Source organism: Naumannella huperziae (genome assembly GCF_054073625.1).
Genome location: NZ_JBSXPH010000001.1, coordinates 2,667,559 through 2,779,958 on the forward strand (window position 1 = coordinate 2,667,559; position 112,400 = coordinate 2,779,958).

The following is a 112,400-nucleotide window of genomic DNA, read 5'->3' on the forward strand; positions in this document are numbered from 1 at the left end:
GATCTCCTCGGCGGCCTGTTCGCGGCCCTCGTACTCCGCGGCCATCCAGACCTCGGCGGCCTCCTCGACGATCTTCTTGCCGATCTCGTGCACACCGGCGTCCAGCCGCGCGACCGTGCCCGAGCCCGTCGGACGGGTACGCGCCTTCTCGGCCAGCTCGGCGTACAGGGCGGCGAAATCCTTGCTCACGCACGCACCCTAGCCCCGATCCTCAGGCGCCGACCCGAGCGGGCGCAGCGCTATCGCCGGCATTGCGGGTGTCGCGCCGCCAGGCGAAGAACCCCGCGATCACGAACCCGCCGTAGATGGCGTACATGATCGCCGACGGGTAGAAACCGCCGGCCAGCAGCAGCGGGATCCCGACGATGTCGACGGCGACCCAGATCAGCCAGAACTCCGTCCAACCGCGGGCCATGCCGTAGGTGGCGAGGATGGAGCCCGTCAGGATCCAGGCGTCGGCCAGCGCGTTCCAGCTCTCCAGCGCGGTCAGCACGAAATAGAAGCCGATCCAGCCGACCAGGCCACCGATGATCAACTGCAGCCGTCCCGAGCGACCGGCCCAGCGGGGCTGGACGCCGACATGATCACCCGGGTGATGCCGGGCATAGGTCGCCCACCGGATCCAGCCGTAGACGCTGACGGCGAAGAAGAACACCTGACGACCGGCCTGCCCCCACAGGTCGAGCTGCTGTGGCGTACCGAACGCGCCACCGAGAAACACGGTGAACAGCAACACATTGCCGACGATGCCGACCGGCCACGCCCAGACCTTGCGGCGCATCCCGAGCACCGCGCTCGCCAGGCCGAATCCGTTGCCGACGATCTCGCGCAACAGGATCGGTTGGCCGAATCCGACATCGATCTGGGCGTTCAGGAACTGCCAGACGAACTCATTCATGATCATCTCCGCTCGACGAGCCCCGCATGGTCCGGGGTCGGAGCGATGACGCGCGGATCAGCGATGCGCCGGATGGGCGCGACCGCTGCAACACCGCGGGCCCTCGTGTTCTTCCCATCCGGACTCTCACCGTCGGTCGGGGACTTCCACCCCATCAACCGATGACTGGCTGCCATCGGGTCGCGGACTTTCACCGCCGGCTCGGATTTTCACCGACCCCAGAACACGCAGGAACTACCTGCTGGCCCCATCATGCCAGCCCGGCGGCAACACCCGGCGGCCGGGTCAGGACAGCCGCACCCCGAGCAGGGCGTCGATCGCCTCGGCGAGTTGTCCGGGGGCGTGCTCGTCCGCCCCGTCCTCGGCGGCCCACTCGTCCACCACCCGCAGCGCGGTCGGGGTGTCCAGATCGTCGCGGAGCGCGGCACGGAGCGCGGCCAGCGCGGGTTCGGCCTCGGGCGCGGCGCGCCGGGTGACCGCCGCGCGCCAACGTGCCAGCCGCTGCGTCGCGGCCTCGAGCTGGTCGTCGTCATAGCTCCAGTCGGTGCGCCAGTGATGATCCAGCAGCACGAGCCGAATCGCCATCGGGTCGACCCCGGCCTCGCGCAGCTTGCTGACCAGGACGAGATTGCCCCGGGACTTGCTCATCTTCTCGCCGTCCAGGCCGACCATCCCGCTGTGGGCGTACGCCTTCGCCAACGGCTCGCCGGTGGCCACCTCACCCCCGGCGGCCGACATCTCGTGATGGGGGAAGATCAGATCGGAGCCGCCGCCCTGGATGTCGAACGCGGGCCCGAGGAAGCGGTTCGCGATCGCCGTGCACTCGATGTGCCAGCCCGGTCGGCCGCGGCCGAGGCTCGAGTCCCAGGCCGGTTCGCCCGGTCGCTCGACGCGCCAGACCAGGCCGTCCAACGGGTGCTTCTTGCCCGGCCGATCCGGGTCGCCGCCGCGCTCGGCGAACAGCGCGCGCGCCTCGTCGTCGCCGAGCCGGGCCATCTCGTTGAAGTGCGGGGCCAGCTCGTTGCGGAAGTACCAGTCGGGGTGTTCGGGATCGTCGACCTGGTAGATCGCGCCGTCGGGCAACTGCTCCAGCAGCCGGTTGATCAACGGGATCGACTCGACCGCGCCCACGAACTCCGTGGGCGGCAGCACGTTCAGCGCCGCCATGTCGGTGCGGAACAACTCGGTCTCGCGCTCCGCCAGGTCGACCCAGTCCTCCCCGGTCGCCTCGGCGCGCTCCAGCAGCGGGTCGTCGATGTCGGTCACGTTCTGCACGTAGTTGACGTTCAGCCCGAGATCGCGCCACTGCCGCTGCAGCACATCGAAGGCGACATAGGTCGCCGCGTGCCCGAGATGGGTCGCGTCATAGGGGGTGATCCCGCAGACATACATCCGTGCGGTCCCGCGCTCGGGCCCGACGGGCACGACCTCGCGTGACCACGAGTCGAAGATGCGGACCGGGCCGGCGTCTCGATCGGGAGCGAGCGACGGAACGGGTGGGAATGGCCACGCCTGCATGCGGGCGATGCTAGGCCAGCCGGGGCGCCCGCACGAAACGAACCGCGATCCGGCTGGCCCTCGCGCCCGGTGCCGGCACCCGCCTCGCGCGGCTCAGAACGGCGGCCAGGGGAACGGGAAACGGTGCTCGGCCGGCTCGGGCAGTACTCCGGCCGCGAGCAGCGCCTCGGCCCGGGCCGCGACCGCGGCGACCTCGGCGGCCGACAACAGCCCGGACAACTCGCCCGCCGCGTCCCGGGCCGCGGCCACCAGCGCCCGGTGCTCGTCGGTCAACGGCTCGCCGGCGAAACCCCACAGCACCGTCCGCAGCTTGTCCTGGGTGTGGAAGCACACGCCGTGATCGACGGCGAACACCCGTCCCTCGCGGGTCAGGATGTGGCCACCCTTGCGGTCGGCATTGTTGATCACCACATCGAAGACGGCGAGTCGGCGCAGTCGATCATCGTCGGCATGGACCACCAGTACGGGTTCGTCGGCCGCGCCGAAGCCGTCCATCACGGGCAGCCGGCCGGCAAGATCATCGTGTTCGCTGATCAGGTCCACCAGGTCGTAGTCGGCCTCGTCCACCCACGCCTGCAGGGAACCCGGGCCGAGCGGTCCGTCCACCAGCACGGTCGCCGGGACAAGATCGAACCCGGCCAGACTGGACAGGCGGTACGCCGCGACCTCGCGGGCGGCGAGCGTACCGTCGGGAAAGTCGTGCAACGGGCGCTCGCCGCGGACCGGCTTGTGGACGGCCAACCGATCGCCGACCTGGACCAGGAAGGTCGCATTCGATGCCGTGGTCAGCCGCCCTCGGATCGTCAGCTCGCCGGCGAAGGACGGATCCAGCGCGGAGACCTCACTCACCCGAGGCGAACAGGGGACGACGGTAGCCGTTGGAGCGCGGGCAGATGTGCCCGGCGGGGTCGAGCGGCTGGGCGCAGAAGGGACAGGCGGGCCGACCCGCGGCGACGACCGCATTGGCCCGGGCCACGAACTCCCGCGCTCCGGCCGGCGTGATCCGCACCACGAAGACCTCGCCGGCGCGCTCGGACTCGGCGGCGGCGACCTCGTCGGCCGAGGTCTCGTCGTCGGGCATGTCGTCCGCGGCGTCGGTCTGGGCGAACATCTCGATCACCACGCGGGCCTGGTCGGGATCCCAGGCGAGCGTCATCGTGCCGACGCGGAACTCCTCGTCGATCGGCGCATCGAGCGGCTGCACGTCACGGGGCTGGGCGTAGGCATCGGGCACGTCACCGCTTCGGCGTACCACCTCGTCGAGGATCCGCCCGAGGTGCTCGGCGAGCACCGAGACCTGCTGCTTCTCACACACCACGCTGGTGATCCGGTTGCCCTCGCGGGCCTGCAGGAAGAACGTCCGCTCTCCCGGCTCCCCCACTGTCCCGGCGACGAATCGGTCCGGAGCGTCGTACCGGTGCTCGACGATCGACATAGCGACCAGCTTAGGCCCCGCCACCGGCAGCAACGCCGGATTCCTCCGCGGGCGAACCCGCGCCGGGCTCGGTCGGATCCTCCACGTCGCCGCCGGGGGTGCCCTCGCCCACCGGCGCCCGCGGCACCAGCGCCGCCACATCGGTCCCGGCATTCAGCGTCAGCACGCGGGTCCGACCGTCGAGGGTGGACAGCACCGACAGGCCCGCCGGATGGGTCGAGATGCGCTGGAACTGGTCCAGGTGCAGGCCGAGCGCATCAGCGAGGATCGCCTTGATCACGTCACCGTGGCTGACCGCCAGCCAGACCGCGTTCGGTCCGTGCTCGGCCGCGACCCGGGCCGCATGCGCGCGGATCGCTGCCACGCCCCGCGCCGCCATCGCCGTCATCGATTCCCCGCCGGGAAAGGTCACGGCGGACGGCGCGGCCTGCACGGTACGCCACAGGTCCTCCTTCGCCAGCTCGCCCAGCGACCGGTTGGTCCACTCGCCGTAGTCGCACTCGGTCAGTTCGGGCTCGACGACCGGCTCGAGCCCCCGGCCGGCGAGGATCAGCTCGGCCGTCTGCCGGCAGCGCTCCAGCGGGGAGGTCACGGCGGCGGCCAGCTCGACCTCCCGCAGCGCATCGCCGAGCCGGCTCGCCTGCCCCCGACCCGTCTCGTCCAGGTCGATCCCCGGTGTGCGGCCGGCGAGCACGCGCGCGGTATTGGCCGTCGAACGCCCGTGGCGGACCAGGAGCACCGTCGTCATGAGGCCAGCCTAGTGAGCCGGCCCGACGCGCCCGCGCGTCGGGAGCGGGTCAGGACAGGTAGCGGCCACGCAGATGGAACAGCGGTTCGGCCCCGCCGACCTGCGCGGTCTCGACGACCCCGCGCAGCAACAGGGCATAACCGGCGCGCCCGGGGTCCGGCATCAGGCGTACCCCCAACCAGCCGGCGGCGCCGGCCAACCGGGGACCGTGGGCATCGTCGAGCCACTCGCCGGTGCGAAACGGCCCGCCCGGCGCCGGCGCGACGCGGGCGAACGCTTCGGCCACCGCGGCCTGACCCTCGGCGAGCACGTTGACGGTCGCGGTCGTCGCGCCGGGGAGCGCATCGGCCAACTCCGAATCGGGGTCCAGCAGCCCGAGCACCTCCGGCGGATCGCCGTCGGCGATCAGCACCGACGACAGGGTCCAGCCCTCCGGGCGCTGCCCCGGCGCGCCGATCGTCCACACCGTCACCGGCGCCGCGAGCCGGCCGCGGAGCCGGCGCAGCGGATCGCGGGCGTCGTCGGGCGGCAGGAACGGGTGGTCGGCATGGATGCTCACCGCTCCATGGTGCCGGGCGCTACCCCGGTGGCAGTTCGCGGCGCGCGGGCCCGACCCGGGTCCGACGGTGCCGGGGCGGCAAGCGCCTAGTGTTGCCCGGGGCCCGCGGGCCCGCACCGCGCAACCACCGACGACGAGGAAGAGCATGAGCTGGCTGGAAGCGATCGTACTGGGGATCGTCCAGGGACTCACCGAGTTCTTGCCCATCTCGTCGAGCGCACACGTCTCGATCGTCGGGCAGCAGTTCGGTTCGGACCCGGGTGCCGCCTTCACCGCCATCACCCAGCTCGGCACCGAGACCGCGGTCGTCGTCTACTTCCGCAAGAAGATCTGGCGGATCCTCAGCCACTGGTGCCTGGCGCTCGTCGGCAAGATCCCCCGCAACGATCCCGACGCCCGCCTCGGCTGGCTGGTGATCCTCGGCTCGATCCCGATCATCGTCCTCGGCGTCGTGCTCGAGCCGCTGATCGAGGGACCGTTCCGCAATCTGTGGATCACGGTGGCGATGCTCGCCGGCGTCGGCTTGTTGATGGGCCTCGGTGACCGGGTCGGCAAGGAGACCAAGGAACTGGACCAGATCAGTTGGCGCGACGGCATCATCTTCGGCATCGCCCAGGCCTGTGCGCTGGTGCCCGGGGTGTCGCGATCGGGCGGCACGATCACGGCCGGGCTGTTCATGGGCTACACCCGCCGGGCCGCGGCCGAGTACTCGTTCCTGCTGGCCATTCCGGCCGTCTTCGGCTCCGGGCTGTACAAGCTGACCGACGTCGCCGACGAGCCCGATCCCGCCTGGGGCCCGATCATCGTCGCCACGGTGCTGGCTTTCGCGATCGGCCTCGCGGTGATCCACTGGCTGATGCGCTACATCAGCAACCACAGCTTTGCGCCGTTCGTGATCTATCGGGTGGCGCTGGCCATCGGGTTGGCGATCTTGCTGCTGGCCGGGATCATCCCGCCGGTCACGACCGGATGATCATCACAGGTTGCGGTACGCCTCGGCGAGCGCGTCGAGCTGGGCGATCTTGGCGTCGACGCCCGTGCCGGCGGGGCTGACCGCGCAGTTGGTCAGGCCGCTGTCGGCCAGGGCGCGCAACGATGTCGTCAGGCGCCCGACATCGCCGACCAGCGCCACCCGCTCGACGAGCTCCTGCGGCACCTCCCGCGCCGCCTCGCGCTGGTTGCCCGACAGGTAGAGGTCCTGGATCCGCGCGGCCGCGTCGGCGTACCCCATCCGGACGGCGTGTGCGTTGTAGAAGTTCTGCTTCCGGCTGCCCATCCCGCCGACGTAGAGCGCGACGTGCGGGCGCAACGAGTCGGCGGCCGCGGCGACGTCGTCGCCGGCGGCGAGCGGGACGCTGGCCATCACGTCGAACTGGTCGCGGGTACGCCCGGAGCGCGCGAGGCCGGCGTCGATCGCCGCGTTCAGGCCCTCGGAGGCGTCGGCGGCGTAGAAGATCGCCTGCAGTCCGTCGGCGATCTCGCCGGCCAGCTCGACATTCTTCGGACCGACCGCGGCCAGATAGATCGGCACCCGATCGGCGACCGGACGCGCCATGATCTTGAGCGGTTTGCCGGCCCCGCCGGGCAGCGGCAGCGGATAGTGCTCACCGTCGCTGCTGACCACTTCGCCCGACAACGCGGCGCGGACGATGCCGACATACTCCCGGCTGCGGGCGAGCGGCTTGGCGAAGGGCCGGCCGTGCCAGCCCTCGGCGACCTGGGGTCCGGAAACCCCCAGTCCGAGCCGGAACCGTCCCCCGCTGACGGCATCCATCCCGGTCGCCGTCATCGCGGTCATCGCGGGGGTACGCCCCGGGATCTGCATCACCGCCGAACCGACATTGATCTTCGAGGTCTGCCCGGCGAGCCAGGCGAGGAAGGAGACGCAGTCGACGCCGTACGCCTCGGCGGCCCAGACGGTGTCGAAGCCGAGCATCTCCGCGTGCCGGGTCAGCCGCAGGGCGTCCTCGGGGCGATCACGACCCGTCATGTAGCCGATGTTCAGCGACAGCTTCATTGCGCCTCCTGCGTGGGATTCGGGACCCGACTGGGCGTGATTGTAGTGTCGACGCATGATCCGTCGCCATGTCGGCCATACCGGGCTGCAGGTCTCGCGCCTGGGCCTCGGCACGATGACCTGGGGCAGTGATGTCGGCATGCCCGAGGCTCGTTCGCTGCTGACCACCTTCCACCAGGCGGGCGGGACCATGATCGACACCGCCGCTGCCTATGGTCGCGGCGCCGCGGAACAGATGCTCGGCACGCTGCTCGACTCGGTCGTCCCGCGGGACGAGATGATCATCGCCACCAAGGCCGGGTTCGGCGTCCGCGACGGGCACCGGGTCGTCGACACCTCGCGCAGCGGGATGTTGCACGATCTCGATCAGTCGCTGGAGCGCCTGGGCACGGACTGGATCGATCTGTGGCAGGTGCACGCCTTCGGCGAGGCGCCGATCGAGGAAACCCTGGCCGCGATGGACTATGCGGTCTCCTCCGGCCGGGTCCGCTATGTGGGGGTGTCCAATTTCGTCGGCTGGCAGACCGCCTATGCGGCGGCCTGGCAGCGGGCCGTGCCCGGCCGCACACCGGTGGCCAGCGGCCAGGCGGAGTACTCGTTGCTGGCCAGGCGGGCCGAGATGGAGATCCTGCCGGCCACCCGGCGGCTCGGGATGGGCTTCTTCCCGTGGTCGCCGCTGGGCCGCGGCGTGCTCACCGGGAAGTACCGCGCCGGCCTGCCGCGCGGCTCACGCGGTGCCAGTGATCATTTCGCCTGGTTCGTCGAGCCCTATCTGGAGCAGCGCTACCGCGGCGTGGTGGAGGCGGTCACCCGGGCCGCCGACGGGATGGATCTGCAGCCGCTGCAGGTCGCGCTGCTGTGGGTACGCGATGCGCCCGGGGTGACGGCCCCGTTGCTCGGCGCGCGGACCGCCGACCAGTTGATCACCTGCCTGCGCACCGAGGAGATGGAGTTGCCGGCCGAGATCGCGGCCGCCCTCGATGATGTCTCCGGCGGTCCGGTCGCGGCCCGTGGCGCCGAGACCGGCGCCTGATGATCACGGCAGGGTACGTCGGGCGCGAATGATCTTGCGCCGCATCCAGGCGTCCCGGGTGCCGTCGCGGTAACGGCGCAGCCGATGCAATTCCCAGCCCCGGTACTCCGCGGCATCGGTGAGCAGGCGGGCGACGGCTCGCCTCGACAGCGTCCGGTCCAGGCGTACCCGCTGCTCCTCGTACTCGATCGCGGTGACTCCCATGGCGAGACACCCTAGCCGCGCGGACAACCCCGCGGACCGCGGCTCAGGCGGCGCGCCGCGCCCGCAACGGCCGGCGCTCGCGGCCGAGGAACAACTGCACCACTCCGGCCAGTGCGCCCAGCCCGCCGAACAGCACGAAGAGCATTCCGTCGGTCAGATAGGCCGACCAGAGCTGGGGAGCGGTCAGGTTCGCGATCACGAAGGGCAGCGCGGGCAGTGCGATCTGGGGTGCATATTCGCGGTAGTAGGCGTACAGGCCGACCGCCAGACACGCCACGAAGGTGACGGCCAGGCCACCGATGATCATGGCGACCAGGGCCGGGAAGCCCCGGGCGGGAGCATGGCCCGCGCCCTTGCCGTAGAGCCAGAACGCGAGCAGGGCGATCGCGAAACACCAGATCGGCGAGGGCGTACCCGGTGCCCACAGGCCGATCAGCGTGATCGCGCCGCCGAGCAGCCCGAGCGCCGCGAGCGCGAGTCCGCGGTCGACGTGTTCGGTGGTGTCGACCGGCTCCTCCAAGGACGGTCGTGGGCCCGCGGAGGTCTCGGGCAGCCACTCGGGCGTACCGCCGCGCGCGGACAGCGGCAGTCGCGGGGTCGGCGCTCCGGCGGGTGCCGGGCCGAGGACGGGGAAGGGTGGCATCGGGGCCTCCTCGGATGATCCGGAGAGCCGAGCGAGCGGCTCGGCGGCAGGTTACTGCTGTGACGTGTGTTACGTAAAGGGTCTGTTGTTACCGGGCGGGGTCGGCCGTCGGGTGCGAATCCCGGCGCATCAGCCGGAACAGGGTTCCGCCGGCGCCGAGCGCGCCGAGGAGCAGGAAGATCAACGCGTCGGGGAGGTATCCCCCGAGCACGTCGGGATTGACCAGGTTGACGGCCAGGAACTCCGCGCGGCCGTAGTCGATCTGTGCGCTTTCCGCGTCGTAGTAGGCCGACAGATCGGCGCCGATGCAGGCGAGAAAGGTGCCGACCAGCCCGACCACGATCAGCCCGACCAGCGCAGCGACGCCGCGTTCGGGTGGCCGACCGGCGCCGCGGGCGTAGAGCACCACGGCGCCGGCCGCGATGACCACCGCGGCGATCGAGGCGATGTAGCCCAAGGACCAGATCGCCACCGCAACCGCCGCGCCGACAACCAGTGCCGGCAGCGCGAACAACAGCCCGCGGCCGACTCGCTCGGGCCCGGCGGGCGGCTCCCCGACGACGGTGCCCGCGCGCGGTGCGGTCGCCCAGACGCCAGTCCGCCGCGGCGCGGCCGGCGGCGCTGCGGGGGGTTCGAAGTTGGGTCGGCCGGGTGGGTTCGTCATGGCTACCGCCTCGTTCGGGCCGCTGGCGCGGCGCCGGGCCACGGTCGGGCCCTCGTGGCGCGTGACGGTAATGGGTGTGGCGCGTGTTGCGGAAGAGGCGAAATCGAACTCTTCAGGCGAGGTCGAGGAATCGGTCCAGGACGCGCGCGCCGAATTCGAGGGAATCGGTGGGCACGCGCTCGTCCACGCCGTGGAACATGCCGACGAAATCGAGCTCGGGGGGCAGCCGGAGCGGGGCGAAACCGAAGCACCGGACTCCCATCCGGTGCCACGCCTTGGCGTCGGTGCCACCGCTCATCAGGAACGGCACGGCCCGGGCATGCGGATCCTCCGCGGCCAGGCTCGCCTGCATCGCATCGGCCAGCCCGCCCGCGAACTCGGTCTCGATCCCCGAGCTGTGCACGTCGATCTCGTAGCGCACCTTGTCCCCGAGCAGTTCGGACAGCGTCGCGAAGAACTCCTCGTCGCCACCCGGCACGATCCGCCCGTCCAGGCCCGCCGTGGCGCGGCCCGGGATCACGTTCACCTTGTAACCGGCCTGCAGCATCGTCGGGTTGGCGGTGTTGGACATCGTCGCGCCGACCATCCGGGCGATCGAGCCGAGCCGCGCGAGTGTGGTCTCGACATCGTCGGGATCGAGTTCGACCTGCCAGGCGTCGGCGATCGCGTCGAGGAACGCGCGCTGGGCATCGGTGATCCGGTGCGGCCAGCGGTGGCTGCCGATCCGGGCGACGGCGGCGGCCAGCTCGGTGACCGCATTGTCGTCGTTGCGCATCGAGCCGTGCCCCGCGGTGCCGTCGGCGATCAGCTTGAGCCAGGCCATCCCCTTCTCTGCGGTCTGTACGAGATAGAGCCGCAGGTCATCGCGTACCGTCAGCGAGAATCCGCCCACCTCGCCGATCGCGTGCGTGCAGCCCTCGACCGTCTCCGGATGCTTGCGGACCAGCCAGTCGGCACCGAGCACCCCGCCGGCCTCCTCGTCGGCGGTGAAGATCAGCCGGAGCGGGCGCCGGGGAGCCCGGCCCGTGCGGACGCGGTCGCGTACCACCGAGAGCACCATCGCGTCGAAGTCCTTCATGTCCACCGCGCCGCGCCCCCACACCATGCCGTCGCGCAACTCGCCGGCGAACGGGTCGACCGACCAATCGGCAGCATCGGCCGGCACCACGTCGAGGTGTCCGTGGATCAGCAGCGGCTCGGCGCCCGGCTCGGTCCCCTCGGGCGCGAAGTCTGCGACAAGCGTGGTACGCCGGGGCTCGGACTCGTACAGGGTGGACTCGATACCCACCTCGTCGAGCTTCGCGGCGACATACTCAGCGGCCGCCCGTTCCCCGGGCCCGTCGACGCCCGGGCCGAAATTGGTGGTGTCGATCCTGATCAGTTCCGCGCAGAGGTCGACCACCTCCGCATCGGGTCGTCTCGTGCCGGGGCGCGTGGTCGCTGCGTCGGTCATGGACCCATCGTCGCGCGGGCGGCCCTTGCCCATGCCGCGGGGTCGGGTCGACAATCGGGGCAACCAAGGAGGACGCCATGGCCGAAGCCAAGTGCCAGTGCCCGAACTGCACGGACAACTGCGCCGACTGCACCTGCACGAACTGCAGTTGCCCCAACTGCTCCCACTGATCCGAACACGGGCCACCGGGCGGCTTCGCGATGTGCTCGCGCCGGGCGGAGTTGCTATAGTTCACTGCGCTCCGGGCCCGCCCGGGGCACACCTCGTCCGGGTGGCGGAATAGGTAGACGCGCTAGCTTGAGGTGCTAGTGGCCAGAAATGGCTGTGGGGGTTCAAGTCCCCCCTCGGACACCCCTGAATCCCTGTGCACATTGGGAAAGCGACCAGTGGTCCCGACTCACACGAGTCGGGGCCACCGTCACGTCTGGGGCAGTTTGCGCACGACAGCTCTCGCTGAGCTTCAGCGCGGAGGCCCTGCCCTGCGCTCGCAACCAACAAGCGACCACAGGGTTGGAGACAGGTTTGCCAGTTCCACAGTTGGTCAACGACCATCTCCCGATGGCGCGTCGGGCGTGCACGCCCGACGAGGTGCAGTCCGCCTTCGCGTCCTCGCCCGAACGCGCGATTGTCCGCAACGACTGGGTCCCCCTGCGGGATGCCTTCAAAGCGCGCTCGCGTGAGGTGGGCCGAGGGCGAAGTCAAGTAGGCGGTCCACGTACGGCGGATCGAGGTCCGCGCCGGTGATCAACAGTCGGTAATAGAGCGCACCGTAGATCAGATCGATGACGATGTCCGGTTCGAATGCGGCGCGAGGATCCTCCTCGGCCACTTCCGCGAGTAACGCGGTTGCTGCCGCTCGACGATCTGCGATGAACCGATCTCGCAACGCTGCCGCGAGATCCTGGTCGTGCTGACTTGCGGCGACCAGCGCAATGAAGGGCCTGCGTGCTGCAGGCTCGCTCATGAGGGCTGCCACGCGTTGGACTTGCGCTCGGAATCGTTGAACCGCTGTGCCGTCCGCGGGCGCTTCCAGTTTGGTGCTTGTTGCTGCAGTGAACGCGTCCATCAAGACCGCCGCCTTGTTGGGCCACCACCGATAGATCGTGTTCTTGCTGACTCCTGCGTGAGCGGCGATCTGGTCGACGGTGAGCGCTGGCAGGCCCTCGTCGGTCAATAGAGTCCTCGCCGCTTCGAGCACAGCGCGCCGCGCCCGTTCGCTGCGGGGACGACCAGGCCGTGAACCATCTTGCGTGTGCACATCGCCAGCCTAACAGGTTACGATACTGATCGCGCAGTATCGAAACTATTCGGAGGTACCCATGACGCAAGCCATCGAGGACCAGACATGGTTCATCACTGGTGCGAGTTCCGGTTTCGGATTCGCCCTGAGCAAGGCGGTCGTCGCCCGCGGGGGTCGTGTCATCGCAGCTGTTCGATCACCCGAGGACACTGCGGTGATCGAGCTAGCGAGGTCAGCGCAGGTGCACGTCGTGAAGGTTGACGTCACCAGCGGTGACGAAGTGGGGGCCGGCGTTGCCAGCGCCGTGGCGCGATTCGGCGCTCTGAGCGTGGTCGTGAACTGCGCCGGGCGCGGCTCATTCGGCTCTTTGGAAGAGACTCCCGACTCTGAGGTCCGAGACCTCTTCGACGTCAACGTCTTTGGTTCGTTCAACGTCATCCGGGCGGTCCTTCCGACACTGCGCGATCAGCGGCACGGCCACATCGTGCAGATCTCCTCTCTCGCTGGAATCGCGCCACCAGCTCCGGGGCTGGCTGTGTACGCGGCCTCGAAGTTCGCCGTCGAGGGCATGTGTGAAGTGCTGTTGAAGGAGGTGGCGCACCTAGGCATCGGTCTCACGATCGTCGAACCAGGCGACTTCCGCACCGGCTTCGGCGGCGCACTGCACGTGACTCCACCCACAGTCGCCGATTACGCCGACAGTGTCGGCCGCGCGGCCGAGGGTTTCGCATCCATGGATCCCGTGCAACTAGGTGACCCGGACAAGGCTGCTGCCGCCATCATCGACGCCGTCACCAGTGGTCGGCCTCCACTGCGGTTGGCGTTGGGCGACGACGCGATCGAGAGCATCCGGACCAAGTTGACGAGCCAAGTCTCCGAGGGACAGGCCTGGGAGGCGGCCGGCAGAGCAATGCGATGAGGTGAAAGTACCGGCACCACCTGGGACATCTACGGCCATGCCATCCGGACGACACCCGCCTGGCCGCCGCGGCGCAGGACGCCACCTTCGGTCTGCTGGCGGCTACCCAGCGGCCGAATCTGCGTACGTTCTGCGCCCAGCAGCCCAAGCACGGCTACATACAACTGGACAAAGTCCCCCTCGGACACTCAGAGATCACCGGCCCGCTTCGGATCGGTGGCACTCACCGGCAGGATGAGCCCATGGCAGATACCACCGCGGGCTCCACCGGCGTCCGGACGCCGCGCCAGCTCACCCACTACCTGTCCACCGAGGCCGGCAGCGCGGGGATCCTGCTGGCCGCCGCACTGATCGCGCTGGTCTGGGCCAACTCCCCCTGGGGCGCGACCTATGCCGAGCTGTGGCACACCGAGGGCATCGTCGCTCTCGGCCCGCTGCACCTGGAGATGAGTCTGCAGCACTGGGTGAACGACGGCCTCATGGTCCTGTTCTTCCTGGTGCTCGGTCTGGAGGTACGCCGCGAACTGTCGATGGGCGAACTCACCGACCGGCGCCGGATCGCCGTGCCGCTGATCGCCGCGGCGCTCGGCATCGCCCTGCCCGCGATGATCTTCCTCGCCCTCAATCCCACCGGCGAGGCCGCGCGCGGCTGGGGCGCGGTGATCGGCACCGACACCGCATTCATGCTCGGGGCCGTGGCGCTGGCGGGCCCGCGTTGCCCCGCCCAGTTGCGGATCTTCCTGCTCACCCTGACCGTCTTCGACGACATCGCCGCGGTCTCGGTGATCGGTGTCGCCTATGCCGACAACATCAACTTCGCCGCGCTCGCCGTGATGGGCGCCTGCCTGGTGGCGCTCGCGCTGCTCGGTCGGGCCGGCGTATGGCGTACCTGGCCCTACGGCGTCACGGTCTTCGTACTCTGGCTGGCGACCCTGCTGTCCGGCCTGCACCCGTCGGTCGCGGGCATGATCGCGGGTCTGATGATCCCGGCCCACGAGCCCACCCGCGACGACGTCGACTCGGCCACCTCGCTGTTCCGCGCGTTCCGGCAGTCGCCGCTGCCGGACTCGGGCCAGCAGGCCCAGCGCGGGCTGCAACGCGTGGTGTCGATCAACGAGCGCTGGCAGGTCGCGCTGCACCCGTGGACCAGCTATTTCATCGTCCCGGTGTTCGCGCTCGCCAATGCCGGCGTCGCGCTCGGCGGCGGCGTCCTCACCGACGCCCTGACCTCGCGGCTCACCTGGGGCGTGGTGATCGGCCTGGTGGTCGGCAAGGCGGCCGGCATCGGGCTCGGCGTACTGCTCGCCACCCGGCTGCGGCTCGGCGACCTGCCCGAGGGCGTCGGCTTCGGTCAGGTGCTGGGCGGTGCCGCCATGTCCGGCATCGGCTTCACCATGTCGCTGCTGATCATCGGCCTCGCCTTCGACGACCCCGTGCTGCAGACCGAGGCGACTGTCGGTGTGCTGCTCGCCGCCGTGCTCGCCGCCGCCCTCGGCTTCGCGATCTTCCAGATCGCCGCGCGCGTGTTCGGCCAGACCGAGGCGAGCCTGCCCTACCTGTTGTCCGAGCCGGTCGATGTCACCCGTGATCATTACCGCGGCAATCCCGACGCCGAGCTGACCCTGGTCGAGTACGCCGACTTCGAGTGCCCGTTCTGCGGGGACGCCACCGGCATGCTGGAGGATCTGACCGAGCGGATGGGAGTGAACGGGCGCTACATCTTCCGTCACCTGCCGCTGACCGATGTGCATCCGCACGCATTCGATGCGGCCATAGCGGCCGAGGCCGCCGCGCGGCAGGGCAATTTCTGGGGGATGCACAACCTGCTGTTCGCCCACCAGGACCGCCTCGAACGCGACGATCTGCTCGGCTATGCCGCCGAGCTCGGGCTCGACCTCGACAGGTTCGCAACCGACCTGGACGACGAGGCGTTGGCCGACCGGGTACGCGCCGACATGCAGTCGGCGCACGACAGCGGCGCGCGCGGTACGCCGACCTTCTTCGTCGGCGACCGGCGACACACGGGGCCCTACGATGCGGGGCGCCTGGAGGCCGAGTTGGTCCGGGTGTTCGGCCGACCGGAACGCCGCCCCGGCGCGATCAGCACCGACGACATGCGGCATCGCCACGGGCCCGGCGGCAGCGATCCGGGCCCCGGAGCACCGGCGGCGGACTGAGGCGACCCGCTATGGTGAGGCGTCCGTGATCACCGGGGGCGCATTCGGGGAGGCCAGCACTTGACCACCTATGCCTGCCGCTGCGGCCACGGCCGCGACGCGCACCGTCACTACCGCCCGGGCAGCGACTGTGGACGGTGCGACTGTCCGCGCTACCGATCCGAGCGCGGGCCCTTCGGCCTCAGTCGTCCACGCGATCCAGCCGAACCAGCCGATCCGCAAGCTCCGGGCGGGCCGCCGCCAGCTCCACCAGCAACTCCGGAATCGTGACCAGCACCTCGTCCGGCGCGAGCTCTGCCAGCCGTTCGGGCGTCACCACCGGGATCCGGCTGCCCGGCAGCGCCCGGCCCTGTTTGCCGGGTGAGGCATCGCCGACCGCCAGCACCTGATCGGCGCCGACCCCCGCTATCGCGAACAACGCGACCGCGCGCGACGCGGCACCGTAGGCCACCACCCGATCCCCGGCCGCCCGGCGCGCCGCGAGGTGGCGCCGCAGTCGGCGTACCGACTCCGCCGCGGCGGCACCCAGCCCGGCGAGCGCGGCCGGTTCGGTGATCCCCAGCGCGGCGTCGCGGGCCACCAGTTCCGCGACGGATCCGTCCAGGGGCCGGGCCGCCGCCCAGTGGCGCAGCGCCAGCACCACGGAGCCGCCGTAGAGGTCATGGCGCAGGGCATGAACCGGGACCAGTCCGGCGACGCCGAGCAGTCGGACCAGCGCCGTCGTGCTGTAGTAGGCGTAGTGCCCGTGCCGCAGCGCATTCCACTGTCGTTGTTCGGCGATCGCGGCCAGGTCGTGGAACTGGACCAGCGCCGTCCCGCCGGGCGCCAGCGCCGCGGCGAGCCTGCCCGCGGCACGCGCCTGGTCCGGCTCGTGCATCAGCCCGAGTGAGTCGATCACCACCTCGGCGACGCCGTCGGTCACCACGCGGTGGCCGGGCAACAGGTCGAGCCAGGTGCCGCCGTGCGGCGACCCGAACTCGCGCACGGTCGCACCGTCCAGCAGCCCCCGCTCCCCCGCGTCGACGAGCGCGGACCGGGCCAGCTCGCGTACCGCCGCGGGTTCGACGCCGACCACCTCGGGGCCGGGGTCGACCTCGCCGGCCAACTGGGCGAGGCCGCAGCCCCGGCAGCACCACATCGCCAGCGGGGCCCGCGGATCGGGACCGGGATCACCCGGCTCCGGCAGGTGCTGGGTGATCGGCTGCTCGCCGAGGTCGAGCACCACGTCGTCGCGACCGCCCGCCCGGCCGCACGCCCGGCAGATCATCGCGCCCGCCCCGCCGTCGAGAAATCCCGAGACCGGTCTCGCCCGCCGGTCCGGTCGGGCGGCATGATCATCATGTGGAGATCACCGAGACCGACCTGGCCGGGCTGTTCGTGCTCCGGCCGACCGCCCACCGCGATCCGCGGGGACTGTTCACCCGGACCTTCGACGCCGCGCTCGCGCGCGCACACGGCATGGAGCTCGGACCCGACTGCCAGGACTCGCAGTCGCGGTCGGTGCCCGGCGTCCTGCGCGGCATGCACGGCCGCGGCGGTGCGGGCGAGGCCAAGCTCGTGCGGTGCGCGAGCGGGGCCGTCTGGGACATCGTCGTGGACGCGCGGCCCGGCTCCCCGACCCTCGGCAGGCACCACGCGATGCGGCTCGACGACGACGACTTCGTCGCGCTGTGGATCCCGCCAGGCTTCCTGCACGGCTTCCAGGTGATCGGCGAACGCGTCGCCGAGGTCTGCTATCGGATCGACCGGCCACATGACCCCGCCGAGGACATCGCGGTGGCCTGGGACGATCCTGATCTTGCGCTGCCCTGGCGCGAGCAACCGCGGTTGATCAGCGAGCGCGACGCGGCGGCCGGCCCGTGGGCCTCCGTCCGCGGCTGACCCTCTGCTCACGAGTCGACCCTGCTCACGAGTCGAAGGGGACCGGCCGCAGCCCGTCATCGAGCTCGCCCGCGTCGAGCCGGCGGCGCAGGGTCGCCAACCGGACGAAGGACTCCTCGAAGCCCGCCCGGTCCAGCCCGTGATCGCGGTACGCCGCCGCAAGCTCGGCCGCGCCGTCCGCAACCGACCAGCGACACCCGAAGCCCGGCAGCGCCTCCCGGATCGCGGAGAAGTCGACGCGGTAGGAGCGCGGATCGGGCCCGGCCTCCCCGGTGATCTCGACCTCGGCGCCGGGCACCGCGCGCGCGACCTCGTCCGCGATCTGCGCGACCGTGACATTGTTGCGTTCGTCGCCGACATTGAACGCCCGGGCGTGCACCGCCTCCTCCGGCGCCGCGAGCGTCTGCCGGAACGCCTCGGCGATGTCGGCTGCGTGGACGAGTGGTCGCCACGGCGTACCGTCGGACAACACTCGGATCCGTCCGGTCAGCACGGCATGGCCGACCAGATTGTTCAACACGATGTCGGCCCGCAGCCGCGGGGAGTAGCCGAAGGCGGTGGCATTGCGCAGCGAGGTCGGATGGAAATCGTCATCGGCCAGCGTGATCAACTCGTCCTCGACCTCGACCTTGCTGCGGGCATACGGCGTGACCGGAGCCAGCGGGGCCGTCTCGTCGACCAGGGAGTCGCCGGCGGCCCCGTACACCGAGCAGGTCGAGGCGTAGAGGAAGCGCCGCACCCCCGCCTGCTTCGCGAGCTGGGCGAGCCGGACGGACGCGTCACGGTTGATCGCGAAGGTCAGCTCCGGGTCGAGCGCGCCCAGCGGGTCGTTGGACAGCGCGGCCAGGTGGACGATCGCGTCGAAGCCCGCGAGTTGATCAGCGGTGACGTCGCGCAGGTCGACGGCCAGCGCGGGCGGGTCGGCGGGGGCGGGGCCCAGCAGCTCGGCGGCGTACAGGCCGGTGTCGAGGCCGACCACCTCGTGACCGTCGGCGGTCAGCACGGGCGCCATCACCGTACCCAGATAGCCCAACTGGCCGGTCAACAGGACTCGCATCAAGATCCTCCGATGGATGGGTCGAACATGATCAACTCTGGGCACCGCCGGTGAGGTCGAGGACCGCCTTCTCCAACACGAAGCCCTCGGCATGGCGGGCCTGCGCCTGGACACCGCGGATCCGCAGCACGGCCCGGAATGCCTCGTCGTCGAACCAGCTTCGCCCGTGCTGGCTCGGGTAGTGCTCGGTGATCAGCGCGATCTTCTCCCCGACCACGGTGGGTTCCAGCGCGACGTGCACCGACACGGTCGGCAGGTCGGTCTCGTACTTGACGATCTCGTAGCCCAGCACCAGATGATCGCGATACTCCTGCCCGACCAGTTCGGCGAGCAGGCGGTGATCCTGGTGGGCATCGCGACGCTGGGGTGCCAGCACGAGATCCGGGTCGCCGGTACGCCGATGCGCCGCGACCAGGGACTTCGCCCGCGCCCACTCCCCCGGCATCCGACCGTCCGGCAGATCGGCCACGGTGAGCCGCAACTCCGCGCCAGGACAGAACGCCGCCAGCGCGGCCCGTTCCTCGGCCTCCCGCTCGGTGCCGGCCCCGCTCAGCACCAGCGCATCGATGATCACGCCCGGGTTGGCCCGGCACAGGGTGAGCAGGCTGCCGCCGGCCCCGATGGCGATGTCGTCACAGTGCGCGCCCAACACCGCCACGCGGGCCAGCGGCCCCGGCCGCAACGGCTTCACCGCGCCGCGCCCGAGCGTGCCAGCAGCTTGATCCGGATCCGCCAGGCCGCCCACACCGCGCGCCGAGCGAGGCGACCGAGTGCGCCCTGCCAGCGGGGAATCCCCCACTCGCGCGCCACCTCACCGAGCAGTTCGTCGGTCTGGGCGTACTGCTCGGCCGAGTGGCTGGCGGACAGATTGCTGCCACTCAGCCGGAAAGCCGCATACGTCTGCGGCTGCGCGTACAGCCGGCCCAGCCGTAGCAGTTCCACCCACAACTGGGCGTCCATCGGGTAGACGCGGTGGGCGTTCCAGCCGGTGGTGCGCGCATAGTCGGCCATCCGGAACATCACGTTGGCGGGCTCGCCGATCTGGTTGATCCCGCAGCGCACCTGGCGGCGTAGCACCGTGCGCGCCTCGCACGGGCCGGTCAGGCCGCGCAGTCCGCGATCGGCGGCGCGCACCTGCCCGTCGGCGTTGATGAAGTCACGGCGGCTGGCGACGAGGGCGATCGACGGGTCCTCGGTGAGGATCTTCGCCTGGGCGGCCAACGCCCCGGGCCGCAGCAGGTCGTCGGCGCACACCACCTTCACCAGTGCGCCGCGCAACTGGGTCATCGCAAAACGCCAGTTCTCCCCCATCGGCAGCAATCGCGGGGTACGCACCACTCGGAGCCGAGGATCGTCGATCGCCTCGAGGATGGCCGGGGTCTGGTCGGTCGAGGCGTTGTCGATCACCACGACCTCGAAGTCGGCGTCGCGTTGGCCGAGGACGGAGTCGAGTGTTTCGCGAATGAAGCGCCCGCCGTTGTGCGCGGGCACGCAGACCGAGATCATCGGTCCGGATGGCGCGACCTCCCCCGGGGTCTCGCCTGCCTCATCGGTCATAGACGCTGTACGGCAGCCCCGGGCGCTCGCCCGCCGCAAACTCCCTCAAGCGATTCCACAAATGATCACCGCGCGTGCGTCCCTGATCGCCGCGCGTGCGTCCCTGATCGTCGGCGACATCACCGCTCCCGGAGCGGCTCGCCTCGCCCCCGGCGGCGCCGCCGCTGTCGGTGGCGGTCGTGCCGTCGCCGGACGCCAGGTCGCCGGTGCCGTCGGAGCGGGAACCGCCCCCACCGTCGGAGCGGGCATCGCCGGACGCGGCCGGGTCACGCACGTAGTGCGCCACCCAGTCGATCTGGACCGTGCCGGAAGCGGGGGTCTCCGCATTCGGTACGCCGCCCTTGACCGTCTCGAACCATTCCGCCTCGGGGGCATTGGGGTCCATCACGCCGATCTGGAACCCGATCCACATGCGCTCGCTCACCACGGCCCGCTTCTCCGGGGTGTCGAGGGCGATCCGCGAGTGGGGCTCGCCGTTGTGGGTGAAGATCAACTCGTCGGCCTCGATGATCACGCCGTAGGTGTTCCAGACCCAGGGATCGTCGACCTGCCGCGACGCGTCGAGTCGCTCGCGACCGTCCGCGGTCCGGAAGTGGTAGAACGAGCTGACGGTCCGGGAGTTGGAGTTGCCCTCGGCGATGTCGATCTCCGGCGGCCACTTGTCGCCGGCCGGCCAGAGCAGGAAGGCATACCCGAGACCCGCGGCGCGCGGCTGGCGGACGCGGAACTCCCAGCGGCCGCCGGCCGCCGTGAACAGCGGCGCGCCGCTGACGCCGGCGCTGGTCCACTGGCCATCGCGGTAGGCGTAGGTCAGATTCAGCGTACCGTTGGAGATGGTGGTGTTCTCGGGTCGATAAACACCCATCGCGCCATTGCCGACCGGCTGGTAGCCCCAGCCGTAGGGCCCCCAATTCTGATCATTCACGCTGGCAGCGGTGAAATCCTCGGAGAAATCCGCCCGCCAGCCGTCGATCTGCGGCACCTGGTCGCCGTTGAACGACGGTGCCGCCGTTGACCGTTCAACGGAGTAGGTCGCCGTGGCCACCAATGCCATGCCAACGAGTGCGGCTGCCCAACGCAGTCGGCTCACGATTTCTCTCCCGGGTCAGGGGCAGCAGGGTTTGCCCGCTGCAGAATGCGCATCCGCATGAAGAACGGAATGGTCAGGGCTAGGCTAATGGCGAAGCGGCCCGCGTTCCACCCTGCCGATTGCGGCAGCAGCACCGACAGTGCGGCCACCACCAGTGCGGCGGCGCCGAATCCGAGCACCCGGCGATTGGGACGGGTCGCGGGCTGGCGGCGGGTGGCGATCCAGCGCAGCAGGCCCGCCTGGGCGGTCAGGGCGACGAGGGTGGCGATCGCGGCCCCGAGGATGCCCAGGGGGACCAGCAGCGCGGCGGTGACCACGATCTTCACCGCCACGGCGAGCACCGCGCTCCAACCCAGCGGCCGGGTGTCACCGATGGTGGTGAGCAGTTGCATGCTCGCCGCCCCGGACGCGACCGGGATCGCACAACAGGCCACCACGAAGACGACCACCACCAGGCTGTCCGGCTGGTAGCTGGGCGGTGCGAGGACGCGGAGCAGGACCGGCGCGCCCAGGGTGACTCCGAGGATCGCCCAGCCGAGCAACACATAGATGCCGTCGCGGGCCTGCTCGATGACCTGCCAGCGCTGCGCCACGTCGCTGAGACTCTTCAGCCGCGGCAGCCACGCCCGATTGGTGAAGGTCAGCAGCAGCGACATCACATTGCCGATCGTGAAGGCGATCTGGTAGCGGGCGACCTCGGCCTCGCCGAGCACGCGCAACACGGCCAGCCGGTCCGCCGCCGCGAGGACGAATTGGGAGAGCCCGGCCAGCAGCAGAGGCGCGCCGAAGGCCAGCACCCGACGAAACTCCGGCAGGTCGCGCAGCCCGGCCGGTCGCGGGCGGGTCCAGCACAGCCCGAGGACCAGCGCCAGGCTCTGCGCGAACACCCCTCCCCAGGCGTAGGTGACGGCGCTGCGATCGCCCATCGACAACATGATCGCCAGACCGATCACCGGGCCACCGGCGCTGGACAGGATGCTGACGAAGGCGAACTGGGCGAGCCGGTCCTCGGCCTGCAGCAACGCCATCATCAACATCACCGCCGCCCCCGGCGCTGCCCATCCGAAGGTGATCAGGACCAGGTCGCGGTAGCCGGCGAAGCCCAGCATCGACGACCACAGCGGACTGCTCAGCGCGAAGGCGGCGACGATCAGGAAGGCGAAACAGATCCCGGCAGCCAACAGGCCGCGGGTGCGGGCCGCGTCGGGATCCTCCAGCCGGCGCATCTCGAGCGCCTGGTCGAGGCCGAAGACGGCGAGCAGCAACAGCAGTTGGTACAGCGCGATGGCGGCCGCCAGCGCGCCGAACTCCTCGACGGGCAGCAGGTGCGCCAGGACCGGCGAGATCGCCGTCGCCACGACGAGTTGCATGGACCAGACGACGACATAGATCATCCCCCGGCCGAACAGGTCCTGGCGCGACCCGCGGTCGCTGTCAACCCGAGACACCGGCCACTCCCGCTCGTAGCTCGGCGTCGATCCGGCGTACCAGATCGCCCGCGTCGTCGCCGATCTTGCGGGCGAACATCACGTGGGGACCGGCCGCGACCGCGGCGGCCAGCCGTTCGAAGTCGGCGATGCCGAGCCAGTCGGGGCTGCGCACCCGGGTCCGTCCTTCGGCCTCGCCCCAGTCCATCCACCAGGGGTGGCCCGGCACCGATTCGGCCGGCCAGCGACCACCGAGTGCCGGACTGTGCAGCATGGAGGGGATGGCCACCTCATCGGGGACCCAGCATCGCCGGAAGTACCGCAGCAGGCGCGGATGGCGATCGAGCAGGTCGATCACCAGTTCGGCGTGCCGGCGGGCGAGAATCTTGCACTGCGATCCCCCGGCGAGGGCCAGCCCGCGCGGTCGTCGACGCGGGATCGGCGCCACCACCCGATGCCGCCGCACCGGCCAGTTCGGGACCACGAAACGGTCATAGCCGCGGGTCGGTCCCCACTCGGCGATCGGCAGCGCCTGCATGTAGCCGAACGAGAATCCGCGACGGTCCCGCAACGTGCGGACGATCCGGTCGGTGGAAACCAGCGGGTAGTCGCTGCCCGTGCACACGATGATGTGCTCGGCACCGGTACGCAGGGCCGCCCGGTAACCCAACAGCTCGGCCTGCAGCACGCCGAAGCCCGCCCAACTGACCTGGACCCGCGGGAGCAGCCGGACCCGCTCCGGGAGGCCGGCCGTCATCTCGCGCCACAGGTCGCGCGGCGCGCCGGCATCGATGTGCAGGAAGACCGGCAGCGGATCGAGTGCGGCGATCAGGCGGTGCAGGTGAGTGGGCTGGTCGTGGGCCACGATCACGGCGGCGGGCATCGGGTCGGCGTCGATCACCGGACTCGGCTCGGTCACGCGCGTTCCCCTCGATAGCGGTAGAGCTGGACATCGCCGTCGCTGAACACGAGCTCCCAGCGGGGCGACGCCGCCCACGCCGCGCGCAGGCGCTCGTAGTCGGCGAGGCGCTGCTGGCCGTAGCGGTCGCCGAAGATGCCGGTGGTGGTGGTCGCGATCGCCCAGTACTGCGGGGCATCGGTCAGCAGCAACGCATCCGTGGTCCGGTCGACATCGGCGGCCGGGTCGTAGTCCGGCCCGCCCGTCTGGCCGAACGGGTCGGCCGGGAAGAGCGTCTCGCGGCCGAGGAAGCCCACCGTCTCGTAATGACGCGTGATCCGCGACGGGGTCGCCGCGCCGGTACCCAGGGTGAAGGCGAGCGAACCCGGCGGGGCGTTGTTCTCGAAGTAGGTCACCGCCGCCACGTCGGAGCGCCGGATCACCCGCGACCAGTCCATGCCGGTCAGGCCGATGGTGTTGGCGGCGAACATGACGACCAGCGCGAGGCCGAGCGCGATGCGCGCCGGCGTGCGCACCCGGACGCGGGTGGGCATCGGCCACAAGGAGACCAGGATCGCGAGCCAGGGCAGCGCGAACAGCGTCACCCGGAAGATCCCTTCCTGCCCGTAGTCGGTCCCGACGGCCAGCAACGCCGGGCTGGCGGCCGCGGCGGTCAGTCCGATCGCGAGCCGCGTGCGCAATCGCAACACGGTGAGCACGGCGAAGCATCCGACCAGCAGCAGAGCGGCGGCCGGCACGCCGAAGGTCACCTGATTGACGATCGAGACCGGATAGGGCGATGCGGCACGGCTGGGTGGCGCGAGATTGTCGAAGATGCGCCCGAACGAGGCCCCGGTGGGCAGATAGCGCTGCAACACGCCAAGATTCAGCCAGGCCCAGCCACCCGCCAGCAGCATCGGGATCAGGGGCAGCCAGACCGGCCGGACGAGCCGGAAGACGGCGAGGGCGCCGAGGGCGAAGGCCAACAGGAACGGGCTGATCTGGTGGGTCACCGTGAGGGCAACACACAACGCCGAGGCGAGCAGCAGCGACGGATCGGTCCACGGGTGCCGCGCGGGCGGGCGCCCGATGAGCAGGGTCAGGATCATCAGGGCATAGACGAATCCGACGACCTGGGGCGCATAGAAGCTGGTCGTCAGCGAGCTGGCCAGAGCGAAGACCAGCCCCGCGACCCAGGCCCTGCGCGAGATGACGAAGCGACCGGCGAGGGTACGCACCGCGAGCACCATGACCGGTGCCGCGACCGTGCCCCAGATCGCGGCGTACTCGAACGGCGAGGTGACGCCGGCGACCTCGAAGACGAAGGCCGTCGAGGTGAACAGGCCCGCCCAGGTCTGGTAGATGTCGGTCTCGGGCGACAGGTAGCCGCGCGCCTGGAGCAGGTCGACGATGCCGAGATGGCGGGCGGCGACCCCCACCGTCGGCATCCGGTACATCACGAACTGGCTGGTGACGACGACGGAGGACGCGATCAGGGCAGGGCCGGCGAGCCGACCGGTGCCGGACACCGAGCCGCCCAGCATGGACCACACGACCGCGGCGAGCACCACGGCGGCGCCGACGAACCACAGCGGCCCGGCCGTGATGGCCGCGCCCATCGGTTGGGCCGGCCCGGCGACGCGCCACGCCGCGAACAGGCAGATACCGAGGCCGAGCAGGGCGAGGGCCGTGGGCGCGAGATCACGACTCGGCCGCGGCCACCGGGCGCGGCCGGCGGCGAGCAGGCGCAGGTCGCCGCGCACCGCCAGCAGCATCAGCCCGCCGCTGACCACGGCCAGCACCGGCCACAGGGCCGTGATGCGGACCGCACCGGTCCACGCGAAGGGGAAGCTGACGGCAACGAGCACGGCCTGGGAGACGGTCACCGCGAGAAGCACCAGGCGGTGCCACGGCATCCGACCGAACAGCGCGACGGCGAGCCCCGGCCCGAAGTTCAGGTAGGTCGCCAGCAGGACCGTTGCCACGGGCCAGCCGGCCGCGCGACCGGCGACGCCGATGAGCAGGACAGCCACCGCGCACAAGGCGAGGACAACTCGCCCGAGCGGTCCGGCGTCGGGATTCACCTCAGGAGGGAGCGGCGGGAGCGCCAACCAGCGCGACAGCCGACCGGGCCGACGACCCGGCCGATGAGAGACCGGGCGACGAACGTGCGAGGGATGGGAGACCTGCAGGCGTGACGCCGTGCGACTGGACGAACCCGGGATTGCTGGCGGCGTAATGGTCGCAGTCAACCGCTCCCCCAATCGATAAGTGCGCAGGGGTCGCCGACAGTACGGGACCCCACGACCCCCGATTTGGTCCTCGGCCGATGCCGAGTGGTGCAGTCCCGAGGAGGGAGGCTACCAAATCGTGACCACGATCAAGGAACCGCGGATCCGGCGGGTGCCGAGACCTCGAGCCGCGCAGCCGGTGCGGATCGGGTGTCCAACCCGACCACCCAGCCGGCCGGCAGCAGGTCGGCCAGGTCCTCCGGCGTCGTCGGCACGCCCGGGTGGGCGCACACGGCGCGGGCCACCAGCCCGCGGGCGAACTTCGCGTCGTGGGTCGCGCCGGGCACCTCAACCCGGACCCAGCGGGCGGGCGGCGCCGGCCGCCAGGCAGCCGCATAGCTGCCGGACCGGCAGTCGACGACCAGACCGGTGCCGGCCGCAGCATCGAGGGGACCCCGCAGGGCGGTACGCCAGAGCGCGGCCAGCCCGGGCAGGCCCGGCAACCGGGCACCCATCGACAATTTGTAGGCAGGGATCCGGTCGGCCGGCCGCAGCGCCCCGAACAGGGCGGAACTGATCACCAGCCACCGGCCCGCCCGACGCCTGGCCGCGGCGTCCAGCGAGCCCGGGTCGAGTGCCCGGTAGAGCACGCCGTCGTAGACCCGGTCGGCGCGCGCCGTGGGCGCCGAGGCGAGCGCGGCATTGCGGGCCACCTCGCCCGCCAGCCCGGCGGAGACCCCGAACAGCCGTGCGGCATCGGATCGCCCGGCGGCCTCGACGGTGGCGGCGATCACCTGCTCCCGGAGCCCGGCAAGGTCGGGGAAGGACAGCGCCGAAAGATCGAGCGACCGACCCCGGACCGGGCGGCGCTTGCCCTCCGACGGAGGCAGCAGGATCAGCACCGCGACAGGCTAGCCCGACCAGCGAGGGCCAGCGCTGTCACCCTTTGCCCACCTATTCTTCGCGCGAGCGCCGCTGCACGAGTGGCCCACATCGAGGGAGTTGAGCGAGATGGCCAGGGAATTGGTATGGACGGGGTTCGTCACGTTGGACGGCGTGATGGACTCCCCCGGCGGTGACGTCGAGGGGCACCCGGGCGGCGGCTGGGTCTTCCGCACCCCGTTCGAGGAGGCGGCCTTCGCCCTGAAGGGCGAGGAGCTGGCCGACACCGGGGCGCTGCTTTTCGGCCGCCGCAGCTATCAGGCGTTCGCGCCGTTCTGGTCGCAGTCGGCCGATCATGCGGCGTACCAGGATCTGCCGAAGTATGTGCTGTCCACCACGCTCGGTGAGCAGGACCTCGTCGACGGCTGGGGCGAGACCACCATCCTGCGCTCGGTCGACGATGTCGCGGCCCTGAAGCAGACCGACGGTGGCGGCATCTTCGTCCATGGCAGCGGGGAGGTCGCCCGCAACCTCGCCGACGCGGGCCTGATCGACCGGTACAACCTGCTGGTGTTCCCGGTCCTGCTCGGGGAGGGCAAGAGCATCTTCAGCCGCAGCAACCAGGCCGAGCAGCGGCTGACGCTGCGCGAGTCCGAGGCCTACGACAACGGGGTCGTCAAGGCCGTCTACGACGTCGCGCGGTAGGCGCTGCGGGCCTCTCCCACCGTCGGCCACCTATCGAACGCTAAGCTCCCGCGGGTGAGCCATTCGTCACCGTGGGAACCGACGGCAGCGCGGTTGCGCGAGATCATCGACCTGGTCGTGCGGACGGGCGACGACGAGACACCGCCGCCGGAGCTCGCGGACGTGCTGGACCGGGCGCGGGAGTTGCTGGAGCCGTACGCGGCGGACCCACAGGATGCCGTTCGCGCCTTCTGGCAGCGGCTGTCGGGTGTGCACGGGCAGAGCCGCGCCCTGATCGGCGGCCCCGCGAATCCGCTGGCGCCCGTGGTGCGCTGGGACAAGGCCGAGGATGCGTGGGTGGGCCGGACGACGCTCGGGGTCGGCTACCAGGGGCCGCCCGGTCGGGTGCACGGCGGCATGGTGGCCGCCCTGCTGGACTCGGTCCTGGGACGGGCCCAACCACGCGACGGGCTGCGGTTCACCCGCACGCTGACGATCGACTACCTGGCCGCGACCCCACTGTTCACCGAACTGGTGATCCGCGCGCGTCCCGACGACCCGGGCGGCCGCAAGGTCTGGATCACCGGCGAGGTCGAGGCCGATGGGGTGGTGACCGCGACCGCCCGCGGCCTGTGGGTGGCACCGCGTACCGTGCCCGCCGACGCCCCCGGCGATCTGGGGTTGGAGCTCGGCCGGCCCGGGCCGGCAGCGTCCACCTGACAGGCGTCATGCCCAGCGCATGAGTCGCCGAGCGCCCGCGCCCGCTCGTCGGTGGCAGGATCGTCGCCATGTCGGACACCGCCGGATGGGCGCAGGTCAATGCGCGGCGCCTGGAGTTCTACCTGCGCTGGACCATGTATCTCACCCCGATGACGATCCCGCTCGTGTTCTTCGTGATGGGGCGAAGCGCCGCAGACGAGCCGGTGCGCGGAGTTCTCGCCCTGGTCGGCTCCTTGGTCGTGGCGGTGGTCGGGGCGCTGGTCATCCGTCGCACTCTCGCGGCGATGCGCCGCCGTTCCACGCTGCGCCTGTCCTGGCCGCCGGACTGGAGGCTCGTGGGGTGGGTCGCCCTGGGTGTGCTGGCCTCGGTCGCGTCCGCTGCCTTCATCCAGCCGCTGCTCGGCGCCTACACCCTGATCTACGCATTCTCCTGCGTGACGCCGATCCTCGGTTTCCGTGATGTGCTGGTCGCCTCCGTTGTCACCTCCGGACTGTCGGCCGCAATGTTGATGATCTTCCCCGGTCCCGGCTCGGCCGGGGCCACGCTCGGCCTCACGATCCTGGTCGCGGCGATCGCGCCCTTCGTGTTGCTCACGTTCTGGCACACCGCATGGATGCTGCGGGTGCTCTGGGAGCTGCAGTCGGCCCGCGACACGGCGGCCCGGCTCGCGGTGGCGGAGGAGCGTCTGCGCTTCTCCCGGGACCTGCACGATGTCTTCGGCCGCACGCTGTCGACCGTCGCCGTGAAGAGCGAGCTGGCCGCGGGCCTCGCCGATCGCGGCCGCGGCGCCGAGTCCGCGGTCCAGATGCGCGAGGTGCATCAGCTCGTCGAGGACGCGGGCAAGGAGGTACGCGAGGTGGTGCGCGGCTATCGGCGCACGACCCTGGCCCACGAGCTGGTGGGCGCCCGGTCCGTGCTGGAGTCGGCCGGCGTCCGGGCCGAGATCGCCGGCGACCCCGACGGTCTACCCCAACCGGTGTCGGAGGCGCTGGGCTGGGTGCTGCGCGAATCGGTGACCAACCTGCTCCGGCACGCCACCGCGACCCGGGTCGCCATCCGACTGGACCACCTCGGGGACCGGGTTCGCCTGGTGATCACCAACGACGGGGTACGCGAATCCCCGACCGATCACGTCGGCGGGTCGGGGCTGGCCGGATTGCGGGAGCGACTGGCGAGCGTCCGCGGCGAGCTGCGTACCCGGTCCGACGACAGGCGTTTCACGGTGCAGGCCGAGGTGCCGTTGGCAGATCCCGCCCGCGGCGGCCCCGGTCTCGCCGCCCCACCGGCGATCCCGGGTCGGCCCGGCGGGCGTGAAAGGCTGGCACGGTGATCTCGATCCTGCTCGCCGACGACGAGGGCCTGATCCGCGACGCGCTCGCCGGCCTGCTGGACCTGGAGGACGACCTCACGGTGGTCGCCCAGGCCGGTTCCGGCACCGAGGCCGTCGCTGCGGCCCGTCACGCCACCCCCGATGTGGCGGTCCTGGATCTGCAGATGCCGGGGCTGGACGGGATCGAGGCCGCCAAGCAGATCGTGGCGCAGGTGCCGGGGTGCGCCTGCATGATCGTCACCAGCCACGGCCGGCCCGGCTACCTGAAGGCAGCCCTGGCCGCGGGCGTGCGGGGTTTCGTGCCCAAGACCGTCTCGGCCCAGGTGCTGGCCACGGTGATCCGGACGATCAACGACGGCGGCCGCTATGTCGATCCCGAGCTGGCCGCGGAGGCGATCGGGGCCGGTGACTCGCCGCTGTCGCCGCGAGAGGCCGATGTGCTCGCCCTGGCCGCCGACGGCTCGCCGATCGACGAGATCGCCAGCCGCGCTGCGCTGTCGGTGGGCACGGTCCGCAACTATCTGTCCGCGGCCGTCACCAAGCTGGCCGTTGCCAACCGGCACGAGGCGGCCAAGCTGGCCCGGCGCAACGGCTGGATCTGATCATGGACCGGCATGTGATCACTGTGCGGTCCGAGCGTCGGAGATGACCGCGAACCGGAGGAGGAACAGACGATGGAGCTGCGACACGACGAGGCGGGGGCACGCTTCCTGGCCGAGGACGCCGGCGAGGTGGTCGGTCTGATCGACTACGCGCTGGCCGGCGACGTGGCCACATTCACCCACACCGAGACGGATCCCGCGCGCCAGGGCCGTGGCATCGCCGGCAAGCTGACCTCCTTCGCCCTGGACCGGGCCCGCGAGCTCGGCTGGCGGGTCATTCCGCAGTGTCCCTACACCGCACGGTTCGTTGCCGACCATTCCGAGTATGCGGATCTGATCGCCTGAGCGGCGGGCGCGGCGCTGGCGACGTCGCGACCGCGCTACAGCCCGACCCGTTCCAGTTCGAGCGCGGCGAGACGGCCGATCGTCTCCGGGTCGCGCGTCCGCCAGCCCTCGGCGAAGTCAACGCCGGTGCGGGCGAGCCGTGGCAGGGGTTGGCGGGCGATCGCCCGTAGCGCCAGCAGGTCCGCGCCGTGGCCGGCCCGCAGCATCGCCCGCGCCGCACGGTTGTCCGCGTGGAACCGCAGCCGGCCCGGCAGCCACCAGACGATCATGATCAGCGCCGGCACGGCGAAGGTCAGCACGCCGACCAGGGTCGCGGCCTGTTCGACGGCCCGGATCTGCTGCTCGGCGGCGTCCACGACGCCGCCGAGATTGCCACTGGCCGCCTCGAACGGCGCCCGCAGCATGTCGCCCAGGCCGGGCACGCCGCCGACCTGGTCGGCCGCGCCGTCCAGGTCGCGCCGCACGTCCGCGACCGAACCGGCGATCCCCCGCACCGGATCCGCGATCGCACGGACCACACTGTCGGCGATCCGGCCGACCACGAACCATGCGACCAGCCAGCAGGCCACGAACACGTCGGCGGCGATCTGGCGCGCCAGCCGCGGCGACCTTCGCGCATAGAAGCTCATGCAGCACAGCCTTCCACGCCATCGACATCCGGGCCGGGCGGACGATGCCACGCTCCCCGCCAGACGACCCCTCAGCCTGCGCCGCCGGGTCTGATCTTCCACCGCCCGTCGGGGAGCTGGAGGGCGAGCCCCGCCTCCTCCAGCCGGCCGAGGTCGATGATCACCCGCGGCAGCTCCCGGGCGAGCCGCAGCGCAAGATCACCGGCCGCGATGCCGCCACGGCCCGGAAGCGCCTCGAACAGACCCAACAGGTCCGCCGGCAGCGCGTCGACGGGTCGCGCGGGATCCGGCGGCAACTCCGGCGCCAGGTCCTCGCCGGCCCGCCCGATGATCTCCAGCACGTCGGCTGCCCCGGTCACCGTCTCGGCGACGTGATCACGGATCAACTGGTTCGGCGTCACCGATCCGGCCGAGGTGATCGGACCGGGCACGGCCAGCAGCGGGCGGCCGAGGGCGCGGGCCCAACTCGCGGTGTTCCGCGCGCCCGAGCGGTGCGCGGCCTCCACCACGACGATGGCGCTCGCAGCCGCGGCGATCAGCCTGTTCCGGGCGAGGAACCGGACCCGCGTGGGGTGGCTGCCCGGCGCAAGCTCGGAGAGCACCAGGTGGTCAGCGGCGATCGCGGCCAGCAGCGATGCATTGCCCTGCGGGTAGGCGACATCGACCCCACAGGCGAGCACCGCGACGGTGGCGCCTCCGCCGGCCAGTGCGCCGCGGTGGGCGGCGGCGTCGATGCCGTAGGCGCCGCCGGAGATCACCGCGACCCCCGCCTCGGCCAGGTCGGCCGCGAGATCGGCCGCGACGCCCTCGCCGTAGGCGGTGCTGGCGCGGGAGCCGACGATGGCGACGGAGCGCGTGGCGACCCCGGCCGGCCCGCGCAACCAGATCCCCAACGGCAGGCCACCCAGCTCGGCCGGGGTGATCGCCCGCGTCGACACCGCCCCGAGGTCGTCGAGGCCGCGCGGCCACTCCGCATCGCCGGGGATGACGAACCGCGCTCCGGCATCGACCGCCTGTCGCGCGACAGCGGTCAGGTCGAGCGCCGAGGCCCGCCGGGCAAGCGCACCGCTTCCCCCGCGCAGGCCCGCCCAGACCGCGGTCGCACCGTGCTCGGCGACGGCCCTGGCCACCTCGAGCGAGCCCGGCTCGACCAGGCAGCTCAGCCCGAGTCGCGCCTCGCGCTCGGCGTCGCCGACCGCGGCACTCATCCGGCCACCCGATCGAGCGCGGCCTCGCCCCGCCGCAGCGCGAGCGCGAGGCGGACCTCGTCGCGGCCCGGCCCGTCGCGACCGGCCAGGTCGGCGAGCGTCCAGGCGACCCGGATGACCTTGTCCGCACCGCGGCCGCTGATCTTGCCGCGCAGCATCGCCTCCTCCACCAGCTCGACCCCGCCCGGGGCGGGCCAGTGCGCCCGGATCCACGGCCCGGGCATCTCGCCGTTGGTCGTCCACGGGGTGTCGGTCATCCGCGCCAGAGCCCGCAGCCGGGCGCCCGCCACCCGGGCCGCCACCGCCGCGCTCGACTCGGCCCGCTCCCGCGCGCTGCGCAACAGGGCCTTACGGAGCGGGCGCAGCTCCTGGTGGATGTCCACGCGGTCCAGTACCGGCCCCGACAGCCGCGAGCGGTAGCGCCGCACCGCCGCGGGGGCACACTCACACACCGCGCCGGCGACCCCGGAATTGCCGCACGGGCAGGGGTTTGCGGCGAGCAGCAACTGGAAGCTGGCGGGATAGCTCACCTGCCCGGCGGCCCGGGCCAAGGTCACCTGGCCGGTCTCCAGCGGGGTGCGCAGGGCATCCAGGGCGCGCGGGCTGAACTCGGCCGCCTCGTCGAGGAAGAGCACCCCGCGGTGGGCGAGGCTGACCGCGCCCGGCCGCGCGATCCGGGCACCGCCGCCGACCAGGCTCGCGACCGAGGCCGTGTGGTGCGGGTCGGCCAGCGGCGGCAGCTCCGGCACCCGGTCGCTGACCACCCGACCGGCCAGGGACTGCACCGCGCAGACCTCGAGGCCCTCGCTCGGTCGCAGCGGAGGAAGGATGCCCGGCAACCGCTCGGCCAGCATGGTCTTGCCGACGCCCGGCGGGCCCTGCAGGAAGAGGTGGTGGCGTCCGGCCGCCGCCACCTCCAGCGCCCACCGCGCCTCGAGCTGCCCGGCCACGTCGGCGAGATCGGGCGGCTCGGGCCCCGCGGCGGGCTCGCCGCGGCCGGCCGGCTCCGGCTCCGCGGCCCGGACCGGCCGGGGCCGGCCCCGCAGCAGGTCGGCCAGCTCGCGCAGATCGGCGACACCGGTGATGGCGATGCCGTCGACGAGCGCCGCCTCGGCCCATTGCGCCGCGGGCACGACCGCGCGGTCGAACCCGTGCTCGACCGCGGCCAGCAGGGCGGGCAGCACACCTCGCACCGGCCGGACCCGGCCGTCCAGGCCGAGCTCGCCCAGGAACACCTGCCCGGCGATCCGATCGGCGCTGCCGACCCCGGTCGCGGCGAGCACGGCGGCGACGATGCCGAGGTCGTAGTGCGAGCCGGCCTTGGGCAGCGAGGCCGGTGTCAGGTTGATCGTCATCAGCGACGCGGGCCAGTCGAAACCGCTGCTGGCGACCGCCGCCCGGCAGCGGTCGCGAGCCTCGTAGAGCGCCGCATCCGGCAGCCCGACCAGGACGGTGCGCGGCAGGCCGCCGCCGACCGCCGCCTCGATCTCGACCGGCTGGCCGCGCATGCCCAGCAGGGCGACCGACCACGCGCATGCGATGGCGCCGCTCATCAACCGATCCCCCGCACATGGCGCAGCCGCGGTCGTGGGCCGCCCAGCAGGACGCCGATCGCGTCGAGCCGGATCCGGGTCGGACCGGCATCGTGGGCGGCGAGCCAGTGGCCGGCCAGTCGCCGCAACCGGCGCAGTTTGTCTGCCGTGATCGACTCCAGCGGATCACCGAAGCCGAGGCCGCGGCGCGCCTTGACCTCGCAGAACACCACGGCGTCGGCGGCGACATCGCGCGCGATGATGTCGACCTCACCAGCGACACAGCGCCAGTTGCGCTCCAACACGACGAAGCCGGACGCCTGCAACAGCTCCGCCGCCAGATCCTCGCCATGCCGCCCGAGGGCGATCCGCGCGTTCCCCACTCCCATGCCAGACCATTGGCCGGTCGGGTCCGCGAATTGTCAGCGGTCGGCGAAATTGTGGACAACCGGGCGGATCGGGTGCCCTGTGGACGGACTCAGCTCTCGGAGCCGGGGACCTCGAGATCGGAGTGCACGATCTCCTCGATCGACACATCGCGGAAGGTCAGCACCTTCGCGCTCTTGATGAAGCGGGCCGGCCGATAGACGTCCCAGACCCAGGCATCGCCGAGCGACACCTCGTAGTACACGTCGCCGCCCTCGGTGCGTACCTTCAGATCGATGGCGTTGCACAGGTAGAAGCGGCGCTCGGTCTCCACCGCGTACTTGAACAGCCGCACCACATCGCGGTACTCGCGGTAGAGCTGCAGCTCCAGTTCGCTCTCGTAGGCGTCAAGGTCCTCGGTGCTCATCTCACCGCCACTCTAGCCCCGCCTGCCCGCGGTCGCGGCCGAACGCCGCCCGGCGTGTGCGCGCTCGGCCGTCACCACGTTGTCGAAGCGGCGACGGTGCTCCGGGCACGGCCCGTGCTCGTCCAGCGCCGCCTGGTGCTCGGCCGTGCAGTAGCCCTTGTGCACCTCGAAGCCGAAGTCGGGGTACGCCACGGCGAGCTCGGCCATCCGCCGGTCGCGGGTGACCTTGGCGAGCACGGATGCGGCGGCGACGCAGGCGGCCACCCGATCGCCCTTCCACATCGCCAGACCCGGCACCCCGAGACCGTCGACACCGAACCCGTCGGTGAGCACGAAGCGCGGGGCCGCGTCCAGCCGGTGCAGCGCCCGGCGCAGCGCCTGGACGTTCGCGACATGCATGCCGAGGCGGTCGCACTCGGTCGACTCGACGGCCACCACGGCATACGCGAGCGCCTTGCGACGGATCTCGTCGAAGGCGCGCTCGCGCGCCGCGGGGGTCATTAGCTTGGAGTCCCGCAGACCGGTGATCTGCCCGGCCCGGGTCGGGGCCAAGATCACCGCGGCGGCCACCAGGGGCCCCGCGCACGCGCCCCTGCCTGCCTCGTCGGCGCCCGCGACGGGCGCCAGGCCGGCCCGGGCCAGCGCACGCTCGTAGCCGTAGATGCCGCTGTCGCGCCGGACCAGCCAGGGCCGCTGCGTACCCCTGCGGTCGCTCGCCGTCATCTCAGCAACCCGCCCCCTCCGGCGAGATGGTGCCCTGGGCGGGCGCCGGCCCGGGCGGGGGTACGCCGGCGAAGGTCGTCGGCGTGCTGAAGGTCCGCCAGCGGTCGAACGGCGCCACGATCAGCCAGGCCGTCCCGACCACGTTGTCGACCGGGACGAACGCGGCCGAACCGGGATAGCCCTCGGGACCCTCCTGATCCATGTGGCAGCGAGAATCCGCGCTGAAATTGCGGTGGTCGCCCATCACGAAGATGTGCCCGGCCGGCACCACGGCCTCGAAGGGGACGCGCGCGGGGTCCACGGTTTCACCGCCGGAGGAATACAGGTATGCCCGCTCCTCCAGCGCCTTGCCGTTGACGGTCACCCGCCCGTCGGGATCGCAGCAGGCGACGGTGTCGCCGGCGACGCCGATCACGCGCTTGATCAGATGATCGTCGCTGGTGTCGGGCAGGATCCCGAAGAACTCGAGAGCCTTGCCGACGGGCCCGCGCTCCGCGGCTTCCTGGGTCGCCGGCAGCCAGCCGCCCGGGTCCTTGAAGACGACGATGTCGCCGCGCTGGAAGGGCGTGATCTTCTGCACGACGACCCGGTCATCGACCTGCAGCGTGTTCTCCATCGACTGCGACGGGATCAGGAATGGTTGGGCCACGAACGCGCGCAGCAGCCCGGACAGCACCAGCGCGCCGACGATGACGATCACCAACTCGCGGACGAAGCGGGCGAACGAGCGACCGGGCGACCGCTTCTCGCGTCGCCGAACGTTGTCTCCGACGGTCGCGTCCTGACCGGAGTCCACCGCTTCGCCCACCAACTGCCCTTCCGTCGCTCCGCGCGCCGCTCGCGCGCGTGGCAGGCACCGCGCGGGCGCCACCGAGGAGCCAGCCTAGCCCGCCCGGGCGACACCACGCGCGGCGCGCCGGGTTCGCACATCAGTTCGAATCAGCGGGTACGCTGCACGCATGAGCCAGGTCACCCTCTTCGACGCCGTCGACCACGACGAGCCCGGCACCGGTCGCTACGCCGACGGCCTCAGCCGCCGCGAGTTGACCCGCGGCGCCTGGCTGGACGTCCGACCGGGCTGGGTGCTGCGACCCGACCTGCTGATGGAGCGACTGCTCGCCGACACGCCATGGCGCGGCGAGCGGCGGCAGATGTATGACCGCGTCGTCGACACCCCGCGGCTGCTCAGCTTCCACGGCGCCGGCGATCCGTGGCCGCACCCGCTGCTGCTTGCCATGCGGGCCGAACTCTCCGCGCACTACCGGCCCGAGCTCGGCGAGGACTTCGTCACCGCCGGGCTGTGCCTGTACCGCGACGGCCGCGACTCCGTGGCCTGGCACGGTGACCGGATCGGGCGCGGCAGCACCCACGACACGATGGTCGCGATCGTCTCGCTCGGCGAGGTGCGGCGCCTGGCGCTGCGGCCGCGCGGCGGCGGCCGGTCGCTGCAGATCCCGATGGCCTCGGGCGATGTGGTCGTGATGGGCGGCACGGCGCAGCGCACCTGGGAGCACGCGGTGCCGAAGATGCGAAACGCCGGCCCCCGGATCAGTGTCCAGTTCCGGGTGGCCGGCGTGCGCTGAGCGACGCGATCAGTTGTCGCGCTTCTCCTTGATCTTGGCGGCCTTGCCGCGCAGGCCGCGCAGGTAGTAGAGCTTCGCGCGGCGCACATCGCCGCGACGCTCGACCTCGATCTTGTCGATGATGGGGCTGTGCAGCGGGAAGGTACGCTCCACGCCGACGCCGAAGCTGACCTTGCGGACGGTGAAGGTCTCGGAGATGCCGCCGCCGTTCTTGGCGATCACGACGCCCGCGAAGACCTGGACGCGGGAGCGGTTGCCCTCGACGACCTTGACGTGCACGCGCACGGAATCGCCGGCCCGGAACTCGGGGATGTCCTCCCGCACGGCAGGCTGGGTGGCGGCCTCGATGAGCTTGTTCATGGGTTGTCCTCGCCGGTGCCACAGGTCACCAGGTGCTGGGTGAGCAGTCGTCTGCCCGCGCACTCGGGCGTTCCCCCTGTGGCAGGAGCCGAGACCGCGGGCAGCAGCCGTCAAGTCTGCCACACCGCTCGCCGCGCTGACCAATCCGCGCGGGGCCCTGTCGCCGCGAATGTCCCGATCCGGGTCGGCGGTGGTAGGTTGCCGGATGTGTCGGGGGATACCTGTCGGCTTTGTCGTGCCGACGAACTTGTCAGCGTGCTCGATCTGGGCGCGACGCCACCGTGCGAACGATTCCTGACCGCGGCGGAGCTGGATGCCGCGGAGCAGACCTATCCGTTGCACGTGCGGCTGTGTCGGCGCTGCCTGCTGCTGCAGATCCCCGCGCTGATCACGCCGGAGGACACCTTCACCGAGTACGCGTACTTCTCCTCCTTCTCGACCAGTTGGGTCGATCACGCGCGGCGTTTCGTCGCGGACGCGACCGATCGCCTGGGGCTCGACGGCGACAGCCTGGTGGTCGAGGTCGCCGCGAACGACGGCTATCTGCTGCAGCACGTGCTCGACCGCAAGATCCCCTGTCTGGGCATCGAGCCGAGCACCAATGTCTCCGCGGAGGCGGTGCGCCGCGGCGTACCCGTCGTCAACGACTTCCTCACCGAACCGCTGGCACGCCGGGTACGAGAGCAGCACGGTCCGGCCGATCTGGTCGTCGCCAACAATGTCTGGGCGCACATCCCCGACGTGGCGGGGTTCACCCGCGCATTGCGCACCCTGGTGGCCGACGACGGGCGGATCAGCATCGAGGTGCACCACGCCCTTAACCTCGTCGCCGATGCCCAGTTCGACACCGTCTACCACGAGCACTTCCAGTACTGGACGGTGCTCGCCGCGCGGGGCGCCCTCACCGCCGCCGATCTCAGCCTGGTCGATGTCGAGCTGATCCCGACCCACGGCGGATCGATCCGCTTCTGGGCCGCCCCGGCCGAACACGCGCCGACGCCGTCGCCCCGGGTGGGCGCCGTCGCCGACGCCGAGCGCGCGGCGGGGCTCGACCGCGTCGACGGGTACGCCGGCCTCGCCCCGCGGGTGTCGCGGATCCGGCGCGACCTGGTCCGCCTGCTGATCGACGCGGCCGACGCGGGCCTGAAGGTGGCCGGCTACGGCGCGCCGGGCAAGGGCCAGACCCTGCTGAACTTCTGCGGCATCCGGCCCGACCTGCTGCCCTACCTGGTCGATCGCAATCCCTACAAGCACGGGCGGTTCACGCCCGGCACCCGGATCCCGATCCGGCCGGTGGAGCAGTTGTATGCAGACCGACCGGATCTGGTCGTGGTGCTGCCGTGGAATCTGCGCGAGGAGATCACCCACCAACTGGCGGGCATCGCCGAGTGGGGCGGGCGGCTGGTCTTCGCCCAGCCCACGTTGCAGATCGTCGATCCGGCGACCGGGGCACCGACGCCCCTGCCGACCGGGCTCGGCGCTTCGCCGGCAGAGCGCTGACCGCGTAGTTGCCTGGAGTTTGGGGGGAATCATGAGGAGTCACGGACTGAAGGTCGTGCTGTTCTGTGGCGGTTACGGGATGCGGATGCGCGGCAGCGCGACCGACGACGTCCCGAAGCCGATGCAACTCGTCGGGCCGTATCCACTGCTGTGGCACGTCATGCGCTATTTCGCCCATTTCGGGCACAAGGAGTTCATCTTGTGCCTCGGCTACGGCGCGCAGATGATCAAGGACTACTTCCTCAACCATGCACCGACCGCGCACAACGACTTCGCGTTGCGCGGCGGGAAGGTCGAGTTGCTCGATGACGAGATGTCCGACTGGACGATCAACTTCGTCGACACGGGTCTGACCAGTTCGATCGGGGAACGGTTGCGACGGGTACGCCCGCTGCTCGGCGACGACGAGATCTTCCTCGCCAACTACGCCGACGTGCTGACCGATGCCGATCTGCCGAGCATGATCGACTCCTTCGTCGACGACGGACAGGCCGTGGCCTCGGTGATGTCGGTGCCACCGCAGGACACCTTCCACGTGCTCGAGGTCGACGAGAAGCACCGGGTCACCAAGATCACGCCGGTGGCGACGATGCCGATGCGGGTCAATGGCGGCATGATCATCCTGCGCCAGGAGGTGTTCGACCATCTCGGCCCGGGCGAGGACCTGATCGGCGACGCCTATGCCCGACTGGCGACCCAGGGCCGCGCACTGGCCCAGCCCTACGACGGATTCTGGAAGGCCGCCGACACGTTCAAGGAGCGCGCCGAACTCGACCGGATGTGGACCACCGGGCAACGCCCGTGGGCGATCTGGGACCGGGGCGCCGAATCACCCGCTGTGACAGGAGATCGATGACCGACACGGCTCTGGAACCGCCGATGCGGATCGGCGCGCCCGTGTGGCCGGAGGCGAGCTGGATCGGCAGTTATGACCGCAGCGCGCCACCGGTCCGACACGGCGAACTCCCGCTGCGCGACGGGTCCGGCTATCGCAACGCACGGTTCCTGGTGCGCGACGGACAGACCGCCGTCGGATTCGTCACGGCTCCCGTGGTCGACGGGGCCGTCGACGCCGACGAGCTGTGGCGCCGCGCGAGCGCCCTGCCCGAACGCCAGTCCCTGCGCGGCCCGATCGGGACCGCATTGCCGTTCTTCAGCGTGATCATCCCCACCCGCGACCGGCCGGGCCCACTAGCCGATGCCGTGCGCTCGGTGCTGGAGACCGACTACCCGGACTTCGAACTGATCGTGGTCGACAACGGCTCGGCGACCGATGCGACCGCCGAGGTGGTGCGCGCCGTGGACGACGAGCGGGTTCGCCTGGTCCGCGAGCCGCGCCCGGGAGCCTCGCGGGCCCGCAATGCCGGGGTCGCCGCGGCCCGCGGCGATCACCTCGCGTTCACCGACGACGATGTGGTCGCCGATCGCTGGTGGCTGCGCCAACTGGCCGCCGGGTTCTCCCGCGGCGCCGACATCGGCGTGGTCTGCGGCATGGTCCCCACCGGCGAGCTGGCCACCCCGGCCCAGGCGTGGTTCGACGAGCGGGTCACCTGGGCGTCGAACCTCACGCCGGTCACCTACCGGCTGGCCGACCCGCCCTCCCCGCGCGGGCTCTTCCCGTTCGAGGTCGGCCGCTACGGCACCGGCGCGAACATGGCCGTGCGGCGCGAGACGTGGGAAACGATCGGCGGCTCCGATGTCCGGCTCGGTCCGGGCACGCCGACCAAGGGTGGGGAGGACCTGGACGTCTTCCTCGCCGCCCTCGCCGCCGGCTATGCCGTCGCAGTCGAGCCGTCGTCCGTGGTCTGGCACCGGCACCGCGCCGAGCTGTCTGCCCTGCGCTCCCAGGTCACCGGCTACGGCCGCGGGCTGGGTGCCTGGCTGACCAAGGTCGCGCTCCACCCGCGGCTGGCGCGCCACGCGGCGCCGGTGGCGCTTCCCGGGTTGCGGCACCTGGCCGGCCTGATCATCCCCTGGCGCCGGAACGCCGCGCTGCGCGAGGCCGACGAGAGCGTGGGCGCCCGCCGTCCCGCGCCGATCTCCCCCGGGCTGATGACCAGGCTGCGCCGGGTCGAGATGCTCGGCCTGTTGAGCGGCCCGGCGAGCTATCTGCTGTCGCGCTGGCGCAACCGCTGCGACCCGGGAATCACCCGCCGGGAGACGACCCGGCCCCCCACGATTGGCCAAGGCATGGGGATCGTGGGGTAGCATGCTTGCCGAAGCGGAAGTGATCGGGCAATGGCTGCCCGGCGATCGGGGGATCACATCACACCGCCGCACATTTCCCTGTGTTGGCAACGCTTCCTCCCCGATCGCGATCAAGTTGACCAGACCAGATCAGATCAACGAGACCAGATTCACCAGAATCGGAACCACTCGGGGGACAAAGTGACCTATCCGAAGCATCGCCCCGCCGCGCCGACGATCACGATCGTGATTCCGGCACTCAACGAGGCGAAGAACCTGCGACGCATCCTGCCGCAGTTGGCGTGGGCCGACGAGGTGATCCTGGTCGACGGCCATTCCGAGGACGGAACCCTCGAGGCCGCGCGCGAGGCCATGCCGGAGATCAAGGCCCTGCGGCAGACCCGGCGGGGCAAGGGCAATGCGCTCGCCTGCGGCTTCGCGGCCGCGACGGGCGACATCATCGTGATGTTCGACGCCGACGGCTCGGCCGACCCGACCGAGATCAACCGGTTCGTGGCGGCCCTGCAGAACGGCGCCGATTTCGCCAAGGGCAGCCGCTATGTCACCGGCGGCGGGTCCTCCGACATCACCGGCCTGCGCAGCATCGGCAACCGCGCGCTCACCCTGATCATGAACACGATGTTCCGCGCCCGGTTCACCGATCTGTGCTACGGCTACAACGCCTTCTGGCGCGATGTGGTGGTCGAGCTCGACCTTCCCTCCCCCGAGCCCGAGGCCGGCGGTGACCGGTCGATGCAGTGGGGCGACGGCTTCGAGATCGAGACGGTGATCAACTGCCGCGTCGCCACCAGCGAACTCGTCGTGCACGAGGTGCCCAGCTTCGAGCTGCCGCGGATGTTCGGGGTGAGCAACCTCAACGCGATCAGCGACGGGTTGCGCGTGGGGCGTACCTTGATCACCGAGTGGCGGCGGGCCTTCGGGCGTCGCGCGCCGAGCCCGGCGGGGCCGCCCCGGCAGCGGCGAGCGCGCCCGCACAGCGTGCCCGCGGGCGATCGCGCCGCGTGAGCCCGCGCGCCACGGTCGTCGTCTGTGCCTACACCCAACGCCGCTGGGCCGAGCTGACCGCCGCGATCGGCGAGGCGGCGGAGCAGGCCCGGGACGCCCAGGCCGATGTCGTCGTGATCATCGATCACAACGATGTGCTGCTGGAGCGAGTGCGGGCCGCGTTCGCCGGGACCGGCGTGCGGGTCGAGCCGAACACCGGCCCCCGCGGCCTGTCGGGTGCCCGCAACACGGGCTGGCGGCTGGCGCGAGGCGAGGTGGTGATCTTCCTCGATGACGATGCCCGCCCGCGACCGGGCTGGCTGGCCGCCCTGCTCGCGCCGTACGCCGACCCCACGATCATCGCTGTCGGCGGGTCCGCCGCTCCGGTCTGGCCGGCGGGCCGCACCCGCCCGCCGAACCTGCCCGCGGGCCCGGCCCGCGGCGAGCTCGACTGGGTGGTCGGGTGCAGCTTCACCGGCCAGGCCGCCGGTGCCGGTCCCGTGCGCAACCTGATGGGCTGCAACATGTCCTTCCGGCGCGACGCGCTGGCCGGTTCGGGCGGATTCGCCGAGAACCTCGGCCGGGTCGGTACGCTGCCGCTCGGCTGCGAGGAGACCGAGCTGTGCATCCGGGTACGCCGGTCGCGCCCCGGCGCGGTGATCCTCTTCGACCCGGCCGCGGCCGTCGACCACCACGTCAGCGCGGATCGCCTGAGCTGGCGCTATCTCGCCTCGCGCTGCCGCAGCGAGGGCCTGTCCAAGGCGGCGGTTGCGGGTCTGGTCGGCGCGGACGACGCGCTGGAGACCGAACGTGGCTATGTCCGCCGGGTGCTGCCACGCGCCGTGGCCCGCGAGCTCGGCGGGGCCAATCTGCCTGGCGCGGCGGCGATCGTCGTCGCGGTCGCCGCGGCCGGATTCGGCTATCTGCAGGGCCGCCTGGCGGGGCTGCGGACCCGCCGCGCCGGCCGGGTGCCGGTCACGGCCTGAGCGATCCCGCGCGGCTCACGTCCGGCGGGCGTTGGCCAGCACCGGCAGCGTCTGCCGCACCCGGGCGACGAGCTCGGGGTCGAGGTCGGCGACCAGGAGCTCGGGGCCCGCACCGGCGGACGCCAGCACCGTGCCGTCGGGGGCGACGATGATGCTGTGCCCGACCCCGGTGGGCGCGCGACCGGGATCGCGACCCTGGCTGCGCGGATCGGCTTGGTCGCAGGCCAGCACGTAGCAGGTGGTGTCGAGCGCGCGGGCCCGCGCCAGCAACTGGAAGGCCTCCGCCTTGCCCTCCCCCGAGCCCCAGGACGCCGGCACCACGATCGCCTGCGCGCCGTCACGGGCGAGGCGGTCGAACAGCCGCGGGAAGCGGATGTCGTAGCAGGTCGCGGCACCGACGACCAGCTCCCCCACCTCGAAGGTGACGGTCCCCTCGCCCGGCGCGACCGTGTCGGACTCGGCAAAGCCGAAGGCGTCGAAGAGATGGATCTTGTCGTACGCCGCCTCCACGCCCTGCCCGGTGATCAACAGCGTGTTCCGTACCCGGCCGGCATCTCCGGGGGTGAACATGCCGGCGACGATGACGATCCCGTGCCGGGCGGCGATGTCGCGCACCCGGGCGGCCCAGTCGCCGTCGAGCGGCTCGGCGATGTCGGTGAGCCGGTGGCCGAAGGCCCGCATCGTCGCCTCCGGGAAGACGACCAGTCCGGCGCCGGCGGCGGATGCGCGTTCGGCGTACTCCTCCACCAGCGCGAGGTTCTCGACGAGATCCCGTCCGCTGGTCACCTGGGCCAGTGCCACGCGCATCGCTACCCCTCTCTCCACGGCGTCCGGGCGGCGGTCCGTCCGGTCCGTCGAGCCTAGCGGCCGACTACGCTGGGGCGATGATCGAGTTGCGTACGCCCGACGAACTGCGAGCCATGGAACCCGCCGGCCGATTCGTCGCCGACACCCTGACCGCGCTGGCCGTGAAGGCCTCCGTCGGGGACAACCTGCTCGACATCGACGCCGAGGCACACCGGCTGATCACCGAGGCGGGTGCCGTCAGTTGCTACATCGACTACCACCCGAGCTTCGGCGCCAGCCCGTTCGGGCATGTGATCTGCACCTCGGTGAATGCGGGCGTGCTGCACGGCCTGCCGCACGACTACACGCTGGCCGACGGCGATCTGCTGAGCCTGGATTTCGCCGTGTCGATCGACGGCTGGGTCGCGGATTCGGCGATCTCCGTCGTCATCGGGGACCCGGCGCCGGCCGATCTTCGGCTGATCGACACCACCCAGCGCGCGCTGGCCGCGGGCATCCGCGCCGCCGTGGCGGGCAACCGGATCGGCGACATCTCCGCAGCGATCGGCAAGGTCGCGAGGCGCGCGGGCTACCGCACCAACCTGGAGTTCGGCGGCCACGGGGTCGGTCGGACGATGCACGGCGACCCGCATGTGCCGAACGACGGCAAACCGGGCCGTGGGCTGGTGCTGGAGCCGGGCCTGGTGATCGCGATCGAGCCGTGGCTGCTGGCCGACACCGACAAGATCATCCGCCTGGACGACGGCTGGACCCTGGCCTCGGCCGACGGCTCGCGCGGCGCCCACAGCGAGCACACGGTCGCGATCACCGCCGACGGCCCGCTCGTGCTGACTGCCCGTGCCGACGGGATCGGCGTACCCGACAATGCGGTGCTGCCGGCCAGCCTCACCGGCTGAGCGGAACGATTCGGTCTCATTCCCCCCGGGCGAGGGCGCCGAGCAGGTCGCGGTTCAGGCGGCTGATGTTGTCGAACGGGATGCCCTTCGGGCAGACCGCGGTGCACTCGCCGATGTTGGTGCAGCCGCCGAGGCCCTCGGCGTCGTGCTGGGCGACCATCGCGAGCACCCGGCTGTCCCGCTCGGGCTGGCCCTGGGGCAGCAGGCCGAGGTGGGTCACCTTGGCGGAGGTGAACAACATCCCCGACGCGTTCGGGCAGGCGGCGACGCAGGCACCGCAGCCGATGCAGGTCGCCGACTCGAAGGCGTGATCGGCATTGTCCTTCGGCACGGCGTTGGCATTGGCCTCGGGCGCGGAGCCGGTGTTCACCGAGATGTAGCCGCCGGAGGCGATGATCCGGTCCAGGGCGCTGCGGTCGACGCAGAGGTCCTTGATCACGCCGAAGGCCTCAGCCCGGAACGGCTCGACGTCAATGGTGTCGCCGTCGGAGAACGACCGCATGTGCAACTGGCAGGTGGTGGTCGGCACCTTCGAGTCGGCCCGACCGTGGGGTACGCCGTTGATCACCACGCCGCACATCCCACAGATGCCCTCGCGACAGTCGGAGTCGAAGGCGATCGGTTCCTCACCGTCGAGCGTGAGCCGCTCGTTGACGACGTCGAGCATCTCCAGGAAGGACATGTGCTCGGAGACATCGGGAACCTCGATGGTCTGCATGTGCCCGGGCTCGTCGGGGCCCTTCTGGCGCCACACGCGCAAGGTGATCTTCACTCGCCATTCCTCACTTCTCGTTCGCTGTCCCGGCTCACTTGTAGCTGCGCTGCTTCATCTCGACGTAGTCATAGACCAGCGGTTCCTTGTGCAGGATCGGCTTGTCGCCGCCATTCCACTCCCACGCGGCGACATGGGCGAACTCGTCGTCGTGGCGCAGCGCCTCGCCGTCCTCGGTCTGCGACTCCGCCCGGAAGTGACCGCCGGCGGACTCGCGCCGGGCCAGCGCATCGATGCACATCAGCTCGCCGAGCTCCATGAAGTCGGCGACCCGGCAAGCGCGCTCCAGCGACTGGTTCAGCTCGTGCTCGGTGCCGGTCACCAACACGTCGGACCAGAACTCCTCGCGGAGCTGGCGGATCTCGACGATCGCCTTGCGCAACCCGGCGTCGGTCCGCTCCATGCCGCAGTACTCCCACATGATCTTGCCGAGCTCGCGGTGGAAGGAGTCGACCGTGCGGCTGCCCTTGATCGACAACAGCTTTTCCAGCCGTGCGTTGACGGCATCGACCACCTCGACCACCGCCGGATCGTCCTTGGCGACCGGCTCGAACTTCCCGGCCGCCAGGTAGTCGGGCACGGTGTAGGGCAACACGAAGTAGCCGTCGGCCAGGCCCTGCATCAGCGCCGAGGCGCCGAGCCGGTTGGCGCCGTGGTCGGAGAAGTTCGCCTCGCCCCCGACGAACAGCCCGGGAATGGTCGACTGCAGGTCGTAGTCCACCCACAGGCCGCCCATCGTGTAGTGCACCGCGGGATAGATCCGCATCGGCACCTCATACGGGTTCTCGCCGGTGATCTGGGCGTACATGTCGAACAGGTTCCCGTACTTCGCCTCGACGGCCTTGCGACCGAGCCGCGCGATCGCGTCGGCGAAGTCCAGGTAGACGCCCAGGCCACCCGGGCCGACGCCGCGGCCCTCATCGCAGACATACTTCGCGGCGCGGGAGGCGATGTCGCGCGGCACCAGGTTGCCGAACGCCGGATAGCGCCGCTCCAGGTAGTAGTCGCGGTCGGCCTCGGGGATCTCGCGCGGATCGCGCTTGTCCTCCCCGCTCTTCGGCACCCAGATCCGGCCGTCGTTGCGCAGCGATTCGCTCATCAGGGTGAGCTTGGACTGGTAGTCGCCGGAGACCGGGATGCAGGTCGGGTGGATCTGGGTGTAGCACGGATTGCCGAACAGCGCGCCCTTGCGGTGCGCCCGCCAGCTCGCGGTGACATTGCAGCCCATCGCATTCGTGGACAGGAAGAACACGTTGCCGTAGCCGCCGGTGCACAAGATCACGCAGTCGGCCAGGTGGGGCTCGACCTCGCCGGTGATCAGATCGCGGGTGACGATGCCACGGGCCTTGCCGTCGACCAGGATCAGGTCCAGCATGTCGTGCCGGGTGAACATGGTCACGGTGCCGGCGTTGATCTGGCGCTCCAGCGCCTGGTACGCCCCGATCAGCAACTGCTGTCCGGTCTGTCCGCGGGCGTAGAACGTGCGCTGCACCTGCACGCCGCCGAAGGAACGGGTGTCGAGCAGGCCGCCGTACTCGCGCGCGAACGGTACGCCCTGGGCGACGCACTGGTCGATGATGTTGACGCTGACCTCGGAGAGCCGGAAGACATTCGACTCCCGCGAGCGGTAGTCGCCGCCCTTCACGGTGTCGTAGAACAGCCGCTCGATCGAGTCGCCGTCGTTCTTGTAGTTCTTCGCCGCGTTGATGCCGCCCTGGGCGGCGATCGAGTGCGCTCGCCGGGGGCTGTCCTGGTAGCAGAACGCCTGCACCTGGTAGCCGGCCTCGCCGAGCGTCGCCGCGGCCGAGGCCCCGGCCAGCCCGGTCCCGACGACAATGATCTTGATCTTGCGCCGGTTGGCCGGGTTCATCAGCCGGGCCTCGAAACGGCGCCGGGCCCACCGGTCCTTGATCTCTCCGCCGGGGGCCTTGGTGTCGGCGATCGGGTCGCCGAGGATCAGGTAGTCGTCCGAATCTATTCCCAGGGTGCGGTCCGGCGCGTCGTCGGTCGTCGGCTCTGTCGTCGGGGCGGTCTCGGTGGTCATGGCTGCACAACTCCAAACAGGCAGGCGAAGGGCGGGATCAGGAATCCGAGGGACAGCACCAGCGCAATGCCGGCGGACCAGGCCAGCGCCCGGGTCCGGGCGCGCGGGGTGCGGATTCCGCCGAGGGTGGCGACCGCGCTGTAGATGCCGTGGCGCAGGTGCATCCCGAGGGCGACGATGGCCGCGGCGTAGATCAACACGACCCACCACACCGTGAAGGCGGTGACCGTGCGCACGTACGGGTCGGCCAGACCGGAGCCGGGGAAGGCGCCGTTGGTGGCGGGGTCGAGCACCAGCTTCGGCAACAGCGTGAACTGCAGCAGGTGGTAGATCACGAACAAGGCGATGGTCAGGCCGCCCCAGCGCATGGTGAAGGACGCATAGGTGCGCTGCACGCCGGTGCGGTGCTGCGTCGATACGTAGCGCCGGCCCGGTCCGACGGCCGCGCGGTCGCGCTGGGTCAGGCGTACCGCCGAGACGATGTGCAGGATCACCGCGAGCAGCAGCACCGGGCGGATCGCCCACAGCCCTGCGCTGTAGGGCAGTATCGGCTCGCCGAGGGTACGCAGGCCCTCCGCGTAGTGGTTGAACTCCTCGGCGCCGGCGAACAGCTTGAGGTTGCCCAGCATGTGACCGATCAGGAAGAGCAACATGATCAGACCGGTGATGGCCATCACGTATTTCGAGACCACGAGCGAGCGCGCCGCCCGTTGGTGAACTGTCAGTGAACTCGTCGCCACGCCCGCAACACTAGTGCGACCAGTGTGTCCACTGGTAGTAAGGAGCACCTTTCGGCGACGTGGGATTTCTCACGTCCCTCAGAAGTCGCAGGCGTCCTCGTCGCGCTCGCCGCAGTACAGCTTGCCGGCGTCCCAGGAGTAGTCGCTGAGCTCGCCGATGGTGACCAGGCTGTAGCCCTTCTCGGTCATCGTGGTGGCGATCTCCTCGGCGGCGGCGACGGTCGGGGCGTGGATGTCGTGCATCAGCACCACGCCGCCCGGCTTGACCGTCTGCGCGGAGGCAGCGGTCTGGACGGTGTCCTTGGTCGCCCAGTCGCGGGTGTCGATGTCCCAGTTGACGATCGCCTGTCCCGACTCCTTCGCGGTCTGGCGGGTCAGCTTGCCGACGGCGCCACCCGGCGGACGCATGAACAGCGGGGGCCGGCCGGTGGTCTTGGCCAGCATCTCGTTCGTCTTGCCGAACTCCTTCTTGTTCTTCTCCGGGGAGCGGTTCGGCAGCGACGTGTCGTGCACATAGGTGTGGCTGGCGATCTCCATCCCCTTCGCGGCGGCGAAGGTGGACATCTCCTCGTCATTGGCCACGACCTGCCCGAGCTGGAAGAACGTGAGCGCCTGCCCCTGGGCGAGATAGGCCTCGATCACGTCCGGGGTGCCCGAGGCAGGACCGTCGTCGTAGGTCATCGCGGCGCACTCGCGAGCCTTGCAGTTCACACCGACCCAGGGATAGGGCCGCGCGGCGGGCTCGGCGGTGGGCTCGTCGGAGGCCTCCCCGCCGGAACCGCCCGGCCCCTGCGGGATGTCCACCACCTGCGGCTCCTCCGACGGTTCGGCGCCGGCCTTCTCGTCCTCGCCGCCGACTGACTCCTTGCGGTCGCGGGAGTCGAGCTTCGCGCCCGGGTCGAACCGCTCGGGTGCGGTCGCCGAGGCCTGCGCGTCGATGCCGAACGGCGACAACAACGGATCGATCGCCGCGCGCGGAACCCGGACCGGTCCGGGCACCAGGTCGTCCCGGAACGCCAGCACCGCATTGCCCTCGGCGTCGAAACCCATCGCCGGTCCGTTGCCGTAGGGCGCCGCCTCCTGGCCGAGCGCCTCGCCGACCGCGCCGGCATCGGCGTCTCGCGGCAGGGCGTCGGTCACCGCCGACACGAAGGCGGGCCAGCCGTCCAGGCTGATCAGCCCGGGGGCGGCGACGCCGCGATCGCTGGCCCGGTCGTACCACACGCTGATCGGGACCTTGCGCGGCTTGCCCTCGACGGTCGAGGAGGTGTCGAGCCAGATCCCGACGGCCTTGGGCGAGGAGCCGACCACCCGCCACTGCTGGGTGTAGTCCGTGCCGTTGGCCATCGCGTTGTTCCGCAGCCCCTTGTTGGTCGCCAGCTCGACGGCCAGCGAGAGGTTGCGCGAGTCGGGATCGAACGGGACCGCGACGTCACTCACGCCGGCGTCCTTGCTGGACAGTTTCCCCTCGTCCAGGCCGCCGACCAGGCCGCGGTCGACCTCGGCGAGCGCGACGGGTGCGGCCTCGTCGCCGCCCTGCCCGCCGGGCTGCGGGGGCGTACCGGGGACAATGCCCTGGCTGGGGCCCGTGCACCCACTGAGCACGAGCCCGAGGACCAGTGCCGCGAGCGGCGCAGCCATGGCCCGGCGATGCCCGGCGCGGCGCGCGAGGCTGGGCTGACAAGCGGTGGAGGATGCAGACTGCGAGCGGGACACGGCTGTCAGGGTAGTTCGTCGGGGGTCGGACTACCCCATCAGGCCCGGCACGTCGGCCAACTTCAGGAAACCTTTATCCAGGTCGATCTCGACGACGAGTGCGGCGACCAGCGGCACCAGGTGGATCGACCCGTCGGCGGCGATCTCCAGCAGGTCCTGCGCGGGCAGGTGGGCGATGCCGCGAACCCGGCCGACAGGCGTACCCGCGTGATCGCGCACCTCCAGGCCGACGAGCTGGCGATCCCAGTACTCCCCGGGGCCGGCGGGCGTCTCGGCGCCCGGCACATCGGCGTACAGCTCGACGCCGCGCAACAGCTCGGCGGCCGTGCGGTCGTCGACGCCGTCGAGGCTGACCAGCAGCCGGCCCTGGTGCCAGTGGCTGCGCGCCACCGTCCAAGACCGGCCGCCGGCATCGCGTACCCGTGCGCCGGCGGCGAAACGCCGATCGGGCTCGTCGGTACGCGGCGTGATCGTCAACTCGCCGCGAATGCCGTGCGGGCGGCCGATCCGCCCCACCCGGACCTCGACCGTCCGGGAATCAGCCACGTCCGATCAGCGGCCGCGGCGCGGCCGGTCGACGTCGACGAAGTCGATCTGCACGCGCTCGCGTCCGGCGAGGGACTTGATCACGGTACGCAGGGCGGTCGCGGTGCGGCCCTGCCGGCCGATCACCTTGCCGACATCGGACGGGTCGACCCGGACCTCGAGGATCCGGCCGCGGCGCAGATCCTTGTCCGCGACCCGCACCTCGTCGGGCCGGCTGACCAGCCCGCGGACCAGATGCTCCAGCGCATCGGCCAGCATGCTCAGGACTCGGTCCCGGCGTCGGCCACCGCGTTGACGAAGCCGGCCGCCTGCGCCGCCTCGGCGCTGTTGAACCAGACCTCGGCGATGGTCCGCCCGTACCACGGCGAGTCGGGCGTGTGGAACTTCATCGAGTCCTCGTTGCCCTTGATCTCGAAGCCCTCCGGCGGGTTCTCCCCACGGAAGGAGTTCTCGCCGTAGTCCTTGGCGTCGTCGGCCTTGGCGTCGTCGGCCTTCGCCTCGTCGGCCTTGGCCTCGTCGGCCTTGGCGGACTTCTTGGCCTTGGTCTTCACGGCGTCGCCGGCGGCGGCCGAGCCACCGAGGGCGGCGTTGAAGGCGGCGGTCTTGTCGGTCCGCTCGGGCTGCGGGTCGATGCCGGCGGGGCTGGTGTCGCCGCTGAACTTCTGCCAGTCGCCGGAGCGCTTGAACAGCGCCACCACGGCCTCCGTCGGCTGGGCGCCGACGCCGAGCCAGTACTGCGCCCGCTCGGAGTCGACGACGATGATCGACGGGTCGTTCTTCGGGTGGTACTGGCCGATCTCCTCGATCGCCTTGCCGTCGCGCTTCTGCCGCGAGTCCATCACGACGATGCGGTAGTGCGGGGTGCGGATCTTGCCGAGCCGCTTCAGTCGAATCTTGACAGCCACGTGGGTGGTATCTCCTGTGAAGTAGGGATGGTCCTCGGCTCGGCGTGGGGACACCGGGGGCCTCGGGCCGGATGGCTCTGGCCGGCCGGCGCGGTGAGAGGGCGCCCCGACGGCACAGATGCGCGGGCAATTCTGCCAGAACGAACCGGGCGGACCAACTCGCCCGCCGCCGGTCAGTGCCGAAAGCCCGCCAGCGGGACGGCGTACCGCGGTCCGAGAATGCCGCCGAGGCCGGTCAGCGCGGCGATCGCGATCAGCAACACCGCGGCCGGCCACCAGTGCTGACCCGCGCCGGCGACCAGCGCGGTGGCCAGCAGCGGCATGAAGCCGGAGATGACGCCGGCCAGGTTCTGCGCCATTCCGGTGCCGGTGTAGCGCATCTCGGGTCGGAACAGGCCGGTCATCAAGGTTCCGGAGACGGCATAGGAGACCGACAGCAGGCAGACGGCGATGATCATGCCGGCGGCGACCGCGATGGGATTGCGGGTGGCCAGCAGCGCGAAGGCCGGGAAGGCCGCCACGGCGCTCAGCACCGCGCCGCCGATGATCACCCGGCTGGCACCGAAGCGCTCGCCCAGCCGCCCGCAGATCAGCACCGTCGGGATCTGCCCGACGGCCGCCAGCAGGCTGCCGACCAGCAACACGGTCGAGTCGATCTTCAGGGTCTGGTTGCCGTAGCTGATCATGAACGCGGTGACCAGGTAGAAGCCCGGTACGCCGAGCATGGCAACCAGGCTGGCCACCAGTAGTTGGCGCCACTGCAGGCGGAACATCGAGCGGACCGGCGTGCGATCGACCGACCTCGTGTCCAGCATCGCCACGAATACCGGCGACTCCTCCAGCCGGCTGCGCAACCACAGCGAGACCGCGAGCAGCGGGATCGCCAGCAGGAACGGGATCCGCCAGCCCCAGGCAGTGAACGCAGCACCCTGCCCGACGATCAGCCCGATGATCGCGAACAGGCCGGACGACATGATCGTGCCGATCGGCGAACCGATCTGCGGGATCGCGGCGAAGCGGCTGCGCTGGTGCAACGGCGCGTGCTCGATGGCCAGGGTCATCGCACCGCCCCACTCCCCGCCGACGCTGAGCCCCTGCAGCACCCGCAGTGCCATCAGCAACAGCGGAGCAGCCAGGCCGATCTGGAAGTAGTCCGGGAGCAGGCCGATCAGACCGGTCACCATGCCGATTCCGACGATGGTGATCAACAACGTCCGTCGCCGCCCGTACCGGTCGCCCATCCAGCCGAACAGCAGGCCGCCGATGGGGCGCGCGACGAGGCCGACGCCGAAGGTCGCGAAGGAGGCCAACAGCGATGTCGTCGGATCTCCGGTGACGAAGAAGGTCTTGTTGAAGACCAGACTGGCGGCGGCGGTGAAGAGGAAGAAGTCGTACCACTCCATGGCGGTGCCGACCAGCGCGCCGATCGCGACGCGGCGGGCATCGGCGGGGCTGAGGGTCTCGGCGGTCCGTTCCTCGGCGGGGCCGGCGGTAGCGGGTTGCTCGGTCATGTCGGGAGCCCTTCGTCGAGTTCCGGCGAAGGTTACGGGGTGGCCGGCCCGGCCTGCCCCGGGGTCACCACCCGGCCCCGCAGCACCACCCGGTCCGGGCTGGCGGTGACGGTCACATCGGCTCGCGGATCGGCGTCGAAGATCACCAGATCGGCGGGATCGCCCTCCCCCAGCCCCGCGGCACCGAGCCAGTCCCGGGCCCGCCAGCTCGCGGCGCCGAGCGCGAAGTCTGCTCCCCCGACCCGGGACAGCAGCGCGATCTCCTCCGCGATCGTGCCGTGCGGGCGCAGGCCGCCGGCATCGCTGCCGGCGTAGATGGCGATGCCGGCATCGTGGGCCTTACCGACCGTCTCGAAGCGGCGGGCGAACAGATCGCGCATGTGCTTGGCGTAGGTGGGGAACTTGTCCTCGCCCTGCTCGGCGAAGATCGGGAAGTTCTCGATCTGCACCAGGGTGGGGTCCAGCGCGATTCCCTTGTCGGCCATCTGCGCGATCACCTCGTCGGTCAGTCCGGTGCCGTGCTCGACGCAGTCGACGCCGACCTCGACGAGATCGGCGACGGCCTCCTCGCCGAAGACGTGGGCAGCCACGCGTACCCCCAGCTCGTGGGCGCGGTCGATGGCGGACCCGAGGATCTCGCGCGGCCACAGCGGGGCCAGGTCGCCCGAACCCCGGTCGATCCAGTCGGCGACGATCTTGATCCAGCCGTCGGAATCCGCGGCCTGCCGCTCGACGGCGCCGACGAGATCGGTCGGCTCGACCTCCTCGGCGTAGTTGCGGATGTAGCGCTTGGCGCGGGCGATGTGGCGGCCGCACCGGATGGTCCGCGGCAGGTCCGTGCGCTCCTGCACCCAGCGGGTGTCGGCGGGGATGCCGGCGTCGCGGACGAGCAGCACGCCGGAGTCGCGGTCGGTGATCGCCTGGCGTACCGCCTCGTCGCGGTCGACCGCGCCGTCCGGGCCGAGCCCGATGTGGCAGTGGGCGTCCACCAGCCCGGGCATCAGGTACGCATCGCTTGCGATCGTCGTGGCATCGGATTGCGGCTCGTCGGTGATCACCCCGTCGACGATCCAGCGATCGGCCACCTCGCCCGACGGCAGCCACGTCCCGTGCAGATGCAGCGTCTCCATGCCCGGCATCCTGCCACCCGCCGCGATCAGCGGTTCTTGAACATGTCCCGCAGTTGCGGCGGCAGCTCGAAATCGCCCATCGCCTGCTGCAGTTGCTTCTCGTCGAGCTGGCTGGGGTCCAGATTGCCGAACGCGGCCGCGGGATCGGCCGGCGTCTCCTCGGCACCGGTGGTGATCGCGCCGGCCCGCTTGGCGGGATTCCCGGAGACGCCCTTGCCGCGCTTCTTGCCCTTCTTCGCCTGCTGCTTGCCCGAGCGCTGGGCGCTCTTCCCGGGACCGCCGCCCGGCATTCCGGGCATTCCCGGCATTCCGGGCATCGAGCCGCTGGCCAACGCGGTCATCATCTTGCGCGCCTCGAAGAAGCGGTCGACGAGCTGGTTGACGTCGGAGACCTTGGTGCCCGATCCCTTGGCGATCCGGGAGCGCCGGGAGCCGTCGAGAATCTTCGGGTTGTCCCGCTCGGTCGGCGTCATCGACAAGATGATCGCCTCGAGCCGGTCGATCTCCTTCTCGTCGATGTTGGCGATCTGGTCCTTCATCGCGCCGGCGCCGGGCAGCATGCCGAAGATCTTGGACAGCGGCCCCATCCGGCGTACCGCCTTCATCTGGTCCAGGAAGTCGCCCAGCCCGAACTCGCCGCCACGGCCGGTGAGCTTGGCCGCGGCCTTGGCCGACTGCTCGGCGTCGAAGGTCTTCTCGGCCTGCTCGATCAGGGTGAGCATGTCGCCCATGCCGAGGATCCGGCTGGCCATCCGGTCGGGATGGAAGACGTCGAAGTCGGCCAGCTTCTCGCCGTTGGAGGCGAACATGATCGGCCGGCCGGTGACCCGGGCGATCGACAGCGCGGCGCCGCCACGGGCGTCACCGTCGAGCTTGGTCAACACGACGCCGTCGAAGCCGACCCCCTCGGCGAACGCGTTCGCGGTGTTCACCGCGTCCTGGCCGATCATCGCGTCGACGACGAACAAGACCTCGTCCGGGTTCACCGCCGCCTTGATGTCGGCGGCCTGCTGCATCAGCTCGGCATCGACGCCGAGCCGGCCGGCGGTGTCGACGATCACCACATCGTGCTGTTTGGTCTCGGCGATGCCGATGGACTCGCGCGCAACCGCGACGGGGTCGCCCACCCCGTTGCCGGGCTGCGGGGCGTACCAGGCGACGCCGGCACGCTCGGCCACCACGGTGAGCTGCTGGACCGCGTTCGGCCGCTGCAGGTCGGCGGCCACCAGCAGCGGGGTGTGCCCCTGCTCGGCGAGCCACTTCGCGAGCTTGCCCGCCAGCGTGGTCTTGCCCGCACCCTGCAGGCCGGCCAGCATGATCACGGTCGGCGGCCGCTTGGCGAAGCGGAGGGTACGCGTCTGCCCGCCGAGGATGTCGACGAGCTCCTCGTTGACGATCTTGATGACCTGCTGGCTCGGGTTCAGCGCCCCCGACAGCTCGGCGCCCTTGGCGCGCTCCCTGACCGCGGCGATGAACTCCTTGACCACCGCCAGGTTGACATCGGCCTCCAGCAGCGCAATCCGGATCTCCCGCGCCGTGGCGTCGATATCGGCATCGGTCAGCCGGCCCTTGCCGCGCAGGCCCTTGAAGGTCGCGGCCAGCCGGTCTTGCAGTGTGTCGAACAAGGCTTCCTCGGTCCCGGAGATCTTCGGTCAGGCGGTCGGTACGGCGGCCCAGCGTACCCGCCGCTGCCCATTCTCCGGATATCCGCACCCGAACGGTGTGACCGGGTGCACAATCATCGAGCCCTTCGCCGTGCACGCCGCCCGGACGAGAGCGGCACGCATCGAGAAAGGCAGCACGTGACGGATACAGCCTCGGCATCGGCGCCGGTGAACAAGCGCGGCAGGGTCATCTTCGCCTCCCTGGTCGGCACGTCGATCGAGTTCTACGACTTCTACATCTACGCGACGGCGGCCGTGCTGGTCTTCCCCAAGCTGTTCTTCCCCAATGCCGACCCGACCACGCAGCTGCTCGGCTCGTTCGCGGTGTTCGGCGTGGCCTTCATCGCCCGCCCGCTGGGCTCGATCATCTTCGGCCACCTCGGCGACCGGATCGGCCGCAAGGGCACCCTGATCGGCTCGCTGCTGACCATGGGCGTCGCCACCTTCCTGATCGGGTGCCTGCCGACCGCCGCCACTCCCGGCTGGGTCGTCCTGGCACCCCTGTGCCTGGTCATCCTCCGGTTCTGCCAAGGCATCGGCCTGGGCGGTGAGTGGTCCGGCGCGGCGCTGCTCGCGACCGAGAATGCGCCGGAGGGCAAGCGCGCCATCTATGGCACGTTCCCGCAGCTCGGCGCGCCGATCGGCTTCATCCTGGCGAACATCTTCTTCATCATCATGTCTCAGTCGCTCACTCCCGAGGCCTTCGCGAGCTGGGGCTGGCGGGTGCCGTTCCTGGCCAGCGCGGTGCTGGTCCTGCTCGGGCTGTACGTGCGACTGCAGCTCGTCGAGTCGCCGGCCTTCCAGCGGGTCCAGGCCCAGGGTGCGGTACGCCGGGTCCCGCTCGGCGATGTCGTGACCACCCACCTGCGGCCGCTGATCCTCGGCACCTTCAACATGCTGGCGACCTACGTGTTGTTCTACCTGCTGACCACGTTCGTGCTCAGCTTCGGCACGGCGGCGCCGGACGCGCAGGTTCCCGGATTGGGTTATCCGCGCAGCCAGTTCCTGGCGATGATGATCGTCGGGGTGGTGTTCTTCGGCGCCTTCGTGCTGGTTGCGGGCCCACTGGCCGAACGCTTCGGCCGGCGTCGCGCGCTGCTGGTGATCACGGCCGGGATCGCCGTCTTCGGCGCGCTGTGGGTGCCGATGTTCGGCGGCGGCTTCGTCGGCGTGATGGCCGTGCTGATCATCGGCTTCAGCCTGATGGGGCTCACCTACGGCCCGATGGGCGCGCTGTTGCCCGAGATGTTCCCGACCAATGTCCGCTACACGGGCTCGGCGGTCAGCTACAACCTGGCCTCGATCCTCGGCGCGGCGGTGGCGCCGTTCATCGCCTTGTTCCTGTGGCGCAGCGCCGGCGGCAGCCCCGTGCTGGTCGGGCTCTACCTGTCCGGCGCGGCCGTGATCACCATGGTCTCGCTGTTCCTGACCCGCGAGACCCGCGACCAGGCGTACGAGACCAACGTCGGCTGAGCCTCACCAGTTGCTGACCGAGCGGGTCAGGATGCCCGCGATGTCCTCCTCGCTGGGCACGCGCGGTGCCATCGTCAGCAGGCGCTGCTGCTTCATCGTGCCGGGCACCAGGTCGGGCACGTCGGACTCGGTGAAGCCGACCCCGCCGATGCCGTTCGGAATCCCGATGTCGCGCATCAGGTCGATCAGCACCGAGGGCAACTGGTCGGCCGGATCGTCGGTCCGCTCCGCGTCCGGCGCGAGCAGCTCGGCCACCCGCAGGTGCCGGTCCGGAGCCGCGGAGAACGTGTAGCGGAACGCCTCCGGTGCGGTCAGGGAGACCGACATGCCGTGCGGCACCATCGCCTCCTCCTGCGGATAACCCGACGGGCGGAAGTCGCGGACCATCCCGGCGATCGGGTAGGCGTTGGCATGCGGGATGTGTACGCCCGCGTTGCCGAATCCCATCCCCGCGAAGGTCGCCGCGAACATCATGTCGCCGCGGGCCTCGGTGTCGCCCTCGTGCACCGCGCGGCGAAACGACCGTGCCAACAACCCGAGCGACTTCTCCGCCCACAGGTCCGACACCGGGTTGGCGCCGCAGTAGGTGACCCGCTCCTCGGGCGCCTTGCGCGCGAAGTCGGCGTACCAGCGGGCGGTGTAGGACTCCGCAGCGTGACACAAGATGTCCATACCGGCGGCCGCGGTCACCTCCGGGGGCAGAGTCATCGTCAGCGCGGGGTCGACGATCGCCATCGTCGGGCGCAGGCGCCAGTGGCTGATCCCGGTCTTCACCTTCATCGACAACACGTCCATGATGCAGACGTTGGTGCTCTCGGCGCCCGTGCCCGCGGTGGTCGGCACCGCGAAGAGCGGCTTCAGCGGTCCGGGCGGGATCTGCGCGCGCCCGATCGGCGCGTTCAGGTAGTCCATCAGCTCGCCGGGGAAGGTGGTCAGCAGGTTGACCGCCTTCGCGGTGTCGATCGAGCTGCCGCCGCCGACGGCGACGAACGCGTCCCACGGCCCCTGGGCCGCGGCGTAGGCGATCGCCTTCTCCATGCTCTCGTCGGTCGGCTCCACGTGTACGCCGTCATAGACCTCGACCTCCAGGCCGTGGCGGCGCAGCGCGTCCGCGACCCGGTGCGGCACCTCGGTCGCCGCCAGCCCGGGATCGGTGATCACCAGCACCCGCTTGGCCCCGTACTGCGCGACGTCGAAGCCGATCTCGTCGCTCGCCCCGTTGCCCACCTTGAGCGGCGGTGCCCCCCAGGTGAAGATCGTCTCCTCGGTGCCCTGCTGCTGCTCGCTCACCTGGTCTCCTTCTTCTTCGCGCTCTCCTGTTTGCCCGTCGCCTGATCGGCGTCTCGCCGGTCGGCGCTCGCCCGGGCCACCGCGGCGCCGATGTCGTCGCCGGCCCGCAACGGCCGACCGGCGAAGATGCCCTCGTGGGCCAGCACCGGGCGCCGGTCCCCGGCCAGCTCGGGGTGCCTCTCCTCCAGCTTCTCGCGCCGACTGGCGAGGTTGTGCCAGTGGCGTACCGCGTCGCGATCGCCCTTGCCGACCGCATTCCAACTGTGCGGGAGTTGCTCGCGGCTCGGGCCGGTCGAGGCGCCGGTCGTGTTCACCGCCGACGGCCGGCGCCGGCTCGCGGCCCCACACTCGGGGCAGGCGGGCGCGTCGGCCGAGGCCGAGGCGACGAAGGCCTCGAACCCGTGCCCGGCCTCGCACCGGTAGTCGTAGATGATCATGGCGCCTCAGCTGTAGTGGCCGTCGGGTGCATAGGTCAGCGTCTTGGCCTGCTCCGCGTCGTGGCCGAAGATCATCTCGGCCCCGGTCTCGTCGGCGATCCGGCGCAGCTTGTCCACCGACTCCAACCACTTGACGTTGTCCCAGACGATCGCCGCGCCCACCGCCGGCGGGCCCCAGGAATCGGCGAGATACACGGCATCGGAGGTGAAGATCTTGGTCCCGTCATTGGGCAGGTCGAGCCGCAGCGACATCGTGCCCCAGGTGTGCCCGGGGGTGAAGATCACGCCAACGCCCGGGGCGATCTCGGCGTCGCCGTCGATCGGCTCGATGTCCAGTCCCGCGTAGTCGCTGACCAGGTGCGCACCCGCGAACTCGCCGGTGATCGTTTCCACGCCCTCCAGCTCGGCGCGCTGGGCCATGATCTTGGCCTTGGGGAACATCTTGGCGTTGGCGGCGTGATCGAAGTGCAGATGGGAGAGCACCAGCACGTCGATGTCATCCGGTCCGAGCTCGAGGTCGGCGAGCGCCGTGTCGAGGTAGCCGGGCCCGTCGACGGGCTCGCGTACCGGGAAGAACTCCTGGAAACCGGTGGGCGCCCAGCGCTGCTCCCAGTCGCGGGGTACGCCGGTGTCCCACAAGATCTTGCCGTCGGGATGCTCGATCAGCACCGCGTGGGTCGGACAATCGCCCCAGACGACCGGATCGTCCTTGTGGTGGCGGTCCCGGATCGTCCGGCCGCCCTTCAGCAGCAGCCAGGTCAGGTCCGTCTCCATCACGCCCGTGGACAGGACGTGCACCTTCATCTCCGTCACAACAACCTCCATCGCTTGTCGTCGGGTCTTGCGGCCTGCCTCCACCGTTGCGCCGCACCCTCGGCCGAGCCAATGTGGTCAGGCAACACAGAATGGCTGCGAACCTGGCATCGACACACACCCCGGCCGCTAGGCTCGAGGGGTGCCCGAACCGGCCCCGACCCCGCGCGACCCCACCCCGACCCGCGTGCTCCGCGCGGTCTCGGAGTGCGCGGTCGACCTGGCCGATCTGCGCGACCCGCACCTCGTGCTGCAGGGCATCGTGCGCCGCACGCGGGATCTGCTCGGCACCGACATGGCCTATCTCAGCCTGAACGATCTCGGCCGCGGCGAGACGCACATCGAGTACACCGACGGCGTGCGCACCGAGGCGTACCGGACGATCCGGATGCCGCTCGGTACCGGCGTCCTGGGCGCGGTCGCGGCCGGCGGGGTGGACGTGCAGACCACCGACTACACCGATGACGCCGCGATGAACCACCTGCCGCGGATCGACGACATCGTCGTCGGCGAAGGGGTACGCGCGATTCACGGCTGCCCGATCCGCGTCGGCGGGCACGTCGTCGGAGCGCTGCTGGTCGCCCAGCGCACCCGGATGCGGTTCGGCCGCCGCCAGATCGCCGCGCTGCGCCGGATGGCCGAGGCGGCGGCGGTCGCGCTGGAGCTGGAGCGGCTGCGCGCGGGCGGCGCCGATCCGGTGGCCGCGCGGTTCCACGACGAGCTGACCGCCCGCGTACCGGACGGTCCGGAGGCCGTCTGCACCCTGATCGGCGCCCGCGTCGGTCACCCGGTGGAGCTGATCGAGCCGGGCGCCGAGGTCGATGGAGTGGCCGCGGCGGCGCTCGGCACGGCGGTCGCCGCCTCGCTGCACACCGCGGCGGCGGTCGGGGTCGAGGGCGCCGACGCCACGGTGCTCGCCGCACGCCACGGCGGCGGGCACGTCGCCACCGTGATCTGCCGGGTCCCGCACGCGCGCCTCGGCGAACGCGAGCGCCAACTGCTGGGGCGCTCCTCGCCCGCCGTGGGCGCGGCGGTGGCCGTCCAGCGCAACCAGGTCGAGGCCCTGTCGCGCGGGCACGCCGAGCTGGTCGACGACCTGCTGGCGAGCGCGACCCCGGGCAAGGAACTGCTCGCAAGGGCCCGGGCCCTCGGGTTCGCCCCGCGCCGCCCGGTACTGGTGCTCGTGGCGCGCCGCTTCGGCGGCAGCCGCGAGGCGTTCGTCCGCGCCGCCCGCGCCGCGCTCGCCCCGGCGCCCGCGCTGGCGTCCTCCCATGACGGTCACCTGTGCGTGCTGGCGCAGCCGGCGGGCCCCGAGCACTCCGCCGATGCCGTGCTGGCGGCGGTCCGCCCGAACCCCGCCGTCCTGGGCTGGAGCATCGCGGCGGACGGGCTGGCCGAGGTGGCGGCCGCACATGTCACCGCCCGGCGGGCCGCGCACGCGCTCGAGGCCCTGGGCGCCGCGGCCGCGGCGGCCGACCCGCCCGCGCTGGGCCTCGCCGGCGTACTGGTCGCCGGCAACGACCCGGCGCTGGTCGACGAGCTGATCACCGGCCAGCTCGGCCCGGTGCTCGCCTACGACGAGCGGCACGGCACGCGGCTGGCCGAGACGGCCTGGGCGGTGCTGGAATCGGGATCGAGCACCGGGTCGGCGGGGCGCCTGCACGTGCACCCGAACACCGTGCGGCAGCGCTGCGAGCGGATCGGCGCGCTGATCGGCGCCGACTGGCGGCGCCCGCCGCGCTCGGTCGACCTGCACTTCGCGCTGCGCCTGTGGCGCGTCCGGGCCGAGCTCGGCTGAGCGCCGTGCTTGCATGGGGCGGTGACCGAATCGACCCCCACCCCGCCCCCTTCCGACGATCCGCTCGCGCGGATCGGCATCCTGATCTCCAGCACCCGACCCAACCGGATCGGCCACCACGTGGCCGACTGGGTGACCGAACTCGCGCCTGATGACGTCGAGGCCCGCGCCCTCGATCTGGCCCGGATCGGTCTTCCACTGCTGGACGAGCCCGACCTGCCCGCCAATGGCAACTATGCGCAGCCCCACACCCGGGCCTGGTCGGAGTTGATCATGGGCATCGACGGGCTGATCATCGTCACCGGCGAGTACAACGCGGGCTATCCGGCGCCGCTGAAGAATGCCATCGACTACCTCTGGGCGGAATGGCGCGATCTTCCGGTGGGCTGTGTCGGCTACGGCTGGGGCGGCGCCCGGAAGGCGATCGCCGCCCTCGACCAGACCCTGGAGCGGCTGAACATGAAGGTGCTGCGCCCCGTCTGCCTCGAGTTCGGCAACGACCTCACCGAGCGGGGCGAGATCGGCGTACCCAATCCGGCGCCGGAGGAAGCGGTCCGCACGCTGTACTCCCAGTTGATCGCCGCCGGCTCGCCCCGCGGGGCCGGCTCGTAGCCGATCAACTCGTAGCCGGTCAGCTCGGGGGCAGCAGGGTGGTCGGCGTCGCGTCGGCGACGAAGACCAGCGCGTCGTAGGACTCGGCCGGGGCGAGGGTGATGGTGTAGGTGAACGGCAGGAACTGGAAGCCCGGCACCACCTCGTTGCCGACATTCGTCATCGCCCGTGGCTCTCGCAGGAAGGCGGCAACGGCCGGATCGGCGCTGGCGGAGGCGAAGTCGACGAAGCCCGGTTCCTTCTCGCCGAACAGTCGCGCCCACTCCTTCGCGGCCCCGTTGCTGATGCTGGCCTGCGACGAGCCCCTGACCCCGGCCATCGTGAAGGTGGAGTTCACCACGTCGGTGCCGATGGCGTAGTAGTCGTCGCCCAGCCGCTGCCGCAGCAGCGCACCGGTCGGCGTGAAGGTGTAGGGGGTGGTCAGGACGTGGCCGTTGTGCCCGGACAAGAACGCCCGGCGTCCGGGCTCACGGTCCAGCACCCAGCCCACGTTGTCGGCCATGAAGGCGTCGCGGAGATTGGAGTCGGCGCCGCTGGCGCGCCACTCGGCGCCCTGCCAGATGATCGTGGCGTACTGCCGAGCAAGATCGTAGGCCGCCCGATCGGTCTCGGCGTAGCGCTGCTCGCGGGCGACCAGGGTGTCCAACACGGTCCGGGCGGCGGCCGCGGCACTGCGCTGCTGCTCATCGTCCAGGCCGCGGAACTTGGCGTCGGTGAGCGGGGCGAGCGCCTCCTCGGCCTCCTTCGCGAAACCGGGGTCGAGCGCGGACAGGTTGCTCGCCAGGCCGTCCTTGTTGCGGTCATAGCGCTGGAAGTCGACACCGTAGAAGCTGATCTTGTCCCCGGCCTTGGCGCGGGTGTTGAAGTCGCGGATCCATTCCACCTGTGCCACCAACTCGCGGGTCCGGTAGATCGGGAAGCCGATCGCCGAGACGGCCTCCTGCGCGCTTCCGCTGCCGTCGCGGACATAGGCATTGACCGCTGCCGCGCCGCCGAAGTCGCCCTCGATGGCGAAGACCCGGTAGCCGTGCTCGGTCGCCAGCTCCGCGAACACCGCCTGCTTGGCGGCCAGGAACTCGGTATTGCCGTGGGTAGCCTCGCCCATCCCGACCAGTCGGGCGCCGTCGACGGCGGCGGGCAGGGCGAGGTCGTCCAGCGGCGTGACGTAGCGGCCGAACTCGGCGGGGCCGAAGTCGGCGGTCGGGGCCGCGGTGCAGCCGCCGAACAGCAGCGTGGCGGTGATGACGGTGGCGGCCAGCAGGCGCTTGGTGATCATGTCGGTACGCTCCCGCATCCCGGCCGCCGCCACCGATGCCTGTCGTCACCGCTTCGGGTGATCGCGTCAGGGACCGCCGGTGACGGATGTCAGGCGGCGCGGCCTAGGGCGTGTTGCTAAATGTTTCTCACTCGCTCTTCAGAGAGACTTACTCACGTGTCGCGTGATGTAGTTTCTGATGAGATGTGGTCCGTCATTGGCCACGTGTTCCCTCCTATGAAATCGACGGGTCGTTCGCCGATCGATAGGCGCATAGTCGTCGAAGCCACTGCGTGGCGATACCGTACCGGTGCACCATGGCGAGACCTCCCTGAACGGTTCGGGAACTGGAACACGATTTACAAGAACTTCAACCGATGGGCCCAGGCCGGGGTCTGGGCAAACTACTTGAACACGTCCAGCCTCTTGCCGCCTACAGCAAATCCCTCGATTGGGTAGCCTCGATCGACTCAACAATCGTGCGTGTCCACCAACATGGCACGACGCCCTCTCGCCACACAGGGGGCACAGCCGAACTACAAGAAATTCGGCGAGGAACCTCCCGATCACGCAATTGGCCGATCACGTGGGGGATTGACGACCAAGAACCACCTGGTCGCTGATGGTCGAGGACGAGCGCTGGCGTTCATCCTCACACCAGGACAGACGGCAGATACGACTGCCCGCAACTATCACGCTGGAGTCTGCCTCGCCGCTGCACTCCAATGGCTATAGTTCTCGAGAAGGAGCAGGCCCCCCACGTGTTAGCTCACTTGTAGATGCAACAGTGGGTAGGGGCGTCCGGCATCGTCGGTTTCGCTTCGGCCAATCACGCAGAATCCTCGATGTGTATAGAACTCTACAGCTTGGACATTCTGCTCGTTAACGTCAACGCTTCTGACGCGATGTTCCTTGACCGCGTGTCTCAGAAGTCTCGTTCCAATACCTCCGCCGCGTCGTTCAGCGTCGATAAACAGCATTTCAAGCTTTCCGTTCAAGACGCCGGAGAATCCTGCTGGGCGACCTTCGAGTTCTGCGACAGATAGCGAGACGGCGGGGAAATAGTCAGTCTCCAGCTTGGATTCGATCTCTCTTCGGTCCACTTCGGATAAGAAGTCATGAGTGGCGTTGACTGCGCTTCGCCAGATCGTTTTGAGCAACGGATAGTCTGTTGGCCCGATGGAGGGCCGGATGTTGAGTTCAGTCTCGCCGCCCTGTGGTTGCTCGCTCATATCTCCATCATGACAGGCCAATCGGGTCGGTGCGTGACCTAACCTCGGGGATCACTTAGCAACACGCCCTAGCGGGTCGGATCGAGCAGCGCGTCGACGAAGACCTCCGGATCGAACGGCGCAAGATCGTCCGCGCCCTCACCGAGGCCGACCAGTTTGACCGGTACGCCGAGCTCGTTCTGCACCGCGACGATGATCCCGCCCTTGGCCGAGCCGTCGAGCTTGGTCAGCACCACGCCGGTCACGTCGACCACCTCGGCGAAGATCCGCGCCTGGGTCAGACCGTTCTGACCAGTGGTGGCGTCGATCACCAACAACACCTCGGTGACCGGCGCCTTGCGTTCGATCACGCGCTTGACCTTGCCCAGCTCGTCCATCAGGCCGGTCTTGGTGTGCAGCCGCCCGGCCGTGTCGACGATCACCACGTCGACCTCGTTCTCGACGCCGGCGCTGACCGCGTCGAAGGCCACGCTGGCCGGATCGGCACCTTCGATGCCGCGGACGGTCGGTACGCCGACCCGCTCGCCCCAGGTCTCGAGCTGGTCCGCGGCCGCCGCGCGGAAGGTGTCGGCGGCGCCGAGCAGGACATCGCGGTCCTCGGCGACGAGGACCCGGGCGAGCTTGCCCACGGTGGTGGTCTTGCCGGTGCCGTTGACACCGACCACCAGCACCACTCCCGGCGTACCGTCCGTGTGCAGGCCGCGGTCGGTGTCGGGACCGATCAGCGCCAGCAACTCCTCGCGCAGCACGGTCCGGGCCCGGTCGGGATCGGCAATGCCGTCCACGGTGAACCGCTCGCGCAGCCGCTCGGTGAGCTGCGTGGTGGGGCCGACACCGAGATCCGCGGTGAGCAGCGTGTCCTCGAAGTCCTCCCAGGTCTCCTCGTCCAGCTTCTCGCCCGACAGCAGGCCGAGCATGGCGCGGGACAGCGGGTTGTCGGAGCGGGCGAGCCGGGCGCGCAGGCGTTGCAGGCGGGTACGCGGGGGCTCCGGGGTCTCCAGCGGGACGGCGACCGAGTCCGCCGGCGCCTCGACCTCCTCGAGGGTCTCGTCGACCTCGACGGTCTCCTCCGGGGCGGGAGCCGGGACGGTCTGCTCGCGGTCGGTGACCGCCGGCTCCTCCCGCTCGTCGACCGCGACTCCCCCGGGCGCCGGGGGCTCGCCGGACTCCTCGGCGGCGCGGCCCTCCAGTTCGGCACGTTCGCGGGCCCTGATGGCCTGCCGGCGGGCCGCGACGCCGCCGATCGCGACCGCGACCAGACCGGCGACCAGGACGATGATCAGAATGAGGGTCAGATCCACCCGGTCATCCTAGGCACGTGCACGCGCGGCAGCGACCGCCCGGCATGTCCGCGCGTCCCGAGTCGCCCGGGAGCTCAGTCGCGCACGGGCCGTCAGCCCGCCGCCCCCGCATAGGCGGCGGCGCGTTGCAGCGCCTCGGACGAGAACGTCACATGCCCGACCGCGGCCCGGTCGCCGACGGCCGCCTGGACCGCGGCGACGTGGGCGCTGGTCAGTCCGCCGCAGAGTTCGATCAGGCTGACGCCCTCGTCGACGAGGGCGCGCGCGACCTCGGCGGCGGCGTCACCGGACGGGACGGGCACGATCAGTGCCCGGACGCCGGGGGCGGAGTAGACGTGGCGGTCGCGTACCGGATCGGCGCCCGGGTGCTCGATCACGGCCGCCCAGGTCACCGGGCTCGGAATGTCGGCTGCACTCATGGCCCCGATGCTGGCCCCTCGACCACGGTTCAGGTCCAGCCCGACAGGTCAGTGCAGCAGGCGCTGGAAGCTGCGCGGCGGGGTCGCGTCGCCATTCAGCGCCCGAGCGGTGCGCGCGAGCAGGTCGGCCGCGCCCGGGTGCCGCTCGCGGTAGCGGCCCTGCATGCCGATCACGACGAGCGCGATCACGCCCGTGGCGACGAGCGCGCTGAGGAAGACGAAGAGCACGGTCATGTCGATCAGATCCATGGCGAATCCCTTGAGCTGGAGTGGGGAAGGTCGGCAGCCAGCCCGACTGCCGTGACCAGTGTGACACGTGTGACGGGTGTGTCAATAGCCCAGACCGCGGTCGATGGCAACCAGCCGCGCCGGGCGGGTCGACAGTTCAGGCCGAGGCGCGAGCCCCGAGCCGCTGGCTGATCACCGCGGAGACGCCGTCGCCGCGCATCGACACCCCGTACAGCGCGTCGGCGATCTCCATCGTCCGCTTCTGGTGGGTGATCACCAGCAACTGGGAGTTGTCGCGCAGTTCCTCATAGATCTCCAGCAGCCGGCCCAGGTTGGTGTCGTCCAGCGCCGCCTCGACCTCGTCGAGGATGTAGAACGGGCTCGGCCGGGCGATGAACAACGCCACCAGGAACGCCACGGCGACCAGCGACCGCTCGCCGCCCGAGAGCAGCGACAGCCGCTTCACCTTCTTGCCCGGTGGCCGGGCCTCGACATCGATGCCGGTGATCAACATGTCGTTCGGGTCGGTCAGTACCAGCCGCCCCTCGCCACCGGGGAAGAGCCGGGCGAAGACCCGGGCGAAGGCCGCCTCGACGTCGGCGTACGCCTCGGCGAAGACCTGCTGCACGCGCGCGTCGACGTCCTCGATGATGCCGGCCAGGTCGGCCCGGGTGCGCTTGAGATCGTCGAGCTGCTCGGCGAGGAACGCGTGCCGCTCCTGCATCGCGTCGTACTCCTCCAGCGCCAGCGGATTCACCCGGCCCAGCACGCCGAGGGCCTTCTCGGCCTTCTTCAGCCGCCGGACCTGCTCGTCGCGGACGTAGGGCACCGGCTCGGGCTGCTCGTCGTCCTCGGTGAGCGCCGAGCCGTCCTCGCGGGTCAGCACCGGCACGGCCCGCTCCGGCCCGTAGTCCTCGGTCAGCGCCTCGCCCTCGATGCCCAGCTCCGTCAGCGCCTTCTCCTCCAGCGCCTCGACCTTCATCCGCTGCTGCGCGCGCGCCAGCTCGTCGCGATGCACCGCATCGACCAGCTTTTCCAGCTCCCCGGCCAGCTCGCGCGAGCGCCCCCGCGCGCTCGCCAGCACCTCATCGGCCTGCGCGCGTACCCGCTCTGCCTCGGTACGCTCGACCGCCGCCGCCTCGCGGGCTGCCGCGATCCGCTCGGCCAGCCAGCGGCACGCCTGCTCGACGGCGCGGGCGACTTCGGCGTCGGCGAGCAGTTGGCGGCGTCGCTGCGCTGCCCGCTCCCGGCTCGCGCGTTCGTGTTCGGCCGCCTTGCGCAGCGAGTCGGCGCGGCCGGCCAGCGCCCGGGCCCGCTCCTCCAGCGTCCGCAGCGCCAGCCGCGCGTCCATCTCCGCCGACCGGGCCGTGCGGGCCTGCTCGCCGAGTCGGTCACGCTCGGCCGGGTCCGGCTCGGCCCCCTCCTCGACCTCGGCCGAGGCCAGCTCCAGCCGCTCGGTGAGCTCGGCGAGGCCCGCCCGGTTGCGGTCCCTGGCCTGCTCGGCCTCGGCGATCGACTTCTCCGCCCGGTCGGCCTCGGCCTGCGCCGAGCGGGCCGTGGCCCCGAGCCGGCCGAGCTGCTCCGCGACGGCCGACATCTCCGCATCGGAGGCGTGCAGCCGCTCCAGCACCGCCTCCACCCTGGCCGCGGCGTCCGCGCGCCGATTGCCCAGCTCGGCGCGGGCAAACCGTGCCCGCTCCAGCGCGTGGCCCGCGCGCGCCAGCGCCGCCTCGGCGTCGTCCACTGCGGCCTGCACCTCGATCAGTGACTGCTTGGCCTGGGAGCCGCCGGCGGCGTACCACGCGGACAAGATGTCGCCCTCGCGCGTCACCGCCGTCAGATCGGGGTACGCCTGGACGAGCTCGCGCGCAGCGGCCAGATCGCCCACGACGGCGACCTTGTGCAACAGGCGCCCGACCGAGGGGGCCAGGCCATCGGAGGCGACCAGCACGTCCGCGGCATAGCGCACCCCGTCGGGCAGCTCCGGCCAGCCCGCGCGGTCCATCGTCTCCGCGGAGCCGAGCAGCATCCCGGCCCGGCCGAGATCCTCGTCCTTCAGGTGCCGGAAGGCACCGACCGCGGCGTCGACGCTGCCGACCGCGACCGCATCCGCGGCGGCGCCGAGCGCGGCGGAGACCGCGGTCTCGTAGCCCGCCTCGATGCCGACCAGGGTCGCCACGGAGCCGAGCACGCCGTCCAGCCGCTCGCCTGCCGCGAGCAGAGCGCCGGTCGCGTCCTTGCGGTCCAGGCCCAGCCGCAGCGCCTCCACGCGCGCCTGCGCCGCGGCCCGGTCCGAACTCGCCGCCTGCTCCGCTCCGGCGAGTTCGGCAAGCTCGGTCTCGATCCGCTCCAGCTCGGCGGCCGCCTGCTCGTGCTCGGCGTCCAGCCCCTCCTCGCCCGCGGTCATCTTCGCCACCCCGGACTCGACCGCGGTGAAGTCGGCATTGGCCTGCTCGACCCGGGCCAGGGCCTCCGCCCGCGCCTCGCCGAGTCGCCCGAGCTCGGCATCGGCGGCCTCCAGCCGGCTGGTCAGCGAGCTCACCTGGCCGTGCAGCCGCGCCAGTCCCTCGCGCCGGTCGGCGGCGGCCCGGACCAGCCCGGCGTACCGCTTCTCCTCCTCCGCGTGGGCGGCCTCGCCGGCGACCCGCAGCCGGGTCGCCTCGGCGAGCGCGGCGTCGGCGGCCTCCACCTCGCCGCGCAACTGGGCCTCCTGCGCGCCGACGGCCTCGGCCTCGGCGTCCAGCTCTTCGGGATCGCGGCCCCCGCGCTCCTCGCCCTCCGCGGTCGCCGCCTCGGCATGCCGGACCCGCTCGCGGGCGATGGAGATCGTGCTCGCGACGCGCTCGCCCAGGGCCGACAGCTCGTACCAGCTCTCCTGCGCCGCGGCCAACCGCGGCCGGCCCAGCCGCAGCTGCTCCTCCGCCTCCGCCTCGTCCCCGCGGGCCTCCTCCAGTGCCGCGTCCAGGCGTACCCGCTGCTCCCGCGCGGCTGCCTCGTCGGCAAGCTCGGAGGCCAGCGCCAGCCGCGCCTGTACCAGGTCATCGGCGAGCAGCCGCGCCCGCGCGTCGCGGGCCTCGGCCTGGATGACGGCCGCCTTCCGGGCGACCTCGGCCTGCCGGCCGAGCGGCTTGAGCTGGCGGCGTACCTCGGCCAGCAGGTCGTTCAGCCGGTTCAGGTTGCCCTCGGTCGACTCGAGCTTGCGGGCCGCCTTCTCCCGGCGCTTGCGGTGTTTGAGTACGCCCGCCGCCTCCTCCACGAAGCCACGCCGGCCCTCCGGGGTGGCCTGCAGGATGGAGTCGAGCTGGCCCTGGCCGACGATCACGTGCATCTCGCGGCCGATGCCCGAATCCGACAACAACTCCTGGACGTCGAGCAGCCGGGCGTTCTCGCCATTGATCTGGTAGTCCGACCCACCGTTGCGAAACATCGTCCGCTTGATCGTGACCTCGGTGTAGTCGATCGGCAGCGCCCCGTCGGCGTTGTCGATGGTCAGCTCCACCTCGGCCCGCCCCAGCGGCGCCCGGCCGGACGTGCCGGCGAAGATCACGTCCTCCATCTTCCCGCCGCGCAACGACTTCGCGCCCTGCTCGCCCATCACCCAGCTCAACGCGTCGACCACGTTCGACTTGCCCGAGCCGTTCGGCCCGACCACGCAGGTGATGCCCGGCTCGAAGTGCAGCGTCGTCGCCGACGCGAACGACTTGAAGCCGCGCAGCACGAGGCTCTTCAGATACATCGACTACCTCCGCGAACTCTCGTCGTCGTGGTGCGCACCGACCGGCTCGGAGTGGCGCCGATCCGGGTGCGCGGCGGCCTGCTCGGCCAGCGCCTGCTCGGCCTCGTCCTCCACCTCGGGCGCGACGACCGGGGCCACCATCGGCACCGGCGGCGCGTGCTCGTCGTGGCGCTTGCGCCCGCGGACGGCCGAGAAGGTCCACAGCTTGTTCAGCACGAAGGTGATCGGCACGGTGATCAGGATCGCGATCAGGTGGGCCCAGTAGTAGCGGTTCGTCAGCCCGGTGCTGCCCTCGGTGAACGGCGGCCCCGGCAGGTACAGCGGCGAGGTCGGGTTGATCATCAGCGTCTCGATCAGCATGGTGACCAGTTGCGCGCCGAAGCCGACCAGCAGGAACGGCCAGTACTCCCGCAGCCAGCTCGCGTGTTTGGCACTGTTGAACGTCCAGTGCCGGTTCAGCATGAAGTTCCACAGGTTGGCGATCAGGAACGCAAGCGTCGAGTAGATCAGTTGCCAGCGGACGTTGAAGTCGGTGAACGGGATCGCGAAGACCACGTCGTTCGGGTGCGACCAGATCTTGTTGGCCAGCACGAAGATGATGTTGTTGACGACGACGCCGGAGCCGCCGACCAGGCCGAACCGGATCAGTTGGATCCAGTTGTGCCGGTGGCGGACGAAGACATAGCGGGCGGCTCGTTTCACGATTGGGTCAGACTAGCCGCGCGGCGGGCTCGCTCGGCAATCCTTCGGCCTCGGTGTCGGGATCGCGCGCCAGGCCCTCGCCCCCGGCGGCGCGCAACTGCGCGGCGAGCTCGGCCAGCACGCGGCGTTCGTCGTCTCGGCGGGTGACCAGATAGAGGTGGCGGCTGACCCGGGGCGTGAGCTCGACGTAGCTGACCGGCACGGACTCCGTCCGCGCCAGGCGCGGCACCAGCGCGGCGGCCAGGCCGGCGGCGACGAGTTCGAGCTGGGCGCCGAACGCGGGCACCTCGTAGCGGATGTCGACCGGCAGGCCCGCATCGCGCAGCAGGTCGGTCAGCGCGAGGTACGCCTCGCTGCCGGCCGGGCAGGAGGTCCACGCCAGGCCCGCCGCGTCAGCCAGGCGGTGCGGGCGGCGCGGGGCCGCGCCGGGCAGGGCGAGGTCGACCGGCTCGGTGAGGATGCGTTCGGCGCGCATCGCGGCCAGCCCGCGGGGCGCCCGGTCCTGCCAGGACTCCACCAGCGCCGCGTCGAGGCGGCGGGTGTGGACCAGCTCGATGCCGTCCACCGCCTCGCCGTCGACGATGCTCGGGCGCAGCGCCGGGTGGCGTGCGGTGAGCCGGCCGAGGGCGGGGCCGACGATCGTGCGGATGGCACTCATCACCACCCCGAACCGCAGTGGGCCGCCGAGCGCGTCGCGGTCGCGGATCGCGGCCACGGCGGACTCGGCGCGCTCGATCCGCTCGCGCAGGTGCAGCCCGCAGGCGGCGAGTTCGCTGCCGGCGGCGGTCAGCCGGATGCCGCGCCCGGCCGGCTCGACGAGCGCCGCGCCGACGTCGCGCTCGAGGTTGCGTACCTGCTGGCTGACCGCCGAGCCGGTGATGTGCAGCAGGTCGGCGGCGGCCCCGATCGAGCCCGTCTCGGCGACCGCCGCGAACACCCGCAGCCGGTCCCAGTTCTGCACGTGAGCTCCTCGATTCCTCAGTCCTGCTAAGCAGATTGCCTCGGGATTTCTCGATTGAGCTTAGCGCTCGGTACGCCGATGATGGGCGCGTGACCCGATCTGCGAACCCGGCGAGCACCGAGGCCGGAAGGCGAGGCGACACGGCGCCGTCCGGCGAGGGCACTCGCGCGCTGCTGGTGCTGGTCGGCGGTTGCCTGCTGGTGGGCGCCTCGTCGACCTTCATCAAGCTGTCCGGGGCCACCGCGCCCACGGCGGCCTTCGTCCGCTGCGCACTCGCGGCCGTGCTGCTCGCCCCGGTGGCGCTCGGCGAATGGCGCCGCTACGGGCTCCCGCACCGCCGCGGCCTCGGGCTGGCGGCGGCCTCGGGGGTGCTGCTGGCGGCCGACTACCTGATGTGGACCCAGAGCGTGCTGGACACCGGGGCCGCGGTCGCCACCGTGCTGATCGGCGTCCAGGTCGTCGTGTTCCCGGTACTCGCGCTGCTGCTGCTCGACATGCCGATCGCCCGCCGGTTCTGGTTGACCCTGCCGGTGATGTTGCTCGGGCTGGTCCTGACCAGCGGCCTGCTCGGCGCCGATCCCGGCGCGCCCGCGCCACTGCGCGGCGCCGTCCTCGGGGTGCTGGCCGGCGGCTGTTATGCCGGCTACCTGCTGACCAACCGGCAGGCCGCCGTGCTGGACCCGCGCCAGATCGTCACGCCCGTCGCCGTGGGCACCACCGCGGCCGCACTGGTGATCGCCGCGGTGTCGGGGCTGGCGTCCCGGACACCGGCGGGCGGCGCGCTCACCATCGACCTCGGTGCCGTCGATGCCGGCGGCTGGGTCTGGCTGGTCGCGCTCGCCATCGGCGGGCAGGTGCTGTCCTTCGTCGCGATCAGTTACGGATCGGCCCGGCTGGCACCGTCGCGGGCCGGCGCGGTGATGCTGCTGCAGCCCGTCGCGGCCATCGCCCTCGGCACCCTCGCCCTCGGCGAGCGGCCCGACGCCGCGCAGGTGCTCGGGATGGCGCTGACCGTGATCGGCGTCGGCCTGGCGACGATCGGTCGCCGGCGCCGCTAGGGCGCGGCGACAATGTGCGATCTGTGGTCATCCGGGCGCCCGGGAGTGACCACAAAGTGATCACGCCCGCGGCGGGGATTGCGCCGGTGCGCGCTGGCAGCGCGGGCACCGATACGACGAGCGGTTCATGAACGGCTCCCGGCGCATCGGCGTACCACACCGCCCGCAGGGCAGCCCCTCGCGGCCGTAGGCCTGCAGGGAGCGCTCGAAATAACCCCACTCCACACGTTTGTGACATTGATCTACGCGAAGTGAAAATGGAAGCGTTTCTCCTTGCCAAAGGCTGGTTTCGGCCGGCTGGCGAGTGCCCGTAGCGGGCTCCACGCCGGTTCCAATCAATGACTTCTGTATCTCAACGTACATCGGCTCCCTTCCAAGGGAGAAGCCGGCAGCCGAGGACCACGCTGCGCCGTCGACACCGCCTGCGGTATCTGAGGTTTCTGGACGAGTCTGTGGCGACTGGATGGCGTGGCAGACCTGAGGATCGGCACTCATGACCTCGTGCGTCGCCATCCCGGACGAGAGCAGTGTCGAGCCGCCGGCTGGCACCCGCATCGTGTCGTACGCGGCTCGGCGTCAGAGCCCCCTGCCCCCTCGTCGGCGAGCGATCCGCGACCCACACGACTCGACCCAGCACGATCGCACAGAACCCTTGCAACTTATACCCTAGGGGGGTATGGTTCGATGAAATCGTCCCGCCGAAGGAGCTGAGATCCATGGATACGACAGCGGCAACTCCCAAGCTGACCCGAGACCCTCGACGGTGGGCAGCATCGACTACCCGGGAAGATCTGATCGCCGCCGCATTCGGACTGTGGCTGATGGGCGCTCTGTACACCGACGGCTGGGCTCATCTGAACGTGCCTGGCATGGAGACCTTCTTTACGCCCTGGCATGCCGTTCTCTACTCCGGCTTCGCCGCACTTGCCCTGTGGACGGCGCGACTGGGGTGGAAGCAGTGGCGAGCACGTCCCCACGAATCCGCATCCCAGTCATGGCCGCTTCGTGCACGGATGGCTTTCCCACCTGGCTACGGTCTCTCCGCGATCGGTGTCGGAGTGTTTCTGCTGGGTGGCGTGGGAGACATGCTGTGGCACACGTTGCTGGGCATCGAGACCGGCATCGATGCGCTGGTCTCCCCGACGCATCTTCTGCTCCTGGTGGGCGCGGGTCTCCTCGTCTCCGGCCCAGTTCGTGCTGACCGCCTCACGCGGCGCAGCGGTTCGCTCGTGTCCTGGCCGGCGGTGATCTCCTACGCCGTTGTCGCCGGGATCGCCGGCTTCTTCCTCAGCTACACCTCGGTTTTCGTCACACCGTTGGCCCGGATTCCGATGACCACGATCCCCGAAGGCGCTCCGGGTCATGAGGCCGGCGAAATGCCGACGTCACTGGGGCTGGCATCCTATTTGTTGACAACGGCATTGCTCACCGTTCCGCTGTTGATGGCCAGCAACGGCCGGCGACTCCCGACCGGGGCGATCACCATGCTCGTTGCGCTTGCGGCCATCCCGGGGGCCGCGTTGCAGAACTGGCAGAACATCGTGGCGGCGATTGCAGCCGTGCTGGGTGCTGCCGTCGCCGACATCGCCGTGTCCGCCGCACGGACTCGGCGGCCCGAACACCAGGGATGGGTTGCGGCAGTACCGCTGTTCGTATGGCCGGCACAGCTACTGGGACTGCATCTGAGTGTCGGGGTGGCATGGACCGTTGAACTCTGGGCCGGCGTGGTAGCCCTCACCGTTGTGGAGGCGGTGGTGCTCGGCCGGCTGCTGGTCACACCGCCAGATGATGCAGCCCAGCCCGCCACCCTGGGACACGGGCGATCACCGGCAACGCAGTGAAGCCGCCGGCCCCGGCTCCAGCGCAGCGGGGACCGACTCGACCAGCACCACCCCTAACTCGACCAGCGCTTCCGAGTTCACCGGCTTCCAGCAAGGGCGCGAACGGCAGTCGCCTTCGCCAAGTCCCAGCTCGGAAAACCCTACGAATTCGGAGCGACCGACCCCGGTTCATATGACTGCTCCGGCATCACCCAGACAGCCTGGGAAGCCGCCGGCGTCCAGATCAGCCGAACATCGCAGCCCCAATCCCGCGACGGCTCACCCGTCGCCATATCCGACTTTCCAAGCTGGCGACATCGTCTTCTTCTGCAACGCCACCGCACCCAGCGACGTCGGCAACGGAGTCATGATCCACACGCCGCGGCCGGGCAAATCGGTCGAGCACTCCAAGATTAGATGCATGCCGTTCTCCGGCGCACGACGACCCTGCTGATCCAACGCTTTGCCCCTTCTGGTCTGAAAGCGCCTCACGCCGCCGGGATCCTCTCCGTGAATCCCCTGTATGACCAGAGGACGCCGCTTGATCGCTCGATGGCCAAGAACCTCAACCAATTGGGTGTGCGCGGGAACCTGCAGCGGCCAACAACGACCCGTTTGCGCTTTGGCCCGTTTAACGCCGGGCCCCTTGGCCGCCGAGCTCGTCCGACAGGTCAACCCTGCTGGTAGGCGACAGCGGCCATCATCCCGGCCTCGCCGTGGTAGACGTTGTGGCAGTGCGTGAGCCAGCGGCCGGGGTTGTCGGCGTCGAACTCGACGCGGAGGGTCTTGCCGGGCAGGACGATGGAGGTGTCCTTGCGGGGCCCGCCGCCGGCGTGCTGGTAGGTGTGGCCGTGCAGGTGCATGGGATGCCACATCTTGGTGCTGTTCTTGAACTCCAGCGCGACGCGCTCCCCGTCGACGATGCCGAGGGCGTCGCGCATGGGCTGCTCCATGTCCATGCGCTTGCCGTTGATCGCCCAGTCGTACTTCTCCATGGCCCCGGTCAGCTCGAGGACGAGTGTGCGGTCCACGGCGCGCTTGGGCAGGGCGACCGCGCCGGTCGCCTTGAGGTCGGCCGCGGTGGCGGGAGCTTTCGTCTGCGGGAGCTTCGCGCCCTTGGCCGGGGCGCTGCCGGATCCGGTGCGCAGGACGGCGACGGCCTGGTCCTGCTTCCCGAGGGCTTCGGCCATGACGGCGAACGCGCCGTCGCCGACGGTGATGACGGCGTCGTAGCGCTCGCCCATGCCGAGCACGACGCTCTCGGCCTCGTGCGGCTTGACCGGGTAGCCGTCGGTGTGGGTGATGGTGAGCGGGTGCTCGGCGACGCCGAACCGGAAGGCGGTGTCGCCGCCGGCGTTGATGATCCGCAGTCTGATCTTCTGGCCCGGCTTCGCGGTGAAGGTTTCGGGGTCGGCCGCTGGCCTGCCGTTGATCAGGTAGAGCGGGTAGTAGACGTCGCCGGCGTCGCCGCCGAGCAGCGGCGAGGTCGCCCCCATCAGGGTGTTGCCCATCCGCATCGGCCCCATGTCCATGCCGCCGTGGTCCATCATGCCCCTGCCGAGTTCCTTCATCACCTGGTCGGGTGTCGCGGTGACGCCGTCGAGCCAGTCGTCGAGGACGATGATCCATTCCTGGTCGTAGTCGGCCTTCTCGTTGGGGTCGTCGATGATCAGCGGCGCGTACAGGCCGCGGTCGAGCTGGGTGCCCACGTGCGGGTGGAACCAGTAGGTCCCGGCCTGCGGGAGCGCGAACTGGTAGGAGAACGTCCCGCCTGGCTCGACCGGCTTCTGGGTGAGGTTCGGCACCCCGTCCATGTCGTTGCGCAGCGCGAGCCCGTGCCAGTGCACGGTAGTCGGGTCGGGCAGCTTGTTGGTGAGGGCGACCTTGAGGGTGTCGCCGACGTTGCCGCGGATCGGCTTGGTCGCCGACGCTCCGGTGAAGGCCCAGGTCTTCGCCTCTTTCCCGGCCAGGTCCACGGTGGCCGGTTCGGCGGTCAGGGCGCGCTGCACGGTCGCGCCGGTGCGGCGGCGCTTGGATTCGGCCTTCGCGACGGCGGCGCTGTCGGGCCCGACGAACGAGGTGGGCTTGCTGGTGGAGGTGCAGCCGGCGAGGCCTGCGGCGGTGAGGGCCAGTGCGCCGGCGAGGAACTGGCGGCGGTTCAGGTCGGTGTGCATGGTTGAACGATGTCCTTCTGTGTCGATGGTGAGCGGTGCCACGGGCATCGGCCTCGACGCGCTCGACGACCACGGTTGATCGGATGCGCAGGCTCGAGGGCCCTCGGGAGAGGGGTCAGCGCCATCTGGGCGCGATGCCGTCGCAGATGCAGGGCAGGGTCATTGGCCTGCCCCCGATGGGCAGGAGCGCCGATGAGGGCGCTCCCCGCTGCTCACGTTCGATAGATCGACAGTTCCAGGTGCGACAGGGCCAGCCTTCGGGGCGTCTGGAGCAACAGCACCGGCTCGGGCGCGGGGCCGAGCTCGGGCAGGGTCGCGGCGAGCGGGGCCGGAAGGACGGGGATGCTCTTGCCGGTGGGCCCAGGGACGCAGGTGGAGCCTGAGCCGCTGCTCATGGCACCCGCGCAGCCGCCGGAGCCGTGGACCATGCCGTGCGATCCGGACGTCGACGACGAGGGGACGGCCGCCTCGGCGGTCAGAGCTGGCGTCGCCGGGGCGGAATGCTTCATCGAGGCCATGGGGGCGCTCATGGCCGTGGCCCCGGCACCGCTGACCAGCGAGTGCATGCCGAGGAGGCCGGCGATCAGCAGGGCCGCGAGGACGAAGAGCTGCAGCCGGTGCCGGCTGCAGCGGGGTTCGGCGGTCGCGGTCTCCACGCTGCACAGCATACCCCGGTGGCGTATCCCGTCTCCAACGGAGGATCCGTCGACGAGGCGCACGCCCCGCCTTGCGAGAATACCCAGCAGGGGTATACGGTTACTCGTACGCGGTACCCACCGGGGGTATCTCTACTGAGGAGGCAATCGATGGCTGCGAACGAGTACCAGGTGACGGGCATGACCTGCGGGCACTGCGAGATGTCGGTCCGCGAGGAGGTCAGCGGGGTCCCCGGCGTCGAGGACGTCGAGGTCAGCGCGCAGACCGGCAAGCTCGTCGTGTCCGGCTCCGGCGATATCGACGACGCGAAGGTCCTAGCCGCTGTCGAGGAGGCCGGCTACACGGCCGTGCGCGCCTGACGACACCACCACCAGCGCGGCTCACGCTTCCCGTCGACTCCGATGGCGACGGGGGCTGAGCGCGCACCACTGATCGCACGGGGTATGACTGCCCTGCGCACGAGCCGGACGCCGCAGAGCCCGGAGGAGAGAAAGGACGGCAGAGGATGACTGCACCAGCGCCGCTCAGCGCGGACGCCGGCATCGAGCTGGAGATCGGCGGGATGACCTGCGCCTCGTGCGCGAACCGGATCGAGCGCAAGCTCAACAAGCTCGACGGCGTCACCGCGTCGGTCAACTACGCCACTGAGAAGGCCAAGGTCACCGTGCCCGCGGACTACGACCCCGCGCTGCTGGTCGCCGAGGTCGAGAAGACCGGCTACACCGCGGCCCTGCCCAAGCCCCCGAGCTCGACGACCGCCGAGTCGGCTGACGGCGAGAGCGAGGAGGCCGACCCGGAGCTGACCTCGCTCAGGCAGCGGCTGATCGGGTCGATCGTGCTCACCGTCCCGGTGATCGCGATGTCGATGATCCCGGCCCTGCAGTTCACCTACTGGCAGTGGGCCTCGCTGACCCTGGCCGCGCCGGTGATCGTCTGGGCGGGCTGGCCGTTCCACAAGGCGGCGTGGACCAACCTCAAGCACGGCACCGCGACGATGGACACGCTCGTCTCGATGGGCACCTCGGCGGCGTTCCTGTGGTCGCTCTACGCGCTGTTCCTCGGCCACGCCGGCATGCCCGGCATGAAGCACCCGTTCGAGTTCGCCCTGGCCCGCTCCGACGGCGCGGGCAACATCTACCTCGAGGCGGCCGCCGGGGTGACGATGTTCATCCTCGCCGGCCGCTATTTCGAGAAGCGCTCCAAGCGCCAGGCCGGCGCGGCGCTGCGCGCGCTGCTCGACCTCGGAGCGAAGGAGGTCTCGGTGCTGCGCGACGGGGCCGAGGTCAAGATCCCGACCTCCGAGCTGGCCGCGGGCGACGACTTCGTCGTCCGCCCGGGCGAGAAGATCGCCACCGACGGCACCGTCGTCTCCGGCACCTCCGCGGTGGACGCCTCCATGCTCACCGGCGAGTCCGTGCCCGTCGAGGTCGGCGAAGGCGACCCGGTCACAGGGGCCACCGTGAACGCCGGCGGCCGCCTGGTCGTCCGGGCGACCCGCGTCGGCTCGGACACCCAGCTGGCGCAGATGGCCAAGCTCGTCGAGGACGCCCAGTCCGGCAAGGCCGCCGTCCAGCGGCTGGCCGACAGGATCTCGGGCGTGTTCGTCCCGATCGTCATCGCCATCGCGCTCGTCGCCCTCGCGGCATGGCTGATCTCCGGGGCCGGCGTCTCGGCCGCGTTAACCGCCGCGGTCGCGGTCCTGGTCATCGCCTGCCCCTGCGCCCTCGGCCTGGCAACCCCCACCGCCCTGCTGGTCGGCACCGGCCGCGGCGCGCAGCTGGGAATCCTGATCAAGGGCCCCGAGGTGCTGGAGTCCACCCGCAAGGTCGACACCGTGGTGCTGGACAAGACCGGCACCGTCACCACCGGCAAGATGACGCTCGTCGAGGCGATCGCCGAGCCCGGCACCGACCGCGCCGAGCTGCTGCGCCTGGCCGGGGCGCTGGAGGACGCCTCCGAGCACCCAATCGCCCAGGCCATCGCCAAGGGCGCGGTCCAGGAGGTCGGGCAGCTCCCGACGCCGGAGGACTTCGCCAACGTCGCGGGCAAGGGCGTGCAGGGCGTCGTCGACGGCCACGCCGTGCTCGTCGGCCGCGAGTCCCTGCTAGCCGACTGGTCCCAGCACCTCTCCCCCGACGTCGCCGCCGCCAAGGCCGCAGCCGAGGCCGAGGGCAAGACCGTCGTCGCCGCCGGCTGGGACGGGCAGGCCCGCGGGATCCTCGTCGTGGCCGACACGGTCAAGCCGACCAGCGCCGAGGCGATCCAGGGCCTTAAGGGCCTGGGCCTGACCCCGGTGCTGCTCACAGGAGACAACGAGGCCGTGGCCAAGCGGATCGCCGCCGAGGTCGGCATCGACCAGGTCATCGCCGAAGTCCTGCCCAAGGACAAGGTCGACGTCGTCGCCCGCCTCCAGGGCCAAGGGAAGGTGGTGGCGATGGTCGGCGACGGCGTCAACGACGCCCCGGCGCTGGCGCAGGCCGACCTCGGCCTGGCCATGGGCACCGGCACCGACGTCGCCATCGAGGCCTCCGACATCACCCTCGTGCGCGGCGACCTGCGCGCCGCGGTCGACGCGATCCGGCTTTCCCGCAGGACGCTGGGCACGATCAAGGCCAACCTGTTCTGGGCCTTCGCCTACAACGTCGCGGCCATCCCGGTCGCGGCCCTGGGCATGCTCAACCCGATGCTCGCAGGCGCGGCGATGGCCTTCTCCAGCGTCTTCGTCGTCGGCAACAGCCTCCGCCTGCGCGGGTTCCGCAGCATCGTCCCGGTCCGCGCACGATGATCCGGCCGTGATCAGCGGCGGCGAGACCGGCGTGGGCCGCGGTCCATCAAGCCTTGCGCTGAGCGGCGCAAGTCACGGGGCCCAGACGGGCGCGCGAGCACCGGGCCATCGGTTCACCGCGTGTGCGCCCGGACCTGGTCGGTCATACACGGTCCTGCGTGACGGCGTTGGAGATGGCCTTCTAGCTGTGGCCCGGCAAGGTTGTCGTGATCTGCTGGGCGATGGTTCGAGCGTCGTGTTGGACGAATCCCAGCAAGGCCGATCCGATTGTGGTCTGCCACGGTCGGCCGACGGTGTAGAGGCCGGCAGCGCCGGTCACGACACCGCGCTCGTGTCGGAGCCGCGACCAGTCGTCCAGTACGCCATCGATCCCGATCCAGGAGTCGTCGATCACGAAACCGGTTGCCCACAGGACCGCGTCAACTTGCAACGACGAACCGTCGCTGAACCCGACGAGCCGACCTTGACCGCCGACCAGCCGGGGCCGGAAGGAGACGCCGCGCTGTGTCAACTGGCGGCGGGACGAGCCGATGACGGTGCCGTCGTTGGCCTGCATCTTCCTGCCCAGCGGGCTGTTGGCCGCGACCCGGAGCAGCCCGAGGCGATCCTGCCACCAGAAGATGTCCCGGCCCAACGGTCGCTGCGGCACGCAGGCGTTCTGCCGGCCCTCCGACAGCACGACGCGTCGACCGGCAGAGGCCAGTTCGGCAGCGATCTGAAAGCCGGAGTTTCCGCCGCCGACCACGAGCACGACGCCATCAGGAAACCGCGTCGGGTTGCGGTAGTCGGCCGTGTGGACCTGGACCACCGCGGCCAGGCCGGTCGCCACGGGTGGCACGAACGGCTGGGAGAACGGCCCGGTGGCGATGACCACCTGCCGCGCGGTGATGGTGCTACCGGCAGCGGTGCGTGCTCGGAAGTGGTCGCCTGAGGTTTCGAGCCGGGTCAGGCGGGTGTTCAGGCGGAGGGGCGGTTCCAGCCAGGTGGCGTAGCTGCCGAGGTAGTCGGCCACCTGATCCCGCCCCGGGTAGGTGTCGGTCGGTGCAGGGAACGCCCGGCCCGGCAGGTTCGCGTACTGAGCAGGTGTGAAGAGCTTCAGCGAGTCCCACCGCGAGCGCCAGCTGTGGCCGATCGCCGGGCCGGCGTCGACGATGAGAAAGTCCACGTCCCGCTGCAGCAGGTGGTAGCCCACCGCCAGCCCGGCCTGGCCGCCACCGACGACCAGAACCTCATGATCGACAGCTGTCATCAGCCCGGCAGCTCACTTCCGCTCGTGTCGCCCGCCATGCGTCGATCCAAGCACAAGCGGCGCTCTCCTGCCCGGGGCGCGGCCAACAACACGATGACCACGTTGATGGAATACCCCATAGGGGTATATGGTTGCTAAGACCAGGATCGAGACGAGGATACGGAGTCCACATGCGAAAGCGACTGACAGCAGCACTGGCCGCGGGAGTGCTCGGCGGAGCGCTGGCCCTCGCCGGATGCACCAGCGCCGGCCAGGACCATCAGGGCCACGGCAGCAGCTCAGCCAGCACCCCGGCCAGCAGCGACGGCGGGATGGACCACTCGTCGATGGAGCACCCCATGGACGGCGGGCCCGCGCCCGCGGGCATCAAGACCGCCGCCGCCCCGAAGTACCCGGTCGGCACGAAGGTGATCCTCACCGCCGACCACATGATGGGCATGGACGGCGCGAAGGCCACCATCGTCGGGGCCTACAGCACTTACACCTACGCGGTGGACTTCGCCCCCACCACCGGCGGCGAGCCGGTCAAGGACCACAAGTGGGTCGTCCAGCAGGAGATCAAGGACGCCGGTAGCAAGCGGCTGGCCGACGGCACCGAGGTCACGCTGGAGGCCGAGCACATGAAGGGGATGAAGGGCGCGAAGGCCACCATCGCCTCCTCCACTGACGAGACCGTCTACATGGTCGACTACGAGGCGGGCGGCATGAAGATGACCAACCACAAGTGGGTCGTCGAGAGCGAGATCAAGCCGGCCGCCTGAGCCGGCCACCACCGCAGAGCAGTGCCCGGACAAGGGAAGCAGCAATGACAGATCCGAACGCGCACCAGCACCACCACGGCGACGCCGCAGACGCAGCCGCCGACAGGGGACACGCTGTCGCGACCACCGTGCCCGGCCATGGGGATGACCCGCACGCCGGGCACGAGGGCCACGCCACGCATCAGGGGCAGCACGGCGACCACGCCGCGCACGACGAGAAGGGAGACCGCGCCGGCCATGGCGGTCATGGAGGCCACGGCGACCACGTGGGCCAGTTCCGGCGGCTGTTCTGGATCAACCTCGTCATCGCCGCTCCGGTGGTGGCGCTCTCGCCGATGTTCGCGATGCTGCTGGGCTACTCGGTGCCCGGCTGGTCGGGCTGGGTCGCAGCGGTGCTGGGCACCGTCATGTACGCCTGGGGCGGCAAGCCGTTTCTCACCGGTGCCTGGAGCGAGCTGAGGAGCCGCAAGCCGGGGATGATGCTGCTGATCGCGCTGGCGATCACCGTGGCGTTCTTCGCGTCCTGGGCCGCCACCCTCGGGCTGGTCGACCACGAGCTGGAGTTCTGGTGGGAGCTGGCGCTGCTGATCGTGATCATGCTGCTGGGGCACTGGATCGAGATGCGCTCCCTGGCCCAGACCACCTCCGCGCTGGACTCCCTGGCCGCGCTCCTGCCCGACGAGGCCGAGCGCGTCGAGGGCGACGACGTCGTGAAGGTCGCGCCGGCCGAGCTGCGCGTCGGGGACGTCGTCATCGTCCGCCCCGGCGGCAGCATCCCCGCCGACGGCACCGTCGTCGACGGCCGCGCCGACATGGACGAGTCGATGATCACCGGCGAGTCCCGGCCGGTCGCCCGCGGCGAGGGCGACCCGGTCATCGCCGGCACGGTGGCCACCGACTCCGGCCTGCGGGTGGAGATCACGGCCACCGGGGACGACACGGCCCTGGCCGGCATCAACCGGCTCGTCGCCGAGGCGCAGAGCTCGTCTTCCCGTGCCCAGCGCATCGCCGACCGCGCCGCCGCGTGGCTGTTCTGGTTCGCCCTCGGAGCGGCTCTGATCACCGCGACCGTCTGGACGCTGGCCGGGTCCCCCGACGACGCGGTCGTGCGCACCATCACCGTCCTCGTGATCGCCTGCCCCCACGCCCTCGGCCTGGCGATCCCGCTGGTCGTCTCCATCGCCACCGAGCGCGCCGCCCGCGGCGGCGTCCTGGTCAAGGACCGGCTGGCGCTGGAGTCCATGCGTCAGGTCGACGCCGTGCTGTTCGACAAGACCGGCACCCTGACCAGGGGCGAGCCCACCGTCACCGGCGTCGAGCCGACCGGAGACCTGGACGCCGACCAGGTGCTCGCCCTGGCAGCCTCGGCCGAGGCCGACAGCGAGCACCCGCTCGCCCGGGCCATCGTCGCCGCCGCCAAGGACCGCAGCCTCGCGTTCGAGCCCGGCAGCGGCTTCACTTCCTCGCCCGCCGTAGGCGTCACCGCGACCGTGGCCGGCCACGAGGTCCGCGTCGGCGGGCCCCGGCTGCTCGAGGAGACCGGACAGTCCGAGATCGACGCGGCCGACGCCTGGCGCGGCGAGGGCGCGATCATCCTGCACGTCCTGCGCGACGGGCAGGTGGTCGGCGGGCTGAAGTTGGCCGACGAGGTCCGTCCGGAGTCCCGCGACGCCGTCGACGCCCTGCACCGGCTCGGCGTCGAGGTCGTCATGATCACCGGCGACGCCGAGGCCGTGGCGAACGAGGTCGGACGGGAACTCGGCATCGACCGCGTCTTCTCCGGCGTCCGTCCCGAGGACAAGTCGGCGAAGGTCGCCCAGCTGCAGCACGAGGGCAAGAAGGTGGCCATGGTCGGCGACGGCGTCAACGACGCCCCGGCGCTGGCCCAGGCCGACGTCGGCATCGCTATCGGCGCGGGCACCGACGTCGCCATCGCCTCGGCCGGGGTCATCCTGGCCAGCTCCGACCCGCGCTCGGTGCTCTCGGTCATCCAGCTGTCGAAGGCCGCCTACCGGAAGATGAAGCAGAACCTGTGGTGGGCCGCCGGCTACAACCTCGTCTCCGTGCCGCTGGCAGCCGGCGTCCTCGCACCTGTCGGATTCGTGCTGCCGATGTCGGTCGGGGCGATCCTGATGTCGCTGTCCACCGTCGTCGTCGCCCTCAACGCCCAGCTGCTGCGGCGCATCGACCTCACCCCCGAAGCCAGCACCCGCTCCGTCCTGGAGCGCCAGAAGTGAAGGACACGCCCATGACACTCGACACCACCACAGACGGCATCGGCACCGTCAGCCCCGCCACCGGGGCCGACGCCGGTGCACACCAGCACGGCTACATCAGCGACAAGGACCGCTACCTGGCGCGCATGAAGCGCATCGAGGGCCAGGCCCGCGGCATCGCCAAGATGATCGACGAGGAGAAGTACTGCATCGACATCCTCACCCAGGTCTCGGCGCTCACCCGAGCTCTGCAGGGCGTCGCGACCGGATTGCTCGACGACCACCTCAAGCACTGCGTCCTCGACGCCGCCAAGCTCGGCGACGACGGCGCGGCCATCGCCAAGATCCAGGAAGCCACCGACGCGATCAACCGGCTCGTCCGGTCCTGAGGCTCGACGAGCAGCGCACCCGCGCACACCAAGGAGAGGGACCCATGCCCCGTTTCGACCCGCTGACCGCCGAGACCGCCGTCGGCTCGTCCCGGGACCTGCTCGGCGAGCTCGTCGAGCGCCACGGCACCGTGGGCGACATGGTCTCCACGATGGCCCACTCCCCGGCCGTCCTCGGCGGCTACCTGCAGCTGAGCCGGGCCATGCGCCGCGCCAAGCTCGACCGGAGGATCAGCGAGCTGATCTCCATCGCCGTGCAGGCGCAGCAGGGCTGCGGCCTGTGCCTCGACGCCCACGTCGCGGCCGCCCGCTCCCTGGGCGTCGCCGAGGAGGAGATCAGCCTCGCCCACCAGGGCACGTCGAGCGATCCCGCCATCTCGGCGATCATCCGGCTCGGGCTGCAGGTCTATCGGGAACCGACCTCCGTCACCGACGAGCAGATCGCCGAGCTCCGCGCGTTCGGCTACAGCGACCGCGCGATCGCCGACGTCGTCGGCGTCGTCGCGCTCAACATCCTCACCGGCGCGTTCAACCTCGTCGCCGGGCTGGGACCCGAGGACCAGCACTGACGCCCGAGGGCATTCTCTTCGGCGACCCGACTGTGCACGGGGCCTTTCGACCGGCGGGTGCGGGCCGCGTCGTCGGCCTCGCACCGGCTGGCCTGGCAGCGGGAGCCGTGCTCGCAGCAGTCGCACTGGCCTCGGCCAGAGCGGGGTCTGGCGGTCAGCTCCCGGGTCGGATTGGCATGTCGCCGGTGTTTGCCGAATACTTGTCCGGGGCCGCGGCGTGCTCCGCGCACTCTGGGGCCACCGAATCGAGCGGAAGGCGGGAAGGCAGTGCAGCGTTTCCTGAGCATCGCGCGCCGCTTCTCGCCGGTGCTCGCGGTCCTCACCGTCGCAGCTCTGCTGATGCTGCAGCCGCCGGCTCGCGCCGCTGACCATTTCTCGATGTCTGCGTCACTGGGCACCGTCGCCGCCGGTGCGGGCGCTGCCGAGATGGCGACCGGTCATTCCCCGGCGAACAGCGCTCCCATTGTGGTCCACGGCCAGTTCTCGACCAAGAACGTCGGTGACCAGCAGGCGGCCGCGGCCGCCGACCCCCTGTCCATGGGGACCGTGTCCTCCGGGATGGGCATGGCGTCGGGCTGCGGCGCGGACTGCGGCTCGCCGGCGAGCCCGTCCCCGGGGCCGATGGACTGCGTCGCAGCGGGCTGCCTGATCCTGCTGGTGCTGCTGGTCGGGATCGGAAGCCTGCGGCCGGCAGCCCGCGGAGGCGGCTGGTCGCTTCCGCGCCCAGCACGGCGCACTCTCATTGAATCGTTGGTCCTCCGCTGCTGGGCTCGCCCTCCGCTGAGCCTCGCCGAGCTGTCGATCAGTCGCACCTGAGCCGGTCGCAGGTCCATCCGCGCCCGTTTCGGGGCAGCAGACATGCAGCCGTGGCCGTTCCCAGCCGGAGAACCGGCAAGTAACCACGGACCCGGCAAGTAACCACGGAACCTGTGGGCGGGTGTGCCGACCCGCGACGCTCGCGACGCCCCGGAGTCCATTCTCTGACGACTCCTTTGACAACTCGCGACGACCCCACCGGCTGGAGTTGAGCGGTCCATGCATCCTCGGCGACGTCGGGCACGTCTTCCCCGGTGGCCGTCGACCATCCCAGCTGAGAGACCCATGACCAAGAACCAGAAATCATCCACTAAGTCTTCGAGATCGTTGCCATCGCAGCGCTCGACCGGCGGGCGTACGGCCAGCAGCCGGTCCGCGCGGGACCGGCTGCGGCAGATGCAGCTCCAGGAGGCCAAGGCCCGCCGGACTCGACGGCTGATCACGGGTGCCGCGATCGCCGTCGTGGTGCTGGCCGTCGCCGCCGGAGCGGTGGTCATCGCCAGCCTCCAAGGCGGAGGATCCGGCGACCCCTCCGGCGGGTCGGCCGCCGCCGCGGGGCGTCGGGACCTGCCGCCATGGTCGCTGCCCGCCAACACCTCTGACGCGGCGAAGGCCGCCGGCCTCCGAGTCGGCCCGATGGAGGGAACGGCGGCCCACTTCCACTCCCACCTCGACATCAGCGTCAACGGGCAGCCCATCGCCGTGCCGGCCAACATCGGCGTCGACCCCGCTAGCGGCCAGATGTCGGAGCTCCACACCCACGACGAACGCGGCGTGCTGCACGTCGAGGCCCCCACCGCCGACGGCCGCTACACCCTCGGCCAGGTCTTCACCGAGTGGCAGGTCCGCCTCGACGCCGAAGGCATCGGCGGACTGGACAACAGCAACACCGACAGCCTGCGCGCCTACGTCGACGGGAAGCGATTCCAGGGAGACCCCGCCACGATCCAGCTCACCGCCCACCGGCAGATCTCACTGGTCTACGGGCCGCGAGACGCCACCGACGACCCGGCGGCCAGCTACGCCTTCGAGCAGGGCGAGTAGACGATGCCAGCGAGAGGACCACAGACCGCGGCCCGGACCGTTGCGCTGGCCGCCGTCGTGCTGAGCGTGACGCTGGCCGCGGGCTGCACGAAGTCCATCGACTCCGCCTCGCCGTCGAAGGACGGCGGCTCCGCCGGGCCGGCCTCCGGTGTGCAGCTCTATCAACCCGGCCAGCGCAAGCCCGCCTCGACCGCCGGAGGGCCGGACGTCATGACCGGCGAGAACGTGACCACCGACCATCCCGGCAAGGTGGTCGTGGTCAACGTGTGGGCGTCCTGGTGCGGGCCCTGCCGCAAGGAGGCTCCCGACCTCGCCGCCGCGAGCCGTGACACGGCCAAGACGGCCCGGTTCGTCGGCCTCAACATCCGCGACGACCGCGAAGCCGCGCAGGCCTTCACCCGCGCCTTCAAGACCCCCTACCCGAGCATCTTCGACCCCGAGGGCAAGCAGCTCGTCAGGTTCTCCGGCCAGCTGTCGACCACAGCGATCCCGACCACCCTGGTGATCGACCGCGACCGGCGCAGCGCAGCCCGGATCACCGGCCCGGTCGACCGCGACACCCTCGTCGCGCTCATCACCGACACCGCCAACGGCAAATAGCCGACGCCCCGATGAGTGCCGGACGGGCAAGGGAGGTGCTGGAATCGAACGGAGGCTGGAGCCCCGGCGGTGAGCGGGGACATGCCCGTGGCGCTGCCGGTGGCCTTCTTCTCCCGGGCACGTCCCGATGGACACCCTGCCGCTGCTCCTACACTCAGCTTGCGTTTAGCTCGGCCTCGCCGCAGCGCGACTGATTAGTCTCCATCTGAGGTACGGTGTGCCTGTGCGCGTGCGCCCGAGCCTGACATCCAGCCGATTCCTGGGCTGGATCGTCGTCCTCGTCGCTGCCGTCGCAATCGTGTTCGGGGCGGCAGTCACCGTTCAATCCGGCCAGAAGTCGGCGACGCCGCATGTCGAAGCTGTCAGCCCGGCGGTGCATCGGCAAGTCCTGACCGAGGAAGGCCAAGCGGTTGATCACGGCTGGCAGACCGTGGGGGTGGCGTCCGTGTCGCCGCCTGTTCCCGCAGCCCAGGTGAGCGGCGGTTTCTCGATGACGCCGTCCTCCGGCTCCGACCACGGACCCGGCGACGGCAGCTGCCCACTTCTCGCCGCGGCATGCATGATCGCCCTGATGGTAGTCCTGGTGAGCTGGAGGCTCCGTCGACCCGGCACATCGGTGATCCGCATCCTGCCGCGGATGGCGACCCAGGTCCCGCAGGTCTCCTCCGTGCGCTACATGCCAGCGGCTCGATCTCCACTCATGTTCGGGATCAGTCTGACCTGATCGATGAAGGGGAGGCACAGCCTCTCCCGCTGCGGTTGACTTCCATAGCGCGACCCTCTACCGCCCATGTCGCGGCGAGACGCCCGCGCTGTTCCCTGCGTGCATCGCCACGTTCAGCTGGCGCACCGTCGGCTGCCCCCTGTTCGCGCGAACCCGCTCGCGTTCGGTGTTCGGCATCGGTGTGCCCGTATTCGGAGATCCCAAATGCTTCATCTCGTCAAGCCCGGCCCGGTAAAGGCCCGGCGTGTCGTTGTCGCGGCCGCCTCGGCCGCTCTTCTTCTCGTTACTTCGGCCTGCAGCACTGGTGCCGGTGCATCCCCGACTGGTGGCACCAGTCGCGGAGCAGTCCCCGATCCGGGACTGGTTCTGTTCAAGCTGTCCGACCGGCAACGAACCGCCGTTGCTGAAGGGCCCAAGGTCATGGGATCGGGGACCGCGACCACGAGGCATCCGGGCAGGGTCGTGGTGATCAATGTCTGGGCCTCTTGGTGCGGCCCCTGCCGCAAGGAGGCACCCGACCTGGCCGCTGCCAGCCGCAGCACGGACGAGGTCGCCCGCTTCGTCGGTCTCAACATCAGGGACCAGCGCGATGCCGCGCGGGCGTTCAGCCGTGCCGTCAAGATGCCGTATCCGAGCATTTTCGACCCCGAGGGGCAGCAGCTGGTCAAGTTCTCCGGGCAACTGTCGACCACCGCCATCCCGACAACGTTGGTGATCGACGAGCAACAGCGCAGCGCGGCCCGAATCACGGGCCCTGTCGATCGCGACACCCTGATCCAATTGGTCAACGACACCGCCGACGGCAGGTGAGCGGCAATGCTTGATCAACTGGCCGCATGGGCGACACAGTCGGTGAGCGGGTCGATGCCGGTGGCCCTCCCGGTCGCCTTCCTCGCCGGTTTGGTGTCGTTCTTCTCCCCCTGCGTCATCCCGCTGTTGCCTGGCTACATCTCCTACGCCACTGGCATGTCTGCCGCCGACCTCGTCGCCGGCGGCTCACGGATGCGTCTGGGACGGACCTTGATGGGCAGCAGCCTGTTCGTCGCCGGGTTCGGCGTGGTCTTCGTTGCGAGCGCGTCACTGGCCGGGCTGCTGGGCAGCAGGTTCATCACCTGGCAGGACCCGCTCACCCGCGTCATGGGCGTGATCATGATCGGGCTCGGACTGGCCTTCACTGGCCTCCTCCGCTTCGCCCAGCGCGACCTGCGACTCAGTTGGCTGCCTCGCTTCGGGCTTCTCGCGGCCCCGCTGATCGGCTTCGTGTTCGGGCTGGGCTGGACGCCGTGCATCGGGCCGACCCTCGGGGTCGTGTTGACCATGGCGATGAGTCAGGCGACCGCAGCCAAAGGGGCGTGGCTGGCCATCGCCTACACGCTCGGACTCGGCATCCCGTTCATCGCCGCGGCGATCGCGTTCAACAAGATCAGCACGGCCGCCCGCGCCCTGCGGAACCGGCAGCAGTTGATCATGCGCATCGGCGGTATCTCCATGATCATAGTCGGCCTGCTGATGGCCACCGGCCTGTGGACCAACGTGATCGGTGCGCTCCGACAATCCATCAGCGGATTCGTGACGGTGATCTGATGAAGCAACCAGGCAGCAACAGCACTCCCGAAGAACGTCGTCGAAAGCAACGCCAACGCGAGATGAACCGCCAACTGCGCGTGTGGACTCCGCGCCGCGTCGTCGGGTGGATCCTCGTCGTGCTAGCGGTGGTGATGGGCATCACGCACTGGCTCGCGCACCTGGGATGGCGACCGATCCCACTGGCCATGGGCTGGCAGGACCTGCTGCTCGGCTACCCAGCCGCAGGCCTTCTCGCCATTGCCGGCGGGGTCGTCATCGGCGCGCGCACCCACCGGCCTGGATCCGGGAACCGTGGCCATCACTGATCCCGCTCACAGATTGCCGCACCACATGTCCCGAAACCGGCACTGACAGCAAGGCAGAAGTATGCACCCCCACACGCCAACGGCAATGCCCTTGACATCGGTACGCATCCACGGGCACCGGGACACCGGGTCCGTCCGTCTTCGGACGATGCACGACAGCGGTCCAAGCCGGCACCACGTCCTGCTCGCATGCGTGCAGGGCTGCAGCGACATCGGGGAGGCATCGGCTCAATGATCGGTCACACGCTCCCGTTGTTCTTCATTCCGAGCCCTCCGTGGAGGGAATGGTTGCTGTTCGGGCGACTCCCGATCCGGGCATACGCGCTGTGCATCATCGCGGGCGTGATCATCGGCACGATCGTCGCCACCCGACGGTGGATCGCCCGAGGCGGCAGCCGCGACGCGGTCGAGACCGTCGCCCTGGTTTCGGTTCTGTTCGGCATCGTCGGAGCCCGCCTCTACCACGTGATCACCGACTACCAGCTCTACTTCGGACCGGGCCGCACCTGGTATCGAGCGTTCTTCATCTGGGACGGCGGCCTGGGCATCTGGGGCGGTGTCGCGCTCGGAGCGTTCGGCGGCTACCTGGTCGCGCGCCGACGCCGGATCAGATTCTGGGCGCTCGCCGACGCTCTCGCCCCGGGGGTGGCCATCGCGCAGGCCGTCGGCCGACTGGGCAACTGGTTCAACCAGGAACTCTTCGGTCGGCCGAGCACCCTGCCATGGGCGCTGAAGATCGACCCGCAGTACCGGCCCGTCGGCTACGAGCAGTACGCCACCTTCCACCCGACGTTCCTGTACGAGCTGATCTGGGACGTCGCGGTGGCGATCGCGGTGATTGCGCTCGACCGTCGGTTCCGGCTGGGCCACGGCAAGGCGTTCATGCTCTACGTGATGTTCTACACCGCCGGCAGAGCATGGGTGGAGAGCCTGCGCATCGACCCCGCGCATCACCTCGGCCCGTTCCGGCTCAACGACTACGTCTCGGGCATCGTCTTCCTGGCCGCCCTGCTCTGCTTGCTCTGGCTGCTCCGCAACAAGCCCGGCCGGGAGCTGGTCGTCGAGGGTGACCGGTCGGTCGTCGGCGAGCGGCCGGGCAGCAGAGCTGGTGAAACGCCGCCCGTCCCCGCTTCCGATTCCTTCGCTGCGTTGGACCAATCAGAGCCATCCGCGCTCGATCACCCCACCACGCCGGAGCACGACTCCGGCACAGCCGAGCGTGCCGGCGGGGGTCCGCGGTGATCTACCGACGCGATGACGCGACTTCCACCCGCGGTGCCGCCTGTCACGTTGACGATGCTGCTACCGACATTTCTGTGACCTGCGTGGATTCCTCATCCACCCGGGGCCGCGGCGGTCAGATAATTCAGTCGCTGGGTCGGCTGGTCTTGGCCGCGTTGTCCGGGTTGGCAGTCGGGTTCGCGTTTCAGCCGTACGCACTGTGGCCGCTGGGCTTCCTCGGCGTCGCGGGACTGTCGGTGGCTGTTCACGCGGTTCCGCCTCGGCGCGGGTTCGCGGTCGGATACGTGTTCGGGGTGGCGCTGCTCCTGGTGGCGATCGGCTGGGTCCGGGTGATCGTCGGCGGCGGCGCGGCCGCCTACCTGGGTGTGGTGGGCCTGATCGGATTCGAGGCCGTCTTCTTCGGGCTGCTCGGCCTCGCGCTGGCGATCATCGGGCGGCTCCGGTCCTGGCCGGTGATCGCCGCTGCTGCCTGGGTCGGCGTCGAGTACGTCTACGCGCGCTATCCGTTCGGCGGCTTCGGCTGGACCCGTCTGGCCTACACCGCAGTGGATGCCCCGCTGGCCGGACTGCTGCCCTTCATCGGCACCGTAGGTGTGTCGTTCGCGGTGGCTCTGCTGGCCCAGTGCGTCGGCTGGCTGGCGATCGAGATCATCCGGGCACGGCGGTCGCACGGACCGCTGACACGCAGCATGGTGGCCCGGACAGCGCTACCGGCATTGGCGACCTGGTCGATCGTGATGGGCACGGGTTTGGCCCTGTCCGGGTGGAATCCCGGCCCGCCGGCCCCTGCACAGAAGGCTCGTGTGGGCATAGTCCAGGGCAACGTTCCGGGGAAAGGGATCGAAGCGCTGGGCCGGATGCGCACCGTGACCGCGAACCATGTCCGGGAGACCCGCCGACTGATCAACGCCGCAGACCAGGGACGGATCGCCCGGCCCGACTTCGTTCTGTGGCCGGAGAACTCCACCGACATCGACCCGACCGTTGACCCGATCACGCGCGACCAGCTGCAGTCCGCGACCGAGCTTGCCGGGGTTCCCATCTTCGCCGGGGCGGTGATGGCCGGCCCCGGCGTCGACCAGCGGCAGACCAGCGGCCTGTGGTGGGACCCCCGCCGGGGCATCGTGGCCCGCTACGACAAGCGCAACCTGGTCCCGTTCGGCGAGTGGATCCCCTTCCGTGACCGACTGCTGCCGTTGTTCCCGATCTTGAAGCTGGTCGGAGCACAGTCGGTGCCAGGCACCCGGCCCGGCGCACTCCCGGTCCCCCTCCGCCTGGCCGGCGGCCCGGAGCAGCCGGTCATCGTGGGGGATGCGATCTGTTTCGAGCTGGCCTACGACGACACGATCTACGACGTGATCACCGGCGGTGCGCAGCTCTTCCTGGTCCAGAGCAACAATGCGACCTACGTCGGGACCGGCCAGGTCGACCAGCAGTTCGCCATCACCCGGGCACGAGCGATGGAGACCCGCCGCGAGATCGCCGTCGCCACCACCAACGGAGTCTCCGGCTTCATCGGCCGGGACGGCCGTGCGCAGTGGAAGTCCCGTGAGCGCACCGCCGCCTCGACCGTGGTGACGATGCCGCTGCGCACCAACATCACCCCGGCGGTGCGGATCGCCCCCTGGCTGGAGCGTGGCCTCGCACTCCTCGCGCTGAGCGGCTGCCTCACGGCGACGGTCGGGCGTGGCCGCGCCCGCCGGTCGAGAGCGGCAGGAGCGTGATGATGATCGTGAGTAGCCTGATCTGCACCGCGGTTCTGATGGTGGCGACCGGCCTGGGCTGCGTACGGACGCGCCCTTCTGCACGAGTGTTTCCCGGGTTGCTCCAGGTGGCCGGAGCCTGGAGCGCCTGCCTGCTACTTGTGGACCTTTGGCGTCGCGGTGCCGTCACTGTGGCGTCGATCGCGACGCTGTTGACCGTCTGCGCCGTGTCGATGATCTGGTTGCGGAGGGCGGATGGCAGCACCGAAGACACCTCTGACGACTTCCAGCTCTGGGAAAGCGAGCTCGCCAGCCCGGAGGTGTCGGAGGAATGAGCGTCTCCCGCGCGACCGGCCTCGCCCTGCTGGTCAGCCTCGCGCTGATGCACCCGATGGTGTTGACGTCAGCCGAACCCGTGCCGCCGAGCAATTCGTCGGTGCACCGCGTGCCACCCGACGCGCAGCCGATTCATGCTCCAGTCACGGCAAGCAACCCACCCGGTCGACATCCAGCAACTCGACAACCGTTGAGCGGCTGTCCCAGCTGCGCGCCCCCTTCGTTGGCGGCTTCATCGCATGACCGACCGACCGGTCCGATGGGCTGCATCGCCGCCGCTGGCTGCGTCATGACCATCGTCTTGCTGGCGGTGGCCGTGATCGTTCGTGGGCGAACCCCCGGTCGATGGTGGCATTGCCGAGCCCGCAGCATCGGATCGGCCATCGGAGCCGTCGCACATTGGCGTCGCCGACCGGCTCCCAGTCTCATAGAGCTGTCGATTCTTCGGATCTGACCCCACCCGCCCGGGCCATGAGCAGGCTGCGGTGAGCCCCAGCAATTCGTCCCGCTCCTCGGCCCATCAATTGCACACCCGGCTTGATCACTGCGCGCCCGGTTGAGCAGTCAGACAAGCTCCTCAGACTCTCCAGCACGACAGGAAACAGGAACGTGAATCAGAAGCGATCGAAGAACAAGCATCGACACGGTGCATCGACCAATCGCGAACCCGGATCCGCGCGCGCCCGCGCCCGGTTGGCAGAGATGAAACGGCAGGAGGCCCGCGCCCGAACGCGGCGGCGTTTCCTGGTCGGGGTCACCGCGGTCATCGTCGCCGGTGCCCTCGGCATCGGCATTTGGCTGGTGGCCCGGCAAGTATCAGCACCCAACGCCGCTGGGCCGGTGGCCGGCACCAAGGGGCGAAGCGATCTGCCGCCGTGGGGGCTCCCGGCCGATCCGGGCCGCCTGGCCGAGGCCGCCGGTCTGCAGGCATCGAACATGGAAGGCACCGCCGCGCACTTCCACTCCCATCTGGACATCACCGTCAACGGCCAGCCGCTCGCGTTACCGGGAGCAATCGGCGTCGACGCGAAGACCGGCTCGATGTCGGAGCTGCACACCCACGACGAACGCGGCGTCCTGCACGTCGAGTCACACAAGACCGACGGCAAATACACCCTCGGACAGCTGTTCGCCGAGTGGGACGTGCGACTCGACGGCCAGGGCATCGGCGGCCTGACCAACAACAAGACCGACAGCCTGCGCGCCTACGTGGACGGCAAACCGTTCACCGGCGACCCCGCCACGATCGAACTCGGCGAGCGACGCCAGATCTCACTGATCTACGGCCCCCGGAACGCGACCGACAATCCGCCCTCGAGCTTCGCCTTCGACGCCAATGAATGATCTCCGCCCCACCAGCAGATCCGATGCCGCACCTGGCCCGCGAGCCGATCCCGACGCGGCGGGCATCGCAACCACCGAACCCGCCACTCGCAGGACTTCCTCCAATGCGCCGGTGATCGGATTCCTCGGCGGGCTGCGGTTCCTGTGGACGCAGTTGATCACCATGCGGACGGCGCTGGCGTTGCTGTTCCTGCTGGCACTGGCCGCGGTGCCCGGATCGTTGGTGCCGCAGCAGAACATATCGCCGGTGCGAGTCAAGTCCTTCCTCGACCAGCACAAGACGCTGGGACCGATCTATGACAAGGTCGGACTCTTCAACGTCTACACCTCGCCCTGGTTCTCCGCGATCTACATCCTGCTGTTCATCAGCCTGATCGGCTGCATCATCCCCCGGGCCGGGGTCTATCTCCGGGCCGTGCGAGCACAGCCGCCCCGCACACCGCGATACCTGCATCGTCTGCCCGCCTACGCCTCCGCCGACCTGACCGCAGCCGAAGCCGGCGACAGCGCGGCCCCGACCGATGCTGCCATCCTGCGCCGGCTGCGCGACAACCTGCGAAGCAGGCGGTACCGGGTCACCCAGCACCCCGACGGGTCACTGGCGGCCGAGCGGGGCTACCTGCGAGAGGCGGGCAACCTCGCCTTCCACATCAGCCTGGTCTTCTTGCTGCTCGGCGTGGCCGTGGTCTGGCTGACCAGCTTCCGCGGCGACCGGGCGCTGGTCGTGGGAGGCGAAAGCTTCACCAATGACCTGGTGCAATACGACGACTTCAAGGCCGGCCCGCTGTTCCGGCAATCGTCTCTGACCCCCTTCAGCATCAAGGTCGACAGCTTCGACGTGAAGTTCGAGACCGGCAACGTCCAGCGAGGGGCCGCGCGGGAGTTCAACGCCGCAGTCACTGTCACCGACCGTCCAGGAGACAAGCCCCGCCAGGAAACCTTGCGGGTCAACCATCCGCTCAACCTGGCCGGCGGCGAAAAGGTCCACCTGATCGCCTGGGGATACGCACCGATCGTGACGGTGAAGGACGGCGACGGCAACGTCGTCTCCTCCGGTCCTGTCATCTTCCTGCCGCAGGACGGCAACTTCACCTCCGCTGGGGCGATCAGTGCGCCCGACGCCAGGCCTCGCAAACTCGGCTTTGAAGGGTTCTTCCTGCCCAGCGCCTACGTGGACGGCTCCGGGCCCCGCTCGGTGTTCCCCGACGCGTTGAATCCCCAACTGTTCCTGAACGCCTGGTCGGGCAAGCCCACCGCCGAGACCGGCCAACCCCAGAGCGTCTACTCGCTCGACACCCGCGGCATGACCCAGATCATGAACCCGAAGGACCCCAAACAGCCGCTGCGGTTCATCCTCCGACCCGGATACATCCAAAAGCTGCCCAACGGGCAAGGATCCATCCAGCTGGACGGGGTGCAGCGCTGGATCAAGATCCAGGTCGGCGACTCCCCCGGCGCACCCATCACGATCGTCGCTATCGGAACCGCCGTGCTGGGGCTCAGCTTCTCGCTGTTCATCCGGCCCCGGCGGATCTGGGCACGGATCCGACGGGTCGACGGCCACAACCTCCTCGAGATCGCCGGACTCGACCGGGCCGACGCCCGAACGGGACTCACCGAAGACGTCGAAGCCCTCGTCAACAGCCTCGACCTGCAAACGAGCTCACGCAACCAGACCCCACCCGGGCACGGGAACGAACCGGCAGAGCCCGATCCGACCACCGACAACCAATCACCGAAGGAGACGGCATGACGATCGACTACTTCTCCAACCTCGCTCTGGTCACCGCGACCGTGATCTACGCCCTGGCCCTCACCATGCACAGCATCGAATGGGCAGCCGCACGAAAAATTACCGCCGCCCGAAGCACCACCGGCAAGCGGAAGGGCGAGGCAGCGGACGACATCGAGACCAGAACCCGCCCCGACGCACGCGCAACGACCAGCCGCGCATCAGAGGCCTCAGCGTCCACCCTGACGATCACCCGGACCGCCGCCCAAGCCACGCCTGACTCACCGACCCTCGAGCCCGAAGGCGACGTCGACGTCGACGATGAACCCTTTGACGGAGACCCGATTCCGCAGCAGAAGACCGAGATGTTCGGTCGGATGGGCATCTCCTTCACCCTGATCGGGCTGGCCTGCGCGATCGCAGGCATTACCGCCCGGGGCATCGCCGCTCACCGCTGGCCGCTGGGCAACATGTTCGAGTTCACCACCATGGCGATGGTGATCATCGTCGCCGGCTACCTGGTCCTGGCCAAGATGGGGATGCGCTGGCTCGGCCTGCCCATCACCATGGTCGCCACCGTCGGCAACGGCCTGGCAGTGACCGTGTTCTACGTCGCAGTCGCCGGGTTGGTGCCGTCGCTGAACTCCTACTGGTTCATCATCCACATCACTGCCGCGACGATCAGCGGAGCAGCGTTCAACATCGGCGGAGCCATCTCGATCCTGTACCTGATCAAGAAGCGGGCCGAGGACAAGGGAACCGAGAAGGGCTACCTCCTCCGACTCCCCGATTCGCGCCGCATAGACGTGATCGCCTACCGGCTCTTCGCCTTCGCCTTCCCGCTGTGGACGTTCACCATCGCCGCCGGAGCAGTTTGGGCCGAGTACGCCTGGGGCCGCTACTGGGGATGGGACCCCAAGGAGGTCTGGGCGCTGGTCACCTGGGTGATCTTCGCCTGTTACCTCCACGCCCGATCGACCGCCGGCTGGAAGGGCGGACGGGCCGCCGTCATCGCCCTGCTCGGGCTTGCCGTCTTCTGGTTCAACTTCATCGGAGTGAACCTGCTCCTCTCCGGGCTCCACTCCTACGCAGGCATCTAACCAAGAAGCGAACGGTTGACATCGATACCCCTGGGGTACGACAGCGACTCAGCCGTTACCGCGGCACCACCAGCGAGCTCGACCCGTCTCAAAACGACACCCGGCCGCTTCAGGGCCCCTACGGCTTCAAGCCTTTCGCAGTGAACCAAGGCAGTGGATTCACCGTCCGGTAGACATCGCCGGGAGTGACGCCAGCGGGGTACAGCTCCAGGTGTGTGTGCGGGCCGAACGTCCGGCCGGTCATGCCCACCCGGCCGATGACCTGACCGGCGGCAACCCGCTGCCCGGTGCGGACCGCGGCCGACGCCATGTGCGCCATCAGCATCTGCTTCCCGTCGGGGAACTTGATGCTGACGTAGATGCCCGCCCAACCGCTGGCCGGACCGGTACCGCCGTTGGTGACGACCCCATCGGCTGTCGCTCTGATCGGTGTCCCGATCGGGGCAGCGAAGTCCACGCCAGTGTGATAGCGCGACCAGGATCCGACCTGCCCGAACGTGGCGACGATGTTGTAACTTCCCTTGGCGATCGGCAATGCCCCGCCCCCGCTGCTCGTGCCGCCTGCAGTGTCTGAACTGCCGAGATCGGCAGTACCGCTGTCGGAGCCGTTGTCGCTCGATGCCGAGTCGGTCCGGCCGACCGCCGTGCTACCGGAGGATGCATTGCCCTTGCCCGCGTCAGCTTCTTGGGCCGCTCGCATCTGCTGTTGACGCTGCTCCTTGCTGAGCGTTCCCGATAGTTTGCGGCTCTTCTCGGCGTCGGATTTCAACGCCTCTGATCGTTGCCGGGCAGCCTCCTCCGCCCGCGTGTCCTCCTGGCCGGTGTCGACAACCTTGCTGTTCTTCTGGGCTGCCCGGCGCGCCGCCATGTCGACGGTGCCGTCGAGAGGCTGGCCCGTGCTCTGCTCCTCGCTACTGCCGCTGCCTTGGGTATCGCTGCGCTGACCACTGCGTGTTGCCTCCCGAAGGCCCGCGCGCGACCGGCCAGAGGTGTCGGCCCGGTGCCCGGTGGAGCCCGCGTCATCGGGCGCGCCAGCCGTACTGGAGATTCCGGTGACCGCAGGGTTCGCCTCATGGGCAACGCCGGTCATGGCGACCGCGCCAGCGCCGGCAAGGCCGAGTCCTGCGATGGCGGCCGCGGCAATGCCGTGGCGGATCCAGCTGCGTCTGTCCCGTCCGATGTGATCCAGGGCTCGGCCAGCTCTTGCTGCGGTGCCCGCGCGCAACTCGCCGACGCGGGTTCGCAGCTGACCGAGGCTTCGCCGCTGGCGACCGTCGGGACTCATTCGGCTAGAACTCCTCGTGGGATGGGAATGACCGGACCGCTAGAGAATAACGGTTCGATAACATCGATGAATGCTGGCTTGGCCAGACTTGAGGAAATGCTCACGCCTTCGGTGGCGGTCAACGACCGCTCCAGGCCATGATAGGTCAGCCACTGCTGTATAGTTCAGTGGATGCTGACCATTGCTTCGCGCCTTGACGTCATGAACCGGCTCGGCCGGGCGATGGCGGACCCGACGCGCTCCCGGATCCTGATGTCCTTGCTCGGCGGCCCGAGCCACCCGGCCGTGCTGTCGCGCGAGCTCGACCTGACGCGCTCGAACGTGTCGAACCACCTGACCTGCCTGCGCGACTGCGGGATCGTGGTCGCCGAGCCGCACGGCCGGCAGACCCGCTACGAGATCGCCGACCCGCACCTGGCCGCGGCGCTGACGACGCTGGTGGACGTGACGCTGGCGGTGGACGAGAGCGCGCCGTGCATCGACCCGCACTGCTCGGTGCCGGGCTGCTGCGCCGTGACCGGCTCGGGGGACGCCTCGTGAGCGCCGCCTGCGGCTGCGACGAGCCGACCACCAGCCCATCCGAGGAGGCCGAGGAGACCGAGCGCTCGTGGTGGCGCGACCCGGGACTGGTGGTGCCGATCCTCTCCGGCGTCGCGTTCGGCACCGGCCTGGTGCTGGAGTGGTCGGGGATGCACATCGCGGCACTGGCCGCGTTCTGGGCGGGTCTGCTGCTGGGCGCGTACACGTTCGTGCCCGGCGCTCTGCGGAACCTGTTCGTCAGGCGGAAGCTGGGGATCGCGCTGCTGATGACGATCAGCGCCGTCGGCGCGGTGATCCTCGGCTACGTGGAGGAGGCCGCCGCGCTGGCGTTCCTCTACTCGATCGCCGAGGCCCTGGAGGACAAGGCGATGGACCGCGCCCGCGGCGGCCTGCGCGCGCTGCTGAACCTCGTGCCGGAGACCGCGACCGTGCTGCGCGACAGCGCCTCGGTCGAGATCCCGGCGAAGGAGATCGCCGTCGGCGACGTGCTGCTGGTCCGCCCCGGCGAGCGGGTCGCGACCGACGGGCTGGTCCGCGCGGGCCGCTCCAGCCTGGACACCTCGGCGATCACTGGCGAGTCGATCCCGGTCGAGGTCGCCCCCGATGACGCGGTCTCCGCCGGCGCGATCAACACCGCCGGTGTGCTGGAGGTCGAGGCGACCGCGGCGGGCACCGACAACTCGCTGACCACCATCGTGGAGCTGGTCGAGCAGGCCCAGGCCGAGAAGGGCGAGCGTGCGCGGATCGCCGACCGGATCGCCCGCCCGCTGGTGCCCGGGGTGATGGTCCTCGCCGTCCTGGTTGGCGTGCTCGGATCGCTGCTCGGCGACCCCGAGACCTGGATCACCCGCGCCCTGGTCGTCCTCGTCGCCGCCAGCCCGTGCGCGCTGGCGATCGCGGTGCCCGTCACCGTGGTCTCCGCGATCGGGGCGGCGACGAAGTTCGGCGTCGTCATCAAGAGCGGGGCAGCCTTCGAGCGCCTCGGTGGCATCCGCCACCTCGCCGTGGACAAGACCGGCACCCTGACCCGCAACCGGCCCGAGGTCACCGCCGTCGTCGCCGCCGACGGCTTCGACGACGCCCAGGTGCTGGCCTGGGCCGCGGCCGTGGAGCAGCACTCGACGCACCCTCTCGCCGCCGCCATCGCCACCGCGGGCCAGGGAGCCCCCGCCGCGCAGGACGTCGCCGAGGAGGCCGGGCACGGCATCGGCGGCCTGGTGGACGGCCGCCGGGTGACGGTGGGCAGCCCCCGCTGGATCGACGCGGGGCCGCTCAAGGCCCGGGTCGAGGAGCTGGAGGCCGAGGGCCAGACCTGCGTGCTCGTGGCCGTCGACGGCCGGCTGGCCGGGGCGATCGGCGTCCGCGACGAGCTGCGCCCCGAGGTCCCCGACGTCGTGCACACGCTGCGGGCCCAGGGCGTCGAGGTGAGCATGCTCACCGGCGACAACGCCCGCACCGCGCACGCGCTAGCGCAGCTCGCCGGGATCGGCGACGTGCACGCCGAGCTCCGGCCCGAGGACAAGGCCCGCATCGTCGCCCAGCTCTCCGAGGCCTCGCCCACGGCGATGATCGGCGACGGCATCAACGACGCCCCCGCCCTGGCCGGGGCGACCGTCGGCATCGCGATGGGCGCGACCGGCTCCGACGCCGCGATCGAGTCTGCCGACGTCGCCTTCACCGGCCACGACCTCGGCCTCATCCCGCAGGCGCTGCGCCACGCCCGCCGCGGCCGGGCGATCATGAACCAGAACATCGTGCTGTCCCTGGCGATCATCACCGTGCTGCTGCCGCTGGCCATCACCGGCGTGCTGGGCCTGGCCGCGGTCGTCCTCGTCCACGAGGTCGCCGAGGTCGTCGTCATCGCTAACGGGCTGCGCGCCGCGCGTGCCCGCAAGCCTCAGGCAGCGGGCTGATGCGGGCGAAGGACGCGGTCCGCGGGTCCACTGCCCGGATCGCTCATGGTCCGAGGCGGACGCTCCTGGTAGCGGGGACCTTCCTGCTCGGCGGTTTGGTCGTCCTGGTCGACCAAGGGACCAAGGCATGGGCTGAGGCCACCCTCTCGACGCAGGAGCGCATCCCGCTCGTCGGCGAGCTGCTGGGACTCCAGCTGGCGTACAACCCCGGTGCGGCGTTCTCCTTCGGCGAGGGCTCGACCTGGGTGTTCGCGCTGGTCGCTGTCGCGGCCGCGGTCGCCGCGGTCGTCTTCGCGTTCCGTGTCCGGCGTCTTCGGTGGGTGGTCGTGATCGGTGCCGTCGGCGGTGCGGCGGCCTCGCACGCCGGGGACCGGCTCTTCCGCGCCCCCGGCTTCGCCCGCGGCCACGTCGTGGACTTCCTGGCCTACGGCGACTGGTTCATCGGGAACGTCGCCGACATCGTCATCGTCGTGGGCGCGGTCACCGGGGCGTTCCTGATGCTCCACGACGGCTCATCGCCAGAAGACTCCCCGAGTTCTTCGGCACGGCTCAGTTCCGAAGAGGCTGGCGAGCGGAGCTGACGACGGCTGCCGAGCCGCAGACAGGATTGAGAGGAGAAGATGTTGGAGATCACGCTGCAGTACTTCGACGGGTGCCCGAATTGGGAGGTGATCGACCGGCGGCTCGCCGAGGCCCTCGACGGCCGATCGGACGTCCGCGTCGCGCATCAGCGAGTCGAGACCGCCGACGACGCCGCCCGCCTCGAGTTCCACGGGTCCCCGACCGTCCTCGTCGACGGCGTCGACCCCTTCGCCGACGAGCACACACCGGTCGGGCTCGCCTGCCGGGTGTTCCGCACTCCTGCCGGGCTGGCCGGGTCGCCGACCGTCGATCAGCTGCGCGCAGCCATCGGTCGCGCGCCGACGTCGGCGGTGACGGGGCTCGAGTCGCCGGTCGGACCGCTGGGCGGGCTGCCGATCGCCTGCGCGCTCGCGCCGACCGCGGGCAAGCAGCAGCTCGAGAGGTGGCGAGCCTTCGACGACGACTACCTCCTCGAGGTCGAGCGCGGAGAGGCCAGACTGGTCGTGCACTACGCCCGGACCGACGACTCAGCGCGGCGGCTGCGCGACCTGGTCGCGACCGAGAGCGCCTGCTGCTCGTTCGTCGACTGGCAGATCGACGACGACCACGCCGACCTGCGCCTTGTCGTCACCGGCACCCCTGAGCAGCTCGCTGGTCTCAGTATCGGCTAGGTAGGTGTTCGGGGCCAGCCGCTGGCCGCGGCGACGCCGATGCGCCACCAGCATCGTCGTCCCGGTTTCTCAGGCAGCTCGGCGCAATCCGCGCGTGGACGGGCCGCGTCCGGGTACGGGACCGGATGGCCGAACAGTCGCTGACCGTGTTGCCGGGAGGAAGGAATCCGGATGGACGTCCTGAGCGCAGTCGTCGACGCGCTGGCGATGGCCGGCTCGATGGGCTGGCAGATCCTCTGGCCCCTCGTGCTCGGTTTCATGCTGTCCGGCGTCATCCAGGCGGTGGTGCGCAAGGAGCGCGTCACGCAGCTGATGGCCGACGACTCGCCGAGATCGATCGCGGTCTCCGCGCTGTTCGGCGCGGCGTCCTCGTCCTGCTCCTACGCCGCGGTCGCGCTGGCCCGGGCGCTGTTTCGCAAGGGCGCGGACTTCGCGGCGGCGATGGCCTTCGAGATCGCCTCGACCAACCTGGTGCTCGAGCTCGGGCTGGTCCTGTGGTTCGTGATGGGCTGGCAGTTCACCGCCGCGGAGTTCGTCGGCGGCCCGATCATGATCGTGCTGGTCGCGCTCGGATTCAGGCTCTGGATGCGCGGCCGGATCGTCGAGGCGGCGCGGCGGCAGGCCGAGCAGGGGCTCGCCGGGTCGATGGAGGGCCACGCCGCCATGGACATGTCCGTCCAGGGCGACGCCGGATTCTGGGCCCGGCTGCTCTCCCGGGACGGCGTGACCGCGGTCTCGCGCTACTTCGTGATGGACTGGGCGGCCGTGCTCCGCGACATCGTGCTGGGCCTGCTGATCGCCGGCGCGTTCGCCGCATGGGTGCCCAAGGCCTGGCTGCAGGCAGTGTTCTTCACCGAAGACCCGGTCGCCTCGTTCGTGCTGGGCCCGCTGATCGGGCCACTGCTGGCCGTGGTCAGCTTCGTCTGCTCGGTCGGGAACGTGCCGCTGGCGGCGGTGCTGTGGAACGGCGGGATCAGCTTCGGCGGCGTGGTCAGCTTCCTGTTCGCCGACCTGATCATCATCCCGATCATCCTCATCTACAAGAAGTACTACGGCTGGAAGGCCACGTCCCGGATCTGCCTGGTCTTCTACGCCGCGATGGTCGTCGCCGGATACCTCGTCGAATTGATCTTCGGCCCGCTCGGCATGGTCCCGCACGACCGGAACCTGGCAGTCGCCGAGACCGGCATCAGCTGGAACTACACCACCTGGCTGAACATCGCCTTCCTGGCACTCGCCGCCGCCCTGCTGACCGTGTTCCTCCGCACCGGCAGTACCGGCATGCTCCGCATGATGGGCGGCTCCCCGGAGCCGGCAGAGCGCGGACACCACTGACCGGCTCTCCGCCGCGGACGGCTCAGCCCGCGACGCACGAGGACGATGAAGCCTCGGCTGGCGGCGAGTCGGATGGTTCACCGAGATCGTCCATCTCCAGTGCCTGCCGGCCCGATCGGCACGGTGGTCCGGCCGGCGACGACGGCGAGATCGGCGCAGCACTCACAGATACCGGCAGACCTGGTCCGGGCTGCACGAGTCGAGGTCGGGCTTCGCGGCGTCGTTCCTGAGCCCGGCGATGGTGTCTCGGAGCGCCGCGAGCTGGGCGATCTGCTGCTCGATCTCGGCCAGGCGTGCATCGAGGAGGTCGCGCACGTGCTCGCAGGGCGCGTGGCCGCCGTCCCGGATGTCGAGGATCTGGCGGATCTGGGCGAGGGTGAGGCCCGCGGCCTGGCCGCGGTGGACGAAGTCGATCCGGGCGACCGTCTCGGGCGCGTAGTCGCGGTATCCGGACGGCGTCCGCTCGGCCGGGGGAAGCAGTCCCTGCTCCTCGTAGAAGCGCAGCGTCTTCGCCGTCGTGCCCGCCCGCTCTGCGAGTTCCCCGATGCGCATCTCGCATCCCCTCTTCGATCGGCGGAAAGTCCTCTTGACCTTCCCCTGCACTGGAAGGTCCAGCATGGCTGAGCAGGGACCAGAAGTCCAAGCATCGACAGGGAGCCGGGATGACCACCATGTACGACCTCGCCATCATCGGATCGGGCGGCGGGGCGTTCGCCGCCGCGATCCGCGCGACCACGCTCGGCAAGTCGGTGGTGATGATCGAGCGCGGGACCTTCGGCGGCACCTGCGTGAACACCGGCTGCGTGCCGTCGAAGGCCCTCATCGCCGCGGCCGACGCACGGCACTCCGCGGCCGACGCCGCCGACCGGTTCCCGGGGATCGAAACGACGGCGGGGCCGGTGGACATGCCCGCCCTGATCGCCGGGAAGCAGGCGCTGGTCGAGTCGCTGCGGGGCGAGAAGTACGCCGACGTCGCCGACTCCTACGGGTGGGCCGTCCGCCGCGGCGACGCCGCGTTCGCCGGCACCCCCGACGCACCGGTCCTCCAGGTCGCCGGGGACGACGGGAGCACCGAGACGATCGAGGCCGGGCACTACCTGGTCGCGACCGGCGCTCGGCCGTGGGCCCCGCCGATCGACGGTCTGGACGAGACCGGGTACCTGACCTCGACCACGGCGATGGAGCTGACGGAGGTCCCTGAGTCGCTGCTGGTGATCGGCGGCGGCTACGTCGCCCTGGAGCAGGCGCAGCTGTTTGCCCGGCTCGGCTCCGAGGTCACCGTGCTGGTGCGGTCCCGGCTGGCGTCGAAGGAGGAGCCGGAGGTGTCCAGGACGCTGCAGGAGGTGTTCGCCGACGAGGGCATCCGGGTGGTCCGCCGTGCGCTGCCGACGCGGGTGTCGCGGGACGCCGCGACCGGGCAGGCCTTCGTCACCGCCGACGTCGCCGGCGGCCGGGAGGAGTTCCGCGCCGACCAAGTGCTCCTCGCCCTCGGGCGACGACCAGCCACCGACGGGCTCGGCCTCGACGCGGTCGGGGTCGAGACCGGGGACCTCGGCGAGGTGGTCGTCTCCGACCGGATGCAGTCCTCCCACCCGCGGATCTGGGCCGCGGGCGACGTGACCGGCCACCCCGAGTTCGTCTACGTCGCCGCCCAGCACGGCACCCTCGTCGCCGAGAACGCGTTCGCCGACGCCGACCGGGCCGTGGACTACGCCCGGCTGCCGAGGGTCACGTTCACCGGCCCTGCGATCGGCGCGGTCGGGATGACCGAGAAGGACGTCGTCGCCGCAGGGATCCGCTGCGACTGCCGCGTCCTGCCCCTGCATCATGTTCCCCGCGCACTGGTCAACCGCGACAGCCGCGGCTTCGTCAAGATCGTTGTGGACGCCGACACCGGGAAGATCCTCGGCATCACCGCCGTCGCCAAGGACGCCGGCGAGCTCGCCGCCGCAGGGGTCCACGTGCTCGGCAAGACCGTCGCCGAGGTCGCCGACGCCTGGGCCCCCTACCTGACCATGGCCGAGGGCATCCGGATCGCCGCCAGGGCCTTCACCACCGATCCGTCGCTCCTGTCGTGCTGCGCGTGAGCGCGCACGGGGCCCAGCCCACCGATCACAGATCCGAGGAGATCGCGATGACCGACCGCACCACCGACCTGGCAGGAGGCCTGGCCGACCGGCTCGTCCGCACCGAGGAGTCCGGGCTCGACGCCGGCCTGCTCGTGCCGCTGCTGAGGCTGCTCGTCGAAGGGCATCCACTCGCGGTGGAGGACCTCGCCGACGCGGCCGGCCGCAGCGAGGACGACGTGCGCGCAGGCCTGGCGCTCGTCCCCGACACCGAGTACGACGAACAGGACCGGATCGTCGGCCAGGGCCTCACCCTGCGCCCCACCGTCCACCGGTTCGCCGTCGACGGGAACGACCTGTACACCTGGTGCGCCCTGGACACCCTGGCCTTCCCAGCCCTGCTCGCACGCCCGGCGCGCATCGAGTCGACCTCGCCGACCAGCGGCCAGACCGTCCGGGTGACTGTCGACCCCGCCGCAGGCGTCACCCGCGTCGAGCCCGCCACCGCCGTGGTGTCCCTCATCGACCCCGAGCGCTTCGCCTCGATCCGCTCCTCCTTCTGCAACCAGGTGCACTACTTCGCCTCGCCCGAGGACGCCGAGGAATGGCTCGCCGAGCACCCCGACGGCCAGGTCGTCACCGTCGCAGAAGCCCACTGGCTCGGCTCCGCACTCGCCTCCGCTTTCCTGGACGGCCCCGAAAGGGCCACCGGCGGACGCAGCGTCCACCCATGCTGTTGATCACGACCCAGCCACGAGAATGCAAGACAAATGCGCCGACCGGATGATCGACCGGGCGGCGGGCTGCTGATGGCGGACGGCGCGGTTCTCTTCGTGGTGCTCTGCTGCGGACTGCCGCTCGTCCTCGCCGGAGGGGCGCTCGCCGGGATCGGCGGCCACCTGCGCAGCCCCTGGACCGTCGCCGCGGGGATCGCAGTCGTCCTGGCCGTCGCCGCGGCCGCAATAGCCGGGGCGCACCGCCGAACCCAGGACGCCGACTGCCGTCCGTCCCGGACCACGCGGGCCGCACAGGACCCAGCGGCACACCGACGCCGAGCAGCCGGCGCGGATCGATGACCGCCCGCGTCTCGCCGAGACGCCGCTCGGGAACGGCGCTGGCGGACACGACGAGCCGGCGCGGACACGGCAGCCGGGCACACGCCCACGAGGATGCCGTCACCAGATGCCCTGCCGCTCCACGCGCAAGGCAGATTGCCGACCAGAACGCGCAGCGATTTGCCATTTGATTCGACGCGCTTCAATATAGAGGCATGTCTAATCAAGCAGTGACCGCTGCGTCCCCGGCGACCCGACGGCTCTCGACCTTGGATCGGTGGCTGCCCGCCTGGATTGGCCTGGCGATGGTCGCCGGCCTGCTGCTGGGCCGTCTTGTCCCGGGGCTGTCCGGGCTGCTGTCCCGGATGGAGGTCGGCGGGATCTCGGTGCCGATCGCGCTGGGGCTGCTGGTGATGATGTACCCGGTGCTCGCGAAGGTCCGCTACGACCGGGTCGCCGCCGTCACCGGCGACAGGAAGCTGCTGGTCTCCTCGCTGGTGCTGAACTGGCTCGTCGGCCCGGCGGTCATGTTCGCCCTCGCCTGGGTCTTGCTGCCGGATCTGCCCGAGTACAGGACCGGGCTGATCATCGTCGGCCTGGCCCGGTGCATCGCGATGGTCGTGATCTGGAACGACTTGGCCTGCGGGGATCGCGAGGCCACCGCGGTGCTGGTGGCGATCAACTCGGTTTTCCAGGTCGTGATGTTCTCCGTCCTGGGCTGGTTCTACCTCACTGTCCTGCCCGGCTGGCTGGGCCTGGACACGCAGGGGCTGGACGTGTCGGTGGGGCAGATCGCGCTCAACGTGCTGGTGTTCCTCGGCGTCCCGCTCGTCGCCGGGTTCGCGTCGCGGTGGATCGGCGAGAAGCGCCGCGGACGGGACTGGTACGAGGAGAAGTTCCTGCCGGTGATCGGGCCGTGGGCGCTCTACGGCCTGCTGTTCACGATCGTGCTGCTGTTCGCCCTGCAAGGGAAGGCGATCACCTCCAACCCGCTGGACGTCGCCCGGATCGCGCTGCCGTTGCTGGCCTACTTCGCGATCATGTGGCTGGCCGGGATGCTGCTCGGCCGCGGCCTCGGCCTGGGCTACGCCCGGTCGACCACGCTCGCGTTCACCGCGGCGGGCAACAACTTCGAGCTCGCCATCGCCGTCGCCATCGGCACGTTCGGTGCCACGTCCGGGCAGGCGCTGGCCGGCGTCGTTGGGCCCCTGATCGAGGTGCCGGTGCTCGTCGGCCTCGTCTACGTGTCCCTCTGGGGCGCAAAGGCCTGGTTCCGCACCGACCCCTACGCCGAATCGAGTGCATCATGACCACCGCCGAAGCCGTCACCGGTTCCGAGGCTTGCGCGCCGTCCACGACGCACGCGATCGGCCAGGAAGCCGCGACGACCGTGGCCGGCGCGCTGAAGGCGCTGGCGGAGCCGCTGCGGCTGCGGATGCTGTCCGCTATCGCGACCGATCCCCGCGGCGAGTCCTGTGTGTGCGATCTCGCCGAGCTCGCCGACGTGTCCCAGCCGACGGTCTCCCATCACCTGAAGGTGCTCAAGGAGACCGGGCTGCTGCTGTCGGAGCGCCGTGGCACCTGGGTCTGGTACCGGATCGCCCCGGCGAGGCGGCGCGCCGTCTCCGCGCTGCTCGACGCGTTCGCCCCCGCCGCGGTCGCCGACGCCCCCGAGAATGCGGAGGCCCGCGCTCAGACGCTGCCGGACATGGACGGCCGGGTCACCCGCCTGGGCGAGGAGCTGGCCGACGAGACGGCCGGCCTGGACCGCGACCTCGTGATCGCGATCGTGCGCGAGTCCTACGCGGGCCTCGCCCGCTCGGCCAAGCTCACCCAGCACATGATCCCGCTCACCGAGCGCTTCGCCCGCCAGCGCCTGGCCGACCTGACGCGAGACCGGGAGGCAGGCCGGCCGCAGGTGCTGTTCGTGTGCGTCGCCAACGCCGGCCGCTCCCAACTGGCCGCGGCGATCGTCAACCGGCTCGCCGGAGGCAGGGTGATCGCGCGCTCGGCGGGGTCGACGCCGGCGGCGGACGTGCACCCGCACGTCCGGTCGCTGCTCGCCGAGATCGAGGGCGGGCAGGAAGCCGACCGAGCCTTCCCGAAGCCCCTCACCGACGACGCCGTCCGCGCCGCCGACGTGGTCGTCACCATGGGCTGCGGCGACGTCTGCCCGATCATCCCCGGCGTCCGCTACGAGGACTGGGCCGTCGGCGACCCCGCCCTGGCCTCGCCCGAAGGAGTCGAAGCGATCCGCGACGACATCGAGCGCCGCGTCCGCACGCTCATCGCCGCCCTCACCGACTGAAAGAACAGGACCGAACATGACCGATCCGAAGCCCTCCGTCCTCTTCGTCTGCGTCCACAACGCCGGCCGCTCCCAGATGGCCGCCGGCTGGCTCCGCCGCCTCGCCGGCGACCGCATCGAGGTCCGATCGGCGGGCTCGATGCCCGCCGATCAGATCAACCCGGTCGCCGTCGAAGCGATGGCCGAGGTGGGCATCGACATCGCCGCGGAGCAGCCCAAGATCCTCACCACCGAAGCGGTGCAGGACTCCGACGTCGTGATCACCATGGGCTGCGGCGACACCTGCCCCTTCTACCCCGGCAAGCGCTACGAGGACTGGACCCTCGACGACCCCGCCGGCCAGGGCATCGACGCCGTCCGCCCGATCCGAGACGAGATCCGCGCCCGCATCGAGAAGCTGGTCGACGAACTGCTCGCGCCCGCCGAGCAGGAGGAACGCGGGCAGGTGCCGGCGGTGCTGTTCGTCTGCAAGAAGAACGGCGGGAAGTCGCAGATGGCCGCCGCCCTCATGCGCCAGATCGCCGGCGACGCCGTCGAGGTCTACTCCGCGGGCACGGCCCCAGGGGCGTCGCTCAATGCGCTGTCCGCTGCTTCGGTCGCGGAGGTCGGGGCGAGCATGGCCGGCGAGCACCCCAAGCCGATCGACCCGGCCCTGCTGCGCACCGTGGACCGCGTCGTCGTCATCGGCGACGAGGCCGTCGTCGAGCCCGCGCCGGGGATGGCCGGGACCATCGAGACCTGGAGCATCCACGAGCCGTCAGACCGCGGGATCGAGGGCGAGGAGCGGATGCGTCTGATCCGCGACGAACTCGCCGAGAAGGCCCGCGGCCTCCTCTCAGATCTGGTCGTCTCGTCGAAGGCCTGAACCCGGGTCACGCCGTCTGCTCGGCCGTGGCCTCCGCCCGGCGGGGAGCCTGGGTGCGTGAGCTGGCGATCATGAGCACCGTCCCGACCGCTGCCAGGGCGGCGAGGACGAGGAACGCGTGCGCGTAGCCGCCGGTCGCCTCGGCCAGCACCGCGCCGGCGAACGGGGCGAGGGCTGTGGCCAGCAGCACCGGCAGGCCCAGGACGCCGGAGAGGTGGCCGTAGGCGCGCGGGCCCCAGCGGTCGGTGATCGCGGTCGCCTGCAGCAGCGTCGCGATCCCGCGCCCGATCCCGGCGGCCATCGCCGCCGCGACCAGCAGGCCGACCGGGCCCGGTACGACGGCGAGGGCGAGCGTGCTCGCCGACACCAGGACGAACACCGTCGCGGTGCGCGCGGTCAGCGGGACGCGGCGCGCCAGACCGGTGTAGACGAGGCGGCCGGCGACCTGGCCAATGCCGCCGAGGCCGAACACCCATGCCGCGGACTGCGCGGTCAGGCCGCGCTCGAGCATGAGCGGGACCAGGGCGAGCAGTCCGGAGTACATCGCCAGCGACACCAGGGTGAGTCCCGCTGCGAGCAGCCGGAACCGTGCGCTGCGCAGGACCTCCGTTGCGTGGGCGCGGTCGACGGCGGGTTCCTCGGGGTGCTGCTTCGCGGGCCAGGGCCGACGCAGGAGGAACCAGTGAGCCGGGACCGTGAGCACGGCGAGGACGACCGACGCCCACAGGTAGGTCGCCCGCCAGCCCACGTGCGCGCCGACGGTCGCGGTCAGCGGAGCGAACACCGTGCTGGCCAGGCCAGCGACCAGGGTGAGCGTCGCCAGCGCACCCAGGCGTCGACCCGAGAACCAGCCGGTGATCGCGGCGAAAGCCGGCGGGTAGAGCACCCCGGCCATCGCGGCCCCGGCCAGCACCCAGCCACCGATGAAGACCGGCAGTTCCGGCGAGACGGCGATCACCACGAGGGCGAGGACGCCGAGGATCGAGCCGGCGGACATGATGCGGCGCGGCCCGTGCTGGTCGATGACCCGGCCGACCGGCACCCCGGCCAGCGCCGAGACGACCAGCGCGGCCGAGAATGCCGAGGCGACGACGACCGGCGACCAGCCAGTGTCGGCGCTGATCCGCGGGGCGAGGACGGGGAAGGCGTAGTAGAGCAGGCCCCAGGAGGCGATCTCGGTCACGCACAGCGCCGCCAGCACCGTCCCCAGCGCTGGGCGCGTCGCCAGCTCAGGCAACGGCGGCACCCCGCGGCTGCCCGGCCAGAGCCGTGACCACGTAGTCGGCGTCGCGGTGGACCCCGCGCAGCGTGTTCGAGGAGAACGAGCGCTGGAACTCCAGACCGAGGAAACCCACACCCGGCAGGCCGGTCGCGACCCCACGGTCATGTCTCGGCATGCCGGCTTCGTCGAGGACGCCGAGGGAACGCAGGTACGGCAGATGCGGCCGGTAACCGGTCGCGAACACCACCGCGTCGACCTGCTCCCGCGAGCCGTCCGGCCACACGACACCGTCGGAGGCGAACTCGGCGAACATGGGCCGCTGGTCGGGGCGTCCCGCCTCCAGCGCCTTCCGGTACTTGTCGGTGCCGATCACTGGGGTGCCGGTGACGATCCGGGCGAGGACCGACGGCGGCAGCAGGTCGGCGCGGGTCACCTTCAACCACCAGTGCAGATCCTTTCCGGCGATGACCTGCGGCGCGAACCGGACCCGGTCCCGCACCGCCAGCGACGTCCTGGCGTGGTCGGCGAGCTCGTGGGCGACCTGGACGGCGGAGTTGCCCGCGCCGACGACCACGACCCGCTGGTCCGAGAACTCCTCCGGGGACCGGTAGTCGGCCACGTGCAGGACCCGGCCGCCGAA

Annotated in this window: 109 protein-coding genes, 1 tRNA gene, 6 pseudogenes and 1 riboswitch (2 of these 117 only partly in view); of the genes and pseudogenes, 55 read left to right on the forward strand and 61 right to left on the reverse strand. The window is 70.6% G+C overall.

Annotated elements, in window-relative coordinates; genetic code table 11:
- The 7 genes from ACXDC7_RS12660 to ACXDC7_RS12690 all read right to left on the reverse strand — a co-directional run.
- Nucleotides 1-189: the 5' portion of a phosphoribosyl-ATP diphosphatase gene (locus ACXDC7_RS12660; RefSeq protein ID WP_179446057.1), read on the reverse strand. 78 nt of this gene lie to the left of the window's left edge; only the first 189 of its 267 coding nucleotides appear in the window; its start codon is at nt 187-189; its stop codon lies beyond the left edge, outside the window.
- A gap of 22 nt (nt 190-211) precedes the next feature.
- On the reverse strand, nt 212-898 hold the full coding sequence (gene pnuC / locus ACXDC7_RS12665) for a nicotinamide riboside transporter PnuC (protein ID WP_459222360.1): 687 nt from the start codon (nt 896-898) through the stop codon (nt 212-214).
- Nucleotides 899-1,000: 102 nt separating this feature from the next.
- A riboswitch (FMN riboswitch) is annotated at nt 1,001-1,128 on the reverse strand.
- Between the two features lie 55 nt (nt 1,129-1,183).
- The gene (gene mshC, locus ACXDC7_RS12670; protein ID WP_179446055.1) at nt 1,184-2,416 is read right to left on the reverse strand and encodes a cysteine--1-D-myo-inosityl 2-amino-2-deoxy-alpha-D-glucopyranoside ligase; all 1,233 of its coding nucleotides are present in this window, start codon (nt 2,414-2,416) and stop codon (nt 1,184-1,186) included.
- Nucleotides 2,417-2,509: 93 nt separating this feature from the next.
- The gene (locus tag ACXDC7_RS12675) at nt 2,510-3,265 is read right to left on the reverse strand and encodes an SCO1664 family protein (RefSeq protein WP_179443519.1); all 756 of its coding nucleotides are present in this window, start codon (nt 3,263-3,265) and stop codon (nt 2,510-2,512) included.
- Nucleotides 3,258-3,851: a DUF3090 family protein gene (locus ACXDC7_RS12680; protein WP_179446054.1), complete on the reverse strand. Its 594-nt coding sequence runs from the start codon at nt 3,849-3,851 to the stop codon at nt 3,258-3,260. The genes ACXDC7_RS12675 and ACXDC7_RS12680 overlap by 8 nt, the downstream gene beginning before the upstream one ends.
- A 10-nt stretch (nt 3,852-3,861) precedes the next feature.
- The gene (locus tag ACXDC7_RS12685) at nt 3,862-4,599 is read right to left on the reverse strand and encodes an MSMEG_4193 family putative phosphomutase (protein WP_459222361.1); all 738 of its coding nucleotides are present in this window, start codon (nt 4,597-4,599) and stop codon (nt 3,862-3,864) included.
- 49 nt (nt 4,600-4,648) lie between these two features.
- A complete protein-coding gene (locus ACXDC7_RS12690) occupies nt 4,649-5,158 on the reverse strand; it encodes a flavin reductase (protein ID WP_218843885.1) in 510 nt (169 codons plus the stop codon).
- 145 nt (nt 5,159-5,303) lie between these two features.
- Between ACXDC7_RS12690 and ACXDC7_RS12695 the strand changes: the two genes are divergently transcribed.
- Entirely contained in the window at nt 5,304-6,131 is an 828-nt protein-coding gene (locus ACXDC7_RS12695; protein ID WP_179446051.1) for an undecaprenyl-diphosphate phosphatase, read from the forward strand.
- Between the two features lie 3 nt (nt 6,132-6,134).
- Here ACXDC7_RS12695 and ACXDC7_RS12700 read toward each other — a convergent pair whose 3' ends face one another.
- Nucleotides 6,135-7,175, reverse strand: a complete 1,041-nt coding sequence (locus tag ACXDC7_RS12700; protein WP_179446050.1) for an LLM class F420-dependent oxidoreductase — start codon at nt 7,173-7,175, stop codon at nt 6,135-6,137.
- Between the two features lie 55 nt (nt 7,176-7,230).
- Here ACXDC7_RS12700 and ACXDC7_RS12705 point away from each other — a divergent pair, with 55 nt between their 5' ends.
- Nucleotides 7,231-8,208, forward strand: a complete 978-nt coding sequence (locus ACXDC7_RS12705) for an aldo/keto reductase (RefSeq protein ID WP_179446049.1) — start codon at nt 7,231-7,233, stop codon at nt 8,206-8,208.
- A gap of 3 nt (nt 8,209-8,211) precedes the next feature.
- Here ACXDC7_RS12705 and ACXDC7_RS12710 read toward each other — a convergent pair whose 3' ends face one another.
- The 4 genes from ACXDC7_RS12710 to ACXDC7_RS12725 form a co-directional block, all read right to left on the reverse strand.
- Complete coding sequence (locus tag ACXDC7_RS12710; protein WP_179446048.1) at nt 8,212-8,412, reverse strand: DUF5703 family protein; 201 nt, start codon at nt 8,410-8,412, stop codon at nt 8,212-8,214.
- Nucleotides 8,413-8,455: 43 nt separating this feature from the next.
- Nucleotides 8,456-9,055: a hypothetical protein gene (locus tag ACXDC7_RS12715; protein WP_179446047.1), complete on the reverse strand. Its 600-nt coding sequence runs from the start codon at nt 9,053-9,055 to the stop codon at nt 8,456-8,458.
- Nucleotides 9,056-9,143: 88 nt separating this feature from the next.
- Nucleotides 9,144-9,719: a hypothetical protein gene (locus tag ACXDC7_RS12720; RefSeq protein WP_179446046.1), complete on the reverse strand. Its 576-nt coding sequence runs from the start codon at nt 9,717-9,719 to the stop codon at nt 9,144-9,146.
- Between the two features lie 112 nt (nt 9,720-9,831).
- Nucleotides 9,832-11,172, reverse strand: a complete 1,341-nt coding sequence (locus tag ACXDC7_RS12725; RefSeq protein WP_459222362.1) for a M20/M25/M40 family metallo-hydrolase — start codon at nt 11,170-11,172, stop codon at nt 9,832-9,834.
- A 265-nt stretch (nt 11,173-11,437) separates the two neighbouring features.
- Here ACXDC7_RS12725 and ACXDC7_RS12730 point away from each other — a divergent pair.
- Nucleotides 11,438-11,523: transfer RNA gene (locus ACXDC7_RS12730), tRNA-Leu, on the forward strand.
- Between the two features lie 310 nt (nt 11,524-11,833).
- On the opposite strand, the gene ACXDC7_RS12735 is transcribed toward ACXDC7_RS12730, so the two are convergent.
- Nucleotides 11,834-12,430, reverse strand: coding sequence for a TetR/AcrR family transcriptional regulator (locus ACXDC7_RS12735; RefSeq protein ID WP_459222363.1), 597 nt, complete (start codon nt 12,428-12,430; stop codon nt 11,834-11,836).
- Nucleotides 12,431-12,491: 61 nt separating this feature from the next.
- Here ACXDC7_RS12735 and ACXDC7_RS12740 point away from each other — a divergent pair, with 61 nt between their 5' ends.
- Nucleotides 12,492-13,331, forward strand: coding sequence for an SDR family NAD(P)-dependent oxidoreductase (locus ACXDC7_RS12740; RefSeq protein ID WP_459222364.1), 840 nt, complete (start codon nt 12,492-12,494; stop codon nt 13,329-13,331).
- 242 nt (nt 13,332-13,573) lie between these two features.
- Nucleotides 13,574-15,508, forward strand: coding sequence for a Na+/H+ antiporter NhaA (gene nhaA, locus ACXDC7_RS12745; RefSeq protein WP_459222365.1), 1,935 nt, complete (start codon nt 13,574-13,576; stop codon nt 15,506-15,508).
- Between the two features lie 181 nt (nt 15,509-15,689).
- On the opposite strand, the gene ACXDC7_RS12750 is transcribed toward nhaA, so the two are convergent.
- On the reverse strand, nt 15,690-16,775 hold the full coding sequence (locus ACXDC7_RS12750; protein WP_459222366.1) for a methyltransferase domain-containing protein: 1,086 nt from the start codon (nt 16,773-16,775) through the stop codon (nt 15,690-15,692).
- A 74-nt stretch (nt 16,776-16,849) separates the two neighbouring features.
- Between ACXDC7_RS12750 and ACXDC7_RS12755 the strand changes: the two genes are divergently transcribed.
- Nucleotides 16,850-17,389: a dTDP-4-dehydrorhamnose 3,5-epimerase family protein gene (locus ACXDC7_RS12755; protein WP_459222367.1), complete on the forward strand. Its 540-nt coding sequence runs from the start codon at nt 16,850-16,852 to the stop codon at nt 17,387-17,389.
- Between the two features lie 25 nt (nt 17,390-17,414).
- Here ACXDC7_RS12755 and ACXDC7_RS12760 read toward each other — a convergent pair whose 3' ends face one another.
- The 8 genes from ACXDC7_RS12760 to ACXDC7_RS12795 form a co-directional block, all read right to left on the reverse strand.
- The gene (locus ACXDC7_RS12760; RefSeq protein WP_459222368.1) at nt 17,415-18,446 is read right to left on the reverse strand and encodes an NAD-dependent epimerase/dehydratase family protein; all 1,032 of its coding nucleotides are present in this window, start codon (nt 18,444-18,446) and stop codon (nt 17,415-17,417) included.
- A 31-nt stretch (nt 18,447-18,477) separates the two neighbouring features.
- On the reverse strand, nt 18,478-19,137 hold the full coding sequence (locus ACXDC7_RS12765; protein ID WP_179446037.1) for a PIG-L family deacetylase: 660 nt from the start codon (nt 19,135-19,137) through the stop codon (nt 18,478-18,480).
- Complete coding sequence (locus ACXDC7_RS12770) at nt 19,134-20,003, reverse strand: glycosyltransferase family 2 protein (RefSeq protein WP_179446036.1); 870 nt, start codon at nt 20,001-20,003, stop codon at nt 19,134-19,136. Before ACXDC7_RS12770 ends, ACXDC7_RS12765 begins: the two co-directional genes overlap by 4 nt.
- Nucleotides 19,993-21,057 carry a glycoside hydrolase family 16 protein gene (locus ACXDC7_RS12775; RefSeq protein ID WP_459222369.1) on the reverse strand — a complete coding sequence of 355 codons (1,065 nt, stop codon included), beginning with the start codon at nt 21,055-21,057 and terminating at the stop codon, nt 19,993-19,995. Before ACXDC7_RS12775 ends, ACXDC7_RS12770 begins: the two co-directional genes overlap by 11 nt.
- Nucleotides 21,058-21,089: 32 nt before the next feature.
- A complete protein-coding gene (locus ACXDC7_RS12780) occupies nt 21,090-22,541 on the reverse strand; it encodes a lipopolysaccharide biosynthesis protein (RefSeq protein ID WP_459222370.1) in 1,452 nt (483 codons plus the stop codon).
- Entirely contained in the window at nt 22,528-23,439 is a 912-nt protein-coding gene (locus tag ACXDC7_RS12785) for a beta-1,6-N-acetylglucosaminyltransferase (RefSeq protein WP_218843884.1), read from the reverse strand. The genes ACXDC7_RS12780 and ACXDC7_RS12785 overlap by 14 nt, the downstream gene beginning before the upstream one ends.
- A complete protein-coding gene (locus ACXDC7_RS12790; RefSeq protein WP_459222371.1) occupies nt 23,436-25,451 on the reverse strand; it encodes a hypothetical protein in 2,016 nt (671 codons plus the stop codon). The genes ACXDC7_RS12785 and ACXDC7_RS12790 overlap by 4 nt, the downstream gene beginning before the upstream one ends.
- A gap of 347 nt (nt 25,452-25,798) precedes the next feature.
- On the reverse strand, nt 25,799-26,551 hold the full coding sequence (locus ACXDC7_RS12795) for a YaaA family protein (RefSeq protein WP_459222372.1): 753 nt from the start codon (nt 26,549-26,551) through the stop codon (nt 25,799-25,801).
- A gap of 109 nt (nt 26,552-26,660) precedes the next feature.
- Between ACXDC7_RS12795 and ACXDC7_RS12800 the strand changes: the two genes are divergently transcribed.
- From ACXDC7_RS12800 to ACXDC7_RS12820, 5 genes are all read left to right on the forward strand, one after another.
- Nucleotides 26,661-27,236, forward strand: a complete 576-nt coding sequence (locus ACXDC7_RS12800; RefSeq protein ID WP_459222373.1) for a dihydrofolate reductase family protein — start codon at nt 26,661-26,663, stop codon at nt 27,234-27,236.
- A gap of 54 nt (nt 27,237-27,290) precedes the next feature.
- Complete coding sequence (locus ACXDC7_RS12805; RefSeq protein WP_179446030.1) at nt 27,291-27,935, forward strand: hotdog domain-containing protein; 645 nt, start codon at nt 27,291-27,293, stop codon at nt 27,933-27,935.
- A 68-nt stretch (nt 27,936-28,003) separates the two neighbouring features.
- On the forward strand, nt 28,004-29,266 hold the full coding sequence (locus tag ACXDC7_RS12810; RefSeq protein WP_459222374.1) for a sensor histidine kinase: 1,263 nt from the start codon (nt 28,004-28,006) through the stop codon (nt 29,264-29,266).
- Nucleotides 29,263-29,868 (forward strand): response regulator, encoded by a 606-nt coding sequence (locus ACXDC7_RS12815; RefSeq protein WP_459222375.1) that lies wholly within the window; start codon nt 29,263-29,265, stop codon nt 29,866-29,868. Before ACXDC7_RS12810 ends, ACXDC7_RS12815 begins: the two co-directional genes overlap by 4 nt.
- A gap of 21 nt (nt 29,869-29,889) precedes the next feature.
- Nucleotides 29,890-30,213, forward strand: coding sequence for a GNAT family N-acetyltransferase (locus ACXDC7_RS12820; RefSeq protein WP_459222836.1), 324 nt, complete (start codon nt 29,890-29,892; stop codon nt 30,211-30,213).
- A gap of 35 nt (nt 30,214-30,248) precedes the next feature.
- Here the strand turns inward: ACXDC7_RS12820 and ACXDC7_RS12825 are convergent, their stop codons facing one another.
- From ACXDC7_RS12825 to lepB, 7 genes are all read right to left on the reverse strand, one after another.
- Nucleotides 30,249-30,842 (reverse strand): hypothetical protein, encoded by a 594-nt coding sequence (locus tag ACXDC7_RS12825; protein WP_459222376.1) that lies wholly within the window; start codon nt 30,840-30,842, stop codon nt 30,249-30,251.
- A gap of 71 nt (nt 30,843-30,913) precedes the next feature.
- A complete protein-coding gene (dprA, locus tag ACXDC7_RS12830; RefSeq protein ID WP_459222377.1) occupies nt 30,914-32,050 on the reverse strand; it encodes a DNA-processing protein DprA in 1,137 nt (378 codons plus the stop codon).
- Nucleotides 32,047-33,603: a YifB family Mg chelatase-like AAA ATPase gene (locus ACXDC7_RS12835; RefSeq protein WP_459222378.1), complete on the reverse strand. Its 1,557-nt coding sequence runs from the start codon at nt 33,601-33,603 to the stop codon at nt 32,047-32,049. Before ACXDC7_RS12835 ends, dprA begins: the two co-directional genes overlap by 4 nt.
- Nucleotides 33,603-33,971, reverse strand: a complete 369-nt coding sequence (locus ACXDC7_RS12840; RefSeq protein WP_459222379.1) for a YraN family protein — start codon at nt 33,969-33,971, stop codon at nt 33,603-33,605. Before ACXDC7_RS12840 ends, ACXDC7_RS12835 begins: the two co-directional genes overlap by 1 nt.
- Before the next feature lie 89 nt (nt 33,972-34,060).
- Nucleotides 34,061-34,375: a DUF2469 domain-containing protein gene (locus ACXDC7_RS12845; protein ID WP_179446022.1), complete on the reverse strand. Its 315-nt coding sequence runs from the start codon at nt 34,373-34,375 to the stop codon at nt 34,061-34,063.
- A 12-nt stretch (nt 34,376-34,387) separates the two neighbouring features.
- Nucleotides 34,388-35,098: a ribonuclease HII gene (locus ACXDC7_RS12850; RefSeq protein ID WP_459222380.1), complete on the reverse strand. Its 711-nt coding sequence runs from the start codon at nt 35,096-35,098 to the stop codon at nt 34,388-34,390.
- A 1-nt stretch (nt 35,099) separates the two neighbouring features.
- Nucleotides 35,100-35,906: a signal peptidase I gene (gene lepB / locus ACXDC7_RS12855; RefSeq protein WP_459222381.1), complete on the reverse strand. Its 807-nt coding sequence runs from the start codon at nt 35,904-35,906 to the stop codon at nt 35,100-35,102.
- Nucleotides 35,907-36,057: 151 nt separating this feature from the next.
- Between lepB and ACXDC7_RS12860 the strand changes: the two genes are divergently transcribed.
- Entirely contained in the window at nt 36,058-36,681 is a 624-nt protein-coding gene (locus ACXDC7_RS12860; RefSeq protein WP_459222382.1) for an alpha-ketoglutarate-dependent dioxygenase AlkB, read from the forward strand.
- 9 nt (nt 36,682-36,690) lie between these two features.
- On the opposite strand, the gene rplS is transcribed toward ACXDC7_RS12860, so the two are convergent.
- A complete protein-coding gene (rplS, locus tag ACXDC7_RS12865) occupies nt 36,691-37,041 on the reverse strand; it encodes a 50S ribosomal protein L19 (RefSeq protein WP_179446019.1) in 351 nt (116 codons plus the stop codon).
- Between the two features lie 207 nt (nt 37,042-37,248).
- On the opposite strand from rplS, the gene ACXDC7_RS12870 reads away from it, so the two are divergent.
- The 5 genes from ACXDC7_RS12870 to ACXDC7_RS12890 all read left to right on the forward strand — a co-directional run bounded on the left by ACXDC7_RS12870 (nt 37,249) and on the right by ACXDC7_RS12890 (nt 42,719).
- Nucleotides 37,249-38,541: a methyltransferase domain-containing protein gene (locus ACXDC7_RS12870; RefSeq protein WP_179446018.1), complete on the forward strand. Its 1,293-nt coding sequence runs from the start codon at nt 37,249-37,251 to the stop codon at nt 38,539-38,541.
- A 31-nt stretch (nt 38,542-38,572) separates the two neighbouring features.
- Nucleotides 38,573-39,397, forward strand: coding sequence for a sugar phosphate nucleotidyltransferase (locus ACXDC7_RS12875; RefSeq protein ID WP_218843881.1), 825 nt, complete (start codon nt 38,573-38,575; stop codon nt 39,395-39,397).
- Nucleotides 39,394-40,749 carry a glycosyltransferase family 2 protein gene (locus tag ACXDC7_RS12880; RefSeq protein WP_459222383.1) on the forward strand — a complete coding sequence of 452 codons (1,356 nt, stop codon included), beginning with the start codon at nt 39,394-39,396 and terminating at the stop codon, nt 40,747-40,749. Before ACXDC7_RS12875 ends, ACXDC7_RS12880 begins: the two co-directional genes overlap by 4 nt.
- Before the next feature lie 180 nt (nt 40,750-40,929).
- On the forward strand, nt 40,930-41,754 hold the full coding sequence (locus ACXDC7_RS12885; RefSeq protein ID WP_459222384.1) for a glycosyltransferase family 2 protein: 825 nt from the start codon (nt 40,930-40,932) through the stop codon (nt 41,752-41,754).
- A complete protein-coding gene (locus ACXDC7_RS12890) occupies nt 41,751-42,719 on the forward strand; it encodes a glycosyltransferase family 2 protein (RefSeq protein WP_459222385.1) in 969 nt (322 codons plus the stop codon). Before ACXDC7_RS12885 ends, ACXDC7_RS12890 begins: the two co-directional genes overlap by 4 nt.
- Before the next feature lie 15 nt (nt 42,720-42,734).
- On the opposite strand, the gene ACXDC7_RS12895 is transcribed toward ACXDC7_RS12890, so the two are convergent.
- Nucleotides 42,735-43,526, reverse strand: coding sequence for a carbon-nitrogen hydrolase family protein (locus ACXDC7_RS12895; RefSeq protein ID WP_179446014.1), 792 nt, complete (start codon nt 43,524-43,526; stop codon nt 42,735-42,737).
- A gap of 77 nt (nt 43,527-43,603) precedes the next feature.
- On the opposite strand from ACXDC7_RS12895, the gene map reads away from it, so the two are divergent.
- Nucleotides 43,604-44,422, forward strand: coding sequence for a type I methionyl aminopeptidase (gene map, locus ACXDC7_RS12900; protein ID WP_459222386.1), 819 nt, complete (start codon nt 43,604-43,606; stop codon nt 44,420-44,422).
- A gap of 16 nt (nt 44,423-44,438) precedes the next feature.
- On the opposite strand, the gene ACXDC7_RS12905 is transcribed toward map, so the two are convergent.
- The 11 genes and pseudogenes from ACXDC7_RS12905 to ffh form a co-directional block, all read right to left on the reverse strand.
- Nucleotides 44,439-45,194: a succinate dehydrogenase/fumarate reductase iron-sulfur subunit gene (locus ACXDC7_RS12905; protein WP_179446012.1), complete on the reverse strand. Its 756-nt coding sequence runs from the start codon at nt 45,192-45,194 to the stop codon at nt 44,439-44,441.
- A 34-nt stretch (nt 45,195-45,228) separates the two neighbouring features.
- On the reverse strand, nt 45,229-47,238 hold the full coding sequence (locus tag ACXDC7_RS12910; protein WP_218843879.1) for a fumarate reductase/succinate dehydrogenase flavoprotein subunit: 2,010 nt from the start codon (nt 47,236-47,238) through the stop codon (nt 45,229-45,231).
- Nucleotides 47,235-47,930, reverse strand: coding sequence for a succinate dehydrogenase cytochrome b subunit (locus tag ACXDC7_RS12915; RefSeq protein ID WP_343046025.1), 696 nt, complete (start codon nt 47,928-47,930; stop codon nt 47,235-47,237). Before ACXDC7_RS12915 ends, ACXDC7_RS12910 begins: the two co-directional genes overlap by 4 nt.
- 126 nt (nt 47,931-48,056) lie before the next feature.
- Nucleotides 48,057-49,619 carry a polysaccharide deacetylase family protein gene (locus tag ACXDC7_RS12920; RefSeq protein ID WP_179446010.1) on the reverse strand — a complete coding sequence of 521 codons (1,563 nt, stop codon included), beginning with the start codon at nt 49,617-49,619 and terminating at the stop codon, nt 48,057-48,059.
- A gap of 105 nt (nt 49,620-49,724) precedes the next feature.
- Nucleotides 49,725-50,240, reverse strand: a complete 516-nt coding sequence (gene rimM / locus ACXDC7_RS12925) for a ribosome maturation factor RimM (RefSeq protein WP_459222387.1) — start codon at nt 50,238-50,240, stop codon at nt 49,725-49,727.
- A 6-nt stretch (nt 50,241-50,246) separates the two neighbouring features.
- Nucleotides 50,247-50,498, reverse strand: coding sequence for an RNA-binding protein (locus tag ACXDC7_RS12930; RefSeq protein WP_179446008.1), 252 nt, complete (start codon nt 50,496-50,498; stop codon nt 50,247-50,249).
- Between the two features lie 2 nt (nt 50,499-50,500).
- Nucleotides 50,501-50,704: pseudogene (locus ACXDC7_RS12935) on the reverse strand (sunset domain-containing protein); the annotation flags it as partial.
- Nucleotides 50,705-51,145: pseudogene (gene rpsP / locus ACXDC7_RS12940) on the reverse strand (30S ribosomal protein S16); the annotation flags it as partial.
- Between the two features lie 173 nt (nt 51,146-51,318).
- Nucleotides 51,319-52,656 (reverse strand): MFS transporter, encoded by a 1,338-nt coding sequence (locus ACXDC7_RS12945; RefSeq protein ID WP_179446007.1) that lies wholly within the window; start codon nt 52,654-52,656, stop codon nt 51,319-51,321.
- A 32-nt stretch (nt 52,657-52,688) separates the two neighbouring features.
- Nucleotides 52,689-53,786, reverse strand: a complete 1,098-nt coding sequence (locus tag ACXDC7_RS12950) for an amidohydrolase family protein (RefSeq protein ID WP_459222388.1) — start codon at nt 53,784-53,786, stop codon at nt 52,689-52,691.
- 26 nt (nt 53,787-53,812) lie between these two features.
- Nucleotides 53,813-55,411, reverse strand: coding sequence for a signal recognition particle protein (ffh, locus tag ACXDC7_RS12955; protein ID WP_179446005.1), 1,599 nt, complete (start codon nt 55,409-55,411; stop codon nt 53,813-53,815).
- A gap of 177 nt (nt 55,412-55,588) precedes the next feature.
- Between ffh and ACXDC7_RS12960 the strand changes: the two genes are divergently transcribed.
- On the forward strand, nt 55,589-56,923 hold the full coding sequence (locus ACXDC7_RS12960) for an MFS transporter (RefSeq protein WP_179446004.1): 1,335 nt from the start codon (nt 55,589-55,591) through the stop codon (nt 56,921-56,923).
- A 3-nt stretch (nt 56,924-56,926) separates the two neighbouring features.
- On the opposite strand, the gene ACXDC7_RS12965 is transcribed toward ACXDC7_RS12960, so the two are convergent.
- Genes ACXDC7_RS12965 through ACXDC7_RS12975 form a run of 3 tightly spaced genes read right to left on the reverse strand, consistent with a single transcriptional unit; the run spans nt 56,927 to nt 59,454 of the window.
- Nucleotides 56,927-58,213, reverse strand: a complete 1,287-nt coding sequence (locus tag ACXDC7_RS12965) for a hydroxyacid-oxoacid transhydrogenase (protein WP_459222389.1) — start codon at nt 58,211-58,213, stop codon at nt 56,927-56,929.
- Nucleotides 58,210-58,650, reverse strand: coding sequence for a zinc ribbon domain-containing protein (locus ACXDC7_RS12970; RefSeq protein WP_179446002.1), 441 nt, complete (start codon nt 58,648-58,650; stop codon nt 58,210-58,212). Before ACXDC7_RS12970 ends, ACXDC7_RS12965 begins: the two co-directional genes overlap by 4 nt.
- Nucleotides 58,651-58,656: 6 nt before the next feature.
- Complete coding sequence (locus tag ACXDC7_RS12975; protein WP_459222837.1) at nt 58,657-59,454, reverse strand: N-acyl homoserine lactonase family protein; 798 nt, start codon at nt 59,452-59,454, stop codon at nt 58,657-58,659.
- 151 nt (nt 59,455-59,605) lie between these two features.
- Between ACXDC7_RS12975 and ACXDC7_RS12980 the strand changes: the two genes are divergently transcribed.
- Nucleotides 59,606-61,261 carry a GAF domain-containing protein gene (locus tag ACXDC7_RS12980; RefSeq protein ID WP_459222390.1) on the forward strand — a complete coding sequence of 552 codons (1,656 nt, stop codon included), beginning with the start codon at nt 59,606-59,608 and terminating at the stop codon, nt 61,259-61,261.
- A gap of 21 nt (nt 61,262-61,282) precedes the next feature.
- The gene (locus ACXDC7_RS12985) at nt 61,283-61,873 is read left to right on the forward strand and encodes an NAD(P)H-dependent oxidoreductase (protein WP_179446000.1); all 591 of its coding nucleotides are present in this window, start codon (nt 61,283-61,285) and stop codon (nt 61,871-61,873) included.
- Nucleotides 61,874-61,892: 19 nt separating this feature from the next.
- Here the strand turns inward: ACXDC7_RS12985 and ACXDC7_RS12990 are convergent, their stop codons facing one another.
- The gene (locus tag ACXDC7_RS12990; protein ID WP_179445999.1) at nt 61,893-63,149 is read right to left on the reverse strand and encodes an erythromycin esterase family protein; all 1,257 of its coding nucleotides are present in this window, start codon (nt 63,147-63,149) and stop codon (nt 61,893-61,895) included.
- 183 nt (nt 63,150-63,332) lie between these two features.
- On the opposite strand from ACXDC7_RS12990, the gene ACXDC7_RS12995 reads away from it, so the two are divergent.
- The gene (locus ACXDC7_RS12995; protein ID WP_459222838.1) at nt 63,333-63,587 is read left to right on the forward strand and encodes a transposase; all 255 of its coding nucleotides are present in this window, start codon (nt 63,333-63,335) and stop codon (nt 63,585-63,587) included.
- A 305-nt stretch (nt 63,588-63,892) separates the two neighbouring features.
- Here the strand turns inward: ACXDC7_RS12995 and ACXDC7_RS13000 are convergent, their stop codons facing one another.
- The 7 genes from ACXDC7_RS13000 to ACXDC7_RS13030 all read right to left on the reverse strand — a co-directional run bounded on the left by ACXDC7_RS13000 (nt 63,893) and on the right by ACXDC7_RS13030 (nt 71,707).
- On the reverse strand, nt 63,893-64,360 hold the full coding sequence (locus tag ACXDC7_RS13000; RefSeq protein WP_459222391.1) for an acetyltransferase: 468 nt from the start codon (nt 64,358-64,360) through the stop codon (nt 63,893-63,895).
- A 68-nt stretch (nt 64,361-64,428) separates the two neighbouring features.
- Entirely contained in the window at nt 64,429-65,661 is a 1,233-nt protein-coding gene (ftsY, locus tag ACXDC7_RS13005) for a signal recognition particle-docking protein FtsY (RefSeq protein ID WP_343045976.1), read from the reverse strand.
- A gap of 92 nt (nt 65,662-65,753) precedes the next feature.
- Nucleotides 65,754-66,080, reverse strand: coding sequence for a DUF6506 family protein (locus ACXDC7_RS13010; protein WP_459222392.1), 327 nt, complete (start codon nt 66,078-66,080; stop codon nt 65,754-65,756).
- A 48-nt stretch (nt 66,081-66,128) separates the two neighbouring features.
- A complete protein-coding gene (locus ACXDC7_RS13015; RefSeq protein ID WP_179445997.1) occupies nt 66,129-66,329 on the reverse strand; it encodes a hypothetical protein in 201 nt (66 codons plus the stop codon).
- Between the two features lie 136 nt (nt 66,330-66,465).
- Nucleotides 66,466-70,044 carry a chromosome segregation protein SMC gene (gene smc / locus ACXDC7_RS13020; protein WP_459222393.1) on the reverse strand — a complete coding sequence of 1,193 codons (3,579 nt, stop codon included), beginning with the start codon at nt 70,042-70,044 and terminating at the stop codon, nt 66,466-66,468.
- 3 nt (nt 70,045-70,047) lie between these two features.
- Nucleotides 70,048-70,746, reverse strand: a complete 699-nt coding sequence (locus tag ACXDC7_RS13025; RefSeq protein WP_459222394.1) for a GtrA family protein — start codon at nt 70,744-70,746, stop codon at nt 70,048-70,050.
- Between the two features lie 7 nt (nt 70,747-70,753).
- A complete protein-coding gene (locus tag ACXDC7_RS13030) occupies nt 70,754-71,707 on the reverse strand; it encodes a LysR substrate-binding domain-containing protein (RefSeq protein WP_179445994.1) in 954 nt (317 codons plus the stop codon).
- Between the two features lie 89 nt (nt 71,708-71,796).
- On the opposite strand from ACXDC7_RS13030, the gene ACXDC7_RS13035 reads away from it, so the two are divergent.
- A complete protein-coding gene (locus ACXDC7_RS13035; protein WP_459222395.1) occupies nt 71,797-72,765 on the forward strand; it encodes a DMT family transporter in 969 nt (322 codons plus the stop codon).
- A gap of 60 nt (nt 72,766-72,825) precedes the next feature.
- Here the strand turns inward: ACXDC7_RS13035 and ACXDC7_RS13040 are convergent.
- Nucleotides 72,826-72,987: pseudogene (locus ACXDC7_RS13040) on the reverse strand (zinc finger domain-containing protein); the annotation flags it as partial.
- A gap of 494 nt (nt 72,988-73,481) precedes the next feature.
- Here ACXDC7_RS13040 and ACXDC7_RS13045 point away from each other — a divergent pair.
- Together ACXDC7_RS13045 and ACXDC7_RS13050 are read left to right on the forward strand one after the other, a co-directional pair.
- Entirely contained in the window at nt 73,482-74,606 is a 1,125-nt protein-coding gene (locus ACXDC7_RS13045; protein ID WP_144009639.1) for a hypothetical protein, read from the forward strand.
- A 144-nt stretch (nt 74,607-74,750) separates the two neighbouring features.
- A pseudogene (locus tag ACXDC7_RS13050) lies at nt 74,751-75,002 on the forward strand (NlpC/P60 family protein); the annotation flags it as partial.
- Nucleotides 75,003-75,256: 254 nt separating this feature from the next.
- Here ACXDC7_RS13050 and ACXDC7_RS13055 read toward each other — a convergent pair.
- Entirely contained in the window at nt 75,257-76,759 is a 1,503-nt protein-coding gene (locus ACXDC7_RS13055; RefSeq protein WP_029144349.1) for a multicopper oxidase family protein, read from the reverse strand.
- 212 nt (nt 76,760-76,971) lie between these two features.
- Nucleotides 76,972-77,415 (reverse strand): hypothetical protein, encoded by a 444-nt coding sequence (locus ACXDC7_RS13060; protein ID WP_029144350.1) that lies wholly within the window; start codon nt 77,413-77,415, stop codon nt 76,972-76,974.
- 150 nt (nt 77,416-77,565) lie between these two features.
- On the opposite strand from ACXDC7_RS13060, the gene ACXDC7_RS13065 reads away from it, so the two are divergent.
- Nucleotides 77,566-77,775: a heavy-metal-associated domain-containing protein gene (locus ACXDC7_RS13065; RefSeq protein ID WP_029144351.1), complete on the forward strand. Its 210-nt coding sequence runs from the start codon at nt 77,566-77,568 to the stop codon at nt 77,773-77,775.
- Nucleotides 77,776-77,921: 146 nt separating this feature from the next.
- Complete coding sequence (locus tag ACXDC7_RS13070; protein WP_029144352.1) at nt 77,922-80,201, forward strand: heavy metal translocating P-type ATPase; 2,280 nt, start codon at nt 77,922-77,924, stop codon at nt 80,199-80,201.
- Nucleotides 80,202-80,382: 181 nt separating this feature from the next.
- On the opposite strand, the gene ACXDC7_RS13075 is transcribed toward ACXDC7_RS13070, so the two are convergent.
- On the reverse strand, nt 80,383-81,450 hold the full coding sequence (locus tag ACXDC7_RS13075) for a flavin-containing monooxygenase (protein ID WP_029144353.1): 1,068 nt from the start codon (nt 81,448-81,450) through the stop codon (nt 80,383-80,385).
- 170 nt (nt 81,451-81,620) lie between these two features.
- Here ACXDC7_RS13075 and ACXDC7_RS13080 point away from each other — a divergent pair, with 170 nt between their 5' ends.
- The 17 genes from ACXDC7_RS13080 (at nt 81,621) to ccsB (ending at nt 97,918) form a co-directional block, all read left to right on the forward strand.
- Nucleotides 81,621-82,211 (forward strand): YdhK family protein, encoded by a 591-nt coding sequence (locus tag ACXDC7_RS13080; RefSeq protein ID WP_029144354.1) that lies wholly within the window; start codon nt 81,621-81,623, stop codon nt 82,209-82,211.
- A gap of 44 nt (nt 82,212-82,255) precedes the next feature.
- Entirely contained in the window at nt 82,256-84,448 is a 2,193-nt protein-coding gene (locus tag ACXDC7_RS13085) for a heavy metal translocating P-type ATPase (protein ID WP_084515714.1), read from the forward strand.
- 11 nt (nt 84,449-84,459) lie between these two features.
- A complete protein-coding gene (locus ACXDC7_RS13090) occupies nt 84,460-84,816 on the forward strand; it encodes a metal-sensitive transcriptional regulator (protein WP_094458783.1) in 357 nt (118 codons plus the stop codon).
- 44 nt (nt 84,817-84,860) lie between these two features.
- The gene (locus tag ACXDC7_RS13095; RefSeq protein WP_029144357.1) at nt 84,861-85,385 is read left to right on the forward strand and encodes a carboxymuconolactone decarboxylase family protein; all 525 of its coding nucleotides are present in this window, start codon (nt 84,861-84,863) and stop codon (nt 85,383-85,385) included.
- Nucleotides 85,386-85,652: 267 nt separating this feature from the next.
- Nucleotides 85,653-86,201 (forward strand): hypothetical protein, encoded by a 549-nt coding sequence (locus ACXDC7_RS13100; protein WP_029144358.1) that lies wholly within the window; start codon nt 85,653-85,655, stop codon nt 86,199-86,201.
- A gap of 396 nt (nt 86,202-86,597) precedes the next feature.
- Entirely contained in the window at nt 86,598-87,245 is a 648-nt protein-coding gene (locus tag ACXDC7_RS13105; RefSeq protein ID WP_051191545.1) for a hypothetical protein, read from the forward strand.
- 3 nt (nt 87,246-87,248) lie between these two features.
- Nucleotides 87,249-87,845, forward strand: coding sequence for a TlpA family protein disulfide reductase (locus ACXDC7_RS13110; RefSeq protein WP_084515715.1), 597 nt, complete (start codon nt 87,249-87,251; stop codon nt 87,843-87,845).
- A 223-nt stretch (nt 87,846-88,068) separates the two neighbouring features.
- Nucleotides 88,069-88,569 carry a hypothetical protein gene (locus ACXDC7_RS13115; protein ID WP_029144360.1) on the forward strand — a complete coding sequence of 167 codons (501 nt, stop codon included), beginning with the start codon at nt 88,069-88,071 and terminating at the stop codon, nt 88,567-88,569.
- Nucleotides 88,570-88,989: 420 nt separating this feature from the next.
- Complete coding sequence (locus ACXDC7_RS13120; protein ID WP_051191548.1) at nt 88,990-89,379, forward strand: TlpA family protein disulfide reductase; 390 nt, start codon at nt 88,990-88,992, stop codon at nt 89,377-89,379.
- Between the two features lie 6 nt (nt 89,380-89,385).
- Nucleotides 89,386-90,153 (forward strand): cytochrome c biogenesis CcdA family protein, encoded by a 768-nt coding sequence (locus ACXDC7_RS13125; RefSeq protein WP_029144362.1) that lies wholly within the window; start codon nt 89,386-89,388, stop codon nt 90,151-90,153.
- Nucleotides 90,153-90,461: a hypothetical protein gene (locus tag ACXDC7_RS13130; RefSeq protein WP_051191550.1), complete on the forward strand. Its 309-nt coding sequence runs from the start codon at nt 90,153-90,155 to the stop codon at nt 90,459-90,461. Before ACXDC7_RS13125 ends, ACXDC7_RS13130 begins: the two co-directional genes overlap by 1 nt.
- 231 nt (nt 90,462-90,692) lie before the next feature.
- Complete coding sequence (gene lgt, locus ACXDC7_RS13135; RefSeq protein WP_459222396.1) at nt 90,693-91,703, forward strand: prolipoprotein diacylglyceryl transferase; 1,011 nt, start codon at nt 90,693-90,695, stop codon at nt 91,701-91,703.
- Between the two features lie 83 nt (nt 91,704-91,786).
- Complete coding sequence (lnt, locus tag ACXDC7_RS13140) at nt 91,787-93,427, forward strand: apolipoprotein N-acyltransferase (RefSeq protein ID WP_265077877.1); 1,641 nt, start codon at nt 91,787-91,789, stop codon at nt 93,425-93,427.
- Entirely contained in the window at nt 93,424-93,741 is a 318-nt protein-coding gene (locus ACXDC7_RS13145) for a hypothetical protein (protein WP_179445991.1), read from the forward strand. Before lnt ends, ACXDC7_RS13145 begins: the two co-directional genes overlap by 4 nt.
- 538 nt (nt 93,742-94,279) lie before the next feature.
- Nucleotides 94,280-95,086, forward strand: a complete 807-nt coding sequence (locus ACXDC7_RS13150; RefSeq protein ID WP_144009640.1) for a twin-arginine translocation signal domain-containing protein — start codon at nt 94,280-94,282, stop codon at nt 95,084-95,086.
- Between the two features lie 163 nt (nt 95,087-95,249).
- Complete coding sequence (gene resB / locus ACXDC7_RS13155; RefSeq protein WP_229119008.1) at nt 95,250-96,839, forward strand: cytochrome c biogenesis protein ResB; 1,590 nt, start codon at nt 95,250-95,252, stop codon at nt 96,837-96,839.
- The gene (ccsB, locus tag ACXDC7_RS13160; protein WP_029144365.1) at nt 96,836-97,918 is read left to right on the forward strand and encodes a c-type cytochrome biogenesis protein CcsB; all 1,083 of its coding nucleotides are present in this window, start codon (nt 96,836-96,838) and stop codon (nt 97,916-97,918) included. The genes resB and ccsB overlap by 4 nt, the downstream gene beginning before the upstream one ends.
- A 118-nt stretch (nt 97,919-98,036) precedes the next feature.
- Here ccsB and ACXDC7_RS13165 read toward each other — a convergent pair whose 3' ends face one another.
- On the reverse strand, nt 98,037-99,203 hold the full coding sequence (locus ACXDC7_RS13165; RefSeq protein ID WP_084515719.1) for a M23 family metallopeptidase: 1,167 nt from the start codon (nt 99,201-99,203) through the stop codon (nt 98,037-98,039).
- Nucleotides 99,204-99,374: 171 nt separating this feature from the next.
- On the opposite strand from ACXDC7_RS13165, the gene cmtR reads away from it, so the two are divergent.
- From cmtR to ACXDC7_RS13190, 5 genes are all read left to right on the forward strand, one after another.
- A complete protein-coding gene (cmtR, locus tag ACXDC7_RS13170) occupies nt 99,375-99,743 on the forward strand; it encodes a Cd(II)/Pb(II)-sensing metalloregulatory transcriptional regulator CmtR (protein WP_029144367.1) in 369 nt (122 codons plus the stop codon).
- Complete coding sequence (locus ACXDC7_RS13175) at nt 99,740-101,656, forward strand: heavy metal translocating P-type ATPase (protein WP_094459169.1); 1,917 nt, start codon at nt 99,740-99,742, stop codon at nt 101,654-101,656. Before cmtR ends, ACXDC7_RS13175 begins: the two co-directional genes overlap by 4 nt.
- Nucleotides 101,656-102,237 (forward strand): signal peptidase II, encoded by a 582-nt coding sequence (locus ACXDC7_RS13180; RefSeq protein WP_179445989.1) that lies wholly within the window; start codon nt 101,656-101,658, stop codon nt 102,235-102,237. The genes ACXDC7_RS13175 and ACXDC7_RS13180 overlap by 1 nt, the downstream gene beginning before the upstream one ends.
- Before the next feature lie 39 nt (nt 102,238-102,276).
- On the forward strand, nt 102,277-102,909 hold the full coding sequence (locus ACXDC7_RS13185; RefSeq protein ID WP_229118921.1) for a hypothetical protein: 633 nt from the start codon (nt 102,277-102,279) through the stop codon (nt 102,907-102,909).
- Nucleotides 102,910-103,080: 171 nt separating this feature from the next.
- Entirely contained in the window at nt 103,081-104,244 is a 1,164-nt protein-coding gene (locus tag ACXDC7_RS13190; protein WP_029144370.1) for a permease, read from the forward strand.
- Nucleotides 104,245-104,406: 162 nt separating this feature from the next.
- Here the strand turns inward: ACXDC7_RS13190 and ACXDC7_RS13195 are convergent, their stop codons facing one another.
- Nucleotides 104,407-104,796: a heavy metal-responsive transcriptional regulator gene (locus ACXDC7_RS13195; protein ID WP_029144371.1), complete on the reverse strand. Its 390-nt coding sequence runs from the start codon at nt 104,794-104,796 to the stop codon at nt 104,407-104,409.
- Nucleotides 104,797-104,906: 110 nt separating this feature from the next.
- Here ACXDC7_RS13195 and merA point away from each other — a divergent pair, with 110 nt between their 5' ends.
- The 6 genes and pseudogenes from merA to ACXDC7_RS13225 form a co-directional block, all read left to right on the forward strand.
- Nucleotides 104,907-106,331 carry a mercury(II) reductase gene (gene merA / locus ACXDC7_RS13200; protein WP_029144372.1) on the forward strand — a complete coding sequence of 475 codons (1,425 nt, stop codon included), beginning with the start codon at nt 104,907-104,909 and terminating at the stop codon, nt 106,329-106,331.
- Between the two features lie 47 nt (nt 106,332-106,378).
- Nucleotides 106,379-107,050: an organomercurial lyase MerB gene (merB, locus tag ACXDC7_RS13205; protein ID WP_459222397.1), complete on the forward strand. Its 672-nt coding sequence runs from the start codon at nt 106,379-106,381 to the stop codon at nt 107,048-107,050.
- A 530-nt stretch (nt 107,051-107,580) separates the two neighbouring features.
- A complete protein-coding gene (gene arsB / locus ACXDC7_RS13210; RefSeq protein WP_036283238.1) occupies nt 107,581-108,675 on the forward strand; it encodes an ACR3 family arsenite efflux transporter in 1,095 nt (364 codons plus the stop codon).
- On the forward strand, nt 108,672-109,673 hold the full coding sequence (locus ACXDC7_RS13215) for a metalloregulator ArsR/SmtB family transcription factor (RefSeq protein WP_029144374.1): 1,002 nt from the start codon (nt 108,672-108,674) through the stop codon (nt 109,671-109,673). The genes arsB and ACXDC7_RS13215 overlap by 4 nt, the downstream gene beginning before the upstream one ends.
- Nucleotides 109,674-109,689: 16 nt before the next feature.
- Nucleotides 109,690-110,085, forward strand: a pseudogene (locus ACXDC7_RS13220) (arsenate reductase ArsC); the annotation flags it as partial.
- Nucleotides 110,086-110,139: 54 nt separating this feature from the next.
- Nucleotides 110,140-110,538, forward strand: a pseudogene (locus ACXDC7_RS13225) (arsenate-mycothiol transferase ArsC); the annotation flags it as partial.
- Between the two features lie 7 nt (nt 110,539-110,545).
- Here ACXDC7_RS13225 and ACXDC7_RS13230 read toward each other — a convergent pair.
- Together ACXDC7_RS13230 and ACXDC7_RS13235 are read right to left on the reverse strand one after the other, a co-directional pair.
- On the reverse strand, nt 110,546-111,775 hold the full coding sequence (locus tag ACXDC7_RS13230; RefSeq protein ID WP_207947907.1) for an MFS transporter: 1,230 nt from the start codon (nt 111,773-111,775) through the stop codon (nt 110,546-110,548).
- On the reverse strand, nt 111,768-112,400 hold the 3' portion of the coding sequence (locus ACXDC7_RS13235) for a flavin-containing monooxygenase (protein WP_029144376.1). The gene runs 432 nt beyond the window's last position; only the last 633 of its 1,065 coding nucleotides appear in the window; its start codon lies off the right edge, out of view; it ends in the stop codon at nt 111,768-111,770. Before ACXDC7_RS13235 ends, ACXDC7_RS13230 begins: the two co-directional genes overlap by 8 nt.

Coding starts and splice junctions, on each gene's coding strand:
- pnuC (WP_459222360.1), bottom strand. CDS start 898: ATGAATGAGTTCGTCTGGCAGTTCCTGAACGCCCAGATCGATGTCGGA.
- mshC (WP_179446055.1), bottom strand. CDS start 2,416: ATGCAGGCGTGGCCATTCCCACCCGTTCCGTCGCTCGCTCCCGATCGA.
- ACXDC7_RS12680 (WP_179446054.1), bottom strand. CDS start 3,851: ATGTCGATCGTCGAGCACCGGTACGACGCTCCGGACCGATTCGTCGCC.
- ACXDC7_RS12685 (WP_459222361.1), bottom strand. CDS start 4,599: ATGACGACGGTGCTCCTGGTCCGCCACGGGCGTTCGACGGCCAATACC.
- ACXDC7_RS12695 (WP_179446051.1), top strand. CDS start 5,304: ATGAGCTGGCTGGAAGCGATCGTACTGGGGATCGTCCAGGGACTCACC.
- ACXDC7_RS12700 (WP_179446050.1), bottom strand. CDS start 7,175: ATGAAGCTGTCGCTGAACATCGGCTACATGACGGGTCGTGATCGCCCC.
- ACXDC7_RS12705 (WP_179446049.1), top strand. CDS start 7,231: ATGATCCGTCGCCATGTCGGCCATACCGGGCTGCAGGTCTCGCGCCTG.
- ACXDC7_RS12710 (WP_179446048.1), bottom strand. CDS start 8,412: ATGGGAGTCACCGCGATCGAGTACGAGGAGCAGCGGGTACGCCTGGAC.
- ACXDC7_RS12715 (WP_179446047.1), bottom strand. CDS start 9,055: ATGCCACCCTTCCCCGTCCTCGGCCCGGCACCCGCCGGAGCGCCGACC.
- ACXDC7_RS12720 (WP_179446046.1), bottom strand. CDS start 9,719: ATGACGAACCCACCCGGCCGACCCAACTTCGAACCCCCCGCAGCGCCG.
- ACXDC7_RS12725 (WP_459222362.1), bottom strand. CDS start 11,172: ATGACCGACGCAGCGACCACGCGCCCCGGCACGAGACGACCCGATGCG.
- ACXDC7_RS12740 (WP_459222364.1), top strand. CDS start 12,492: ATGACGCAAGCCATCGAGGACCAGACATGGTTCATCACTGGTGCGAGT.
- nhaA (WP_459222365.1), top strand. CDS start 13,574: ATGGCAGATACCACCGCGGGCTCCACCGGCGTCCGGACGCCGCGCCAG.
- ACXDC7_RS12750 (WP_459222366.1), bottom strand. CDS start 16,775: ATGATCTGCCGGGCGTGCGGCCGGGCGGGCGGTCGCGACGACGTGGTG.
- ACXDC7_RS12760 (WP_459222368.1), bottom strand. CDS start 18,446: ATGCGAGTCCTGTTGACCGGCCAGTTGGGCTATCTGGGTACGGTGATG.
- ACXDC7_RS12770 (WP_179446036.1), bottom strand. CDS start 20,003: ATGACCGATGAGGCAGGCGAGACCCCGGGGGAGGTCGCGCCATCCGGA.
- ACXDC7_RS12775 (WP_459222369.1), bottom strand. CDS start 21,057: ATGGCATTGGTGGCCACGGCGACCTACTCCGTTGAACGGTCAACGGCG.
- ACXDC7_RS12800 (WP_459222373.1), top strand. CDS start 26,661: ATGGCCAGGGAATTGGTATGGACGGGGTTCGTCACGTTGGACGGCGTG.
- ACXDC7_RS12810 (WP_459222374.1), top strand. CDS start 28,004: ATGTCGGACACCGCCGGATGGGCGCAGGTCAATGCGCGGCGCCTGGAG.
- ACXDC7_RS12825 (WP_459222376.1), bottom strand. CDS start 30,842: ATGAGCTTCTATGCGCGAAGGTCGCCGCGGCTGGCGCGCCAGATCGCC.
- dprA (WP_459222377.1), bottom strand. CDS start 32,050: ATGAGTGCCGCGGTCGGCGACGCCGAGCGCGAGGCGCGACTCGGGCTG.
- ACXDC7_RS12835 (WP_459222378.1), bottom strand. CDS start 33,603: ATGAGCGGCGCCATCGCATGCGCGTGGTCGGTCGCCCTGCTGGGCATG.
- ACXDC7_RS12840 (WP_459222379.1), bottom strand. CDS start 33,971: ATGGGAGTGGGGAACGCGCGGATCGCCCTCGGGCGGCATGGCGAGGAT.
- ACXDC7_RS12845 (WP_179446022.1), bottom strand. CDS start 34,375: ATGAGCACCGAGGACCTTGACGCCTACGAGAGCGAACTGGAGCTGCAG.
- ACXDC7_RS12850 (WP_459222380.1), bottom strand. CDS start 35,098: ATGACGGCGAGCGACCGCAGGGGTACGCAGCGGCCCTGGCTGGTCCGG.
- ACXDC7_RS12860 (WP_459222382.1), top strand. CDS start 36,058: ATGAGCCAGGTCACCCTCTTCGACGCCGTCGACCACGACGAGCCCGGC.
- rplS (WP_179446019.1), bottom strand. CDS start 37,041: ATGAACAAGCTCATCGAGGCCGCCACCCAGCCTGCCGTGCGGGAGGAC.
- ACXDC7_RS12875 (WP_218843881.1), top strand. CDS start 38,573: ATGAGGAGTCACGGACTGAAGGTCGTGCTGTTCTGTGGCGGTTACGGG.
- ACXDC7_RS12880 (WP_459222383.1), top strand. CDS start 39,394: ATGACCGACACGGCTCTGGAACCGCCGATGCGGATCGGCGCGCCCGTG.
- ACXDC7_RS12895 (WP_179446014.1), bottom strand. CDS start 43,526: ATGCGCGTGGCACTGGCCCAGGTGACCAGCGGACGGGATCTCGTCGAG.
- map (WP_459222386.1), top strand. CDS start 43,604: ATGATCGAGTTGCGTACGCCCGACGAACTGCGAGCCATGGAACCCGCC.
- ACXDC7_RS12910 (WP_218843879.1), bottom strand. CDS start 47,238: ATGACCACCGAGACCGCCCCGACGACAGAGCCGACGACCGACGACGCG.
- ACXDC7_RS12920 (WP_179446010.1), bottom strand. CDS start 49,619: ATGGCTGCGCCGCTCGCGGCACTGGTCCTCGGGCTCGTGCTCAGTGGG.
- ACXDC7_RS12930 (WP_179446008.1), bottom strand. CDS start 50,498: ATGCTGGCCGATGCGCTGGAGCATCTGGTCCGCGGGCTGGTCAGCCGG.
- ACXDC7_RS12945 (WP_179446007.1), bottom strand. CDS start 52,656: ATGACCGAGCAACCCGCTACCGCCGGCCCCGCCGAGGAACGGACCGCC.
- ACXDC7_RS12950 (WP_459222388.1), bottom strand. CDS start 53,786: ATGGAGACGCTGCATCTGCACGGGACGTGGCTGCCGTCGGGCGAGGTG.
- ACXDC7_RS12970 (WP_179446002.1), bottom strand. CDS start 58,650: ATGATCATCTACGACTACCGGTGCGAGGCCGGGCACGGGTTCGAGGCC.
- ACXDC7_RS12975 (WP_459222837.1), bottom strand. CDS start 59,454: ATGAAGGTGCACGTCCTGTCCACGGGCGTGATGGAGACGGACCTGACC.
- ACXDC7_RS12990 (WP_179445999.1), bottom strand. CDS start 63,149: ATGATCACCAAGCGCCTGCTGGCCGCCACCGTCATCACCGCCACGCTG.
- ACXDC7_RS12995 (WP_459222838.1), top strand. CDS start 63,333: ATGTGGTCCGTCATTGGCCACGTGTTCCCTCCTATGAAATCGACGGGT.
- ACXDC7_RS13000 (WP_459222391.1), bottom strand. CDS start 64,360: ATGAGCGAGCAACCACAGGGCGGCGAGACTGAACTCAACATCCGGCCC.
- ACXDC7_RS13010 (WP_459222392.1), bottom strand. CDS start 66,080: ATGAGTGCAGCCGACATTCCGAGCCCGGTGACCTGGGCGGCCGTGATC.
- ACXDC7_RS13015 (WP_179445997.1), bottom strand. CDS start 66,329: ATGGATCTGATCGACATGACCGTGCTCTTCGTCTTCCTCAGCGCGCTC.
- smc (WP_459222393.1), bottom strand. CDS start 70,044: ATGTATCTGAAGAGCCTCGTGCTGCGCGGCTTCAAGTCGTTCGCGTCG.
- ACXDC7_RS13045 (WP_144009639.1), top strand. CDS start 73,482: ATGGATACGACAGCGGCAACTCCCAAGCTGACCCGAGACCCTCGACGG.
- ACXDC7_RS13055 (WP_029144349.1), bottom strand. CDS start 76,759: ATGCACACCGACCTGAACCGCCGCCAGTTCCTCGCCGGCGCACTGGCC.
- ACXDC7_RS13065 (WP_029144351.1), top strand. CDS start 77,566: ATGGCTGCGAACGAGTACCAGGTGACGGGCATGACCTGCGGGCACTGC.
- ACXDC7_RS13070 (WP_029144352.1), top strand. CDS start 77,922: ATGACTGCACCAGCGCCGCTCAGCGCGGACGCCGGCATCGAGCTGGAG.
- ACXDC7_RS13075 (WP_029144353.1), bottom strand. CDS start 81,450: ATGACAGCTGTCGATCATGAGGTTCTGGTCGTCGGTGGCGGCCAGGCC.
- ACXDC7_RS13080 (WP_029144354.1), top strand. CDS start 81,621: ATGCGAAAGCGACTGACAGCAGCACTGGCCGCGGGAGTGCTCGGCGGA.
- ACXDC7_RS13085 (WP_084515714.1), top strand. CDS start 82,256: ATGACAGATCCGAACGCGCACCAGCACCACCACGGCGACGCCGCAGAC.
- ACXDC7_RS13090 (WP_094458783.1), top strand. CDS start 84,460: ATGACACTCGACACCACCACAGACGGCATCGGCACCGTCAGCCCCGCC.
- ACXDC7_RS13095 (WP_029144357.1), top strand. CDS start 84,861: ATGCCCCGTTTCGACCCGCTGACCGCCGAGACCGCCGTCGGCTCGTCC.
- ACXDC7_RS13105 (WP_051191545.1), top strand. CDS start 86,598: ATGCAGCTCCAGGAGGCCAAGGCCCGCCGGACTCGACGGCTGATCACG.
- ACXDC7_RS13110 (WP_084515715.1), top strand. CDS start 87,249: ATGCCAGCGAGAGGACCACAGACCGCGGCCCGGACCGTTGCGCTGGCC.
- ACXDC7_RS13120 (WP_051191548.1), top strand. CDS start 88,990: ATGGGATCGGGGACCGCGACCACGAGGCATCCGGGCAGGGTCGTGGTG.
- ACXDC7_RS13125 (WP_029144362.1), top strand. CDS start 89,386: ATGCTTGATCAACTGGCCGCATGGGCGACACAGTCGGTGAGCGGGTCG.
- ACXDC7_RS13130 (WP_051191550.1), top strand. CDS start 90,153: ATGAAGCAACCAGGCAGCAACAGCACTCCCGAAGAACGTCGTCGAAAG.
- lgt (WP_459222396.1), top strand. CDS start 90,693: ATGATCGGTCACACGCTCCCGTTGTTCTTCATTCCGAGCCCTCCGTGG.
- resB (WP_229119008.1), top strand. CDS start 95,250: ATGCGGACGGCGCTGGCGTTGCTGTTCCTGCTGGCACTGGCCGCGGTG.
- ccsB (WP_029144365.1), top strand. CDS start 96,836: ATGACGATCGACTACTTCTCCAACCTCGCTCTGGTCACCGCGACCGTG.
- ACXDC7_RS13165 (WP_084515719.1), bottom strand. CDS start 99,203: ATGAGTCCCGACGGTCGCCAGCGGCGAAGCCTCGGTCAGCTGCGAACC.
- cmtR (WP_029144367.1), top strand. CDS start 99,375: ATGCTGACCATTGCTTCGCGCCTTGACGTCATGAACCGGCTCGGCCGG.
- ACXDC7_RS13180 (WP_179445989.1), top strand. CDS start 101,656: ATGCGGGCGAAGGACGCGGTCCGCGGGTCCACTGCCCGGATCGCTCAT.
- ACXDC7_RS13185 (WP_229118921.1), top strand. CDS start 102,277: ATGTTGGAGATCACGCTGCAGTACTTCGACGGGTGCCCGAATTGGGAG.
- ACXDC7_RS13190 (WP_029144370.1), top strand. CDS start 103,081: ATGGACGTCCTGAGCGCAGTCGTCGACGCGCTGGCGATGGCCGGCTCG.
- ACXDC7_RS13195 (WP_029144371.1), bottom strand. CDS start 104,796: ATGCGCATCGGGGAACTCGCAGAGCGGGCGGGCACGACGGCGAAGACG.
- merA (WP_029144372.1), top strand. CDS start 104,907: ATGACCACCATGTACGACCTCGCCATCATCGGATCGGGCGGCGGGGCG.
- merB (WP_459222397.1), top strand. CDS start 106,379: ATGACCGACCGCACCACCGACCTGGCAGGAGGCCTGGCCGACCGGCTC.
- arsB (WP_036283238.1), top strand. CDS start 107,581: ATGTCTAATCAAGCAGTGACCGCTGCGTCCCCGGCGACCCGACGGCTC.
- ACXDC7_RS13215 (WP_029144374.1), top strand. CDS start 108,672: ATGACCACCGCCGAAGCCGTCACCGGTTCCGAGGCTTGCGCGCCGTCC.